General features: G+C 26.4%; 98 protein-coding genes, 1 riboswitch and 1 other annotated feature (1 of these 100 only partly in view). Of the genes, 86 read left to right on the top strand and 12 right to left on the bottom strand.

Going from position 1 to position 115,343, the window contains the following annotated elements:
- The 4 genes from AC07E4_RS11080 to AC07E4_RS11065 all read left to right on the top strand — a co-directional run.
- Positions 1-27, top strand: partial view of a ketoacyl-ACP synthase III gene (locus tag AC07E4_RS11080; RefSeq protein WP_040328681.1) — the 3' end only. Its footprint begins 978 nt before the window's first position; 27 of the gene's 1,005 nt are visible here — the last part of the coding sequence; its start codon lies beyond the left edge, outside the window; its stop codon occupies positions 25-27.
- 214 nt (positions 28-241) lie between these two features.
- Positions 242-1,774, top strand: a complete 1,533-nt coding sequence (locus tag AC07E4_RS11075; RefSeq protein WP_430829405.1) for a methyl-accepting chemotaxis protein — start codon at positions 242-244, stop codon at positions 1,772-1,774.
- A gap of 336 nt (positions 1,775-2,110) precedes the next feature.
- Positions 2,111-3,115, top strand: a complete 1,005-nt coding sequence (locus AC07E4_RS11070) for a ketoacyl-ACP synthase III (protein ID WP_478216410.1) — start codon at positions 2,111-2,113, stop codon at positions 3,113-3,115.
- A gap of 24 nt (positions 3,116-3,139) precedes the next feature.
- Positions 3,140-4,702, top strand: coding sequence for a methyl-accepting chemotaxis protein (locus AC07E4_RS11065; protein ID WP_478216409.1), 1,563 nt, complete (start codon positions 3,140-3,142; stop codon positions 4,700-4,702).
- Between the two features lie 164 nt (positions 4,703-4,866).
- On the opposite strand, the gene AC07E4_RS11060 is transcribed toward AC07E4_RS11065, so the two are convergent.
- Complete coding sequence (locus AC07E4_RS11060) at positions 4,867-6,417, bottom strand: nitrite/sulfite reductase (protein ID WP_478216412.1); 1,551 nt, start codon at positions 6,415-6,417, stop codon at positions 4,867-4,869.
- A gap of 95 nt (positions 6,418-6,512) precedes the next feature.
- Positions 6,513-7,721, bottom strand: coding sequence for a cation:proton antiporter domain-containing protein (locus AC07E4_RS11055; RefSeq protein ID WP_478216408.1), 1,209 nt, complete (start codon positions 7,719-7,721; stop codon positions 6,513-6,515).
- A gap of 31 nt (positions 7,722-7,752) precedes the next feature.
- A riboswitch (Fluoride riboswitch) is annotated at positions 7,753-7,816 on the bottom strand.
- 262 nt (positions 7,817-8,078) lie between these two features.
- Here AC07E4_RS11055 and AC07E4_RS11050 point away from each other — a divergent pair.
- From AC07E4_RS11050 to AC07E4_RS11040, 3 genes are all read left to right on the top strand, one after another.
- Positions 8,079-8,582: a TspO/MBR family protein gene (locus tag AC07E4_RS11050; RefSeq protein WP_430829385.1), complete on the top strand. Its 504-nt coding sequence runs from the start codon at positions 8,079-8,081 to the stop codon at positions 8,580-8,582.
- Between the two features lie 558 nt (positions 8,583-9,140).
- A complete protein-coding gene (locus AC07E4_RS11045; RefSeq protein WP_430829384.1) occupies positions 9,141-9,674 on the top strand; it encodes a GNAT family N-acetyltransferase in 534 nt (177 codons plus the stop codon).
- A 185-nt stretch (positions 9,675-9,859) separates the two neighbouring features.
- Positions 9,860-10,390: an NUDIX hydrolase gene (locus tag AC07E4_RS11040; RefSeq protein ID WP_478216407.1), complete on the top strand. Its 531-nt coding sequence runs from the start codon at positions 9,860-9,862 to the stop codon at positions 10,388-10,390.
- A gap of 181 nt (positions 10,391-10,571) precedes the next feature.
- Here AC07E4_RS11040 and AC07E4_RS11035 read toward each other — a convergent pair whose 3' ends face one another.
- Positions 10,572-11,240, bottom strand: coding sequence for a zinc dependent phospholipase C family protein (locus AC07E4_RS11035; protein WP_478216406.1), 669 nt, complete (start codon positions 11,238-11,240; stop codon positions 10,572-10,574).
- 255 nt (positions 11,241-11,495) lie between these two features.
- Here AC07E4_RS11035 and AC07E4_RS11030 point away from each other — a divergent pair, with 255 nt between their 5' ends.
- On the top strand, positions 11,496-11,927 hold the full coding sequence (locus AC07E4_RS11030) for a hypothetical protein (protein ID WP_478216405.1): 432 nt from the start codon (positions 11,496-11,498) through the stop codon (positions 11,925-11,927).
- A gap of 40 nt (positions 11,928-11,967) precedes the next feature.
- On the opposite strand, the gene uvsE is transcribed toward AC07E4_RS11030, so the two are convergent.
- Entirely contained in the window at positions 11,968-12,927 is a 960-nt protein-coding gene (gene uvsE / locus AC07E4_RS11025) for a UV DNA damage repair endonuclease UvsE (RefSeq protein ID WP_478216404.1), read from the bottom strand.
- 647 nt (positions 12,928-13,574) lie between these two features.
- On the opposite strand from uvsE, the gene AC07E4_RS11020 reads away from it, so the two are divergent.
- The 10 genes from AC07E4_RS11020 to AC07E4_RS10975 all read left to right on the top strand — a co-directional run bounded on the left by AC07E4_RS11020 (position 13,575) and on the right by AC07E4_RS10975 (position 26,929).
- Entirely contained in the window at positions 13,575-14,204 is a 630-nt protein-coding gene (locus AC07E4_RS11020; RefSeq protein ID WP_478216403.1) for a protein kinase, read from the top strand.
- A gap of 83 nt (positions 14,205-14,287) precedes the next feature.
- Positions 14,288-14,773 (top strand): hypothetical protein, encoded by a 486-nt coding sequence (locus AC07E4_RS11015; RefSeq protein ID WP_430829382.1) that lies wholly within the window; start codon positions 14,288-14,290, stop codon positions 14,771-14,773.
- Positions 14,774-14,933: 160 nt separating this feature from the next.
- The gene (locus AC07E4_RS11010) at positions 14,934-15,197 is read left to right on the top strand and encodes a metal-sensing transcriptional repressor (RefSeq protein ID WP_040328987.1); all 264 of its coding nucleotides are present in this window, start codon (positions 14,934-14,936) and stop codon (positions 15,195-15,197) included.
- 177 nt (positions 15,198-15,374) lie between these two features.
- Complete coding sequence (locus AC07E4_RS11005; protein ID WP_278245515.1) at positions 15,375-17,816, top strand: heavy metal translocating P-type ATPase; 2,442 nt, start codon at positions 15,375-15,377, stop codon at positions 17,814-17,816.
- Between the two features lie 763 nt (positions 17,817-18,579).
- Positions 18,580-18,795, top strand: coding sequence for a heavy-metal-associated domain-containing protein (locus AC07E4_RS11000; protein ID WP_040328707.1), 216 nt, complete (start codon positions 18,580-18,582; stop codon positions 18,793-18,795).
- Positions 18,796-18,989: 194 nt separating this feature from the next.
- Complete coding sequence (locus AC07E4_RS10995) at positions 18,990-19,136, top strand: hypothetical protein (protein WP_478216402.1); 147 nt, start codon at positions 18,990-18,992, stop codon at positions 19,134-19,136.
- Between the two features lie 265 nt (positions 19,137-19,401).
- Positions 19,402-20,085 carry a peptidylprolyl isomerase gene (locus AC07E4_RS10990; protein WP_040328710.1) on the top strand — a complete coding sequence of 228 codons (684 nt, stop codon included), beginning with the start codon at positions 19,402-19,404 and terminating at the stop codon, positions 20,083-20,085.
- A 376-nt stretch (positions 20,086-20,461) separates the two neighbouring features.
- Positions 20,462-21,637 carry a NupC/NupG family nucleoside CNT transporter gene (locus AC07E4_RS10985; RefSeq protein ID WP_040328711.1) on the top strand — a complete coding sequence of 392 codons (1,176 nt, stop codon included), beginning with the start codon at positions 20,462-20,464 and terminating at the stop codon, positions 21,635-21,637.
- Between the two features lie 969 nt (positions 21,638-22,606).
- Positions 22,607-23,794, top strand: coding sequence for an exonuclease SbcCD subunit D (locus tag AC07E4_RS10980; protein WP_341350022.1), 1,188 nt, complete (start codon positions 22,607-22,609; stop codon positions 23,792-23,794).
- A 6-nt stretch (positions 23,795-23,800) separates the two neighbouring features.
- A complete protein-coding gene (locus AC07E4_RS10975) occupies positions 23,801-26,929 on the top strand; it encodes an AAA family ATPase (RefSeq protein WP_478216401.1) in 3,129 nt (1,042 codons plus the stop codon).
- 46 nt (positions 26,930-26,975) lie between these two features.
- Here the strand turns inward: AC07E4_RS10975 and AC07E4_RS10970 are convergent, their stop codons facing one another.
- Entirely contained in the window at positions 26,976-27,446 is a 471-nt protein-coding gene (locus AC07E4_RS10970) for a VOC family protein (protein WP_430829378.1), read from the bottom strand.
- A gap of 291 nt (positions 27,447-27,737) precedes the next feature.
- Here AC07E4_RS10970 and AC07E4_RS10965 point away from each other — a divergent pair, with 291 nt between their 5' ends.
- From AC07E4_RS10965 to AC07E4_RS10890, 16 genes are all read left to right on the top strand, one after another.
- Positions 27,738-28,592 carry a DUF4438 domain-containing protein gene (locus AC07E4_RS10965; protein WP_478216400.1) on the top strand — a complete coding sequence of 285 codons (855 nt, stop codon included), beginning with the start codon at positions 27,738-27,740 and terminating at the stop codon, positions 28,590-28,592.
- Positions 28,593-28,694: 102 nt separating this feature from the next.
- Positions 28,695-29,453: an APH(3') family aminoglycoside O-phosphotransferase gene (locus AC07E4_RS10960; protein WP_478216399.1), complete on the top strand. Its 759-nt coding sequence runs from the start codon at positions 28,695-28,697 to the stop codon at positions 29,451-29,453.
- A gap of 123 nt (positions 29,454-29,576) precedes the next feature.
- A complete protein-coding gene (locus AC07E4_RS10955; RefSeq protein WP_430829375.1) occupies positions 29,577-29,789 on the top strand; it encodes a 4Fe-4S dicluster domain-containing protein in 213 nt (70 codons plus the stop codon).
- Positions 29,789-30,370, top strand: coding sequence for a 4Fe-4S binding protein (locus AC07E4_RS10950; RefSeq protein ID WP_040328719.1), 582 nt, complete (start codon positions 29,789-29,791; stop codon positions 30,368-30,370). The genes AC07E4_RS10955 and AC07E4_RS10950 overlap by 1 nt, the downstream gene beginning before the upstream one ends.
- A 231-nt stretch (positions 30,371-30,601) precedes the next feature.
- A complete protein-coding gene (locus AC07E4_RS10945; RefSeq protein ID WP_430829374.1) occupies positions 30,602-31,099 on the top strand; it encodes a YcxB family protein in 498 nt (165 codons plus the stop codon).
- A gap of 50 nt (positions 31,100-31,149) precedes the next feature.
- Complete coding sequence (locus tag AC07E4_RS10940) at positions 31,150-31,971, top strand: class I SAM-dependent methyltransferase (protein WP_430829373.1); 822 nt, start codon at positions 31,150-31,152, stop codon at positions 31,969-31,971.
- A gap of 48 nt (positions 31,972-32,019) precedes the next feature.
- Positions 32,020-32,871 carry a class I SAM-dependent methyltransferase gene (locus tag AC07E4_RS10935; RefSeq protein WP_478216398.1) on the top strand — a complete coding sequence of 284 codons (852 nt, stop codon included), beginning with the start codon at positions 32,020-32,022 and terminating at the stop codon, positions 32,869-32,871.
- Between the two features lie 62 nt (positions 32,872-32,933).
- On the top strand, positions 32,934-33,095 hold the full coding sequence (locus tag AC07E4_RS10930; protein ID WP_478216397.1) for a hypothetical protein: 162 nt from the start codon (positions 32,934-32,936) through the stop codon (positions 33,093-33,095).
- A 693-nt stretch (positions 33,096-33,788) separates the two neighbouring features.
- The gene (locus AC07E4_RS10925; RefSeq protein ID WP_478216396.1) at positions 33,789-34,700 is read left to right on the top strand and encodes a helix-turn-helix transcriptional regulator; all 912 of its coding nucleotides are present in this window, start codon (positions 33,789-33,791) and stop codon (positions 34,698-34,700) included.
- Between the two features lie 109 nt (positions 34,701-34,809).
- The gene (locus tag AC07E4_RS10920; RefSeq protein ID WP_478216395.1) at positions 34,810-35,208 is read left to right on the top strand and encodes an ATP-binding cassette domain-containing protein; all 399 of its coding nucleotides are present in this window, start codon (positions 34,810-34,812) and stop codon (positions 35,206-35,208) included.
- Positions 35,208-36,950, top strand: a complete 1,743-nt coding sequence (locus AC07E4_RS10915) for an ABC transporter ATP-binding protein (protein WP_040328729.1) — start codon at positions 35,208-35,210, stop codon at positions 36,948-36,950. The genes AC07E4_RS10920 and AC07E4_RS10915 overlap by 1 nt, the downstream gene beginning before the upstream one ends.
- A gap of 1 nt (position 36,951) precedes the next feature.
- Positions 36,952-38,670 (top strand): ABC transporter ATP-binding protein, encoded by a 1,719-nt coding sequence (locus AC07E4_RS10910; protein WP_478216394.1) that lies wholly within the window; start codon positions 36,952-36,954, stop codon positions 38,668-38,670.
- A 209-nt stretch (positions 38,671-38,879) separates the two neighbouring features.
- The gene (locus AC07E4_RS10905) at positions 38,880-39,254 is read left to right on the top strand and encodes a VOC family protein (RefSeq protein ID WP_478216393.1); all 375 of its coding nucleotides are present in this window, start codon (positions 38,880-38,882) and stop codon (positions 39,252-39,254) included.
- Between the two features lie 111 nt (positions 39,255-39,365).
- A complete protein-coding gene (locus tag AC07E4_RS10900) occupies positions 39,366-40,118 on the top strand; it encodes a class I SAM-dependent methyltransferase (RefSeq protein WP_478216392.1) in 753 nt (250 codons plus the stop codon).
- Positions 40,119-40,163: 45 nt separating this feature from the next.
- On the top strand, positions 40,164-40,607 hold the full coding sequence (locus AC07E4_RS10895) for a GNAT family N-acetyltransferase (protein ID WP_040328736.1): 444 nt from the start codon (positions 40,164-40,166) through the stop codon (positions 40,605-40,607).
- 49 nt (positions 40,608-40,656) lie between these two features.
- Positions 40,657-41,226: a GrpB family protein gene (locus AC07E4_RS10890; protein ID WP_478216391.1), complete on the top strand. Its 570-nt coding sequence runs from the start codon at positions 40,657-40,659 to the stop codon at positions 41,224-41,226.
- A 64-nt stretch (positions 41,227-41,290) separates the two neighbouring features.
- Here AC07E4_RS10890 and AC07E4_RS10885 read toward each other — a convergent pair whose 3' ends face one another.
- Positions 41,291-41,485 carry a DUF6199 family natural product biosynthesis protein gene (locus AC07E4_RS10885; protein ID WP_040328739.1) on the bottom strand — a complete coding sequence of 65 codons (195 nt, stop codon included), beginning with the start codon at positions 41,483-41,485 and terminating at the stop codon, positions 41,291-41,293.
- 191 nt (positions 41,486-41,676) lie between these two features.
- Between AC07E4_RS10885 and AC07E4_RS10880 the strand changes: the two genes are divergently transcribed.
- Entirely contained in the window at positions 41,677-42,069 is a 393-nt protein-coding gene (locus AC07E4_RS10880) for a cytidine deaminase family protein (RefSeq protein WP_430829349.1), read from the top strand.
- A gap of 75 nt (positions 42,070-42,144) precedes the next feature.
- Positions 42,145-42,609: a GNAT family N-acetyltransferase gene (locus AC07E4_RS10875; RefSeq protein WP_478216390.1), complete on the top strand. Its 465-nt coding sequence runs from the start codon at positions 42,145-42,147 to the stop codon at positions 42,607-42,609.
- 91 nt (positions 42,610-42,700) lie between these two features.
- Here the strand turns inward: AC07E4_RS10875 and bsh are convergent, their stop codons facing one another.
- Entirely contained in the window at positions 42,701-43,690 is a 990-nt protein-coding gene (gene bsh, locus AC07E4_RS10870) for a choloylglycine hydrolase (RefSeq protein ID WP_478216389.1), read from the bottom strand.
- 489 nt (positions 43,691-44,179) lie between these two features.
- On the opposite strand from bsh, the gene AC07E4_RS10865 reads away from it, so the two are divergent.
- From AC07E4_RS10865 to AC07E4_RS10690, 36 genes are all read left to right on the top strand, one after another.
- A complete protein-coding gene (locus AC07E4_RS10865; RefSeq protein WP_478216388.1) occupies positions 44,180-45,607 on the top strand; it encodes a diguanylate cyclase in 1,428 nt (475 codons plus the stop codon).
- Positions 45,608-45,795: 188 nt separating this feature from the next.
- Positions 45,796-46,506: an HAD family hydrolase gene (locus AC07E4_RS10860; protein ID WP_430829345.1), complete on the top strand. Its 711-nt coding sequence runs from the start codon at positions 45,796-45,798 to the stop codon at positions 46,504-46,506.
- A 312-nt stretch (positions 46,507-46,818) separates the two neighbouring features.
- On the top strand, positions 46,819-47,496 hold the full coding sequence (locus AC07E4_RS10855) for a Dph6-related ATP pyrophosphatase (RefSeq protein WP_478216387.1): 678 nt from the start codon (positions 46,819-46,821) through the stop codon (positions 47,494-47,496).
- A gap of 421 nt (positions 47,497-47,917) precedes the next feature.
- Entirely contained in the window at positions 47,918-49,279 is a 1,362-nt protein-coding gene (locus AC07E4_RS10850; protein WP_478216386.1) for a dynamin family protein, read from the top strand.
- Positions 49,280-49,281: 2 nt separating this feature from the next.
- A complete protein-coding gene (locus AC07E4_RS10845; protein ID WP_478216385.1) occupies positions 49,282-51,552 on the top strand; it encodes a dynamin family protein in 2,271 nt (756 codons plus the stop codon).
- A 22-nt stretch (positions 51,553-51,574) separates the two neighbouring features.
- On the top strand, positions 51,575-52,075 hold the full coding sequence (locus AC07E4_RS10840) for a hypothetical protein (RefSeq protein WP_478216384.1): 501 nt from the start codon (positions 51,575-51,577) through the stop codon (positions 52,073-52,075).
- Positions 52,076-52,097: 22 nt separating this feature from the next.
- Positions 52,098-55,364, top strand: coding sequence for an ATP-binding protein (locus AC07E4_RS10835; RefSeq protein ID WP_478216383.1), 3,267 nt, complete (start codon positions 52,098-52,100; stop codon positions 55,362-55,364).
- 2 nt (positions 55,365-55,366) lie between these two features.
- Positions 55,367-55,951 (top strand): HNH endonuclease, encoded by a 585-nt coding sequence (locus AC07E4_RS10830; protein WP_478216382.1) that lies wholly within the window; start codon positions 55,367-55,369, stop codon positions 55,949-55,951.
- Between the two features lie 17 nt (positions 55,952-55,968).
- Positions 55,969-56,430: a DUF6985 domain-containing protein gene (locus tag AC07E4_RS10825; RefSeq protein WP_478216381.1), complete on the top strand. Its 462-nt coding sequence runs from the start codon at positions 55,969-55,971 to the stop codon at positions 56,428-56,430.
- Between the two features lie 161 nt (positions 56,431-56,591).
- Positions 56,592-57,002: a peptide deformylase gene (locus AC07E4_RS10820; protein WP_478216380.1), complete on the top strand. Its 411-nt coding sequence runs from the start codon at positions 56,592-56,594 to the stop codon at positions 57,000-57,002.
- A 238-nt stretch (positions 57,003-57,240) separates the two neighbouring features.
- Positions 57,241-57,768 (top strand): putative immunity protein, encoded by a 528-nt coding sequence (locus AC07E4_RS10815; protein WP_478216379.1) that lies wholly within the window; start codon positions 57,241-57,243, stop codon positions 57,766-57,768.
- A 102-nt stretch (positions 57,769-57,870) separates the two neighbouring features.
- A complete protein-coding gene (locus tag AC07E4_RS10810; protein ID WP_478216378.1) occupies positions 57,871-58,296 on the top strand; it encodes an N-acetyltransferase in 426 nt (141 codons plus the stop codon).
- Positions 58,297-58,566: 270 nt separating this feature from the next.
- Entirely contained in the window at positions 58,567-59,448 is an 882-nt protein-coding gene (locus AC07E4_RS10805) for an aminoglycoside phosphotransferase family protein (RefSeq protein ID WP_040328751.1), read from the top strand.
- 171 nt (positions 59,449-59,619) lie between these two features.
- Positions 59,620-60,138 carry an N-acetyltransferase family protein gene (locus AC07E4_RS10800; RefSeq protein WP_478216377.1) on the top strand — a complete coding sequence of 173 codons (519 nt, stop codon included), beginning with the start codon at positions 59,620-59,622 and terminating at the stop codon, positions 60,136-60,138.
- 130 nt (positions 60,139-60,268) lie between these two features.
- On the top strand, positions 60,269-60,727 hold the full coding sequence (locus AC07E4_RS10795; RefSeq protein ID WP_040328753.1) for a glyoxalase/bleomycin resistance/dioxygenase family protein: 459 nt from the start codon (positions 60,269-60,271) through the stop codon (positions 60,725-60,727).
- A 110-nt stretch (positions 60,728-60,837) separates the two neighbouring features.
- On the top strand, positions 60,838-61,278 hold the full coding sequence (locus tag AC07E4_RS10790; protein WP_040328754.1) for a hypothetical protein: 441 nt from the start codon (positions 60,838-60,840) through the stop codon (positions 61,276-61,278).
- 211 nt (positions 61,279-61,489) lie between these two features.
- On the top strand, positions 61,490-62,347 hold the full coding sequence (locus AC07E4_RS10785) for an AraC family transcriptional regulator (protein ID WP_040328755.1): 858 nt from the start codon (positions 61,490-61,492) through the stop codon (positions 62,345-62,347).
- Between the two features lie 556 nt (positions 62,348-62,903).
- Positions 62,904-63,650: a thioesterase II family protein gene (locus AC07E4_RS10780; protein ID WP_040328757.1), complete on the top strand. Its 747-nt coding sequence runs from the start codon at positions 62,904-62,906 to the stop codon at positions 63,648-63,650.
- A complete protein-coding gene (locus tag AC07E4_RS10775; protein ID WP_051540335.1) occupies positions 63,647-64,309 on the top strand; it encodes a 4'-phosphopantetheinyl transferase family protein in 663 nt (220 codons plus the stop codon). Before AC07E4_RS10780 ends, AC07E4_RS10775 begins: the two co-directional genes overlap by 4 nt.
- 15 nt (positions 64,310-64,324) lie before the next feature.
- Entirely contained in the window at positions 64,325-65,899 is a 1,575-nt protein-coding gene (locus AC07E4_RS10770) for an AMP-binding protein (protein WP_478216376.1), read from the top strand.
- 44 nt (positions 65,900-65,943) lie between these two features.
- Positions 65,944-69,342: an amino acid adenylation domain-containing protein gene (locus AC07E4_RS10765; protein WP_478216375.1), complete on the top strand. Its 3,399-nt coding sequence runs from the start codon at positions 65,944-65,946 to the stop codon at positions 69,340-69,342.
- A 28-nt stretch (positions 69,343-69,370) separates the two neighbouring features.
- On the top strand, positions 69,371-74,911 hold the full coding sequence (locus tag AC07E4_RS10760) for an amino acid adenylation domain-containing protein (RefSeq protein WP_478216374.1): 5,541 nt from the start codon (positions 69,371-69,373) through the stop codon (positions 74,909-74,911).
- A gap of 60 nt (positions 74,912-74,971) precedes the next feature.
- Positions 74,972-76,057, top strand: coding sequence for an NAD-dependent epimerase/dehydratase family protein (locus AC07E4_RS10755; protein ID WP_478216373.1), 1,086 nt, complete (start codon positions 74,972-74,974; stop codon positions 76,055-76,057).
- Positions 76,038-76,799 carry an alpha/beta hydrolase gene (locus tag AC07E4_RS10750; protein ID WP_478216372.1) on the top strand — a complete coding sequence of 254 codons (762 nt, stop codon included), beginning with the start codon at positions 76,038-76,040 and terminating at the stop codon, positions 76,797-76,799. Before AC07E4_RS10755 ends, AC07E4_RS10750 begins: the two co-directional genes overlap by 20 nt.
- Before the next feature lie 25 nt (positions 76,800-76,824).
- The gene (locus tag AC07E4_RS10745; RefSeq protein WP_040328767.1) at positions 76,825-77,790 is read left to right on the top strand and encodes a helix-turn-helix domain-containing protein; all 966 of its coding nucleotides are present in this window, start codon (positions 76,825-76,827) and stop codon (positions 77,788-77,790) included.
- A 102-nt stretch (positions 77,791-77,892) separates the two neighbouring features.
- Complete coding sequence (locus tag AC07E4_RS10740; protein ID WP_040328768.1) at positions 77,893-78,501, top strand: MptD family putative ECF transporter S component; 609 nt, start codon at positions 77,893-77,895, stop codon at positions 78,499-78,501.
- A 4-nt stretch (positions 78,502-78,505) separates the two neighbouring features.
- Positions 78,506-79,207, top strand: a complete 702-nt coding sequence (locus AC07E4_RS10735) for an energy-coupling factor transporter transmembrane component T (RefSeq protein WP_478216371.1) — start codon at positions 78,506-78,508, stop codon at positions 79,205-79,207.
- Positions 79,208-79,215: 8 nt separating this feature from the next.
- Positions 79,216-80,685, top strand: coding sequence for an ABC transporter ATP-binding protein (locus tag AC07E4_RS10730; RefSeq protein ID WP_040328770.1), 1,470 nt, complete (start codon positions 79,216-79,218; stop codon positions 80,683-80,685).
- Between the two features lie 10 nt (positions 80,686-80,695).
- Positions 80,696-82,411, top strand: a complete 1,716-nt coding sequence (locus AC07E4_RS10725) for an ABC transporter ATP-binding protein (RefSeq protein ID WP_040328772.1) — start codon at positions 80,696-80,698, stop codon at positions 82,409-82,411.
- Positions 82,408-84,153 (top strand): ABC transporter ATP-binding protein, encoded by a 1,746-nt coding sequence (locus AC07E4_RS10720; protein WP_040328773.1) that lies wholly within the window; start codon positions 82,408-82,410, stop codon positions 84,151-84,153. Before AC07E4_RS10725 ends, AC07E4_RS10720 begins: the two co-directional genes overlap by 4 nt.
- A 326-nt stretch (positions 84,154-84,479) precedes the next feature.
- A complete protein-coding gene (locus tag AC07E4_RS10715) occupies positions 84,480-85,703 on the top strand; it encodes an MGDG synthase family glycosyltransferase (RefSeq protein WP_051540341.1) in 1,224 nt (407 codons plus the stop codon).
- On the top strand, positions 85,657-86,313 hold the full coding sequence (locus AC07E4_RS10710) for a polysaccharide deacetylase family protein (RefSeq protein ID WP_478216370.1): 657 nt from the start codon (positions 85,657-85,659) through the stop codon (positions 86,311-86,313). Before AC07E4_RS10715 ends, AC07E4_RS10710 begins: the two co-directional genes overlap by 47 nt.
- Entirely contained in the window at positions 86,306-87,376 is a 1,071-nt protein-coding gene (locus tag AC07E4_RS10705; protein WP_478216369.1) for a lysylphosphatidylglycerol synthase transmembrane domain-containing protein, read from the top strand. Before AC07E4_RS10710 ends, AC07E4_RS10705 begins: the two co-directional genes overlap by 8 nt.
- Positions 87,377-87,417: 41 nt before the next feature.
- Positions 87,418-88,116: a response regulator transcription factor gene (locus AC07E4_RS10700; protein WP_478216368.1), complete on the top strand. Its 699-nt coding sequence runs from the start codon at positions 87,418-87,420 to the stop codon at positions 88,114-88,116.
- Positions 88,106-89,710 carry a HAMP domain-containing sensor histidine kinase gene (locus tag AC07E4_RS10695; RefSeq protein ID WP_148361104.1) on the top strand — a complete coding sequence of 535 codons (1,605 nt, stop codon included), beginning with the start codon at positions 88,106-88,108 and terminating at the stop codon, positions 89,708-89,710. Before AC07E4_RS10700 ends, AC07E4_RS10695 begins: the two co-directional genes overlap by 11 nt.
- A 194-nt stretch (positions 89,711-89,904) precedes the next feature.
- The gene (locus tag AC07E4_RS10690; protein WP_040328781.1) at positions 89,905-90,468 is read left to right on the top strand and encodes a beta-class carbonic anhydrase; all 564 of its coding nucleotides are present in this window, start codon (positions 89,905-89,907) and stop codon (positions 90,466-90,468) included.
- 239 nt (positions 90,469-90,707) lie between these two features.
- On the opposite strand, the gene AC07E4_RS10685 is transcribed toward AC07E4_RS10690, so the two are convergent.
- Positions 90,708-91,712: a helix-turn-helix domain-containing protein gene (locus AC07E4_RS10685; protein WP_040328783.1), complete on the bottom strand. Its 1,005-nt coding sequence runs from the start codon at positions 91,710-91,712 to the stop codon at positions 90,708-90,710.
- Between the two features lie 405 nt (positions 91,713-92,117).
- Between AC07E4_RS10685 and AC07E4_RS10680 the strand changes: the two genes are divergently transcribed.
- The 5 genes from AC07E4_RS10680 to AC07E4_RS10660 are packed head-to-tail and all read left to right on the top strand — an operon-like array spanning position 92,118 to position 97,099.
- Positions 92,118-93,068, top strand: coding sequence for an iron-hydroxamate ABC transporter substrate-binding protein (locus AC07E4_RS10680; RefSeq protein WP_040328784.1), 951 nt, complete (start codon positions 92,118-92,120; stop codon positions 93,066-93,068).
- On the top strand, positions 93,055-94,047 hold the full coding sequence (locus AC07E4_RS10675; RefSeq protein WP_478216367.1) for a FecCD family ABC transporter permease: 993 nt from the start codon (positions 93,055-93,057) through the stop codon (positions 94,045-94,047). The genes AC07E4_RS10680 and AC07E4_RS10675 overlap by 14 nt, the downstream gene beginning before the upstream one ends.
- Positions 94,047-95,054 carry a FecCD family ABC transporter permease gene (locus AC07E4_RS10670; RefSeq protein ID WP_478216366.1) on the top strand — a complete coding sequence of 336 codons (1,008 nt, stop codon included), beginning with the start codon at positions 94,047-94,049 and terminating at the stop codon, positions 95,052-95,054. Before AC07E4_RS10675 ends, AC07E4_RS10670 begins: the two co-directional genes overlap by 1 nt.
- A 3-nt stretch (positions 95,055-95,057) precedes the next feature.
- Complete coding sequence (locus tag AC07E4_RS10665; RefSeq protein WP_040328787.1) at positions 95,058-95,852, top strand: ABC transporter ATP-binding protein; 795 nt, start codon at positions 95,058-95,060, stop codon at positions 95,850-95,852.
- Entirely contained in the window at positions 95,849-97,099 is a 1,251-nt protein-coding gene (locus AC07E4_RS10660; RefSeq protein ID WP_478216365.1) for an MFS transporter, read from the top strand. Before AC07E4_RS10665 ends, AC07E4_RS10660 begins: the two co-directional genes overlap by 4 nt.
- A 33-nt stretch (positions 97,100-97,132) precedes the next feature.
- Here the strand turns inward: AC07E4_RS10660 and AC07E4_RS10655 are convergent, their stop codons facing one another.
- From AC07E4_RS10655 to AC07E4_RS10640, 4 genes are all read right to left on the bottom strand, one after another.
- Positions 97,133-99,838, bottom strand: a complete 2,706-nt coding sequence (locus AC07E4_RS10655; RefSeq protein ID WP_478216364.1) for a cell wall-binding repeat-containing protein — start codon at positions 99,836-99,838, stop codon at positions 97,133-97,135.
- Between the two features lie 196 nt (positions 99,839-100,034).
- On the bottom strand, positions 100,035-100,676 hold the full coding sequence (locus tag AC07E4_RS10650; RefSeq protein WP_040328790.1) for a hypothetical protein: 642 nt from the start codon (positions 100,674-100,676) through the stop codon (positions 100,035-100,037).
- A gap of 306 nt (positions 100,677-100,982) precedes the next feature.
- Entirely contained in the window at positions 100,983-101,825 is an 843-nt protein-coding gene (locus AC07E4_RS10645; protein ID WP_430829323.1) for a DegV family protein, read from the bottom strand.
- A 546-nt stretch (positions 101,826-102,371) separates the two neighbouring features.
- Positions 102,372-103,583 carry a 6-phosphofructokinase gene (locus AC07E4_RS10640; protein WP_040328793.1) on the bottom strand — a complete coding sequence of 404 codons (1,212 nt, stop codon included), beginning with the start codon at positions 103,581-103,583 and terminating at the stop codon, positions 102,372-102,374.
- A 648-nt stretch (positions 103,584-104,231) separates the two neighbouring features.
- Here AC07E4_RS10640 and AC07E4_RS10635 point away from each other — a divergent pair.
- From AC07E4_RS10635 to AC07E4_RS10595, 9 genes are all read left to right on the top strand, one after another.
- Positions 104,232-105,224 carry a WG repeat-containing protein gene (locus tag AC07E4_RS10635; protein ID WP_478216363.1) on the top strand — a complete coding sequence of 331 codons (993 nt, stop codon included), beginning with the start codon at positions 104,232-104,234 and terminating at the stop codon, positions 105,222-105,224.
- 93 nt (positions 105,225-105,317) lie between these two features.
- A complete protein-coding gene (locus AC07E4_RS10630; RefSeq protein WP_040328798.1) occupies positions 105,318-106,253 on the top strand; it encodes a dipeptidase in 936 nt (311 codons plus the stop codon).
- Positions 106,254-106,579: 326 nt separating this feature from the next.
- Positions 106,580-108,826, top strand: coding sequence for a VIT and vWA domain-containing protein (locus AC07E4_RS10625; protein ID WP_478216362.1), 2,247 nt, complete (start codon positions 106,580-106,582; stop codon positions 108,824-108,826).
- Between the two features lie 133 nt (positions 108,827-108,959).
- Positions 108,960-109,203: a binding site (T-box leader), on the top strand.
- 96 nt (positions 109,204-109,299) lie between these two features.
- Positions 109,300-110,589 carry a dicarboxylate/amino acid:cation symporter gene (locus AC07E4_RS10620; RefSeq protein WP_478216361.1) on the top strand — a complete coding sequence of 430 codons (1,290 nt, stop codon included), beginning with the start codon at positions 109,300-109,302 and terminating at the stop codon, positions 110,587-110,589.
- 229 nt (positions 110,590-110,818) lie between these two features.
- Positions 110,819-111,382 (top strand): GNAT family N-acetyltransferase, encoded by a 564-nt coding sequence (locus AC07E4_RS10615; protein ID WP_040328804.1) that lies wholly within the window; start codon positions 110,819-110,821, stop codon positions 111,380-111,382.
- Between the two features lie 287 nt (positions 111,383-111,669).
- Positions 111,670-112,572 (top strand): helix-turn-helix transcriptional regulator, encoded by a 903-nt coding sequence (locus tag AC07E4_RS10610; protein WP_478216360.1) that lies wholly within the window; start codon positions 111,670-111,672, stop codon positions 112,570-112,572.
- Positions 112,573-112,673: 101 nt separating this feature from the next.
- Positions 112,674-112,907 carry a zinc ribbon domain-containing protein gene (locus AC07E4_RS10605; RefSeq protein ID WP_478216359.1) on the top strand — a complete coding sequence of 78 codons (234 nt, stop codon included), beginning with the start codon at positions 112,674-112,676 and terminating at the stop codon, positions 112,905-112,907.
- Between the two features lie 114 nt (positions 112,908-113,021).
- Complete coding sequence (locus AC07E4_RS10600) at positions 113,022-114,053, top strand: GIY-YIG nuclease family protein (protein ID WP_430829318.1); 1,032 nt, start codon at positions 113,022-113,024, stop codon at positions 114,051-114,053.
- An 11-nt stretch (positions 114,054-114,064) separates the two neighbouring features.
- Positions 114,065-114,946: an SPL family radical SAM protein gene (locus AC07E4_RS10595; RefSeq protein WP_478216358.1), complete on the top strand. Its 882-nt coding sequence runs from the start codon at positions 114,065-114,067 to the stop codon at positions 114,944-114,946.
- Positions 114,947-115,343 lie beyond the last annotated feature (397 nt).

Below are 115,343 nucleotides of genomic sequence, written 5' to 3'. Positions count from 1 at the left end.
ATAGCTTCACTAATATATAAATGGTGATATAAATTGAAATTATAAGTAAAATCTGAAATGTTTAAATTAATAATTGATATAGATATTATCTTAAGACTGAAATTCATTATAGGGTTTCAAACTCAAAATATAATTAAACTTATTCTAAATGATAATTAAAAGAAAATGTTATATAAAAGTTGACCTAATAATATTATTATTTGAAAATTCATATTGGAATTTTCATAGAGGGGGGAACGTGTTGAGTCAAGAAGGAAGTACTATTATTAAATATCAAAAAGAAACATTAGAATTTACTTTGAAAATGTATGGTGTAAGTGGATTATCTAGCCCTATTTTATTTACAGTTTTAAAATTTGCGGGGTTGTATCCAGAGGTGTCATGGATTAAACTAATTACTTTATTTTTAATAGCTATTATTGAAATTGTAGCATTTAATTTATTTTATAAGAAAACAATGGATAATAATGAATTAAATTTTAAGTGGTTTAGTTTTTTAAAATTAGAGATTTTAATTACATCATATATTAATTATATTCTTATATGTCTATTTATACCATCAAAGGAAATATGGATGTGTGTATTTGCATTTATGCTTATGTCAGCTATATTTTTAGATAATAAAATAAATGCATTATCAGTTGGAGTTGGGGTAATATGTCAAATTATTATATTTATAGTTAACCCAGCCACTATTCCAAATGAATTTGTTGTTAGGGAACTTATATTAAGAGGTGTTGCAATATATTTAGTTTATGCATCAATACTTACACTTACTATGTTTGCATCTAAAATACTTAGAGAAGTTGAAAATAATGAATTAAACTTAAAAAACAAAAATAATACTATTACAAATATGTTTGATAAAATCAAGGATTACTCAAAAACATTATCAAACTCTAGTGAAGTATTATTAAATATATCAGAAGAAGAAAGCAAACGTTTAGATAGTTTAGTTAAAACTACAGAAATAGTTTCGGAAAAAGCTAATTCTGTTTTATCAAATACAGAAGAGAATACAGAAATCTTAAAGAATTTTTTAGAGACTAATAAAGTAATATCAACAAAGACTATTGATGTAAAAAGTGATTCAGATGAAATTATAAAGTTATCAGAAAATAATGAAGCAACATTAAATGAGATAGTAGAGATTATAATGGATATTAAAAATAGTATTGATAGTACGTTTAATGCTACTAGGCTTTTAGACTCAAAATCAAAAGAAATTGATAATATTATTAATTTAATAGGTGAAATCTCAAATCAAACTAATTTGTTAGCATTAAATGCATCTATAGAGGCAGCAAGAGCAGGTGAACATGGTAAAGGATTTGCCATTGTTGCTGATGAAATAAGAAAATTAGCTGAAAATACAAATAGTTCATTAAAAGATATTTCAAATATAACTGATGAATTAAAAAATTTAATTGGAAATGTAGAAAATCTAATGGATAAAAATAGTGATAGAATAAATAATGGTGACACTATTATAAAAAATGCAGCAAATAATATAAAAACTATGTTAAAAGATTTAAATAATTCAGGTGAAAAAATTAATGATATAAACGGATTAGCGAAAAATATTTTATTAGAAACAGAAAATATTTTTAATTTTAATAATGATATATATGAAGATACTAAAGAGACAATGAAAAGTTTTGAAGAGGTAAATACTTCTTTAGAAGAAACTGCTGCTATGAGTGAAGAATTGTCAGCAAGTTCACAAGAACTTAGAACTATGGCAGCAGAAATGGAAAATCTTATGTTAAGTTAAAATAACTAGATATTTATAAGTAGACATTAAAATGTCTACTTATTTTTTTATGAAAAACTATAAGCTTTATAAAAAAATATACGATATATAATTATATTAAAAGAATTTTAAGAAATGTAATTGATTTCACTTAGTAATTGTTTTGTATAGTTAAAAATATGATATAAAATATATTAAAATGTAGAATGAATTTTCAAAAAAATGCAAATGCATACACGTATCGACACACATAGGAGTAATTTTAAATTTTGTCAGCTAATGAATTTATAATAGAAAATTTAAGTTTAAAATCCTATAGAATAATAATATTGTGTATTAACAATGAAGGAGGACAACATGTATAAAAATGTACACATTAAAGGAGTAGGGTCTTATCATCCTAAAAAGAAAGTTAAAAATGAGGAGTTATTGGAGCATTTTAAAAAGTTTAATTTAGAAGATCATGCTAAAGGTCTTATGAATAAATTAGGTAGAGATATAAGAACACATGCAAGTAGAGATGAATCTACAGTAACTATGTCAGTGGAGGCTTCAAAAAATGCATTACGAAATGCTGGGTTAAAAGCTGAGGACATAGATATGATTATATCTGTATCTGATGCTGCAGAATATTTATCGCCTTGTTGTGCAATTATGGTAAGAAATAAAATTGGTGCTAAAAATTCAACAGCAGTGTTTGATGTAAACTCTAATTGTACAGGAATGCTTACTGCAATAGATATTGCATGTAGATATTTAAAAACAGATTCAAAATATAAAAAAATATTAATAGCTGGAGGTTCATTCATTAATAGCTTAGCAAGAGAAGATGATATAGTAAGCTATGGTTGTTTTGGTGATGGAGGAGCAGCAATAATTCTTGAAGTTAGAGAAGAATCTGAAGAAAGAGGATTTTTAGGTTCAAGAATGTATACTGATGATGAATATTATTCAACAATAACATTTCCAGCTTGTGGAATGTCTAATTTAAATGACGAGGGAAGAACAAAAGAAGATAGACAATTACTTTGGAAGCCTTTTGATTTTAGCTTCTTATCTGAAAAATGGAGTGAGAATATAAAAGCAATTTTAGATGAACATGGATATAATGTAGGAGACGTAACACATTACTTTATGTCACAATTTTCTAAGGCTGACTTAGAGTTAACTTTTGAAAAACTTGAAGCAGATATGACAAAAACAACATTTGTAGGAGACAAGTATGGATATACTGGATGTACAAGTCCTATTATGTCATTAGATGATGCATTAAAAGTTAAGACTTTTGAAAGTGGAAATCTAGGTATATTTTGCTCTGTTGCAGCAGGATACACAATTGGTGTATTGCTTTATAAATGGTAAATTTTATTTAGGGAGTGATAGTATTTGGAATCAAGTAAAAATAGCTTAGTAGATAATACAAGTACAATAATAGATTATCAGAAAAATTCTTTAAAATATATTCTTATAATTTATTCAATAAGTGTATTAGTAGCATCAACAACATTTATTACATTAAAGATATTAAAAATGTACCCAGAAATAAAATGGAGTACATTAATTGGATTTCTTATTTTAACAGTTTTAGAAGTTGTTGTCTTTAGAGTAATTCACAATAAAGCAATTGTAGATGATAAGCTAAATATTGAAATATTGCCTAAATTAAAAATTATAATATTAGTTATATCTTATATAAATTATAATGCAATATGTTTTATTGTTCCATCAAAAGAAATTTGGGCATCTGTATTTTATTTTATTCTTATAGGTGCATTACTTTTAGATAATAAACTAAATATAGCTTCTATTATAATAAGTTTAATATCACAAGTTGCTATATTTATATTAAATCCATCAACATTACCTAGTAGCGAATTTATGATTAGGGAACTTATTTTAAGAGTGGTTGTAATAACATTAATTTCTACAGGAATACTGTTTCTTACAACTTTTGCATCTAATTTATTAAAAATTGTAGATGGAAGAGAAAAAGAGCTTTTAGAAAATAATAATAAAATTAATAATATGTTTAATCATATGAAAAATTATGCTGAAGTTTTATTGAACTCTAGTGAAACATTATTAAATGTGTCAGAAGAAGAAAATAAAAGATTAGATGATTTAGTAAATACAACAGAAGCAATATCAGAAAAATCTCAATTGACACTTGATAATTCATTGGAAAGTACAAAAATATTAGATGAGTTTTTAAATACAAATAAAATAGTTTCTGATAAAACTAAAGATATAGAAGATAAATCAAAAGAGATTATTAAACTGTCTAATACAAATGAAAAAAAATTAGGAGAAATAGTTACTATAATTTCAGGAATTAAAGAAAGCGTAGGAAGTACTTTTGAAGCTACTAAACTACTTGATGATAAATCAAAGGAAATTGACAGTATTATTGAACTTATTTCAAAAATTTCTAACCAAACAAATTTGCTTGCTCTAAATGCATCCATTGAAGCTGCTAGGGCTGGAGAATATGGAAAAGGATTTTCAGTTGTAGCTGATGAAATAAGAAAACTTGCAGAAAACACTAATGCTTCACTTCAAGATGTTAGCAATATAACAAATGAATTAAAAGGATTAGTTAATAATGTTGAAAGTCTTATGAATGAAAACACTGAAAGAATTGATACAGGAGATTTCATTATAAATGAGACAGTTAAAAATATAAAAGTTATGTTAAAAGATTTAAATATTTCAGATGAAAAAATTAAAGAGATTAGTGGATTAATTGATGAACTATTAAATGAAACTGAAAATGTAGTTAACTTTAATAATGATATATATATTTCTACAAAAGAAACTATGGACTCATTTAATATGGTAAATGAAGCAGTTACTCAAACAGCAGCTATGAGTCAAGAGTTATCAGCAAGTTCTGAGGAACTTAGAAGTATGTCATTAGAAATGAATGAACTTATTTCTAATGGAGATTAAATAAATCAAATGAGTTTTATATATAGGATATTTAGAAGTACCATTATTAACTGTAAATTTATAAAAAAGTATACTAGCAACAATATGCATGTGTGTAATGTTGCTAGTATTAAAAAGTCCAGTAAGTTTATTTACTGGACTTTTACATATATTTAAATTATTTTTTAAACTGCAAATTTAGTTACTATTTCTCGAAGTTCAGAATTGTTTTCTTTAACCCAAGTGCAGAAATCTTTATTGCTATCTTTAATTTTTAAAGCGATTTCATATAAAAATTCAGGAACTTTAGAGAATTCAATGTCTCCATAGCATTCACCTAAAGCAGCTTTTCCAACACCTACATTTCCACCAATATGAAGTTCAAAAACTCCTGTAGATTTGTCATTTACTCTTTTCATTTTTCCAGTTAAACCTATTTCACCAATTTGATGAACTCCACAAGAGTTTCCACATCCTGAAATATGAATTCTAGGAAGTATGTCTGAGTTGAAATTATGTTCTCTAAAGTAATCTACTATAGAATTAAGTTCTTTTTGGCTTTCAAGTAGTCCCATTTGACAAATAGGTACACCTATACAAGAAACACTTTGCTCTAAGGCTGTTTCTCCTCCTAATTTTGATGTGGCTTTAAGCATTGATTCAGCTTCTTTACCATTTAAATTTATAAAGTAAATGCCTTCTGTCATAGCAAGTCTTATAATTGGATTTTCAATTTTATCAAGTTCATCTAAAATGACTTTAAAATCTTTCATGCTAAGCTGACCACCAATTGGATGGAAGTAAACACTATAAAGACCAGATTGTTTTTGTTTAAATAGTCGCTTATCTTGAATGGTTGTTTCTAAACCTTCTTTAGTATAATTTATTAGTTCAGGATTTACATCTAAACCGCCTTTTTCTTTAGCTTGTTTTAAATATTTTTTATATTCATTTAAGAAACCTTCTTCACCTAATTTTTCAACCATATATCTTATACGAGCTTTACTTTTATTTTCATAGTTTCCTTCGTTTATAAAAAGATTGGTCATAGCTTCTATGTGGTATAATACATCCTTAGGTTCAACAAGTTCATCAAGTTCTAAACTTAATTTAGGATTTCTTCCAAGACCACCACCTAAAAACACTTTGAAATAATTTTTATTATCTTTTTTGCATGCTACAAAACCTAAATCATGAACAGTACAGTGACCTTCGTCTACATTATTATTAGAAAAAGCAACTTTTAGTTTTCTAGGTAATTTGTATGTATATATTTTTTTAAGAAAATGATTATTAGCAGCAATAGCATATGGTGTAACATCAAAAATTTCATTAGGATCTACACCAGATAGAGGAGACATGGCAACATTTCTTGGATAGTTTCCGCCAGCACCTCTAGTGTAAATATTATGTTTTAAACCTTCTTCCATGACTTCACAAATATCTTCTATAGAGAGTCCATGAAATTGAATAGCTTGACGAGTAGTTAAATGAATATGATCTAAATTATATTTTTTAGCCATATCATATATAATTTTTAGTTCTTCTTTAGACGTAATTCCTGAAGGAATTCTAAGTCTAATCATAAAAGACTGTCCATCTCTATGAGCATATGCTCCAAAGCCACCAGACACTCCTTTAAATTCCATTTTAGTAATTTCTTTATTCAAAAATTTTAATCCTGTTTCTTTAAAACCAGGAATTTCACTTAATAATATTTCTTTTAATTTATCCATTTCATCACCTTTTCCAAAATTAAACTTTAAGTTATTAAAATTCATTTTTATTTATAACCTTAGTATTAATTGTTGAAAGAATTATTATACTGTTATTAATCATTAATTTTATTTAAACATTTAGGTGCAAAGATTTTTATGCCTATAGCACCAATTGGAGCAGTTATTAAAACACTTAAAAGAGCAATAGCCTGCATAATTTCACCACCAGCTACGCCCATTTGAAGAGGAATACCAGCCTTAGCAGATTGAACTGTTGCCTTAGGAAGATAAGCTACAACACAAAATAATCTTTCCTTCATTGTAAGATTTGTATTTACTAGAGATAATAAAACACCTAAAGACCTAAATGAAAGAGAAATTGTTAAAATTATTACTCCAATTTTTAAATAACCTAAAGCTAAAGATGGATTTATTGCCATACCTACAAAAACAAAAAGATATAGCTTCCCTAGTTTCCAGAATTTATCCATTTTAGTTTTTATATATAGTGCACTATCTTCTGTTTGAGATCTTAAGAAAAATCCATATAACATTATTGTTAATAATGAATTAAATACTTCAATTTTGAATCTAGATTCTATAATTCTAAGAATAATACATATTGAAAATACAAATATAACTTTCAAGTATTTAGTTTTAAATTTAGATATAACAAAAGTTGAAAGTTTGCAAAGTATATATGAAATTATTATGCTTAAAATTATAGTTATTGGAATTGTAGATATACTTTTTATTAGTAAAAAATCTCCACCAGAACTTTTTTGCATATATAAAGATAAAAAAGTAGTAAAAAGTGTTATAGCAACAGTATCATCAGCAGAAGCTCCTACTAAAAGCATTTCTGGAATAGATTTATCTTCACCAAGCCTTTTATCAATTAAGTCAAGCATGGAAGGAATAAGCACAGCAGGACTTACAGCTGCAATTATAAAGCCTAAAATTGCTCCTTGAATAAAATCAAAACCTAAAAAAATTGTACTAAGATATGCAATTATAAAGCCTTCTATAGTTGCTGGTACTATACTTAATAAAATAGCAGGACGACCAATTTTGTGCATTTGATTTTTGCTAATTCCAAGACCAGCAATAAATAATACGGTTATAAGAGCAAAATCTTTTATGAAAGGAGCTACAGAAATAGTGATATTAGGAACTAATTTAAAACAATAAGGTCCTATAAGCATTCCTAGAAGCATCATTCCAATAAGAGAAGGCAATTTAATTAACTCTGCTAGCTTTCCACTAAAATTGGAGAGTAGGCATATTATGAGTAAACTAATAAGTAAAATAAAAAAAGTCATAAAAACCTCCTAAAATACATCAATATTAAATTTTTATGTAGGAGTCATCAGCCAAAGATTGGCATTTAAAGGCGAACCCCATCACCTATTGGAAATTTTTTTATAAATGAAATGTTTAAAAGATATGATTAAGTTAAATAAGATTATAATAACAAAATATATTTTACAATTTTTATTAATTGGAGTCAATAGATGAGAAAAGACTTGAAAATATAAACAATTCTATTTAAGTGGATATATTTATAGATATTTATATGTATTTTATAAAAATATTATCAAAGTATGAATAATTAGGATTTATATAAATATTAGTAGAATAGATAAATAAAAAATATTTGTTTTAGGTAGGTGAATTTTGTGAAGTCAATTTTAAAAGTTAAAGGGGAGAAAAACATATTTCTTCTTTTAATCAGTTTAATTTTTGTTTTAGGATTATCTATAATAATAAGCATTATAACAAGGTCAGCACCAAATATTTATTTAGGGCTTATGAGACCTAAATTTGCACCACCACCAATTGTTTTTGGAATAGTTTGGCCTATATTATATGTTTTAATGGCATTAGCTTTTTATAGAATACTTATGCTTGGAAGTTTAGGTGAAGATGTTACTTTTGAGGTAGTTATTTTTATAATACAATTTGCATTAAATTTATTATGGCCAATATTATTCTTTTATTTTAATTTTAGATTATTAGCACTTATAGATTTAGCATGTTTAATTATAGTATTAATAATTACAGTTATAAAGTTTTATAAAAAAGATAGAATAGCCGGTATATTATTAATTCCGTACTTAATTTGGTCTAGCTTTGCACTTATATTAAATTATGAAGTATATAGACTAAATAAAAATTTGTAGTGCAAGTTGAAAGATGAAATTATTCTTATTTCAATTGAGAACGAGCAATTAGAAGTGTTGTACAAAAATTAACAATTAACGATAAAACTGAAGTCTCAGTTTTTTAATCAAATTTTATAATATTTTTCAAAGTAAATAATTTAAATATTATATAAAAACTAGTTTTTATGTGTTTCTATTTTTAGATATTAGGAACAAAGAGAGTAATATTTACCATAACTTTTAACTTTTCACTCTTAGTTCTTAATTGGTTTAAGATACAAACATAGGAATAAAATATAATTTTAGTAATATCATTTGATAAAAAGATTACTTTGAGTTTGAACCCTATATGTAATAATCCAATTCATAAATAAGTTATAGTTGTTTGAATTGGATTTTTTTAATGTTTTTATACAAGTAAAACTCTGAATAATGAAGCTAGGGAATAGTGTGAAGATTTAATATATTTTACAAATTTATGGATAAAATTTAAATTAGATGATATAATTGTAAAAATATAATAAAAAGTAAAAATATAGAATAAAAATTCCAAGACTATTAAAGGGGAGTTTGAGAATGATGAATATTAATATTGAAACAGATAACTTAATTGTTAGACCTTTTTCATCAGTTGATGTAGAAGATGCGGCTTATTATAGTCAGCAACCAAAGGTGTCTTATTGGATGGCTGATATGGTTATGCATGATGAAAAAGAGGCACTTGATTGGATAGAATGGATAAATAAAAAATTTGATATTAGTGAACCATTTATAATGCTAGCAATTGAGCATAAGTGTGATCATAAATGTATTGGCTTTGTTGGTGTTCATGCACAAGCTATGGTAGATAATGAAGTTGAGATTTCATATGCTGTTTCAGATAACTATCAAGGCAAAGGATATGGTACTGAAGCTGCTAAAACATTAATTAAGTGGATTTTTAAAAATACTGAGTTAAAAGAATTAGTTGCTATTGTTAAGCCAGATAATATACCTTCTAATACTGTAATTAAAAAGCTTGGTTTTCAAGCGTTTGGTAATAAGGTGGCAAAATACTGCGGCGAAATGTGTAAATTTAATTATTACAAATTATATAAGAAGCTTTCATAATATGTTTATTAAACCACATAAATATTGAAATTTAAGATATGAATAATGTTCTTTTAAAATTGAAGAATACGGTAATTAAAAATTATGATATAATTTACTGACATTATATTGGAAATTAGCTATAAAACTAATTTATGATAAGTAGAAAAATTATAGGAAAATTAAAAATATAGGGGAGAAAAATTATGTTTAGCTTACAAATTTGTGATGATAAGAAAGTAATAGAATATAAGAAATCATTTAAGAGAATTGCAGTAAGAGGAGTTGTTATAAGGGGAGAAGAAATATTACTTGTCAAATCAAATAAAGGTGATTATAAGTTTCCTGGTGGAGGAATAAATAAGGGAGAAAGCCACAATGAAGCTTTAATGAGAGAAGTTGCTGAGGAAACAGGGTATAGTATAGAAAGTATTTTGGAATTAATAGGTAAGATAAAAGAAGTTTCTAAGGATAAATTTGAAAGTGAATGTAAATTTATAATGTATTCCTATTATTATAAATGTTCCGTTATGGATGAAGTTAAAGAACAAAAACTAGATGAGTATGAACAAGAACTAGGGTTTATGAGTGAATGGGTTAATATAAAAGAAGCCATAAAAAATAATGAAAATATACTAGCTAATGGTAATATAAATACTACAAGTTGGATAAGAAGAGAAACTTTAGCCTTAAATAATATTTATGAAATTATTAAAAAAGAAAAATGTAATAGTTAATTTAATGGATATAAAGTTTATAAGATTACGAATGAAGAAATGATTAGTTGCATCAATGGACAAATCTCTATTATATAAAATTTAATGAATAGAAAATTTTAAACATATGTTAAAAGACCACTTGGGTGTGGTCCTTTAATATTGTATTAGTAGAATTTATAATAATATTTAAGTGATAAAATTAATTTAGATTTAAATTCTTTAGTTTTTCTTTTAAAATTATTTCAATTGTATTTGTAGCATTTTCAATAAATTTATTCATTTCTTCTTCTGTTAGGTATTTAAAGTTTTCTTTAGTTAATGTGTTTTCACCTAAATAATATTCACATATGTTTTTAACACTTTTAGTAAAAGCTCCTTTAGGAAAGTAATCAAGATAGTCAGGAACTTCAGCTACATTTTTAAATACTTTAAAAAAGTAGCAATTGGGATTTTGGTCTAGATATAAAAAGTCTAATCCATACCAATCGTCTTTAATTACCCATATGAATTTTTTATCTTTATCTAAATTTTCTTTATAAAGAGGAGTTTTCTTTTTAGCTTCATATAATTTTTTCCACTCAATATCAGTTAATAGATGAGTATAATAACCTATTTTAAATGAAAATTCATTTTTATCAGTGATTGGATGAGCATTTTGTATATATTTATTAAAAAATCCTTCAGCATCTGAAATTTTATTTTTTTCCCAATGAGTTATCTCACGTGGTGGATAAAAACTACTATAATCTTCATTAGGAACACCAGAATCAGGTCCTATGTTTCCAATTAAAAATGAAGATACATCAAAATTGAATCCTTTATTTAATAAATTTTCAGCTACTCTTAAATGAGCAATCCATGTAGCCATAACTAATATAGCCCCCTTACATAATTTACTTGTTGTGTGAGTATTTAGATTATATCATAAATTAACAAATATATATATTATAGTATTTAAACTTGAATTAAACTTGTTAGTTTGATATAATATGATGCGATTTTTAAAATTTACTATGCAACATATTAGTTTTAATTTTAGACAAAGTTGTCAAAAATATATAGTGTTATGATTTAAAAATCAGATTGGAAAAGTATACAAATAAATTGAAAAGAAGGTAGTTAAATGAGCAAAAAATGTATCTTTAATGAAAATAAAATTTGTAATGATTGTAAAGAATGTGAGACTTGTGAATTAGATAAAAATAAAATTTGTGATAATTGTGGAAAATGTTTAGAACTTGAAGGTTATGATGTTAAAGCAATAAAAATAGACGAAGTTTTTGAAGAAAATAAAGATGTAGACATAGAAACTGAAAATAAAGAAACAGAAAAGGTAGACTTAGAAGATTTTAGTGATTTTGATTTAGAAGAAGAAAATGAAGATGATTCTAAGTTTGAATTAAATGAAGAAGAGAATGAAGAATATGTAGATATATTTGATTTAGAAGAAGGAGTAAGCTACATAGACGATATAGATGAATTAAAAGAACTTATGGAAGAAGGTAAAGAACTTGGCGATGAATTATTCCCAGGTCTTATAAAATATCATAAATAGAAATATAAAAAGCATTGAGGAAAATTTTCTTCAATGCTTTTTATATTAGAATAGTAGAGTTGTCTAACCAAGTCCATTCAGGTTTTAATCTTTTTATATTATTATGCAATTTAAATAGAGCTAAATCTTTATTTTTAGCTTCAATCATTACATCTAAGTTAGTATCTAAAGTCTTAAAAAGTTCTAAGAAATTTACAAATTCAATAGCATTTATATAATCAGCATGTTTCCTATCTAATTTATGAGCACGTGGTGTTGAATAATGAATTTTAGGTGGAAAATATTCGTTGTTCCATGTTGAAATAAAATCTTCTAGTATTTTTAAAAGTGATTCATTGTTATTATGGCATTTGTGATGATGTAAATCTAATACCATAGGTATGTTTAATTTTTTGCAAATGTTTAAAGTATTCATAGCTGAAAAGCTTTTATCATCATTTTCTAAAATTATTTTAGATGTAATTTCTTTAGGAAGTTTTTCGAAATTATCTATAAATCTTTTAGAGGCAAAATCTATTCCATCTTGTTTACCACCCACATGTAGCACCATTTTTCCATTATTATAATTAATGTCTTCAAAAAAATTAGAATGTACTACTAAATTTCTAGTAGTATTTTCTACGGTTTTAGAATTTACACTGTTAATTACATTGAATTGATCAGGGTGAGTGTCTACTCTTAAATTATTATCTTGTATAAATTCACCAATAGTTTTAAATGAGTCTTTAAAAATTTCTCTATAATTCCAATTTTCAACTTCAGGGTGAGTAGCTAAAGGAATTATAGCAGAAGATATTCTATAAAAATGAATTTGATTTTCTACATTATACTTTAAAATTTTATATAATCCATCTAGATTTGCTTTAGTTACTGAAATTAATTTATTTAATTTTTCATCATCAGTCTTTAGTTTATTATAGTAACTAAATGTTACAGTACTAGATGATTTAACATTTTTCAAATTTAAAGCAATTGCTACATAACCCAATCTAACAATCATAATATCTCCTTTTATATGAATAATAATTTAAATAATTTATATTTAAATTGAGAAATTTAATGCTAACTTTTCACTATTCACTCTTGCTTATTACTTGGTTCTAAATACAAATATAGCAATAAACTGTAATATCGTTAGTATCATTTGATAAAGCTATTATTTTGAATTTGAGCTTGTTTCCCACATAGGCCTACAAGTTCAAATTTTAAATAACACATTTATCAATTGAAAATTTTTTTCTTTCATCAAGAAACAGAAATTATTTAAATTAGTATTTCTTTAAAAATTGATTTAGAAAATCTTATTAATTTGTGTTTTATTTTCAAGACCTGAACCCAAGGACGGGTTCAGCTACTGCCTAGACAGGACGTCGATTCAGCCGTTTAGTCTTGGAAATAAAATGTCAAATTTATTAGAGTTTCTTTGAGATTTTTATGAATAACGTTTTAAATAATTACTGTTTCTTGGAATACTACTATTCTCATTTAATATTTAAATAATTTTATTTTTCAGCTTGAAACCCTATACATGTGTTTAAGGTTAAATTCCTAATTATAATTGTAGTATTTCAAATTTAAAGATTTTAATGCTACTTATTTTAACTTTTGCATAGAATAATATTAATAGCTATGTATAATGGAGGAACTATGACTAGAGGATTTAGTAATCCAATATATTTAAGTGAAAGAATAGAAAATATGATAAAAAAATCAGACTATTTAGGTAGAGGAAATAATGGAGTAGTCTATTTACTTCCTGATGGCAAAATAATAAAAATATTTAACAGTCCAAAAGTTTGCAAATCAGAGTATGAAACTTTAGTTAAATCAAGGAAAAGTGAATATTTTCCTAAAGCTTATGAACATGGTAGTTTCTATATAATTAGGGATTATGTAGGTGGTGTTAGGCTTGATAAGTACTTAAGAAGAAACCATATAAATAGAAAGTTAACAGAACATATTATATGTCTTTATAAAGACTTCAAAAAACTAGGATATAGAAAGCTGGATATTAGATGTAAGGATTTATATATACAAGAAGACTATTCAATAAAAGTAATAGATCCTAAAAATCAATATGATGAAAAGGTTAGTTATCCAAGACATCTAATGAGAGGCATGGAGAAACGAGGTAGATTAGAAGAATTCTTACATTTTTTAAAGGATGTAGATTATAAACTTTATGAAAGTTGGCATGAAAAAGTTTATATTTATATTGCAATGAAAAAGGAAGAGGATAGATTAAAGGAACTAAAAAAACAAAATGAACTAGTATAAATACTATGCCTTAGAGAAAAATAACTATAACTAAAAAAGTTATAGTTATTTTTTTGATTAAATTAACTTAGGAGGAAGAAAAAATGAAAAAAATTTTACTTATAATAGTAGCATCTATGATTGTACTTACAGGATGTGGATCTAATAATAATAAGAATATAAAAAGTGATGTAAACGAAAATATAGAGGAAAAAGTTAAAGATGAAATTGTAACTTATCCTAAAGATTTAAGTGAAGAATTAGGAGAAGGAACCATAATAGTTTCTTTACCTAACGAAAATTCAAAAGAAAATCTTATACCTATAATTCACCCAGAAGTAGGTGTTAAGATTATGCAATTAGATTTATCTACATCTAATTTTGACAATAAAAAAACAAGTTATATATTTATAGATAAAAATTTAGTGGCTAAGGGTAATTATGAAAATGATAAAGTTAGTTTAAATTTATCAGATGAAAATTTATATGAAGGTGAGCATGTGGTTGAGATAATACAATTTAAAGATAATGATTCTAGTAAAGAACCTATTACATATAAATCAGCAAAATATGAAGTGAAAATGAAATAGATTAATTGCTTGTGCATGATATTAAAATATTTTTAATTAATGCACAAGCTAGTTATAAAAAAATATAATTTACTATTGACTTGAGAAAGAATATCATTTACTATATTAATATACCCCCAGGGGGTGGGGGTAACAGAAGGGAGTGATTACTATTTCAAAGATGAATGAAGAAAAGAAAAATGCAATAAAATACTTAAAAATTGCTAGAGGTCAAATTGATGGAATAATAAAAATGATAGAGGATGAACGATATTGTATGGATATATCTAATCAAATAATTGCATCACAATCTATACTAAAAAAAGCAAATTCAGAAATTATAAAACAACATTTAAGTCATTGTGTTAAAAATTCCTGCTGTCATGATGATATAGATGAAAAACTAGAAGAAATTAATACGTTAATAGATAAATTAATGAAATAGTTTAATTATGTATCAGTAAAAAGTCTGAATTGATGATGAAACATGATTATAAGGCTTAATCTATAATTGAGTTCTAAAAATGGATAAGCAGTAGAATATAATTTTGAAATTATTAATTAATAAAAAATATATTTACAAATGATATCGAAATTTTGTACTAAAAAGGAGTTGAGAAAGTTGACAAAAAAGACAATTAAAATTGAAGGTATGACATGTGCAGCTTGTTCTAAGGCTGTAGAGAGAGTAACTAAAAAATTAGATGGTGTAAATGAGTCTAATGTAAACTTAGCTACTGAAAAGTTAAATATAGAGTTTGATGAAAATAAAATATCCTTAGAAGATATTATGTCTGTAATAGATAATGCAGGATATAAAGCAAAACTTGACAGCACAACTAAATCGCTTAAGATAGGTGGTATGACATGTGCATCATGTTCTAAAGCAGTAGAAAGAGTAGTGAAAAAGTTAGATGGAACTATAAGTGCTAATGTAAATTTAGCCACAGAAAAATTAACCGTTGAATTTGAAAAGGAAAAAACATCATTATCCGAAATAAAAAAAGCTATTGAAAAATCAGGTTATAAAGTTTTAAATAATAAAGAAGAAAACATAGATGAAGATAAAACAAGAAAAGAAAAGGAAAGAAAAGCTTTATTTAAAAGATTTATATATTCAGTAATATTTACGGTTCCATTACTTGTAATTTCAATGGGATCTATGATGGGATTAAAACTTCCAAATATAATTGATCCAATGAAAAACAGTTTTAATTTTGCACTTGTTCAATTTATTTTAACAACTATTGTTATAATAATAGGAAATAAGTTTTTTAAAGTAGGATTTAAGTCATTGTTTAAAGGTAGTCCTAATATGGATTCTTTGATATCAATAGGATCATTAGCATCTTACCTATATAGTGTTTATGCAATGGTAGAAATATATAATGGAAATAGCCATGCAGTACATGATAAATTATATTTTGAATCAGCAGCAACAATACTTACATTAATAACACTAGGAAAGTATTTAGAAACTAAAACTAAAGGAAAAACATCAGAGGCAATAAAAAAACTTATGGGACTTAGTCCTAAAACAGCTACTATTGAAAAAGATGGAAAAGAAATTTCAATATCTATTGATGATGTTGAAGTTGGAGATATTATTATTGTAAAGCCAGGAGAAAAACTTCCAGTAGATGGTGTAGTTATAAGCGGTATGACTTCAATAGATGAAAGTATGCTTACTGGTGAGAGCATTCCAGTTGAAAAAGTAGAAGGTAGTAAAGTTATCGGTGCTAGTATCAATAAAAATGGTCTTATAAAATATAAGGCTACTAAAGTTGGTAGTGATACTACACTTTCTCAAATTATTAAATTAGTTGAAGAGGCTCAAGGGTCTAAGGCACCTATAGCAAGGCTTGCGGATATTGTATCAGGTTATTTTGTGCCAATAGTAATAATACTTGCACTGGTATCTTCAATAGGATGGTACATTTATGAAAGAGATTTTATATTTTCTTTAACTATTTTTACATCTGTCCTTGTAATTGCTTGTCCTTGTGCATTAGGACTTGCTACACCAACAGCTATAATGGTTGGTACAGGTAAAGGTGCTGAGCTTGGAGTTTTATTTAAAAATGGTACAGCACTTGAAGAAACACATAAGATTCAAACTGTAGTTTTTGACAAAACAGGAACAATAACAGAAGGAAAGCCAAAGGTTACAGATATAATAAATTATGGTATAGAAGAAGATGAACTTTTAGCAATTGCAGCATCTAGCGAAAAGGGTTCAGAACATCCATTAGGAGAAGCAATAGTTTTAGAGGCTGAAAATAGAAAAGTTAAATTTAGAGAACTCGAAAGTTTTAAAGCTATATCTGGTAAAGGAATAACTTGTACTATTGAAAATAAAGAAATAATTTTAGGAAATGATAAGCTTATGAGCGCTTATAATATAGATATAGAAAAATCTAATGAAGCTTATAATAAACTTGCAAATGAAGGAAAAACTCCAATGTTTATAGCTGTAAATGGAGAACTAGGTGGTATGATAGCTGTTGCAGATACAGTAAAACCAAGTAGTAAGAAAGCTATAGAAAGATTACACTCAATGGGAATAAAAGTAGCTATGCTTACTGGAGATAATAAAGTTACAGCAAATGCTATAGCTAAAGAAGTTAATATAGATGTAGTTATTTCAGATGTGCTGCCAAATGAAAAATCTAATGTTATTGAAAGTTTCCAAAAAGAAAATAGAAAAGTTGCTATGGTTGGAGATGGAATAAACGATGCACCCGCATTAGCAAAAGCTGATATAGGAATTGCTATAGGTTCTGGTACAGATGTTGCAATAGAGTCAGCTGATGTTGTACTTATGAAAAGTGATTTAGAAGATGTGGCTATAGCAATTAAATTAAGTAAAAAGACAATTGCTAATATAAAAGAAAATTTATTTTGGGCATTTGGATACAATACATTAGGAATTCCAATAGCAATGGGTGTTTTACATATATTTGGAGGACCATTATTAAATCCTATGCTTGCAGCACTTGCAATGAGCTTTAGCTCTGTATCAGTACTTTTAAATGCTTTAAGACTTAAAGGATTTAAAGCATAATAAATTAATAAGATTTTTTAAATCAATTAATAAATGTGTTATTTAAACTTTGAACTTGGAAAACTATATAGGGTTCAAAGCTGAAAAATGAAATTATTCAAATAATAAATGAGAATAGTATTATTCCAAGAAACAGAAATTATTTAAAACGTTATTCATAAAAATCTCAAAGAAACTCTAATAAATTTGACATTTTATTTCCAAGACTAAACGGCTGAATCGACGTCCTGTCTAGGCAGTCGCTGAACCCGTCCTTGGGTTCAGGTCTTGAAAATAAAAAACAAATTAATAAGATTTTCTAAATCAATTTTTAAAGAAATACTAATTTAAATAATTCCTGTTTCTTGATAAAAGAAAAAAGTTTTTCAATTGATAAATGTGTTATTTAAACTTTGAGCTTGGAAAATTATAGATAAAAAAATTGTTTTTAAATTTTAGAGAGTAAGTAAAGATTAAAAATATGTAAATAGTTTATAAAAATTCTATTTTAAAATTGATTTCAGAAATTAAAGTATTATTGGATGAAGATATAGCTATAAAGTTTATATTAAAAACCTATATGAACAAATTATTAATAAACAAGTATGAAATATATTTTAGGATAAGTTGAAAATACTACTTAAAAATGTGGAATTTAATTTAACATAGTTTTCTAATCTATATTTATGATAAGGTTTAATATAAATTATAATATATACAAAAGTTAGTATATGTTAAAAGTTTATTTAAAAATATATGATGTATAATGAAAAGGAGATTTATTATGAAATTTAGTATTAAAGTTGATGGAATGAGCTGTATGCATTGTGTTAAGCATGTAGAAGAATGTTTAAGTGAACTTAATGGAGTAAATTCTGTAGAAGTGAGTCTTGAAAATAAGAATGCTATAGTAGATAGTTCTAGCGAATTAGATGAAAATACAGTTAAAACTGCTTTAGATGAATATGGTTACATTTTAGCTGGATTTGAAAAGATTTAATTTTACTTAGTTAATTATTTATTTAACAAAAAAACATAGTGTTTACCATAAATACTATGTTTTTTAATGAAATGAATAATATATTTTTATTAGACAATAATATAAATGTGTAAATTTTTATTTACAAAACTTCAAATCAAGAACAAACAGCAAGATAAATGCATATAAATTACTATAAAGATAAAATTAAGAAGGTGATTATTATTAATACTAATAATAAATATGAAGATACAAATGAAGTTCTAGAATATGATTATGACTACGAAACTTTTTTAAAAGAAGACGTAAAAGAATATCCAAAGTATGAGGAAATTTTAAAATGGGTTACAGAAAAAGTATAGTAGCAGAAAAGCCACATGTCTTTCTATAGATATGTGGCTTTTAAAATATGTTTTTTTATATAAATATCGTCACATATTTGTAATATATATATTATATTATAGAAAAAAGATTTAGATTAAATAATGCAAGGATAAGTTCTACTAAATATATTAAATTTACATAATTAACACATAATTTAGATAAGAGAATAGTATTCTTTAATAGAATTAAGAAATATGGTAAAATTTAATCATTATGCTTCAATATGAAAGGAGATTTTTATTTATGAAAAAATACATAGCACTAATACTGGTTTTTATATTAGGTTCTGTTATATTAGTGGGATGCAATGCAAAAGAAAACAAAGAGTCTGCTGATGAAAAGGCTGCAAAATCAGAATCAATAGCAGTTGTAGAAAGTGAAAAAGGAAAAGATGATAAAAATCCTGTAGCTACAATTGAAATGGAAAATGGAAAGTCTATAAAAGTAGAATTATATCCAGAAATGGCACCAAATACTGTAAGAAACTTTATAAGTCTTTCAAATTCAGGTTTCTATAATGGATTAACTTTTCATAGGGTAATAAAAGGATTTATGATTCAAGGTGGAGATCCAGAAGGAAATGGTCAAGGTGGTCCAGGATATAGCATAAAGGGTGAATTCCCAGAAAATGAATTTAATCAAAACACATTAATCCACGAAAGAGGAGTAATATCAATGGCAAGAACTCAAGAACCTGATTCTGCTGGTTCACAGTTCTTTATAGTTCATGAAGATTCAAACTACTTAGATGGTAAATATGCTGCTTTTGGAAAGGTTATAGAAGGTATGGAAGTTGTTGATGAAATAGCTAATTCAGAAACAAATTCACAAGATAAACCTGAAAAAGAAATAAAAATAAAGAAAATTTCTGTTGATACTTTTGGTGTAAAATATCAAGAACCAGAAAAAATTGAAAAACAAAGTTAAAATAAATTAAATATAAAAAACTCTATTGATAATAAGGTGAAATGAGATAATGATTAACTCATTAAGTGCCTAATGGTTTAAAGATTAAGAAATTTATAACCATATAATCAATAGGGTTTTTTTACGATTTTATAAATTTTATGAAAGATTAAATATGAATTTTTAGTATAAATATATTTGGATATGTAAAATATAAAATGAAAACTATTACATGGAAAATGAGACTATACAAGGGTTATACATAAGTTTCAATATTCATTATATACTAAATTTTAAAATGGTTTTAAATGATTTTAAAATAAGATTTTAAAAAAAATCATGTTAAAATAATTTAGTAAAATTTATCATAATAATTTAATAAGGAGGAATTTTTTAGATGAATATACTATTAGGAATTATTTGTATAATACTTTTAATAGGAATTGCAGTATTATTTTCTAATAATAAAAAAGCAATAAAATATAAAATAATTATACCAGGAATTTTAGTTCAATTAGCTTTAATAGTTTTTGTTTTAAAAGTACCAGTAGGTCAAAAAATATTATTAGCTATAGCTAATGGATTAAATAGTGTTATTAATACAGGGGTTGAAGGAATAAAATTTGTATTTGGTGATTTATCACTAGGCTTTGTTTTTGCAATTAATGTTTTGGGGTTAATTGTATTTACATCAGCACTTGTAGCATTACTATATTATTTAAGAATATTGCCTATAGTAGTTAATGTAATAGGAAAAATGGTTTCTAAAATTATGGGAACTACACTTGCAGAAAGTTTTAATGCTGTTGGAAACATATTTTTAGGTTCTACAGAAGCTCCAATACTTATAAAACCTTATTTAAAATCACTTACAAAATCAGAATTATTTGCTGTAATGTCAGCAGGATTTGGAAGTGCATCAGCAGCTATTTTAGGTGGATATAGTATGATGGGTATAGATTCAAGATACTTATTAATAGCCATATTTACTGTTCCATTTAGTTCACTTATGATTTCAAAAATACTATTTCCAGAAGATAGTGAAGGAGAATTTGAAGAAGTAAGAATAGAAAACAGTACAGCAAAAAATGTTTTTGATGCTATAGGGGAAGGAACAAGCCAAGGTTTAAATTTAGCTTTAAATGTTGGCGCAAGTTTAATTTCTTTTATAGGACTTATGGCTTTAGTAAATGTTATATTAGGTGTTTTTGGATTAAGTATAACTTCAATTTTAGGGTTTTTATTAAGACCATTAAGCCTTTTATTCCATATACCAGGATCAGAAGCAGCAACTTTTGCATCATTAATAGGAACTAAAATGTCTGTTAATGAATTTGTAGCATTTAGTGATATGGCAACTGTTATGAAGTCATTATCTCCAAGAACAATAGCTATATTATCAGTAGCACTTTGTAACTTTGCTAATTTATCTTCAATTGGAATACAAATTGGAGGATTCGCAATTTTAGCACCAGAAAGAAGAGAAGAAGTTACTAAAAACGGATTAAAAGCATTGTTAGCAGGAACATTATCAACATTAATAACTGCCGCAATAGTGGGAATGATAGTTTAACATACATATAAAAGTAAATTTACATAAAAAGCACAATGAATTTAAATTTCATTGTGTTTTTATTATATTCTAGGGTTTAAAGCTGAAAATGAAAGTTCAAAAGTTTGTAGTCCTAACTTTTGTAGGCGAGAATTCATTCTTGCAAAACGTCATTTTCAACCTTCAATTTTCAATTAATAAAGTAGGTGAGGTTTCAACCTTGCAAAGTGCTATTTTAATATATTAATTCTAAATTTATATTCATATCAAAGACCGCCGAGACTAAAGTCTCAGATACGAAGGAAATAAAAATTAAATTAAAAGTGCCAACCTTTGTAGGCGAGAATTCATTCTTGCTTAACGTCATTTTCAATCTTCAATTTTCAACTTTCAGTTAATAAAGTAGGTGAGATTTCAACCTTGCAAAACGTTATTTACATTACTTTAAAATTTGTAATCTGTTAGGGACTGACTTTACTTGTTTAGATAAGTATATTATTAAAAAGGGTAATAAATTATGAAAAGGTGATTGTTCTATGAGAGGTCCGTCCTTCTTGTTGATTAGTATATTTTAAAGATGAAACCAATAAAATTTAGCAAGGATACATTACCGCCAAGACTAAAGTCTCAGCCACGAAGGAAATAAAAATTAAAAGTCCCAACTTTTGTAAGCGAGAATTCATTCTTGTAAAACGTCATTTTCAATCTTCAATTTTCCACTTTGAATTAATAAAGTAGGCGAGGTTTCAACCTTGCAAAACGTTATTTTAATATATTAATTTATAAGTTTATATTGATATCAAGGACCGCTAAGGTTAAAACCTCAGCTACATAGGACACATGATTTAATTAAATACTATGCTTCATCATTTTCAATCTTCACTTTTCACTTTCCATTTAAATAAGATTAAGTTCTTAATTGGGTTTTAAAAACATGATATAATGAGGATAAAATGTGTAGATAACTAATTATGTAATTATATAAGAGAGGTGTTATTTTTGAAGTTTATTCATACAAGTGATTGGCATATAGGTAAAATTGTTAATGAGTATTATATGACAGAAGATCAAAAGTTTGTGTTAAATCAACTTTTTAATATTATAGAGGAAGAGAAGCCAGATGCACTGGTTATAGCTGGAGATTTATATGATAGGTCTGTAGCACCTGTAGAGGCTATTGAGCTTTTAAATGACACTATAAATAAAGTAATAGTAGATCTTAAAACTCCAATTATTGCTATAGCAGGAAACCACGATAGTGGAGAGAGATTAGAATTTGCAAGTAGTCTTTTAAAGGATAAAAGCTTTTATATAAGTGGTACATTAAATAAAAATATAGAAAAAATAACATTATGCGATGATTATGGAAATGTGAATTTTTATATGATTCCATATGCAGAACCAGCAATAGTTAGAGCATTATATGAAGATAAAGAAATAAGAGATTATGATGATGCAATGAGAGTTATATTGGAAAATATAAAAGAAAATATGAATAAAGATGAGAGAAATGTAATTGTTGCTCATGGATATGTTACATACGCAAAAGATGCTGAGGGTAAGGAGTTTAATTCTTTAGAGAGAAGTGATTCAGAAAGACCACTATCTATTGGAGGTTCAGAGTATATTAATTCTAGTTATTTTAATGATTTTAACTATACAGCACTGGGACACTTACATGGAAGGCAAAAAGTTGGTAATGAGAATATTAGATATGCAGGTTCACTTTATAAATATTCTTTTTCGGAGGTAAAACAAAAAAAAGGTGTAAATATTGTATCTTTAAATGAAAAAGGTGAGTGTACTGTAGAATTTAAAGAGTTTGAACTTAGAAGAGATTTCAGAATTATAAAGGGAGAACTTAATAATCTTTTAGACAAAGAAGTTTATTCAAAAGAAAATAGAGAAGATTACTTAAAGGTAATACTTACGGATGAAGGTGAAGTTCTGGAACCTATGAGAAAATTAAAAATGGTATATCCTAATGTTATGGAACTTACTTATGAAAATTCTTTAAAAGAAAGAAGTGAAGGAAAAGAAAAAAAATCTTTTAAAGAAAAAAGCAAGATAGATTTATTTAAAAGTTTCTATAAAGATGTAAAGGGAAAAGAATGTTCAGAAGAAGGAATTAAGCTTATGGAAACATTAATTGAAAATGTAGAAAGAAAAGAGGTGTAGTTTTTTATGAAACCAATTAAATTAGTTATGAAAGCTTTTGGTCCTTATAGTGAAAATGTAGAAATAGATTTTTCAAAACTAGACGATAAAAATATATTTTTAATAACAGGGCCTACTGGTGCAGGGAAAACTACTATTTTTGATGCTATAACATTTTCATTATATGGAGAAGCTAGTGGTAGTGATAGAGAAGGTTCTTCACTTAGAAGTGATTTTGCAATGCCAGAAGTTTTAACTGAAACAGAACTCTATTTTAAATTAAGAAATGAAGAATATTATATAAGAAGAGTGCCTCAGCAGCTTAAAAAGAAAAAAAGAGGCGAAGGGTACACAGAGCAAAAATCAGAAGCAGAATTACATCTTCCAAATGGTAAAATTCTTACAAAGGTTACTGAAGTTAATGCTGAAGTTGAAAATATATTAGGCATAAGCAAAGAACAATTTAAACAAATAGTTATGATTCCACAAGGTGAATTTAGAAAGCTATTAACTTCTGACAGTGTAGAGAGAGAAAAAATATTTAGAAAAATTTTTGGAACATATGCTTTTGAAAAAATACAAAAACAGATAACATTAGAAGAAAGTGCATTAAGAAATGATATAAGTAAAGTAGCTGAAAGAAGAGATACTAAGTTAAAAAGCATAAATTGTAAAGAGGTTAGCGAAGAGTTATATAATTTAATTTCATTAGATGAGATTAATTCAACTGAAGTTATAGAGCTTGGAGAAAATCTTTTAGAGAAAGATAAAGAATTAGAAAAAGATATAAGAACTAAGATAGTAAATATAAAATCTTTATTAGAAAAGAAAAATATAGAAATTACAAAAGCTAATGATATAAATAAAAAATTAGAAGAAAAAGTGTTATTAGAAAATAAAAAGAAACATTTAGAAGAGCAAAAAGAAGAATATAAGTTAAAAGAAAATAACTTAGAAAAAGCTAAAAAAGCAAAAGAAGTAGAAATCATAGAAAATCAATATACATCTATAATTAAAAAGATTAAATTAAGAGAAGAAGAATTAATTTTCGTAGAAAATCAATTAAAAAGTTGGAATGAGAAATATAATATTTCATTACTAAATTTTAATTCTGAAAAAAATAGAGAAGATGAGCGTAAAAAGTTAGAAATAACTTTAAATGACTTAGAGAAATTAAGATTTAAAGTAGATGTATATGAAAAAAGTAAAAATGAGATAAATATAAAAAGTAAATCATTAAAAGAGTTAAAAGATAGAAATGATTATTTAAAAGAACTAGTAAAAACAAATAAAGAAAAAATAAAAAAAATAGATGATTATTTAAATAATATAAGTGAAAAAGAAAAGCAAAAAATAGAAAAAGAAAATACTTTAAAAATAGAAAAAGAACAACGTGAAGTATTAGTTAATCTATTTAAAAAAATTGATTCAGTTCAAAATGACGAAAACACACATTTTGAGCTTAAAAGTCAATTTAATGTATTAGAAAAGGATTATAAAATTAGAAAGGCAGAAGTTGAACTTAAGGAAGATTTATTTAGAAAAAGTCAAGCAGGTATACTTGCTTTAAGTTTAAAAGAAAATATGCCTTGTCCAGTTTGTGGTTCTACTAGTCATCCCAATAAAGCAATATTAATTGAAGAAGCTATAACTGAAGATGTTATAAAGTTGGAAAAGGAAAATCTTAATTTATTAAAAGAAAAATATGATGTATGCCTAAATAAGCTTATAGCATTAAAAAGTAAAATAGATGAAGCTACTGAAAATGGAATAAAACCTGTAATAAAGGAAATTTTAAATTTAGAGTTTTCGAGTATTAAGGACGTTAAGGATAAAGTAGTTGAAGAAGGAAAAGTAAGAAAAACTAATATAGATGCTTTAGTAGAATTAATAAAAAAATTAGATAAGGAAATAGCTGAAAAAGAAAGTTTGATAAGTTTAAAAGATTCATTAGAAAAAGAAATACAAAAATCCGAAAATGATGTAGAAACTTTAGGTTTAAAAGTTTTAGATTTTGAAAAGTCTATAGAAGTTAATAAGGAAAAATTAAACTCAATAAAAGAAGATTTCAATGGAGAAATAAAAACTTTAAATGAATTAAACTTAGATATAAGTAATGTAACAAACAAAATTCAAGAAATTAAAGAAAGTTTTATTAAAGCGGAAAAAGATTTTAATTTATGTAATAATAAATGTTTAGAATTAAAAACATCTAAAAATGAAAAAGAAGAAAGTCTTATAAAAGATAAAACTGAAGGTGAAAATTTATTAAATGAGTTAAAAAATAAAATTAACTTATTAAAGTTTATTGATTTTGAGGATTATAAAAAATCAATTTTAAATGATAGTGATTTTAAATTTTTAGAAAATGAGATTAAAATATATTATCAAAATTTAAAAACTTGTGAAGAGTTTTATGAAAAAGCAGTTAATGAAACAAAAGGATTAGAAGTTATAGATTTAAGTAAACTAAATGAAGATTTATCTCATTTAAGAAATCAAGAAAAGAACTTAGAAGAAAATTATAACTCAGTATATTCTAGAATTGAAAACAACTCAGCATTATTAAAGGATGGAAAAGAATTAAGTGAAAAAATAAAATCAAAAGAAGAAAAATATAGGGTAGTTGGCGATTTAGCTAATATGATTAAAGGAAATAATAGAGAGAGAATAAGTTTTGAAAGATATGTGTTGGCTTCATATTTTGATGATATTATAGAGGCTTCTAATATTAGGCTTAAGAAAATGAGTAATGGAAGGTTTGAACTTTTAAGAAAGAAAGAAAAAGGAAAAGGTGCTGCCCAGCAAGGATTAGAATTAGAAGTGTTTGATAATTACACAGGTAAACCAAGACATGTTAAGACTCTATCCGGTGGAGAAAGTTTTAAAGCATCTCTTGCTATGGCACTTGGACTTGCTGATGTAGTTGAAGCTTATGCTGGTGGAATAGAACTTGATACAATGTTTGTAGATGAAGGATTTGGAACACTTGACCCAGAGTCTTTAGATAATGCTATTGAATGTTTAATAGGACTTAAAGAAGGTGGAAGACTTGTAGGAATAATATCACACGTTCCAGAACTTAAAGAAAGAATAGAAGCTAAGATAGAAGTTTACCCAACAAAAGAAGGAAGTAAATTAAGTGTAAAAATATAATAAAAAGTTATTAAAGGAAGGCAAAGAGTCTTCCTTTAACTTTTATCTAAAAATCTACAGCACATTGATTATTTATTCCAGGAATTTTATAATTACCAGTAATTTCAATAGTATTATTATCAGGATCTTCTAAAACAAAGAAATAGTATGGACTAGCTATATTTAAATACATAATTTCTGAAAGTTTACCTATATCCAATGCTTTTATCCGCTCATATTCTGCATTTAAATCTTCAATCCAAAAGTTTAAAACAAAATTATTTCCATAGTTTATTTTTCTATGCTTTAAGTAATTTATATATTCTTCATTAAAGTATTTGTCTAAATTTTTATTGCTATTTATAATTTCGTAATCATAGGAATTATTGTATAAAGCAATACAGTTTCCACTAAAATTAAATTGAGCCCACCTATTAAAATTTCTATGTGAAACTTTCATTTCCAATAATTGTTCATAAAAATTAATAGATTTTTCCATATCTTTAACAATTAAATAAGTAGAACCTAACTCTAACATGTTTGTTAACCTTCTTTCTAATCATATAACCTTACTTATGCAGTTACTTTATAAGTTTTCTTAATCTAAATTAGTGTAAATTTTTTCTAGCTAATGTATATGTAGTTTAACATAAATTAATAAATTTATTATGAAATATATGGGAATAAGTATGAACAATATATTAAAAACTTATGTAAAACTTTTAATATGGAGGAATTTATATATATTTAATAGAATAGTTTTGAAGTGTAATAAATTTAGTGTAAGTTAATGAAAAAAATTACATATACAAGTTAGGGGGAGATTATTATGCTTAGAACTAATAAAGATAAAGTTGTTATGCAAAGTGTACAAGGAAAAATTCATCATCCATCATTTCCAGCTTCACCATATAGGTTAAGTCATGAAGGGGAATCACTAGTTGTGCCTGCAACTGGTGGAATTTGTTATAATGTTAAGATAGGAGATTGTGCTTTTAAATTAGCAGGGGACCATATTGAACCAGGAGTTTCAATTAGAAATGAAAATGAAAGAGAAAATAGTGCATTAAATTCACTATCTTGCATTGGAAACAAAGCTAAAGTTGTATCTGGTGATGGAAAAGGCTCTGTAGGTTACGTTACAGGAAAACATGGAGGGGTTGAACATGTTTTAATTAATTTTAAAAAAGATGATTTAGAAAACTTAGCTATAGATGATAAAATATTAATTAAAGCATATGGACAAGGACTTAAACTTTTAGATTATGAAGATATTCATGTTATGAATATAGATCCAGAACTTCTAGAAAGACTTCCTATAATTGAAAAAGAAGGAAAACTTATAATTAAAGTTGCAGCTATAATTCCACCATATCTAATGGGGTCAGGTATAGGTGCTGGATCTGCTTATAAAGGTGACTATGATATTATGACAGCGGATATGGATGAAATAAAAAAACATGGTATAGATAAATTAAAGTTTGGAGATTTAGTGTTACTTGCAGATTGTGATAATACTTATGGAAGAGGCTACTTAACAGGAGCAGTTTCAGTAGGTGTTGTAATTCACAGTGATTGTATAAAAATGGGACATGGCCCTGGAGTAACAACTATACTAACAAGTAAAAAGCCCTTAATAAAAGGTATGATAAGTGAAGATAGTAATATAAAAGATTATATATAAAAAATAAAATTATTTGATCCTTAAGTGAAGTTAGTACTTAATATATAGATTTTTGAATATAAGATCAGATATCTATAAAAAATAAGGGGGAACTGTATATTTATGTGTTTTCCAAAGGAAGTAGAATTTTTTATAAAGGATATGAAATGTGTAAAAGATAATGAAGGAAAATCTAAAGCTGATATTTATAAGTTTGTTGATGGGGAAAAAATCTATTATCTAAAAGTAGAAAAAAGAAATGATGAGAGCATTCGTGAACATGAAATGTATCATTGGTTAAAAGAAAAAGTTCCAGTTCCAAAAGTCATTTGCGAATGTTTTGAAGATGGTATGGATTATATTTTACTTGAAAAAGCAGATGGAATTATGTTAGAGAGTGAATGTTATGTTAAAAATCCTGAACAATTAGTACGACTTGCAGCAGAAGGATTAAACATATTATGGAAAATACCAATTTCAAAATGCCCTTTTAATGCATCAATTGAAAGTAAGCTAAAGAAGGTAAAAGAAAATATTGATAATGGAATGAAAATTTGTGTTGATAAAAATATATATACAGATGGATTTAATAATGAAAAAGATGTTTATGAGTATTTAGTTTCAAATATGCCAAAAGAAGACAAAGTTTTAGTTCATGGTGATTATTGTTTTAATAATTATTTTGCTCAAAATAATAAAATTTCAGGATTTATAGATATGGGAAGAGGTGGCATAGGAGATAGATATCAAGACATTGCATTATGTGTTCGTGAGCTTATGAATTATGAAAAATGTTATACTGAATTATTATTTCATTACTTAAACATTAAACCGGATTATGAAAAAATACTTTATTATATTCTCTTGGATGAATTATTTTAATATCTTATATTAATTTAAACTGTAATAGAATCACAAACTTTTGTGACTTTGTTACAGTTTATTTTTTATGTTTATTTTAAAATATAAAATATGAAAAATGTATGTATTACTAGGAGGAATATAATGAATAAAAAAATAGTTAAAAGAAAAGCTTACGTTGATACTAAATATTGTGTTGCATGTGGTGTGTGTGCAAGAACTTGTCCATTTGGCGCCATTTCTATATATAAGGGAATTTATGCAGAAGTTGATTTTGATAAATGTGTTGGATGTTCAAAATGTGCAAAACAATGTCCTGCATCAGTTATTGAAATAAAGCAAGAGGAGGGGCAATAATGGGTAAAGTAAAAAAGAAAAAGAATTGGTATGAATATCTTTGGATAGCAACTATCTTATATTTGACATTAGGACTATTTAATATATTATTTGCTTGGTTAGGATTGTTATGCTTCTTTATACCATTAATTATGAGTTTTACTAAAAAGGATAAAGCTTATTGTAATAAATATTGTGGTAGGGGACAGTTATTAGAATTGGTTGGAACTAAGTTTTCAAGAAATAAACCTATGCCAAAATTTTTAAAAACAAAATGGTTTAGGTATGGATTTTTAATATTCTTTTTAACTATGTTTGTAAATATGTTATATGTTACCTATTTAGTTTTTAATGAAACTACTGGATTAAAGGAAGTTATTACTCTTATGTGGACATTTAAAGTACCTTGGAGGTTTAATGAGTTAACTAATGTAACTCCTTGGATAGCACAATTTGCATTTGGATTTTATAGTATGATGCTTACATCAACAATACTTGGATTTATTACAATGGCATTATATAAACCAAGATCATGGTGTGTATATTGTCCCATGGGAACAATGACTCAAGGAGTTTGTATTATAAAAGATAAAATTAAATAGATTAGTAAAAAAATAGTCTTAAAATGTGATAATGCATTTAAGACTATTTTTGTGTATATAAAACTTGATATTTCTAATTTTAATAAAATAAGTGTAGTTTTTAAGATATTAAAATAAATTGAAAATCATTAATAAATTTTAATATATTTCCTTATATATAACAAATTTACATAATATGTTATAATAAAAATGCTAAATAAGTGGGGATTTTAGAAATGAGAGGAGATTTATATGTTTGAAACAAAGGGTACAATTAATGAAGAAAATATAAAAATATTCAAAAAATATTTAATGACACCTTTGCAAAAAAATGTGTTTATAATACTAATTAGCATATGTACATTAATAGGATTAATTAATATTTCTTTAGGTGATAAATATGTTGTAGCTATTGCTTTTATTGGAGCTATTATTTTGGTTACAGAATATCTTTTAATTATTAATAAATACGGCAAAGTGTTTATGGATAGAGTGGAAGAAACTGCGGGGAAAAGGGAAATAACTTATGAAATATCCTTTGATGAATTAACTGCAACAATTAATAATGCAAATACAGGTGGAAAAGTTGTTATGAAATATGATTCATTTGTACGATTTATAGAAATTCCTGAGGCTTATCTTATTATTACAAAAACAAATCAAATCTTTATTATAGATAAAAAATATTTAAATGATAGAGAAGGTGAGTTTGATTTATTTATTAGAGAAAAGTGTAAAAATTTAAAATAGAATTCAAATAAGGTTCAACTTGAAAGGATATAAAAAAGGGGGGAAACAATATGTCTAGAGCAAATGATAGTAATATAGTTAAGGTTCAATATAATTCAGATAAGAATTTAAATGCTAGACAAGCATTTCACAATGAATGTAGTATAAATAAATATGGATGGACAAATTGGATATTTGATCAATATAACTTTAAACCTAATAGTAAAGTTATTGAATTTGGTTGTGGAAATGGAAGTATATGGGTTGGAAATAAAAATAGAATACCAAAAGATATTAATGTAATTTTAACAGATTTTTCAGAGGGTATGTTAAATTCAGCAAAGAACAAACTTTCAGATGTTAAAGAGATAGTTAATTATTCTGTTATGGATATACAAAATATAGAGTGTGAGGATAATTATTTTGACGTAGTTATTGCCAATCACATGCTTTATCATGTACCAAATAGAGAACTTGCTATAAGTGAAATTGCTCGCGTACTAAAATCTGATGGAACTTTTTATGCAACTACTAATGGTGCAAATAATATGAAGGGTCTTAAAGATTTAGTAACCAAGTTTGATTCACAATCTAATTATAAAATGTTTTCTATTACAAAAGAATTTGGACTAGAAAATGGAGAAGAACAATTAAAAAAGCATTTTAACTCTATTGAAAAAGTAATATATGAAGATTCTCTTCACATAACAAATCCAAAACCATTAGTAGATTATATATTATCTTTAGAAGGACATACAAATATAAATACTATAATGACAGAGAAAAAAGTAACAGATTTTTATAGATATTTGGAAGATATAATTTCAAAAGATGGAAGTATTGATATACCTAAAAGTAGTGGTATGTTTATAGCTAAAAATCCTAAAAAATAAAATTTAATTTTTGAAAGTTTTATTCTCAATTTTAAGGAGGAAAATTAAATGGAGAATATTCAAGATTTACTTATGTGTCCTGTATGTAAAGAAGAATTAATGAAAAATTTGGAATGTTCAAAATGTAAAAGTAAATTTTCTTATGAACATGGTGTATTTAATATTGTATCTCCTAGTTTATCAGATAATCAAGAAATACTATGGAATATAACAGAAGATATGCTTGAAAAAGATATTGAAGATATAAGAAAAAAAGATGATTCTGCAATTAAAGACTATAATGCACATAAAAATAAAGAAACAATTGAGGCACAAAAAATTCACGGAGAATGTATGAATAGTTTAATAGAAGAGTTTTCAGGAACTGTTTGTGACCTTTCAACTGGAATGGGATCTATGCTTCAAAGATTACTTAATTCAAAAAATAAAAACTTCTCTATTGTTTGTACTGACATAGATAAATATGTATTAATGAAGACTAGAAAATTAAAACAAACAGATGACAAAAGAGTCTTTTATGTAGCAACTGATGGTAGGTATATGTCAATAAAGGATGAGAGCTTTGATTATATCACTTCTTTAGCTGCACTTGGAAATATTCCAGAAAGCAATAAAGTTATAAGAGAATTATATAGAATTTTAAAGCCAAATGGCAAAATTGTAATTCAAAGTAGTTATATTGAAAAAGGAAGTAAAAGCTTTGAACTTGCTAAAAGTAAAAATATTGAACGTGGTTTAGTAGAAGAATATTTAATTAATGATTTAAAAAATGCAGGTTTTAAAAATATTATATCAAAAGTTGTATCAAAGGCTATATGGGCAGAAAATCCATACGATTTAATTCCAGTAGCAGGTGATACACAATTTTACTCTATAATTGAAGCTCAACGTACAAAATAATTAAATCATTGAATTAACTAAACTTGAAATGATAAATATAATTAAAATGGTGATGTGCTAATATGGCAATACATTTCATATTTGAAGTGTTTACAATAATTTGTTATATCTCTAGAATGATAATAAGGAAACCAAGTGAATATCCAGATACTACAGTTGGGTATAGAGGTAAAAAAGCTAGAGAAAGCAAAGAACTGTGGCATTTTTCAAACAAACTTGCATAAAAAGTTATAAGGTACATTTCAATTGTACTATTTATATTTAATATAGGGGCATATCTAATAACAAATTTAGAAAATGGTACTATTATAATTTTGATAAATATATGGAGTATAATAGGTTCTATTTGTTATATAGAAATTTAAAATAAGCAGATTCAAAATAGAATATATATATAAGTAAACAAGAAGGAGTATTTAATAATGTTACTCCTTCTTGTTTTATGCTAAAAAATATTGGAATGAATACTATATAAATCATGAAAAATATATAATTCTTAAATTTAGTCAAATGTTAACTTATTTCTTTAATTCTTCTAAATTCAATTACAATATTAATTAATATTGATAATCAATATCGTAAATAGTAGAATTAGGTTAGTGTTAACTAATAAGAAAGTAAAGAAAGGCTGTGCAGACAACGAGAAAAACGGATAAATTAACTTTAAATAACCTAAGAAGTTATAATTAGTATTGTTATTGATGTTAAAAGATCATATGTGTTTATCAGTAGCTATTATTAAAATGGTTAAGATAGTGAAAATAACTATATGGTATAAACAAATCTTTGTCCTTGCTTTTATAAGTTTTTAGCATAATGGACAAAGTTTTTTTCATAGCATTAATAGGTATTTATTATTTAAAAGAAAGGAGAGAATTGATGTAGTTAGTTTTAAATACATCAATGTAAGGATAAGTATGAATAATAATGAATTTTTAAAAGTTTGCAAGAGAAATGAAGGCGAAAAATATAGTTCAAGAAAGTATGAGATTTTTAAAGGTATAAAAGTATTTTATAATGACATTCATACGGATAAAATTATACATAATTTTCATTGTGAATCCAATTCTAAGAGTTACGAGATTAACCATTGTAGAGAAGGAAAGTTTGAATGTGTTTTAAAGGATGGAACTATAACATATATGAATGCTGGAGATTTTTCAATTAATCCATTAGAAAATTGTCCTTCTCAATCTAACTTTCCAATAAGACATTATCATGGAGTTACAGTTTATATAACTCCATCAGAACTTGGTGAGGAAGCAGAGTGTTTGCAAAAGGTCTTTAATATAAACTACAATAACATTTTAAATAAATTATGTGAGGGTGATAGACTTTTTATAAAAAGAGCAACGCCTAAAATACAACATATTTTCTGTGAAATATATAATGTTGAAGAAAATATTGTTATACCTTATTTGAAAGTTAAAATACAAGAACTGTTCTTGTATTTAAGTACAATTGATCCTAAAAATGAAGTGATAGATAGAGAATATTTTACAAAATCTAATGTTAATATAGTGAAAAAGTTACATTCATTTATTATTGAAAATTCAGAAAAACATTATACATATGAGGAATTATCTTTCATGTTTTCTATAAATCAAACTACAATGAAAAGATGTTATAAGTCTACTTATGGAGAAACAATTTATACTACATTTATGAAAACTAGATTGGATAAATCATCAAAATTGTTAAAAACTTCATCATTTACGATTACTGAAATAGCACTGCTTGTTGGGTATTCAAGTAATTCAAAATATTCTACAGCTTTTAAAAAAATGTATAATATTACACCAATGGAATATAGAAAAGTTCATGCCTGATTTGGTAATAATGGTCATATTGGGAAAGATAAAAAAGTTAGAGCATGCTAACATATTCTTGTAGAGCATATTAACTTAACAGATCGCAATATTAAATCAGGGGGAAAAAATGAAAAATAAAAAATTAACCGTAAGTAATGTAAATACAGAGAATTTATTAAGAAAATATAAGCTTCCTAATATGAAAAATCGTCATTCTTTAACATTATCAGGTGGACAAAAGCAAAGACTTACTATAGCTGCAGCAGAGGTTTTAAATAAGGAAGCATTTATATTTGATCAGCCTACTAGTGGCTTAGATGCTGACAGTATGCATTTGGTATCAGATAGACTTAAGGAACTTCAAAAGAGTGGGAAAATTGTTATTGTAATTACACATGATTATGAATTTTTGATGGAAACATGCACAGAAACTTTAATGATAGATAAGAATAAAATAACTACCTTTGATACAAAAATTGATACAAAGTCTATACTTCAAGTGTTGAAGAATGAAGGTGAAGCATAATGAATAGAAAAAATAGTTTATTGAAGTATGCAGAAGGTTACAAGTGGCTTACAATTGTTTCATGTGTGTTATCAGGTATAAGTTCTGCTTTATCAATTGTTCCATTTGTATGTATTTACAATATCATAAAATATTTCATATTGAATAATCAATCAGATCAAATTATTAGATATGGAAAAATAGCTGTATTAACATCCATAATAAGTGTTACATTGTATTTTATTGCATTGTCATTAGGTCACATTGCTGCATTTAGAGTAGCAAAAAATTTAAAAATGAAAGCTTGCAATCATATTATTGATATGCCACTTGGTTATTTTGAAATGAAATCAACAGGGGAGTTGAGAAAGACAATTGATGAAAACACTATGTTAACAGAGGATTTCTTGGCACATAAATTGCCTGATTTTGCAGCAACTTTAATTATGCCCATAGTCATTGTTATTAGTTTTTTCTTTTATGATTGGAGGATGGGCATAGTTTGTTTCATTCCATTACTTATTGCTTTCTTTTGCATTCATAAAATGATGGGTGGAGAAAATAAGTTTACAATGGGAAAAATAATGACCATTCAGGAGCAAATGAATAAAGAAGCTGTTGAGTATGTTAGAGGAATTCCAATTATAAAAGTTTTTCAGCAGACTGTATTTAGCTTTAAAAAGTTTCATGATACAATCCTAAACTATAGAGATTTAGTAGCAGAGTATGCAAAAAATTGTAGATTACCTAAAACGGTTTTCATAATTGCTTTAAATAGTTTCTTTATTTTTTTAATTGTTATTGGTATTATAGTGTTTAATTTTTCTTCAGATAAAGTAGGAGTATTTTTAAACTTGATATTTTTCATATTAATTGCACCATTGATATCCACAACAATGATGAGATTAATGATGACTGGAGAGAATCTTATACAAGCTAAAGAAGCTTTGATAAGAATAGAATCTATTATTTATAATAACACAAAGAATAAGGTTGAAGGAGTAAGTTTTCCAGAGAAACATGATATTAAGTTTAAAAATGTGAGCTTTTCTTACCCAGGCCATGAAAGAAAAGTACTATACAATATAGACTTGAAGATTAAAGAAAAATCAAAAGTTGCATTTGTAGGGTTGTCTGGTTCGGGTAAAAGTACCATTATTTCATTAATAGGAAAATTTTTCGAGGTAAAAGATGGAGAAATAACTATAGGTGATATAGATATTAAAAATATAAGAAATGAAGAGTTAATGAAAAATGTATCTTTTGTTTTTCAAGATAGTAAGTTATTTGAAATGAGCATATTAGACAATATACGTATAGGAAAAAAGGATGCATCAGAAATGGAAGTAAAAAAAGCACTTAAAATTGCTCAGTGTGAAAGTATTATAGAGAAATTGCCATTTGGTATTAAAAGTGTTTATGGAACTAAAGGAGTATATTTATCAGGAGGAGAAAGGCAGAGAATTGCTTTAGCAAGAGCGTTTATTAAAGACTCTCCTATAATTATATTTGATGAAGCAACATCAGCAACAGATGCAGAAAATGAATATTATATTACGAAAGCCATTGAAGATATTTCAAAAAATAAAACTGTTATTTTAGTTGCGCACAGATTATCTACAATACAAGATGTAGATGAAATTATTGTTATGGATAAAGGAAAAATTGTTGAAAAGGGAAATCATAATACTCTAATAAAAGATGGAAATCAGTATGCAAAAATGTGGAATCAATATGTAGGTTCAACAGATTGGAGGTTATAGTATGTTCAACAAATTAAAAAACGGATATTATTTATCTAATAATGAAGCAAAATTAATAAAAGAAGGAGTCTTATTTAATGCACTTTCTAACATTGCTAAAATGATTCCTGTTGGTATATGTACCTATTTACTATTTAATATGTCGGCAATAATTTCAAATAAAAATACAAGTTATATACCAATTCAAAAATATATAGTATTTTCAATAATTGCTATACTTATAATGTTTATACTTTCATATATAGAATACACAAAAACTTATATTGATATTTATAGAGAAAGTGCAAATAGAAGAATAGATATTGCAGAATTTTTGAGAAAACTCCCATTATCATTCTTTGCTAAAAGAGATATAGCAGATATAACTACTGCTATTATGACAGATACTTCAGGAATTGAACATGCTTTAGCTCATGTTATACCTCAAGCCTATGGTACTATAATATCAACAATTGTTGTATGTATTGCACTAGCTATATTTAATGTCAAACTAGCACTAGCATTATTTTGGGTTATTCCTATTGCATTTTTAGTGGTACTTTTATCAAGAAAAATACAAAATGGACTTGGAAATCAGTTTAAAAAGGATAAGCTAGATTGTTCTAATGAAATTCAAGCCACATTGGAAATGATTAAAGAAATCAAGTCATTTTCCTTGGAGGATGAATATAAAGAAAATTTGAAGAATCAACTTAACAATTTTGAAAACAGCCAAAAAAAGAGTGAGTTATTTTCAGCTACGATTTTAGGCTCAGCACAAATGATACTAAAATTAGGTATAGCAACAGTTATAATAATAGGAAGTGATTTATTATTAAAAGGTGAAGTGAATTTATATACTTATATTATATTTTTATTTTCAGCTGGCTTAGTATATGATCCTATATATGGTTTAATGAATTCATTAACTGAAGTTTTTTCTACAGATATCTTAACAAAGAGGATAAACGATATAAAAAGTGAAAAAATATTTGATGGAGTAACAAAGTTTAATAATAGTAAATTTGATATTACTTTTGATAAGGTTTCCTTTGGATATAGTGATTCTAAGGTTATTGATAATGTTAGTTTTACGGCTAAAGAAGGTGAAAAGACTGCATTAGTAGGACCATCAGGCTCAGGAAAATCAACCTTACTAAAATTATCAGCTAGATTTTATGATGTATCAAGTGGAAACATATATTTAGGTAATCAGAAAATAGCAGATATGGATGCAGAAGTTTTACTTAAATATTATTCGGTAGTTTTTCAAGATGTATTACTTTTTGATAATACTATAATGGAAAATATAAGACTTGGAAATAAGAATTCCACAGATAAAGAAGTAATTGATGCTGCAAAACTTGCTAATTGCCATGATTTTATTATGGAATTACCTAATGGTTATGATACTTATATTGGTGAAAACGGAAAACTTTTATCTGGAGGAGAGAAACAAAGAATTTCTATAGCTAGAGCAATTATTAAAGATGCACCTATTGTGCTACTTGATGAAGTTACATCAGCATTAGATATTGAGAATGAAAATCTAGTTCAAGAAGCACTGAGTTATGTAACAAAAAACAAAACAGTTTTAGTTATTGCACATAAACTTGATACAATCAAACATTGTGACAAGATTGTTGTTTTACAAGATGGAAAGCTTGTAGATGAAGGTACTCATAGCCAATTGATGAGTAAAGATGGGTCATATAAGAAATTAGAAAACATGAAGATATAAATTATTATTCATTTGATAGAATAGAGAAAAATATAATATTAAAAATGAATGATAAAAAGCCTTTGAAAAGTATTTATTTTTAGAGGCTTTTTTGCATATTAAATAATAAAAGCAAGGAAGAAAAGTTTTTATATAGAAATATATAAGTAGTAATAATTAGTTTATATAATTGTTTAAAAAAGTAAAAAATAAGGCAAAGGAGGTACATTATGAAAAGATCAATGATGCAAGTTTATGTAAAAGGTAGTGGAGAGGCTGTGAAACTGTATTTAAAAGCTTTTAATGCTACTTTAGGATTTAATGTAAAAAACTCTGATGATACGTTTTACCATTCAGAACTTGATATTTGTGGACATACCTTAGCCGTAGATGAGGCAAATGATGATAATGACAAAATTATTATAGGTAACACAATGCATCTCTGGTTACATTATGACCAAGAAAATAAGAATATGGTCAAACAGGCTTATGAGGTGCTTAAAGAGGAGAGTAAAATCCTATTTCCATTAGGGCCTTGTGAGTTTAGTCCATTGTGTACAGATTTTATTGACAAGTTTGGAGTTAGATGGTGTCTTTTTGTCTAGTAATTAGAAATTTAACTAATCTATAAGTATTTAATATAATATTTTCTGAAATTTTAAAATATTATATATATAGTGCGAGCTTTATTTGATATATAATTAAGGGGGGAGATTATGGATTTTAGAAAGGTTTTTGACAGTATTCCAAAAGAATTTGATAAATGGAGAACACGTTATTGTAGGGAACTTTTTAACGATCTTATAGAATATTCAAGGTTAGAATCTGATAAAACAGTTCTTGAAATTGGTCCTGGAACAGGTCAAGCTACTGAACCAATACTTAAAACAGGTTGTTCATATTTGGCAATTGAACTTGGTGAAAACCTTGCAATGTATACAAAAACTAAATTTAGTTCATATGATAATTTTCAAATTGTAAATGGTGATTTTGAAACATATAATTTTGAAAATGAGCAATTCGATTTAGTTTATTCAGCTGCTACAATTCAGTGGATACCAGAAGAAATTGGTTTTAATAAAGTTTATAATATATTAAAAAGCAATGGAACATTTGCAATGATGTTAACTAAAACAGATGAAAAAAGTGGCAATGAACTTTTATATTCAAAGATACAAGAAGTATATGACAAATATTTTCATCCAGAAACAGAATATACATGTAAGTTAAATTATAATAACATTAAAAATTATGGATTTAGTGATATTAAGTGTAACAAATATTATAAGGTAAGAGAGCTTAATGCTGATGAGTATGTTTCATGGATAAGTACACATGCTTCTCATATAACTTTGAGGGAGCCATATAAATCAAAATTTTATTCAGGCATTAAGGATGCTATTATAAGTTTTGGAAATAATATAAAGCTTTATGACACAATAATTTTATATTTGGCAAGAAAATCATAAAAAAATAAATCAAATTTAATATTAATTATTGGAGGAAAACACAACATGTCTGTAAAAATTTTTAGATGTGGGATTAATGAAATAGAATATATTAAAGATGCAATTGTTAATGTTAAAGCTGAAGAAGATATATGTTGTTTTAATGAGGAGGCTATAAAAGAGTTCTTAAAAAATGAAGATAATTGGTTTTATGTTGCAATTATAGATGAAAAGGTAAGTTCCTATGCCATTGCTTATGTTCAACGACGGATCGATACTATGAAAAATATGATTTGTCTATATGAAATAGGTACATTAAATTGCTTTAGAAGAATGGGAATTGCAAAAAGAATAATAGAGAAAATTATTGAAGATGGAAAGTTGAATGAATCAATGAAAATTTGGATTCCAACAAACATAAGTAATAAAGCGGCTTGTGCATTGTATAGAAGTATTGGTGCAAAAGAGCCAAAAGTGAAAGATGAAATAATTTATAATTATAGATATTAAGTGCTTATAACATAAAAGTAAAAAAATTTATATTTGAAAGGTGATTAGAATGAAGAAAACACTTGACGGAATGACATTGGAGGAACTTTGGGAGTTGTTTCCCATTAAGCTTACAGAGCATAATGATGAATGGCAAGATTGGTATAAAGAAGAAGAAAAGAGATTAAGAACAGTTCTTCCTATGAATTTAATAGCACGTATAAGTCATATTGGAAGTACATCAATTAAAACTATTTGGGCGAAACCAACTGTTGATATTATGGTAGAATTAAAGTCTAAATGTAACATTAAGGAGATAAAAAGTATCATAATTAGAAATGGGTATACATGCATGTCAGAGAGTGATGATAGAATATCTTTTAATAGAGGGTATACTATTGATGGTTTTGCAGATAGAGTATTTCATTTGCATTTGAGATGTGTTGGTGATAATGATGAACTTTATTTTAGAGATTACCTTATGAATAATATTGATGTTGCAAAAGAGTATGAAAAATTAAAATTAGAATTGTGGAAGAAATATGAACATAATCGTGATGCTTATACAGATAGTAAAACGGATTTTATAAAGAAGCATACAGAAAAGGCAAAGGTATTATATAAAGATAGATATATTTAAATTACAAGATATAACAAAAGTCCAGTAAGACATTCTTTACTGGGCTTTTATCTTTAAATTTGTATTACCTTTGTAAAGTTACAAAAATGCCAGCTACAATTAATATACAGCCAGCAATTCGTATAAGTGTTATATAGAATTTGCTTGGTTCAGCTTTAGTTTTTGTTTTCCATGAATCTGAAATTTTCCACATAATTTTAGGGTTTAATAACATTATTATACCAATAACAATAAAAAATATACCAAGTATTAATTCCATTTAATAACCTCCTTTCTCATATTATTATAATAACATGCTACAGAAATTTTATGCTAAAAATTCAATTATATTACAAGTAAAATATTAAAAATAAAAAGTATTTACAACTAATAATTACAATATATGGTATTATAAGTATATGAAATTAATACTGAGCGCTGTAACAAATTAGAGATTAAGGAGAATGTAATATGGAACAAATATGGGAAAAACTTTATAAAGAGGCTGTGAATGCACTAAATCCTCATGAAGTATCAAAAACTATGTGGGTTGGTAGTGTGGCCTCAGCGATTTTAACTAAAAAAGGAAATATTTATGTAGGTATTTGCATTGATACAAATGGTTCATTAGGAATGTGTGCGGAGAGAAATGCATTATCAACAATGTTAACTAATGGAGAAAATGAGGTAGATAAGATTGTTTCTGTATATAAGGATGGAAAGGTGATACCTTCTTGTGGTGCATGTAGAGAATTTATGATGCATCTTGGAAATAACTCAGATAATATTGAAATGCTACTTGATAAGGAAGGAAAAATAATAAAGTTAATTGATTTGTTGCCAGAATACCCAAAATATAAATAAATTTAGTCATCCTTACCTATAATAAATTTTAGATTTTCATTTAATATAAAATAGCAATTAGAATAGGGGAATATCATGATATATATTATTAAAGATAGAGATAAAAAAGAAAAAATAGCAAGAGATATATTATATAATTTGCCTGAATGGTTTGGATTACCAGAAAGCACTGAAGAATATATTTATTGTAGTAAAGATATGAACTTTTGGGCAGATATTGAAGATGATAAGGTGAGGGGATTTATTGTACTAAAAGAGACAAGTCCTTATACTGTTGAACTTTACGTTTTAGGAGTATTGAAAGAGTTTCATAGAAATAAAATTGGTGTGAAGTTATTTGATGCTTGTTATAATTATGCTAAAGAGCAAGGATATTTATATATGCAAGTTAAAACAGTAAAAGAGGGGTGCTATGAAGAATATGATAGAACAATAGCATTTTATAAAAAACTTGGATTTAAGGAATTTGAATGTTTTCCTTCACTTTGGGATGAATGGAACCCTTGTCAAATCTATGTTATGACATTAAGTAATCTATAGTCTAATTTGTAGTAAGATAAAATTAACTTTTACTAGGACAAGTATATTTAATAATATATACCTGCCCTATTTAAGTTATGATGATTATGTATTAATTTTGATAGTTGATATCTTGTGATGTTAAATATTCAAATATCTTAATTTCTTCTGCGTTTAAATTTTCTTTATTAATATCAATAGCATTTATTCTATTATTATCATATGTTTTGTAGTAATAAACTCCATTATTTTGATTCATACAAGAAGAGTATGTAGTTAGGTCTTCTAAACCATCCTCTGTAATTACACCACCTTTTACCATTTTTACATAATCTAGCATGTGAAAAAATTGAGTAATAGCCAATATATCATTATCAATAGACGGCATTTTAGATCTAATATAAGCAATTCTTACAAATCTTGAAACAGAAGCAAAATCTCCAGGCATTCCTAAAGTACCAGCTCCTATGCCTAAAGCTTTTAATTCTTGGTTACTCCAAGTAGTTTCTTTTGGATAATCAGGAGTTAAATATAAATACTCGTTTAAATTTGTTAAGTGCCAATCAAATGTAGGATTATTAGTCATAACTCCAACAGTATTATCATGAATTGAAAAGCTATTTTTAGTTTTTTCAACCACTATAGATTTACCGTTTTTATCAACAATCATCCAATGAAGTGTTGGTACTGGTGTTTTTTCATTTATTGGTCTATTTACTAATTCTAAATTTTTAATTGTAACTTTAACTTCATCTACAGTCTCATGATTTGACAACACCCATTGCACAAAGTCATAGGGTGCAATATTAACTTTATCAACTACAGGATCTTTTTCAAAATAAGCATAACCTGCAAAATTTAATCCTGCACAAGCTAAACCGTGTTCATTCATTCCATCAGCTATTACGGGATGATTATCAATAATAGTACCCATTCCAATAATTGCATGATTATTAGTCATTACATTGCCTGTAATTGTATCTTTGAATTTATAATTTCTTGGAATAATCATAGCTGATTGATTAAAATTATAAGCTAAATCCATATTCCGTCCAAAAAAATATTTGTTTTCATTAGATTTTATACTTAAAGCTGTACACATATTTCCACCTCATATTATTATAATTACTAATATACTTATTTTTAATGTTTGAAAATTCTAAGATATTTATACTGATATATTAAATTAATTTATTTAAGTTAACATGAAACTGTTAAATATAAAATAATATTAAAAGTGTTGTTGATAAATCTTAATATTGTTGTTATAGAACGAATACTCAATTTATGTTATGATTTTAAAATAAAACATAATTTTTGCAAATTCTAATTTAAAATAATATAAGAACAGTACATTGACAAAGAATTATATAGATAATAAAATACTTTATGAAATAAATTTCATCATAAGAATTTAATAAAATTAAAATTATAATAGGTTCTAATAATATGTAAAAAACAATTTATGAGCAAGCAAATATGGTTTTTAATCTGAAGATTTTAAAAGAGTAACTTATAAGAAGTAGGTGATAATATAACTAGTATATACTTAATAACTTTTTTAGCTATTTATTTATTTAATAGGGCCTTAATGGACTATAGTTACAGTATATTAAATTTGAAAAGTAAAAAAGTATCTGAAATTTTAATTATAACTATATCAATTATCTCTATGATAATGATAGTTCATAAAGTATATACACCAATTGTATATTTAACTTTATTTATTGAATATATGATTATTTACAAAGTAAATTTTAGAAATAAATTAGGTGAGATATATAGCATTATTATTACCAATATTTTTATGTTGATTTTTATTAGAGATATATGTGTTGGTATATTTAGCTTATTATTAGAAAAAAGTATGAGTGATGTTATTATGTCTTATAATACATATGTGCTATCATTTGGTGTATCAAGATTTATAGGATTAATTTTAATATTAAATTTTAACAAATTTGTGAGTTTAGAAATTGTTAAAAAATTATTAGTTAATAGAAATATTCTATTAATGAGCACTTTTACAATAATTAGCTTAATTATTTTATTATTAAATTCTAACCATACATATTTTTATTCAAGTGATGCTATTTCAACTACAAAGATTATGTTAATAGATAGATTTTGTATTGCCTTCTGCTTTTATTTCTCAGTTAATGAAAAGATAAGAGCAATAAAATGGTTTGAAGAAGAATTAGATACTTATAAAAAATTAAATTTTTTTAATGAATTAGTTGATAAATCAAAAGATGTTATGTTTTTTAAGGATTCTAATTTTATATACACATACTTAAATAATGCAGGTGAGAATTTTTTAAATAGGGATAAAGACAAAATTATTGGGAAAACAGATTTAGATTTACTGAATGAAAATTTTTTAGATGAGAAATTATACTATGAGTGGAAATTGGGAGATAAAATTGCTTTAGAACAAGGATATTATGATAGAATTGAAACTAAGGGAAATCGAATTTTTAGAGTTTCTAAAGAAAAAATTGATGGAGGAATATTAGGTATAGCTAGGGATATTACGGATGAGATGAAAGCTATAGAAAAGTCTGAACTAGATGAATTAACAAAAATATTTAATAGACGAAGATTTAAAATTGAAATAAATAAAATTTATTTAAACAAAAATAATAATACATATCTTATATTAATAGATTTAGATGATTTAAGAAATTTAAATAATAACTATGGTCATAATAAAGGCGATGAATATTTATCTATTATAGGAGAAATCCTTAAGGAAGAAAATAGATGTATGTTTTTCAGAATAGGTGGAGATGAGTTTGCTGGTTTGATAGATATTAGTAAGACTTCACCAGAAATAGTATTGAAAAGTATATTTGAAAAAATTAACTCTATAGATATTAATCCTAAGATTAGTATAAGTGTTGGTTGTAAAAGATTTTTCTTAGATAAGACATACATTGAAAATTATGATGAAGTAGATAATTTGTTATATGAAGCAAAGGAAAAGGGGAAAAATAAATTTATTATTGAATATGATTAGAAGTAGATAGTTGTGAATTATATATATTTGCAATTATCTATTTTTATTATATACAAAATTTTATTTTTCTAAGTATAAAACTTACAGTGTAATTAAGAAATTCTTTCTATTATATTTACTATTTATGACATATGGTATAATAAACTAAATGAATATAGGGTATAAATGTGTGATTTATGGAGGGGATTATGGTGAAAGCAAAAGCTATTGTTTTTGATTTATTTGATACCTTACTTAAGGATATTAAATTTGATTTTGATTCAGGGTTATGTTATTTACATGAAAATATTTTAACAAAAGATACTGATAAAGTTGAGTTTCTACACTATGCATCTACATATTGGAAAGAACTTTATGATAAAAGAAGTGAAGACAATTCAGAATTAGCATTTGAAGATGAACTTTTAGATTTTAAAAATAAGTATGGTTTTAAAGTAGATTATTCATTAGAAGAAATTGTATTAAATTGTGCACTTAAAATGAATATTGCTGAGCTATATGAAGATACTATTTTAGTTTTGGAACAGCTTAAGCTTTTAGAAATTCCAGTTTACTTATTAAGTAATTCCATATTTAAAAAGAATATAATGAGAAAAATTATTAATCAATACGATTTAGAAAAGTATTTTGTTAATGTATATTTTAGTGCAGATTATAATATAAGAAAGCCACATAAAGACTTGTTTAAAATTGTATTTGATGATATTAAAGAGAAAAATAAAAGCATAGAAACGAATGATGTTTATTTCATTGGAGATAACTTTCAGGCTGATATTCTTGGTGCTAAGAATTTTGGATTCACTCCAGTTTTCATAAATCGAAAAAAGAATACAAATATTAACAATGATGAGTTCATTGAGATTAAATCATTAAATGAATTATTAGAAATAATTAAGTAGGTTTAATTTAAAAGTAAAATACTATGATATTTATTAAAATTTATATACTGAATAATATAAAGAACTAAGTCAAATATGATGAAGTTCTTTTTACTTTTATTATACAAAATGTATTTTTAAAGTTATTTTTATCTTGTATAATTACATAAGAACTTATGAAATTGAAAAGTAAGGTAAATGTTTGATAAAAAGTAGAATTAATATATAATCTAGGGAAAAGATAGATATTAAGGTTATTGATATAGATGATTAATAGTAGAAATAATTAAAAGATATACTTGGAAATTTATTTAATTAGGAGTAGTGATAGTAATGAAAAATTGGATTGATGGTGCAGAAAATAAAAAATTCATAGCTTCATATAGTGGAGGAAAAGATAGCACATTAGCGTTATATAAAGCTATGAAAAAGGGAGAAGCTTTAGGGATTATTGTAATGATGGAGGAAGATGGGGAAAAATCTAGAGCGCATAGTTTATTTTTAGATATATTAAAAGCTCAAGGAGAAGCAATAGGACTACCTGTTTTTTCAGGTAATGCAAATTGGGAAAATTATGAGAAAGTATTTGTAGAAATATTAAAAGAAGTAAAAAAACTAGGTGCAGAAGTTCTTGTAACTGGTGATATTGATGTTCCAGAAAAGGACTGTTGGCATGAAAGGATTGTACATAATGTAGGACTTGAACTTGGTATTCCTCTTTGGAAAATGAATCATAGAGAAGTAGTTGAGGAATTTATTTCTTTAGGGTTTATAACTAAAATTATAACAATAGATACAAAACAAGGAATGAAGAAAGAAGACCTTGGGAGAATACTAACTTTTGATTACATGAAAGAACTAGAAAACCGTGGAATTGATCCATGTGGTGAAGCTGGAGAATTCCATACTGTAGTTATAGATGGCCCAATTTTTAAAAAGCAGATAAAAGTTAAAGAAAAAGAAATTATAGAAGATGGAAAGTATATGTATCTAACATTAGATCTAGAATAGAGAAAGGAGCATTAACTTACTTAATTAAAGTGGTTAATGTTTTTTTGTTAAGTTGATATATTAAAGAGAAGATAATTAAAAAAAATAAATTTTTATAGTATAATTATAATTGCAAAATATTAAAATAAATAATTAAGTCCAAATATCAATTGGATGAAAAAATAATGCTAGACATATTTTTGAAATTAATAAATATTTTAGAAAACTTAAATGAAATTAAAGAATTGGGGAAATTGAAATGGTCCTTGAAGAGGGTATATGTTAAAAATAGAAATAATATGTATAATAAAAATATAAAATTTTCTATTTGGACATTAAATGTCCAAATGATTTATTATAATAGTGAATATAGAAGAAATACTATTATAAAAAAATAATAATAGTTAAATAGTTACAATGAAATTAGAAATGGAGAAGTAAAATGAAAAGAGATATATTTTTTTATACATCATTAGATTTAAAAAATCATCCTATGAAATATACAAAAATTAATTATAGAGAAGATTATATAAATGCATTAGGATATTTTATTAATAAATATTCAAAAACTGAAGTCAATACTGAAACTGTATTAAAGCAATTTAGTAAACACTTTTTAAACAATGATAAAAGTTATGATAATAATATTAATGATAAAGAATGGAGAAGGAAAGTAAAAAGCACCTGTAATTTTAGGATTAAAAAATTTAAAATTTTTACTTATAGATTTGTGTTTATATGTGATTGTCTGTTTATTAATGCTTTTAATAATCCACAATTAGGAAGAAAAATTATAGATGAATTTAAAACTTTATTTAGTTCTAGGTATCATTTAGCATTAGAAGAATTATATGAAGTATTATACAATGATAAGTTAAGTAAGAGAGAATTTAAACTAGCAGAAAAGCAAATTGAAATTTGGAAAAGAAATAAAAACTTTATTAATAAACCTGTCAACAATATCTTAATAACAGCAACAATGAGTGCAGGTAAATCCACTTTAGTAAATACTATTATTGGTAAAAATTTAGCTCAAACAAGAAATGAAGCATGTACTGATACCGCAAGTTTATTTTTCAATAAATTATTTGAAGATGAATTAATAACAAAGAAAAGTTCAAATGGTGAAATAGTATATGATAACAACATAATAAATATTAAATCACAAAGGGAGCATTCTAATATATGTACATATATGAATTTAACTAATAGATGTGAAAATAGAATTTGTTTAATTGATACTCCAGGGGTTAACTCATCATTAAATAAAGATCACGCAGATGTAACCATAAATGCACTTAACAATATGAATTATAATAAAGTAGTTTATGTTATTAATGCTAATAATATAGGTACAGAAGATGATATGAAGCATTTAAAAAATATATGTGAAATAATTAAAGATAAAAAAATAATATTTGTATTAAATAAACTAGATACTTTTAGATTAAAAGATGATTCTATTGAAGAAAGCATAGAAGAATTAAGAAAAGACCTTAAAAATATTGGATTTAAATATATAACAATATGTCCAACTTCAGCATATGCAGCAGGATTATTTAAAAAATTATTAAATAATGAGAAATTAAATGATGATGAAGAACTAGATTGTAGTATGTTACTTAGAAAATTTAGTAAATCAGAATATGATTTATCAAAATTTTATGATAAAAAGTGTGATTGTAATATGATAAAAAATGAATTTATATCATTTGAACAATATGATTCAAATAAGATTTTAGATTGTTTATATAAAACAGGAATTATAAATTTAGAACAATTAATTACAAAAGGAGAAGACTAATTATGAGAGAAATTTTTATTAAGCACAATCCGTATAAGGTAGAAACGGAGATCACAATTGATGGACAAGCAGTAGCAAGTAATAGCGAATTAAATTTTGAGGATAAAAGATTTCAAGAATGGGTTGAGGAACTACCTAATTTACTAGTTGAAGAATGTAACACAAAAGATTTTGATATAACATTCCATGGAACATTACTTGATTATGAAGATTTAAATTTAAGCATTGAAGAAGCAAGGAAAAGTGGAATAAACATTGAATGTAATTATATTAGAGCTAAAGAAGTAAGTGATAAAGAAGCACTTATAACTGAGATTTTTGAAGAAATTCAAGATGGACCTTTTGAAGAATTAAAGCAAAAGGATGTAATAAAGGCATTTGAACTTGCAACTAAGAGTGAATTTGAAGTTAATGTTGTTGCAACTATGAGTGCAGGAAAATCAACATTAATTAATGCATTGTTATCTAAAAAAATAATGCCATCTAAAAATGAGTCTTGTACAGCTACTATATCAAGAATAAAAGATACAGATGATGAAAATTTTATAGCAAGAGTTTATGATAAAAATTTAAGTTTAATAGAAGTTCAACCAGAGCTATCTTATGAAATAATGCAAAAGTTAAATTCTGATGAAAGTGTTTCAGTTATTGATATTGAGGGAGATATTCCTTTTGTATCATCAGATGATATGTCATTAGTTCTTGTTGATACTCCAGGTCCAAATAATTCAAGAGATGAAAACCATAAAGCCACTACATATCGTATGCTTTCAGAATCATCAAAAACATTAGTATTATATGTTCTTAATGCAACACAATTGGCAGTTGATGATGACAATAGTTTATTAAATAATGTAGCTGAAAGTATGAAAATAGGAGGAAAGCAATCAAAGGATAGATTTATATTTGTTGTAAATAAAATTGATACTTTTAGAAAAGGTGAAGATAGCGTAGAAGAATCTATAGAAAAGGTTAAGAAATATTTAGAAGATAAAGGCATAAGAAACCCTAATATATTTCCAGCAGCAGCACTTCCAGCATTGGATATAAGACACTATTTAAAATATGGTGACAAAACAGATGAAGATTTAGAGTATGAAATAAATTTTGAAATGAGAAAATTAATAAGGAATGAAGAAAAACATTTAGAAAAGTATGCGCCACTTACTCCTAGTATAAAAGGTAAAATTTCAAATGAATTAGCAATGACTATAGATGAAGGAAATAAGTATGACGAGGCATTAATACATACAGGAATAAGGTCTATTGAAGAATATATAAATATGTATGTTGAAAAATATGCAAAAACTGCAAAGATAAAGAATATTGTAGATACTTTTGATAAGAAGCTTCAAACAGCAGAATCTTTTGAGAAATCTAAGCAAGAGATTGCAGCTAATGAAGATAAACATAAAGAAATATTACAACAAATAAATAGTATTAAAGAGAAGATAAATAGTGGTGAAGAGGGTAAAAAATTTAGAGATAAAATAGATAAGATTAATTTTGATAAAGAAATAACTTCTTTAGCTAGAGAAATAACAAAAGAAGCTCAAAATAGAATTACTAATATACAAGAAAAAGCTGATGAAAAAATAACTAAGTTACATGCAGAAGATAGATTAAAAGAATATTCAACATTCTGTAGAAATTTACAAGCTGAAATCAAAGTTAAACTTCAAGATATAATAACCAATGATGTTCAAATGAATGTTAAGGCTTTAATGGATGAATATTCCAAAAGGATATCATCGTTAACTTCAGAATTGAATTTAAGTGATATAAAAATAGATGCATTTGCATTGGTTCAGGGAGATATATCTACACTTGAAAAAGATAAAGAGCTTATAAATAATTTAACATCAACAGAAAGGGTTAAAGTTGGAGAGGAATGGGTTGAAAATACTGATAAAAAATGGTATAAACCTTGGACTTGGCTTCAAGATTCTGGGCATTATAGAGATGTTTTTGAAAATGTAGAGTATGTAGATGGATCAAAACTATGTAATCAATTCTTTGCACCTATTCAAGCAAGTTTAATTGACAACAACAAAAGTGCAATAGAATATGCTAAAAAACAAAGTAGAGAAGTTAAAAAATATTTTATAAAACAATTTGATGAAATAGATAAAATTTTAAAAGATAAATTAAATGAACTTGAAAAATATGCTACTGATAGAAAATCAATTGAAGAAGCACTTAAGGAAAGTAAAGATAAATTATCTTGGCTTGAAAATATTCAAAATAAAGTAAAAGAAATTTTAGAAGTATAAGTGAAATTTAGGAGGAAAAGAAATGACACAAACAAAAGAATTTATAGAAGCAGTTAAAAATGAGAATTTAAACTTAGTTAGAGTTATGATTAAGGATAGTTTAGTAATGGATCCAACATTTAAAGAATTTAATGAACGTATTTCATATGCAAAAAATAGTATAAGTGATTTATTTGAAGAACATGATAATGAAGTTTTACAAACAGAAAAATCAGAGTGGACTAAGAATTATATGAATACACAACTTAATAATTTAATGTACAATTTTTCAAAAGAACGTATAGAACATTTAAAAAAAGTATGTCAATTTGTTTATGCAGATAGAGTAAATAATAAGGCTCAAAATACCTCAGGACAAGAAAATATAAAAGTAATAGGTACTAAATCAATATCAACATCTGTTGTTATTGGTGGAGTTGGCCTAGCTATAGCTGGTATTGCTTTAGAAAAAGTAGTATTAGTTGCAGGAGGAGCAGCTCTTGCAGTTGCAGGAGGCGTAATGCTTATTAACAATAATAAATAACATAAGATAAGAGGTGAAAATTTTGAATGAAATTATGAAAAAAAATTATGAAAGTAGTAATATTACTCCACAATATAATAGTTTGCAAGAAAAATTCAATTTAGCCTTTAATGTAGTAGATGATGTAGTTTTAAAAAACTACATCACTAAATTAAGGGAGATGGATGTAATACCTTTAAATAATGAGATACTTAAAAATAACATATCACAAAATGTAAGATTGTTTAAAATTAATGAAATGGTATATCAACAAGATGAGTATTCTACATATAAATTTGCTAGTGTATTTAACGCAGTAGCTACTACACAAAGTGCGTTATTTATAATAATTGATAGTGATGGAGAAAAAACGGACTTTTATATGGGAATTAGGTCTACTAATTCAGAAAATAGTACTAAAACATGCTATGATACTTTACAGAATTCTATAAAAGGTCAGTTTCCTGGTATAAAGACAACAAATCTATTAGATGATGAGATGAAAAGTTTATTAAAAAAAATACAAGGAAATAGTATATCAGCTGTATCTGGTGTTGCTAATAGTAAAGAAAAAGAAAAAAATGAAAATAAGTTTTTTATACAAGGACTAGAAAAACTTGCTTTAGCAATGCAAGGAGAAAAATATACAGGAGTAATTATTGCAAATACAACAACTCAAGAACAGCTACTCGATATTAGAAAAGGATATGAAAATATTTATACAACTATATCACCTTTTGCTAATATGCAAGTTAGTTATGGTTCAAATAATTCTAGCAATATTTCTAATGCATATACAGAAAGTACTTCAGTAGGAGAAAATCACAGTAATAATATGTCAAAAACTTCGTCTACTGGAACTAGTACTAGCAAGTCAAAAAGTTTTTCAGAATCTAAAGAAACAGCAGGAAGTGTAGCTGGAAAAACATTAGGAACATCATTGGCAGTTGCGGGTGCGGTTCTTGGATCTGTAATTCCAGGAGCAGGAACTATAGTTGGGGGAGCAATTGGAGGAGTAATTGGAGGTGTAGTTAGTAGTGTAGTCACTAGTGCTACTCATAGAAGCGTAACAGATTCTGATTCTTATACAACATCTAAAACAAAAAATTATTCTGAAACTACTGGAGAAACATTTGGAACAAATAAATCTACAAGCACAGGAAATACTGAAACTAAAGGCATTACAACAGGATCAAATGAAAATCTTCAATTGACTATTCAAAATAAATCTATAATAAATTGTTTAGAAAGAATAGATAATCAATTAGATAGATTAAATGAATTTGAAAGCTTAGGAATGTGGGAATGTGCAGCATACTTTTTATCTGAAAATTCTCATGCTTCAGAAATTGCAGCATCTACTTATAAAGCACTTATGAGAGGTGAAAATTCAGGAATAGAAGTTTCGGCAATAAATTCATGGAATAAAACGTACAAAGAAAAAACTAGATTGTTAAAAGATTATATAACTAATTTTATACATCCTATGTTTAAGTATAATAACGGAAGTATACAAATTCCTGTAAATCCAACAGCTCTTGTTAGTGGAAATGAACTTGCAATTCATATGGGATTACCTAGAAAATCAGTATGTGGTTTTCCAGTTATTGAACATGCTGATTTTGGAAAAGAGATTGTAAGATATAATGAAAAATCTAATAATTGTATAAATTTAGGGAACGTATTTAATATGGGGGCTGAATGTAGCAATAGAGTTTTATTAGATGTAAAAAGCCTGTCAATGCATACTTTTATAAGTGGTTCAACAGGCTCTGGAAAATCAAATACTGTATATGAAATATTAGATCAACTTGATGTTTTAGGAATTAATTATTTGATTATTGAACCAACTAAAGGTGAATACAAAAATGTATTTGGAAGAAGAAAAGGCGCTAAGGTGTTAGGTACTAATCCTAAATTAACTCAGTTACTTAGAATAAATCCATTTAAATTCCCAGAAGGAATACATGTTTTGGAGCATATAGACAGATTAATAGAGATATTTAATGTATGTTGGCCAATGTATGCAGCTATGCCGGCAATATTAAAAGAAGCTGTAATAAAAGCTTATGAGGTAAGTGGATGGGATTTAGTAGAATCTAAGAATATGTATTCAGATAATTTATTTCCTACATTTCAAGATTTGTTAGTTGAGCTTGAAAATGTAATTGAAAACTCTGCTTATTCACAAGAATTAAAGAGTAATTATATTGGTTCACTAGTTACAAGAGTAAAATCATTAACTAATGGATTAAATGGGAAAATATTTTCTCCTAATGAAGTTGGGGATAAGGAATTGTTTGATAATAATGTTATTGTTGATTTAAGTAGAATAGGATCACTTGAAACAAAATCTCTTATTATGGGAATACTTGTAATGAGACTTAATGAACATAGAATGTGTTGTGCAGAAGGTATGAATGTACCATTAAAACATGTAACTGTACTTGAGGAGGCACATAATATTCTTAAAAAATCATCTGGTGAACAAAATCCTGAAAGTCCTAGTTTGACTGGAAAATCTGTTGAGATGATATCAAATGCTATAGCTGAAATGAGAACTTATGGAGAAGGCTTTATAATAGCAGATCAATCACCTAATGCAGTAGATGTATCAGCTATTAGAAACACTAATACTAAAATAATAATGAGACTTCCAGATGAGACTGATAGAAGATTAGCAGGAAAATCAGCAGGATTAAAAGACGAGCAATTAGATGAAATTGCAAAATTACCTAAAGGTGTTGCTGTAGTATATCAAAATGATTGGGTAGAGCCAGTTTTATGTAAAGTTAGTAAGTTTGATGGAAAAGAAAAAGAATATGTTTATTCAGGTGATGTAGAAGAATCAAAAAAAATGGATAAAGAATATACTTCTTTAATATTAAAACTTTTATTAAAAAATAGAGTAAATGAAAAAATAGAAATAGATATAGATTCTTTGGAATTTTTACTTAATGGAGTATCAATAACAACAAAAAACAAAATAGCTATAAATAAACTTATAAATGAGTATAAGGAATATGGTTATTTAAAAGTATGGGATAATAGTAATTTTGAGGTTTTAGCAGAAATTGTATCGGAAATAATTAATGGAAAATCTCTAATTAAGAATATTGCTTATAGATCTAAAAATTATGGAGAACTAAACAGTAAAATTAACAAGGTTTTGGATGAGGTCTCAGTTGAACTTAATGATGAAATGAAATTAACAGTTACTCAATGTCTATTAAAGAATATTTCTAGAGATAGTGAAGAAAATTTAGAAATTTATACAGGATGGGTTAATGATTTAAGAGGGGGTTTCTAAATATGATGAATGCGTTGATTAAGCTAGTTGAAATTCCTATAAAAGAAAGTGGTTTATATGAATTATCTAAAAATATGAACTATAAAATAACAGATATAGAGGAATTAGATAAACCTATAGCTAAAGAAATACAAACAAACAGTTTTCTTCCTAAAGAAAGGGATTCAGAGGGCAATAAAAATGGCACCTGGAGTGATGAAAGAGGAAATTCAGAGTGGTATCCAGAATCTGATAAAGTTCCAGGTAAAGCTAATGAAGAAGGGAAGCCTTGGGGAGAAATACTTGATAAATATGATATTGATAAAATTATATTTAAGGATGGCGAACCAGATTTTTCACCTATATCAAGAGCAACTGTAGAAATAGAAGATTTTACTACTGATAGACAGAAAAACTTTATGCAAGCAGATGAGGCAGAAGCTAAAAAAAGAGGTTGTACACCTGGAGAAGTAAAACAGTGGCGTAAAGAAAATGGATATACATGGCATGAGAGAAAAGACTGTACAACTATGGATAAAGTACCATCAGAGGTTCATAATAATATACCTCATGCAGGTGGTATTTCTGAAAAGAAAAAAGAATTATAGAAAGTTGAGGTTGTTTTATGATAGAGATAGTTCATGATAAAGTTTTTGGAGAAATGACATATGAGTACGGATGGAGAAAAAAACAAATCATAAATATTTTAGGTCAAAAAATAGAAGTTGAAATTATAGCAAATGCATATAGTGGAGATAGTATTATAGAAACTCAAAGAAATTCATATAGATGGTTTTTAGATAATATAAAGCATTTAGATGAAAGTACATTGAATGCAGTGATTGAATATGTTAAAAAAAATTCATCATATATATCAGAAAAAATCTCTAATAGTAAAGATTTATTACCTATTACTATAGAAAATATTGATAAGTTTTTAAAACCAACATCAATACTTTTTGATAGGGATACTAATTCAACAATAGGAATTTTATGTGATTGTAAATGGGAAATAGAAGATGGATTTGCTATTAAGATTGAAAATGAAAAAATTACAAAAATAGGAACTCAAGATATAGTTTTATAGAAGTTATATTTTGAGTTGTAAAAAGTAACATATGATGAAGTTTATTTGAGATAAATTAAACATAAGCCAATGATATTAAAACTGTCATTGGCTTATGTTATAATAAGTTTAAAATTAAGAGAGTAGTAATTAATGAGAAATTTAAGAAGGATGGATTATTTATGATAAAGACAGTTGTGAGAGATGTATTATTTTTAGGACAAAAGTCAGAGGATGCAGTGAAGAATGATGCAAATGTGATTGATGATTTAATAGATACTTTAAGAGCAAATTTAGAGTATTGTGTTGGTATGGCTGCAAATATGATTGGAGTGAAGAAACGTATATTGGTATTTGTTATGGGAAATGTTATTGTACCAATGGTGAACCCTGTTATATTGAGGAAGGATAAAATGTATGAGACAGAGGAAAGCTGCTTGTCTTTAGTTGGAGTTAGAAAAGCAAAAAGATATGAATTAATAGAAGTAGAATATCTAGATAGAAATTTTAAAAAGCAAAAACAAGTATTTACTGGATTTACTGCACAAATTATTCAACATGAAATGGATCACTTTGAAGGAGTAATAATTTAGATTATAAAGTTATTTGTTATTAATTGATAATATTAGTTAAAAAAAAGTTTTTATGTACGTCTATTTTTAGATATTAGGAAAAAAGTGAGTAATAACTACCTTAACTTTTCACGCTTACTTCTTACTTGGTTCCAATATAAAAATAGAAATAGCATGTAATTTTAGTAGTATCATTTGATAAAGAGATTACTTTGAATTTGAGATTGGAACCCTATATGTTCAGTGAAAGGAATTTATTATGGCAAAATTAAGAAAGATGCTTGGAAAAGCAGATTCAACATATATTGTTTCTCTTATGAGGTTAATAGAAACACAAAGTAAAGATACTATTGTAAAGTGGTGTAATGAATATGCAAGAGAGCATATTTTACCTATTTATGAAAAAGATTATCCAGAAGATTTTCGTTTAAAAAATGCATTAGATGCATGTAAGGAATGTTTAGATGGAAATATAAAATTAGTACAAGCAAAGAAAATTATTAAGGAAGCTCAAATAGCAGCAAGGGAAGTAGAAGGAAATCCAGCTGCACAAGCTGCAGCTAGAGCAATTGGTGCAACAACTATAACAATTAATAATATAACTAGTTGTTTAGGACTTGCGTTTTATGGGGCAGCAGCAATAGCATATTCATCTCTTGGAGTTAATGAAAAGCCAGAAGTTTATGATGAAATTGCAGCAATAGAGTGTAGGAAGATGAAAGAAGCATTATGCAAAATTGCTATAAAAGACGAGCCGAATCCAGCAAAAATAAATTGGAATTGCTAAATATAAAATGATATGTATCAATAAGCATATTATAAAAGGAGGGAATTTTATGAGTCTCTATAAGTCCTAGTGTAAATATTTTAGGAAAGTGGAGAGAATAAAATGATAACAAAATTTAAAATAGAACAATTAGATGAATTAATGAAAATTTGGCTTGAAACTAATATAGATGCTCATAGTTTTATACCAAAAGAATATTGGATTGATAAAGTTCCATTGGTTAAAAAGTTACTGCCTAGTTCTGATATTTATGTTTTTAAGGAATGTAATACTATAAAAGGATTTATAGGTGTTATTGAAAATGGATATATTGCAGGTATTTTTATAAAGAAAGAATATCAAAGAGAAGGAATAGGTAATAAATTAATAGACTACATCAAATCTAAATATGAAAATATTACATTGGATGTTTATAATAAAAATGAAAAAGCATTAAATTTTTATTATAAAAACAATTTCAAAGTATTAGATAGTAAATTTGATGAAGAAACAAAAGAGCTTGAGTACACTTTGTTTTATAAAAAATAGTTAAAACTATAATTAAATGTTAAATTAGTAGAGATACCGTAATATTCAGAAATGAATTTACGGTATTTTATATTATGTTTTTATCATTAGATATATCTTTAAATAATGTTCTTTAAAATTTTAATAATTGTGTATAGGAACTTAATGAAATAATATAGTAAATATGATAAAATTTTACTAAAAGTTAAGAAGAAATTATAATTAATCTAGTTTAATGTATAGTTAAAGGATTACACAACTTTTGAGGATTTTAGAGGGAGATGAGCAGGCATGTTTATATATGATTTTAAAACAAAGGTACAAATTTTAGAAGGATGGTCAGATGATAAAAAATATTGTGTTACAACAGAGAATGATAAAAAATATTTGTTACGTATTTCAAAAATAGAACAAAAGGAACGTAAAAGTGTTGAATTTGAATTTATGAAGTGTGTGGAAGCTCTTGGTGTGCCTATGTGTAATCCAATTACGTTTGGTACTTGTGACGAAGGCGTATACTGCTTACAAAGTTGGATTGAAGGAAAGAATTTTGAAGAAGTTATTATCATGTTAACTGATAAAGATCAATATGACTATGGAGTTCAGGCTGGTCAAATACTAAAGAAAATCCATACTATTAAAATTCCTGATACACATGAAAAATGGGAGATACAATTTAATCGTAAAATTGAGCGGAAAATTCAAATGTATAAAGAGTGTCCGATAAAATATGAAAATGGACAATTTTTTATTGACTATATAAATAAAAATCGCTATTTGTTAAATAGTCGTCCACAATGTTATCAGCATGGTGATTACCATGTTGGAAATATGATGATTGATAATTATGGAAATTTGCAAATCATTGATTTTGATAGAGCTGATTTTGGTGATCCATGGCAGGAGTTTGATCGAATTGTTTGGAGTGCACAAAAATCACCACTTTTCGCTTCAGGTATGGTAAATGGCTATTTTGATGAAAATGTACCAATGGATTTCTGGAAGTTGCTTGCATTATATATTTCAAACAATACTATATCATCTATATCTTGGGCAATGCAATTTGGAAAAAATGAAATTAATAATATGATAAATCAAGCAAAAGAAGTTCTTCAGTGGTATGATAATATGCAAAATCCTGTTCCGACTTGGTATAAAGGCTGTATTTTATAAGTATAAAATTAAATTTATCTTTTAGGTAATTTGCAAGTTTCAATTGAAAAATAAAATAATATTAAATTACTACAATAGGCAAGATATTAGGCTTTATTTAAAAAAATTTCAAGTCTTAAAAAAGTTAAAATTAGAAGTATAGATAAAAGTAATAAATACTTAATTTAAGAGGTGATAGAAATAGAAATTCGTATTGCAACATATGAAGACTGTGCACAGTTAGCCATATTAAAAAGAAATGTATGGGAAACTACTTATAGAGGAATTTATCCAAATGAAAAAATAGATAAATATGATATTGAGTTAAATGAAAATAAATTTAAGAATATAATAAAAAAACAATCACAGAGATTATTCATTGTTTTAAATAATTCAAGAATTATTGGATATGTTAGTTGTGGTAGAATTATGAGATCTTTTGATAAATACACTCATGATATAGGGTTACTATATTTATTAAAAGAGTATCAAGGTAAGGGAATAGGTTCACAAATATTTAAATTTGCTAAAAATGAATTAAAAAATCAAGGAATAACAGAGTTTATTGTTTCATGTAATAAACATAATTTTTCAGCCCAACAGTTTTATAAAAAAATGGGAGGAAAGATAATTAAAATTGATGAAGATAATGAAGACAAATCAATACCTCAAGTAAAGTTTTTATTTGTTGAAGAATTAGAAAATAGTTAGTTACAAAATATATTATAATTTATTGGTGATATTAAAATAGTCTTAAGTAAAAATATGTTTATTAGAAATACAAATAAATAGGAGTTATAAATGAGTTTTTATATAATAATAAATTAATGGAGGTATTTATATGGAATTCAAATTAGCATTATTGGCAGTAAAAGATGTTAATATTTCTAAAAAGTTCTATAAAGAACTTTTTAATCAAAACGTTATTCTTGATTTAGGTCGTAATGTAACATTTAGTGGTGGATTTGCAATACAAGAGGATTTTGCATGGCTAACAGATTTACCTGGTAATTCTGTTATAGAGAAATCTAATAATATGGAATTATATTTTGAAGTAGATGATTTTGATGAATTTATACAAAGGATTCATAATTATGAAAAAATAGAATATGTACATCAACCAAAGAAACATGAATGGCAACAAAGAGTTGTTCGTATTTATGATCCAGATTATCACATTATTGAAATAGGAGAGTCTATGACAGTGATAGCAAGACGGTATCTTAGTGAAGGTTATTCTATAGAAGAAACTTCAAAAATTATTCAACATCCAATTGAATTTGTAGAAAAGTGCAAGTAAGCAATATTACATTAGATTCACTAAACTATAGTAGGTTTTTAAATATTTAGATAATAAAATATAATGTAATGAAGCTTGGATATTTTTTATATTACAATGGAGGTATAAATATGGCACAATTTATTAAGGAAAATATAAATTTACCAGTTAGTTTACACGACTCAGTAATTACTTCAATGCAACAAAATTCATCTGCATCATATAAAATGGATGGTGATATCATTTTAAAATTTACTGATGGTTTTTACATAGTAAATAAAAAAGAACTTGAGAAGACAGGTGAAGCATATATTTTATTATCAGGTGTTGATTTTGATTTTTCTCATATTTATTATTGCAAAGAAAATAAGAGAGAAAAAATTACATTTAATCAATTAGAAGAAGATATTGAGAACTATACCATTTGTGTAATTAATGAAATGTATGGTTATAATCAAACAAAATTTAGTTGTAGTATGAATAAGAAAAATGAACTTTATGAAGTGGAGATTGGAATATATCATTTTAATGAAACAAGATATGAATGGGCATGTAAACCTATATATATCTAAGAATTATATTCGGTATAATATACAACAAATTAGCTATATGTTTAATTATTGTTATTGATTCTACATGAATCAATATAATAAGGTATAAAAATGCAAATAAATTTTATATGCAGTTAATGACAATTATGGGACAAAAGAAAACTTAAAAAGTCGGGCTGTGAATCTTTCATGATGATAAGATTAGATTAACGAATTGTGAGGGGGAAAAGTTATGGAATGGATTGAAAGTATTAGAGAAGCTATTTCTTATATTGAAGAGAATATAACTGAGGACTTATCTATAAAAGATATTGCTAATAGGGTAAATATTTCACCTTTGTATTTTCAAAAAGGGTTTGCAATGTTATGTGGTTATTCTTTAAGTGAGTACATTAAGAGAAGAAGACTTGCACTTGCCGGCAGTGAGGTTTTGTCTACTAATGAAAAAATAATAGATATTGCAATAAAGTATGGATATGATTCTCCAGATAGCTTCACTAAAGCTTTTACAAGATTTCATGGAGTTACACCATCAGCAGTTCGTAAAGAGGGTGCAATGATAAAATCATTTGTTGCCCTTAAAATCAAATTTTCGTTGGAAGGTGGATATATAATGGATTACAAAATAGTTGAAAAAGATGAATTTAAGGTTATAGGAGCATATAAAAAATTTAAATATGAGTCAGCATTTATGGAGGTACCTTCATTTTGGAATGATCATATTTCACAAGGAAAGTTGAAAGAAATATGCGGAATGTATGGTATTAACATTGATGAAGAAATGGGCGGTAATGAATTTGAGTACCTCATTGCAGAGGATTATTCAAAAGAAAAGGAATATATGGAAGAGTATGTAGTTAAAACAATTCCTAAGTTTACTTGGGCTATCTTTCCTTGTTACGGACCAAGTCCCTCATCACTTCAAGAAACTAATAAGAAAATATTTTCAGAGTGGCTACCAAATTGTAGAGAATATGAAATTGCTGCAGGTTACAATATAGAAATGTATAATGATCCAAGTGACTATAAAAAGGGAATTTTAGATGAAAACTATTATAGCGAAATTTGGATTCCAGTAAAGAAAAAATAGTATTTAATATATAACAGGATAGGCTTAAAACCTACCCTGTTTTTTTATGCCTAGCATTTTATTGAGGTTAGATAAGAAATAGAACACCAGAATTAAATACAACAATAGATTGCTTGAAAAAATTATAGATAGAAACAATCTAAATCAAGTATTTAAAAGGGTTAAAACTAATAAATGAAGTTATGGAATTGATGGTATGGAAGTAAATATAGGTTGAGGTAAACTATTACCAATAATAAAGTTAGTTTTAAATATTGAATTAAAATCTTAAACATATTAGGAAGTGTAGATATATGATAGTTTAAAATTTTATTAATAGAAATTATAGAATAAATATTCGTTTATTGTAAAAAAACATGATGATTAGGGATATTTTAAAGAAAAATAGAAGGAAAAGGGAGGAAATGGAGGGGAATTGATAATGAAAATCATTTACAATTATAGAAGAGTTTTAAAGAATTATTAATATTAGACACTAAAAGATAATCAGTAATTTTTGAAGAACATCAAAATTTGATAATTGTAAGCTTATTTATGACAAGAGGAGGTTGAGTTTATGAATTTAGAAAAGCTTATAAAAGGCTTGGAAGAGGTAAGAGAAAATGATGTGGTTTTATATTGTTTTCCATATGCGGGTGGAGGAGCAAGTGTATTTAGAAATTGGAAATATAAGTTAGGCGACAGTGTAAAGGTGTGCCCGATACAACTACCTGGTAGAGAAGAAAGAATATCAGAAAATCCATATGTTAATATGGATGTTTTAGCAGAAGATTTAGCAGATATTATTGCATCTAGAAATAATGAATTTATTATTTTTGGACATAGTATGGGAACAAAAATAGCATATGAAGTTGAAAAACGATTAGAAATCATGGGAAGAATTGCAAAATTGCTTATTGTATCTGGAGGAAGAGCACCTCATATACCAGAGCCTAGTCCAATATATAATTTATCCGATGATGAGTTTAAGCAAGGTATAATTAGGTTTAATGGAATGCCTAAGGAAATTATACAAAATAAAGAATTATTTGAGTTTTTTCTTCCAGTTATGAGAGCAGATTTCACATTAGATGAAAGTTATAAATTAGAGGATGCTAAAATACTAAAAAGTCCTATTATGGCATTATGGGGAAAAGAAGATAAAGAAGGAAATTTTGAAGAAATAATAAAATGGAAAGAGTATACTGAGAGTCATTTTAAAGAATGTTCTTTTCAAGGAGAACACTTTTTTATTAAAGTAGATGAAAAATCTGTTTTACAGGAAATAAAAAAACAAATATCTATATGTAATAGAAATTTATGATAAAAATATTTAACTTCTCAGATATATACAATAAAAATAATATAACTTTAATTGACAATGAAATACATGTTTGGATTATAAAAATAAATGAATCAAAAAATTGGTCATTAGAACAAAAAAAATATCTAACTAAACAGGAGCATAGAGATATAGACAAATATAAATTTGAAGAAGATAGAAATAGGACACTAGTGAGTAAAACTGTGCTTATGGAATTATTATCACATTATACAAATACAAAGTATATGGATTTAGATATACAGAGAAATATATATGGAAAACCATATGTAAAATCAAGTGATATTAGATACAATATTTCACATTCAGGACAAGTTGTTATGATTGGCTTTGGGCACTGTACAGAAATTGGTGTTGATATTGAAATAATAAGGAATATTGATGGGTATAAAAAACTAGCTCAAAATTTATACTCTGAAGAAGAATGCATAGCTATACAAAGTTTAGAAGAGTTTTTCAGATACTGGACTAAAAAGGAAGCTTATTTAAAAGCTTTAGGTACAGGGTTAAATAAAAATTTAAATTCATTTACTATAATTGATAATGAAATTATAGATGGTAGAAAGTGTCTAAAAAATTGGTGTGTGGAAGAAGTGAAAATCAGTAAGGATTATATTGCACATATAGCAATAAACTTTTAGGAAGGAAGTAATTAAATGGATAGAAATGAAGCGTACCATGGAGTAATTTCTATAAAAAAAGCCAAAACAGTAACATCGTGGATCGATGAAATTATAGTAAAAAGAAGTTGTAACATAGCAATTGTTGATGAAAATAGCAAAATTACTTATTCACAACTAGGAAGAAAAATTGAAGATTATAAGAAAATATTCATTCATAATAAAATAAGTGAAGGTCAGAATGTGGTAATACAGATGCCTAATGTTAAAGAGTATATATATGCTTTTTTAGCACTTATAAAATTAGGAGCAGTACCTGTTATAGCAAATTCTTTACTAGGTATACATGAAATTGCAGGTATTATAGAAGAAACTAAATCAGTTGCATATTTATATTATGAAGAAAATGCAACTGTAGTAAAAAGAATAAGAGATAAGTACAAACATATTAAAATTTTATCAGCAAAAGATATGAATAAAGGCATGAATATAAATGAAAATTTTAAATTAAACCATAAATCTAATGTTGAAGATGTTGCATTTTTAATGATGTCTGGAGGAACAACGGGGAAACCTAAAATAGTTCCTATAACTCATAGTATGTTTTCTTGGCATATATATTGTTATTGCAAAAGATTTAATATTACCTCAGATGACTCATATTTACTGGTATCACCTTTAACACATAAAATGGGATTATATTCTCCAGGAATTTTTAATTTTTTATGCATGGGAGGAAAAATCATATTATGTAAGTATGGAAGTTGTGATGAATGGTTTTCCTTAATAGAAAGTGAAAAAGTTACTTGTACAGCATTAGTTCCGACTTTAGCAAAAGTTTGGATGGAATTTTTAAAGTATGATAAATCCTATGACATTTCTAGTATAAGGTCAGTAACTATTGGAGGAGCAATGCTAAAAAGTGAGCTTATATCAGAACTTATTAATACATTAGGTTGTGAGATTCAAATTCAATATGGAGCAACTGAAGGGGTGTCTATATATAGTGTATATACTAGGGAAAGTAAAAAGTTTTTAAATACATATAAACATCCTATATCAGGAAAAGAAGAAATTAAAATAATAAAGGAAAATGGAAAAGATGCAAAAGAATATGAGTGTGGAGAATTAATTGTAAAAGGTCCATATACAATTAAAAATTACTATAATAAAGAAATCAGTAATTCAAATAAATTCACTGAAGATGGCTACTATAGAACTGGGGATATGGCATTATGGAACAAAAAATATGGATATGAAATAGTTGGAAGAGTAGTAGATCAAATTAATCGTGCCGGGGAAAAGATTAATCCAAGTGAAATTGAGAATATTATAGGTGGTCATCCAGAGATAAGTGAAGTAGTTTCAATAGGAGTGCAGGATGAATTGTTAGGTGAAAGGCACTATATATTTATAAAAACTAAAAATAAAAAGTTAGAAATAAGAGAAATAAGAAATTTTCTAAAGTCAAAAGGTTTAGCTAAATACAAGTTACCAGATCAGCTTGTTATATTGGAGCAATGGCCGCTAACAATGGTAAATAAGATTGATAAAAAGAAGTTAAAAGAAATAGCAATAAATAAAAATCAAAGGAGTTTATTGTGTTTATAACCTATAGAATTTTAGACTTAAATTTAAAATAGGAGGGGTGGTATATGGAATTTTCTTATGAAAAATTGTTGCTTATAACAATGGAAGTTTTAGAATACAATAATGAACACGTAGTTAAAAAGGATAATTTAATAGAATTAGGACTTACCTCATTAGGAACTATGAAGATAATAAATAGATTTAGAGAACATGGAATAAAAATTTCCTTTTCTGAATTAATGAAAGAGCCTTACTTAGAAACTTGGTGGAAGATAATAAAATCAAAATTAAAAGTTGCTGTAATTGAAAAAAGTTCTAGATATGAAAGCTGTGAAGATTCATTATTTCCATTAACAGATGTGCAACAAGCTTATTGGATTGGAAGAGATGAAAATCAAATTTTAGGTGGTGTATCTTGTCATATATATTTTGAGTTCAAGTGTATTAATATAAATGAAGAACAGTTAAAACTAGCGTGGAATAAAGTTCAAAAAAAGCATCCTATGTTAAGGGTGAAAATTTTAGAAAATGGTATGCAAATTATTAATGATAACTCATATAGAAATAACATAATAATTCATGATTTAAGGGGATTTGATAAAGAAAATAGAAATGAAAAGTTGGAAAAGATTAGATATGAAAATTCTCATAGAGTGTTAGATATAAAAAATGGACAAGTTGCTGAATTGGAGTTATCTATGATAGATGAAAGAAATAGTATTATTCATTTTGATATAGATGTAATAGTAGCAGATTTGAAGAGTTTTAGAATAATATTTTCCGATTTGTGCAAATATTATAAAAAAGCTGATATAGAAGAAATAGATTATAAAAAAGATTTCTCACATTATATATTTGATAAAAATTATATTAGTTGTGATGAAAAATCAAGAGAGTTTTGGAATGAAAAGATAAAAAGTGTAACTAATGGACCTCAATTACCATATTGTACTTTGTTAAGCTCAATTTCTAATCAAAGGTTTAAAAGAAGAAATTACATTTTAGATAAAGAAAAGTGGGATATATTATGTAATAGTTCAAAAAAGATAAAAGTAACACCTGCTATGGTATTTCTAACTTTATTATCAAAAGTGTTAGATAGATATAGCGAATCAGAAGAGTTTTTTATAAATATTCCTATATTTAATAGACCTATAGAATACAAAGACATTGTTGGAGATTTTACTAATATAGTATTATTACCATTAAATAATACTTATAACAAAGGATTTTTAGAAGATATTAAAATAGTAAAAGATAATTTTTTAGAGATAATGAGCTTCTCAAATTACTCAGGTATTAATGTTATAAGAGATATAAAGAAAAATAATAAAGGAAATGGAGTTATAGCACCTGTTGTTTTTTCCTGTGATTATGAAGATTCCATTATAGATTATGATTTTCAACAAACATTTGGGGATATAGATTATATTAGTTCACAAACACCACAGGTTACAATAGATTTTCAAATTATGAAAGTTCCAAAGGGAATAATGCTTTCATGGGACGCTATTGATGAAGCTTTTAATGTGGATGTTATCGAGAATATGTTTGAGGATTACATAAATACTTTAGAATGGCTTTTGAAAAATCCTAGTAGATGGAATGAAAAATTACCTGATATAAATAAAGAAAAATTACAATACAGATATAAGAATATTATTAATGAAAATACTACAGATATGAATTTTCTTCATAAGAAAGTTTTTGAGAATGGAAAGATAAATCCCAGCAAAATTGCTGTAATTGAGGCAGAAACAAATACTGAAATATCATATGAAAAACTTACAAGTCTATCGAAAAGAATGGCTACATGGTTAAAAAGTAAAGATATTGGTAGAAATGATAAAGTAGCTATAAGATTGCCAAGAGGAGCTAATCAAATAGTAGCTATATTAGCAGTTCTAAGTATAGGAGCTTGTTATGTACCAATTAATATCAACCAACCTAAAAATAGGACAGAAAAAATTATATCAAAATCAGGAGCCAAGATATTAATAACAAATGAGGTAAAAGATATTAGTGAGGAAGATATTCCGTTAATTATTCTGAATTCTCAAATATTACAATATGAAGAGTTAGACTGTATTGAAGAGTATGATAGTGAAGATTCTGCATATATAATTTTCACTTCTGGGACAACAGGAGAACCAAAAGGAGTGGAAATTTCTCATAAGAGTGCATGGAATACTATTGAGGATGTCAATATGAAGTGTGCTGTAAATGAAAACGATAAACTATTATCTGTATCATCATTGGAGTTCGATTTATCTGTATATGATATATTTGGGGTATTGTCTCAATGTGGAACAGTAGTATTAATTAACGAAGGGGATGAAAGGCGTTCCGATAATTGGGTAAAATATATGAAAAAATATGATATTACCCTTTGGAATTCAGTACCTTTTCTTTTAGAGATGTTAATATCTAATGCAAAAGAACAAGATGTTTGTATGAATACTTTAAGAAAGGTTTTATTATCAGGAGATTGGATAGGAATAGATTTACCAGCAAGGCTAAAGCTATTTGCTCCCAATGCAAGTATTTTGGCAATGGGAGGAGCAACAGAAGCCTCTATTTGGTCAAATTATTTTGAAATAGAAAAGCCATTACCTAAAAATTGGATATCAATACCTTATGGACAGCCTTTGAAAAATCAAGCTTATAGAGTAGTAGATAGCAAAGGGAGAGATTGTCCCAATTGGGTTTCCGGAGAGTTGTGGATTGGTGGACAAGGTGTTGCCAAAGGATATGTAGGAGATAATAATTTAACAGAGTCTAAATTTAAATATTTTAGAGAAAGAAAGTGGTATAAAACTGGGGATATGGGTAGATTTTGGAGTGATGGCACTCTTGAATTCTTAGGAAGGAAAGATACTCAAGTTAAAATAAAAGGGCATAGGATAGAGCTAAGTGAAATTGAAAATGTTTTAGAAAAAATGTCTGGTATAACTAAGTGTATAGTTTGCACTGTGGGTGGTGAAAGTAACAAAAAACTTGCAACATATATTGCATATGAAAATAATCAAATAATAAAAGAGAATGATGTAAAAGAATTTTTAAATTTATATTTGCCTGAGTATATGATTCCTAAAGCATATTATTTTTCAAATGATATACCTACATCAAAAAATGGGAAAATAAACAGAAAGAAAGTATATGAGGTTTTATCACAGAAAGCATTAGAATCAAATGAATATGTAGCACCAAAGGGAGAGCTAGAAGAAAAAATTACCGACATATGGAAGAAAATATTATCTGTTGATAAAGTATCAAGATTTGATAATTTTTTTGAAATAGGAGGAGATAGTTTAAAAGCTATAAATCTGATATCTCAACTAAAAAATATTTCCATTGACCCATTAAGTTTATCTATACAGTTGTTGTTTCAATCGCCAACTATAGAATCTTTAACTAAAGAAATTGAAAAAATTAACAGAGAAATTGAAGTTAATGTAATATAAAAAAACATTATAAATTAGGAGGGGTATTTTGAATATTAAAGAATTTATTGAAGAATTAGAAGGCAAGGATATAGTTATTTGGAAAGAAGGAGAAGCACTAAAATACAGAGCACCTAAAGGTGTTATGGATATGTCCACTTTAAATAAGATTAAGGAAAATAAACAGTTATTATTAGAATATCTACAAGGAAAAGATGAATTTTGTAAAAATTCAAAATCAAGACATGAGAAATTTCCTTTAACAGATATACAAAATTCTTATTTAATGGGAAGAAATAAAATGTATGAATTAGGTGGCGTAGCTTGTCATGGATATATTGAAATAGAGTTTGATGAGATTTTAGACAAAGATAGAATAGAATATGCATGGAATAAAGTTATCCAGAAGCATGATATGTTGAGAGCAATAATATCTGAATCAGGGTATCAAATTATACAAGAAGCAGTTTCATATATAAATATTCAATATATTGATTTAAGAAATGAATTTGAAACAAGAGATAATGAAAGAAAAATTTTAAGGGAAGAATTATCAAATAAGCAATATAAACTAGGTCAGTGGCCAATGTGCGATTTAGCAGTTAGTATTGAAAATGACAAGAGTATTATACATTTTTCTATGGATATGCTAGTATCAGATTTTATAAGCATGAATATTATTCTAAATGATTTGAAAGAGTTTTATGACAACCCTGAAATGATAATAATACCAACAACACAGTACAGAGATATAGTACTTCATAGAGAGAAAATGAAAAAAGTTGAATCTAAGGATAGAAAAGAAGCAGAGATATATTGGAATAATAAACTATCTGAAATGGGAGAAGCTCCTGAACTTCCAATAATGAACACTATAAATTTAGAGGAAAGTGGGTTTTCACAGAAAAAAACATTTTTGAATAGTGATCTTTGGAACAAGTTTAAAGGGTGTTGTATGGAAAATAATATTACACCATCAGTTCTTATTATGGCTGCATTAGCAGAAGTTGTTTCAGTATGGTCATCCAATGATAAATTTTGTATAAATACAACTCTTTTGAATAGACCTAATATTGTAAGTGATATAAATAAAATTGTAGGAGACTTTACAGAAGTAAATGTTTCATCTATAAACTTAGATTTTAGTAAAAAATTTATTGAAAGAATAAAAGAAATGCAGAGAAATTTGTGGTTAGATTTAGAGCATAATGCGGTATCAGGAGTAGAAGTACTTCGAAAACTAGGCAAACATAGACAAAAAAATATAATTATACCAATTGTATTTACAAGTACATTAGGTGTAACCGATAAAGATACTGTTACATCAAGAAAAAGAATTGTTAATAAGTTGAGTCAAACACCACAAGTTTATATTGATTGCCAAGCAGCAGAAGAAAATGGGGGATTAACTATAAACTGGGACATAAGAGATGGTGTATTTAATGAATTTATTATAGATGAAATGTTTCAAAGTTTTGAAGGATTAATTAAGAATATACCTTTAAATTCACAAACTGTATTTGAAGAAACATACCCTATAAAACTATCAAATAAAACTATTAAAGTTAGAGATGAAATTAATAATACTAGCAAAGAATTTAAAGGTAAAATGATGGAGGAAGGATTTTTAAGTTCTCTTAAAAAATACCCTAATAAAACAGCACTTATTACTAAAAATGGAGAATACACATACAGTAATTTATCTAAGTATGTAAAAAGTGTAATGAATGAATTAAAAAGAGAAAATCTTAAACCAGGTGATAAAGTAGGAATAGATATAGAGAAAAATGTTTGGCAAGTTGCATCAATTATAGCTATTTTACTTATGAAAGGAACTTACATACCTATAGATGTAAATCAACCAATAGTGAGAAAGAAAAAAATAGTTAATAAGGCAGAAATAAATTTGATTATATCCGATAATGATAATTTAAAGGAATACTGCCAAGTTATAAATATAAATTCGGTTAAATTAAGTAATGATAAATTAGAAGATTATGAAGTAGAAGAAGATTATAGTCGACCAGCATATGTTATCTTTACATCAGGAACAACTGGTGAACCAAAGGGTGTAATAATTACACATGAAGCAGCTATGAATACAATTTGTGATGTAAATGAAAGATACAACTTAACAGAAAATGATGTTTTATTAGGATTATCAAATATTTCTTTTGATTTATCTGTTTATGACATATTTGGAGCATTTGAATTAGGTGCTACATTAGTACTTCCAGATTCAGATAAAATAAAAGATCCCAAATATTTATATGAACTAATCTTAGTTCATAAAATAAGTATTTGGAATTCAGTACCCGCTCAGATGCAGATGTTAGTAAATTATTTAGAATCAGTAACAATAGATACAAATATTAGTTCATTAAAAAGAGTACTATTGTCAGGAGATTGGATACCAGTTAATTTACCAAAAAGAATTTTGAATATATTTCCTAAGAGTAAAGTTGTAAGTATGGGAGGAGCTACAGAAGCATCTATATGGTCAATACTATATGATATTTCTAAGGATGAAGTATTTAATAAAAGTGTTCCATATGGAAAACCTATGGTAAATCAAAAGTTTTATATTTTAAATAAACATATGGAATGTTGTCCTAACTATGTGGATGGAAGTTTATATATAGCTGGAAGGGGTTTATCATTAGGATACTTAAATGATGATGAAGAGAATAATAACAAATATAGTATTTTCGAAAAAACAGGAGAAAGAATTTATAAAACAGGAGATAGAGGTTGTTATAGAGAAGATGGAATAATAATTTTTAAAGGAAGAGATATTGGAGACGAACAGGTAAAACTTCATGGTCATAGAGTAGAATTATCAGAAATAAGATCGGTTTTAGAAGAACATCCAGATATTGACTCAGCTGCTACGGTGGCTATGGGAGAATCGCCAGAAGACTTGCATATTAATGCGGTTGTTTCACCAGTTAGAAAGAATATGAAAAAAGAAGTAAAAGAATATACTGAAGAAAGAAATATGTTAAATATACTAGAACAACAGTATGAAGATAGTGTAGATAGCAATTTGCTTGAAGAATGGATAAAAAAATCTGATGAAGTAGTTGTTGGTGATATATATAATGTGTTTAGTAAATATGGATTTTTTACAGATGAAGATACCAGTTGTACACTTAATGAGATTACAAGTAAAATGAATATTCCTGAAAAACTTCACAAATTAACTAAAAGGTGGATTAATGTACTTGAAAAAGAAGGAATTATACAACTAAAAGACAATCAATATTATTTAGCGAAAGATGTAAAGAAGAGATTAGATTGTAAGATTTTATGGGAAGAATTTTATGATATTGAGTCTAAATTTAATTATAGTAAAGCTTTTGTAGATTATTTAAAGAAATCCAGTGATTTACTACCAGAATTGATCCAAGGAAAAGAGAATCCATTAGATATTTTATTCCCAAAAGGAGAAGTTCAACCAGCTATGGCAGCATATCACGATAACAAAATAAATAAGATATTAAATGATATAGCTGTAAAAGAAACTGAATATTTGTGTAAAAAACAAAATAAAGTAGACAAATCAAAAACATTTAGAATACTTGAGGTTGGAGCTGGCGTTGGTGGTACATCTATAGATGTTATACCTAAATTAGTAGGATATAATGTAGAATATTATTTTTCAGATTTATCAAATTTCTTCTTGAATAAAGCTCAGGAAAATTTCAAAGAATACAACTGGGTTAAATATGGAATTTTTGATATAAATGAAGATTTTGAACTTCAAGGTCATGAAGCATTTTCTTTTGATTTAATTTTATGTGGAAATGTTTTGCATAATTCAAAAGACATCCATCTAGTTATGGAAAATTTAAAGGGATTGTTAAAAGAGCAAGGTTCAATAATAGTATTAGAGGAAACAAGGACAAGCTATATGTTATTAACTTCTATGGAATTTAAAGATGGATTAACTGGATTTATGGATGAACGTAGAGAAGAAGAACAAACTTTCTTTACAAGAGGACAGTGGGAAAATATATTTGAAAAACATAATGGAGAAATAGTTTATGAATTCCCTAATAAGGAAAGTAAATTAGATTTAGTTGGACAAACTATTTATATAACAAGATTCTCATCTGAATATGAAAATATAAGTAAGGATGATATAAGAAGTTACTTAGAGCATACAATCTCATCGTATATGATTCCAAGCAACATTGTTGTGTTGCCATCTATACCATTGACAAATAATAGAAAAGTAGATATAAAAAAAGTAAATTTAATATTTGATAAAATAGGTCAAAGCAAAAACAATGCTAAAAAATATAGTGAGTTACCAAAGAGTGATTTAGAAAAAAGAATAGAAAATATTTGGTGTAAAGAATTAAATACAAAAAATATAGGTAGAAATGATAACTTCTACAAAGTTGGAGGAGACTCATTATTAATTGCACAGGTTATTGGACAAATGTTGGACCAAATACCAGAAACAGATGGTTGGGAATGGAGTACTCTATTAACAGAGATGATGCAAACACCGACAATTAGAGAGATTTCAGAAAAAATTTATAAATTTCAAAATAATAAGGAGGATTGGGTTGATCCTTCCCTTATAAAAATAAAAAATAGTAAGTTAAGTAATGATAAATCAGTAGCTAAAGTATTGTTTCATGCAGGAACAGGAACATTGACTCCATATGATAAATTACTTTCTTATATGGAAGAGGATAGTAAAGATGATGAGAGTATTATTGGATTCACCTTTGGAAATGATGCAGAGTATATATCTATAGAAACAGGAAAAACATTTAATGTATTGGGAGAAAAGTATGGAAAAATACTAAAGAATTTAGGGTATTCAAAATATATTTTAATTGGTCATTGTGTGGGTGGATTAATTGCTTTAGAAACAGCTCAATATCTAACAGACAATTCTATGAATGTAGTAGATGTTACTTTAATAAGCACAGGAATTCCAAGAAGAAAAGATAAAACAATTTTAAGAGGTATGACAGATGAAATTTATAAAAAAACATTAAAGTCTAGCTTAGATAATGAACTATTATTGGAGAGAATATTTGCTAAAATGATTAATGCAGATGAATATAAGGCAGGATATGTAACTAGTGATGAAAGGTTACAAAAATATATTGAGTATATGTCTAAAAAAGGCGTTGGAGATATAACTGTAGAAGCGTTATGTAAATCAGAAGGAGAATTTGATGATGTGGTACAAGAATTCCGTAGACAATCAAGTAAGCCTATATCTCAAAGATTAAATGATCTTTATAACACAATAGAAAAAACAGATGGAGAAATAATGGAACAGCAACTAAAAATGCTTAATGTATTATTTAGAATTTTTTCTCAAAACTTCAGATGTGTGGCAAGTTATGAACCTAAGCCTTATTTCGGAAATATAAGAGTATTTTGTTGTTCTATAAAAGGTGGTCATTTTTATCCAGGATTTTTTGAAGAAGACTATGAAACATGGAAGCCATATATAAAAGGACAAATGAAATATGACATAATAAAAGGACAACATTTTGATTGTATAACTGAGCCAAATTTAGGTGAGAACATTAAGAAAATTTTAAAATTTAATTATTAATAAATTATCTAATACGCTATATGAATTTACTTATATAGCGTATTAGAAAGGGGGATGAAAATGAAGTGTGTTGGCATTTTAGGTGGAACAGGAGAGATAGGAAAGAGAGTTTTAAACATATTAAATACAGAATATCCTATAATAGCTTCATATCATAGTAGACAGCAAAAATCTAAAGAAAATTGCAAGTATGTAAAACTAGATGTATCTGACAGGGTGGCAGTGAAAGAATTTTGTAGACAATGTGATATTATTGTAAATTGTGCAGGGGCTTCATATATTAATGGAGAATTTGTAGCTAGAATTGCTACAGAGCTTAATATACCATATATAGATCCATCTGGAGAAACATTTTTAGAGGAAAGAATTTCAGATATAGAAGGGAATAATATATTTGTATTATCAAGTGGATATTTTCCAGGAATGACAGGTATATTAATTAGTTATCTTTGTGAATCGTTTGATTCAATACAAGAGATTTCAGGGGTAAGTGTTAGTGAAGAAATTCCTAGTAAATCTGCCATTGAAGACTTTATATTAACTAATTTATCAGGTTTTGGAGTTTCATTAAGTTATTATGATGATGGAAATATAAAAAGAGATGAAAGGGAAATATTTGAAATCATAAAAAGCAAAGAATATAGATTTGAAAATTATTTAACTATTGAAGTAGAAAAGCTAGCTAAGAAATTTGGAGTAAAAAAGGCCAATTGGTACAATTGTACTTTTGGAAAAGAAATTACTGAAAAAATGCAAGAAGCAGTTATAGGTATTAAGATAAGTAAGGAGAAAAATCATTGTGAAGATATAATAAATGAGATAAGAGAAATATTTAAAAAGAATTTTGATATGAATAGGGCATTTACCTATATCAGAATAGGGGGAAAAGGAATTTTAGATGGAAAAGAAACATATAGAAATGCTGAAATATCAAGTAAATGCAGTAGTGAAATAAGTGCAATAGTAGCAGCATATACAGTGAAATCTGTATTACAATCAAATTTAGATAAGGGTATATATTATGCAATGGATATTATAAACAATGAAGAGATATTAAAAGACTTACAAAAGTTTAATGTTGATTTTAGTATTTCAGAAGTAAATGAACAAATAGGAGATGATGAATATGAAGAGGGGATATTGTAATATTCATATTATTGGAAATCCTAAAGGAAAAAAGATTTTATTAATTCATGGTATGGGATTTTATTGGTATAAATGCTTTTCTAGTATTATAAATGAACTAAAGGAGAAATACTGTTTACTAATACCAGAATTAAAAGGACATGCTCCAAATTGTAAAGAACATATAAATTCAGTATATGAAAGTGCTATTGAGATAGAAAGAGAGTTAAAGTATGAAGATATAGAAGAAATAGATTTAGTGTATGGAATATCATTAGGAGCGGCAATAGCATTAGAAATTGCTATAAGAAATAATATAACTTTAAATAAGTTAATACTTGATGGTGGACAATATAAATCTATTGGTGATAAAAAATTTGAATATGCAGAGATTATAAGCAAAGAATTTGAAAAGATTACAAAAGGGAATCACATGAATTCGATTGTTCAACAACAGATGGGATATTTAAAAAATAATGATATTGAGGTGTTAAAGCCTTTAATGTATTTAGATATAAGTGTTACATCTCTATATAAAGCTGCATTATCAGCATATAGTTATGATATAAAGCATGTAAATAAAAAGCTAAATATAGATATAGTTGTTATATTCGGTGGAAACGAAATTTATGCAAAAGAATCTGTTAACTATATTAAAGATATATGTTCAAAACCATTAATAATATATCAATATGATAATATGGGACATTCTGAAGTGTTAAGTAAATATCCTTATGAAATATGCAAGTTAATAGATATTTAATTTATAATTGTTTGAAAGGAGAAAAATGTGTACAAATCAATGGTTTGAAGAAAACTTTAAATTAATAGAACAAGAAAAAGATTATTCTGTATATGAATATTTATCAGAAGGAGAAGGTGGATTTATTTCATATAGCATATTTGATGGCATTGAAATTGTATTTATGGATTTCAATACGAAGAATATTTTTATGCCAATTGCACCACATGAAGATATTATTGAAATTTCATGGTGCAAAAAAGGAAGGGTTGAATGTGAATTTCAAAATAGAACTATTGCTTATTTACAGGAAGGTGATTTTGGCATAAATGGAAGTGGTTATATACCATTATCTTATCAATTCCCATTAAAAATTTATGAAGCAGTATCTTTAGTTATAAATCAGAAGAAATGTTCTGATGAATTAAAAAAGTTTATGAAAACATTTTCTATTGATATGGAGATGATATGCTACAATTTAGGGTTAGAAAAAACTTGGTATATAAGCAGAGATGATAAAAAATTAAAGCATTTATTTGAAGAGATATACGAAGCTAAGAGAAATGAAAATAAAGAGTATTTTAAAATTAAAGGTATAGAATTATTGTATCATATTCATTTTTTATCCCAGTCTACAGGAAGAAAGAAAACTTATTATAAGAAAGATCAAATAAATAAAGTAAAAAAAATAAGAGATTATTTAATAGATTCTTTAGATAAAAAAATAAGTATTGAACAGTGTGCGCTTGATAGAGGAATAGGATTAACAACATTTAGGAGCATTTTTTCACAAATTTATGGAGATACACCAACAGTTTATTTTACAAAGTATAAGATGGCAGTAGCAACAAAACTTTTAAGTGATAAATCATTATCTATTATGAATATTGCACTTCAGCTAGGATATTCTAATCCAAGCAAGTTTTCAGCAGCTTTTAAAAAACAGTATGGAATGCTTCCTAAAGATTACAGGAAAAAAAATAATGAAATGGGCTATTTTTCAAAGGAATAGAATGCTTTGGAGGAGAATTGATAATGAGTATCATTTACAATATATATTAGTTAATTAGTTATAACTAAAACTCAAAAATTTAGATTTATTAGGGGGATAAAAATGAAGAATAATACAACAAATTTTGGGATTAAGGATGTTGTAACAGTAGCAGTAATGATGGTTTTATTTTTTATTGTTGCAACAATAGTAGGCATGGCGACTGTAACATCACCAATTTTATACTTATATGGAACAGCAGGAATTGAGATGTTTATTGGAGCTATATTTTACTTAGTATGTGCAAACAGAATTAACAAACATGGATTAATTTTTATATGGTCAGTGGTATATGGATTGATTAATGCTGCAATGGGATATACATTTATGCTTCCTTATTTTATAGTAGTTGGACTTATAGCAGAATTATCAATGGTAGGTAAAGATACTTATAGGAATCCAAATAGAAATATGATAGGTTGGTCAATTTATGGAATAGGAATGGTTGTAGGTATAGCACTACCTATATATGTATCATGGGAAAATTATAAAAAAATGGCTTTAGAAGGTGGATTTGCAGAGGCTACTTTAACAATGCAATATGAGATGGTAACAAATCCAGCATTAATGGGAATTGCAATTATAATAACAATAGTTCTTTCGGTTTTAGGTGTTTTATTTGCACAAAAATTATTGAAAAAGCACTTTAAGAAAGCCGGGATTGTAGGTTAATAAGATGTATGAGAAAAAGAGTAATATAAACAGAATTAATGGAGCCACAGGATTAATATTGACAGTTCTTTCATGTGTAGTAACCATGCTTTCTGTAAATATTTATACTCATGCCTTATTTGTTTTGTGGTTATTTGTTTTATTTATTTATTTCGGATTTAAAAAGCAAGGAATAATATATTTCTCCATATATGGACTAACCTTATTTTGGTTAATAAGGTTAGTACCATTAGGAGTAGGATTTCCTTCTCCAATGTTATTAGGAATGATATATACCTTTATTGTTCCAATTATGTCAGCATATATTACATCAAAAATACCATCAGGTAAAGTAATAGCCGTTTTTCAAAAATTGCCTATACCGAAAAATATTATACTTATCTTAATTGTTATGATAAGGTTTACACCAACGGTTGCAGGAGAGTTTAGCTCAATTAGGGAAGCTATGAAAGTAAGAGGATTTATTGGGGATTTTAGAAAAGTAATACTTCATCCTTTAAAAACATTTGAATATGGAGTTGTACCAATTATATTTAGATCGATTAAAGTAGGTGATGAGCTTGCGGCAGCATCTATTGTAAAGGGAGTAGACAATCCTTGTAAGAAGGAAAGTTATTATTCTAGTAAGTTAACTTATATTGATCATATTATTCTTATAATAAGTTTTGTTATTGGGATTATAGGGATTTTTTTAGTGGAGGCATAGGAAGATAGATGGAAAAGAAGATAAGTATTAAAAATTTAACCTTTTCTTATGATAAGAATACTGAGCAATTAAAGGGAATAGATTTTGATGTGAAAAAAGGTGAATGTGTCGTTTTGATGGGAAAATCAGGTTGTGGAAAGAGTTCATTAACAAGAGTAGTTAATGGGTTAATACCTAATTTTTACACAGGCCACCTGAATGGGAACATTTTTATTGATGACATAAAGCTGGATGAGTTAAAGTCTTGGGAAATAGGAAGGATGACAGGAAATGTATTTCAAGATCCAAGAAGCCAGTTTTTTGCAAATGAGGTTGGTGGAGAAGTTGCTTTTGGATGTGAAAATTTGGGGTTAACACATAAGGAAATTGTTGAGAGAGTAGATAAATCATCAGAGGATATGGGTATAAAAGATATTTTAGATAAAAGTATGTATACAATTTCATACGGTATGAGGCAAAAAGTTGCAATTGCATCAGCTAAAGCAATTGATCCGGACATTTATATATTAGATGAACCATCTGCAAATTTAGATATTGAATCCACAAAACTTCTTAAAGATATGATTGGATACCTAAAAGATTTAGGAAAAACTATTATAGTTGCAGAACATAGATTGTATTATCTAAAAGGAATAGCTGATACTTATGTTTTTATGAATGAAGGACAGATTATAAAGAAGTTATCTCAGGATGAAGTTAATAAAGAGCACTCAAAAGAACTTATGAATATGGGGTTAAGAGCTATAGATTTGAAATCAATAGAGTTACCACAGAAAAAGATTAGTAATATTAAAAAGTTTAATTTAGAAGTATGTAATATATCAAAAGTTTTAGATAAAAAATATATACTTAAAGATATAAATTTAAATTTTCATTCAAATGAAATAATTGGACTAGTAGGTAAAAATGGAACGGGAAAAAGTACTTTAGGAAAAATTATAGCAGGAGTTATGAAAGAATCATGTGGAAATATACTTTTAGATAGAGAAAAATTAAAACCTAAAAAAAGATTTGAAAGTATATGGTATATACCACAGGATTTAGATACTCAGCTATTTGGAGAAGATTTAATAGATGAATTAACTACAGGACTTAAGGTTGATGAAGAGTTAAAATATAAAGCAGAAAAAATTCTTAAGAAATTAGATCTTTATGATTATAAAGATAGGCATCCATCCACGTTGTCAGGAGGTCAGAAGCAAAGACTTGTTCTTGGAGTGGCAATTATTCATGGAGCAAAAGTTATAGTTTTAGATGAACCGACTTCAGGACTTGATGGAATTAATATGAGAAGAGTAAGTGAAGTTATAAGAGAAATGAACAAAAATGGCAGGAAATTTATAGTAATATCACATGATATAGAATTTATAATTAATGCGTGTGATAGGTTAATTAAACTAGATGATGGAAAAATTGTAGAAGACTACTATTTAAATTCATCATCTACACTGGAAGTACTTAAATCAATGGGTTATTGAGGTGAAAAATTTGAATTGTTTAAAAGGTAATATAGGAAAATGTATATTCTCTGTAATAATGGCAATTTTAGGAGTGGCATGTAGTACAATACCTTATTTTATTGTAGCTAAAATAGTGACACTATTAATTAATGGAACAAAGGATATAAATGTTTTTATACCATTATTTTTTGTGATTTTAGGTGGTTTTGTTGGTGGAGTAATATTCCATGAAATATCTACACTAACGTCACATAACTTAGCATTTACAATCATTGAGAATACAAGAAAAGAGCTAGTGAGTAAATTAAGTAGAGTATCTATGGGGACTATAGAGGAAAAAAGTAGTGGAAAATGGACTCAATTTATGGTTGAAACATTGGATAAAATGGAAAAGCCCATTGCCCATGTTATACCAGAGGTTATAGCTAATCTAATTATTCCAGTTGTACTGGTAGTGTGTATATTTATTATGAACTGGAAAATTGGACTTGCAAACTTAGCAACAGTACCTTTAGGAATATTATTTTCAATGCTAACTATGAGTGGATATGAAGAAAAATCAAAAAAATATAATGATGCATCAAAAAGGATGAACTCCACAGTAGTTGAATATATTAAAGGAATTAAAGTTATTAAAGCATTCAATCAGTCAGCATCTTCATATGGTAAATTTAAAGAATCAGTTTCAGAAAATAGAGATTCAATGTTTAATTGGTATTTAAGTGTGTGTTTCTATATGGTAGCAGCTATGGAGGTTTTACCATCTACATTATTAGTGGTACTACCTGTATCTTTATTGTTATTTATGAATGGAGCTGTAGAAGTTGGAACTGTAGTAATGTGTGTATTATTAGCGTATGCATCATACAAACCGTTAATTAAGGCAATGACTTATATGGATACTATGGCAAATATAAGAGTAGTATTTGCTGAAATTAAAAATATCATGGAACTTGAAGAATTAGATAGGCCTAATAAAAAAAGAGCTGTAAATGGTTCAACTGTTGAGTTTAAAAATGTAGGTTTCAAATATGATAAAAAATCAGTTTTTGATAGTTTAAGTTTTAAAGCTAAAGAAGGTGAATTGACAGCAATTGTAGGACCATCAGGAAGCGGAAAATCTACAATTGCAAAATTATTAGCTGGTTTTTGGAACACACAAGATGGACACATAAAAATAGGAGGTGTTGCAGTTAATGAAATGTCACTTCAACAAAATATGGAATTAGTAACTTATGTATCTCAGGAGAATTTTTTATTTAATAAAAGTATTGTTGAAAATATGAGGATAGCTAAACCTGATGCAACGTTGGAAGAAATTAGAGCGGCTTGTAGAAAAGCAAGCTGTGATGAGTTTATTATGAGTCTTCCAAATGGATATGATACTAATGCTGGAGATGCAGGAAATGGATTTTCAGGAGGACAGAGGCAGAGAATTACAATTGCAAGAGCACTTCTTAAAGATAGTCCTATAGTTGTATTAGATGAAGCAACTGCATATTCAGACCCTGAAAATGAAGCATTAATTCAAAAGTCAATTAATGCACTTGTAAAGAATAAGACAGTGATTATGATTGCGCATAGACTTTCAACTATTATAGGTGCTAATAAAATTATCGTATTAAATAGAGGAAAGATAGAGGATTATGGAAAACACTCAGAATTAATTGAAAAATGTCCTTTATATAAGTCCATGTGGGATTCGCATATTAATGCCAAAGATGGAATGGAGGTATATAGATGATTGATTTAATTAAAAAATTATATGCCGTATCTGGAAAAGAATCTAAACGGATTACAAATATGTTAGTTGCAGAGGTTATAAAAGGAATTTTTGAAGGGGTTGCATTAGGGGCAGTTATGTTACTTCTTTTAAAGATGTGCATGAAAGTATTTGATGGAAAAGATGTCACTAAAAAAGATGTTATTGTAGTATTTCTAGTTATACTAACAAGTGTTTTAGGTAAGATTATAGCAGGATATATAGCAGATAAAAATAAAAATATTGCATCTTATAATATGGGAGCAGAAAATAGATTATTTATAGGAGATAGATTGAAAAATGTTCATATGGGGTATTTTAACAATAATAAGCTAGGTAATATTTCTAGTGGATTAACTACTGTTATTAGTGAACTTGAAACTGTAGGTGTATATATTATTGAAATGTTATTGGTAGGTTTAATACAAACTGGGATTATGGCTATATTTATGATACCATTCGATTGGATTACTGGAGCAATAATACTTGCAACACTAGTTTTAAGCATTTTAATAAATAATTTATTTCAGAAAAAGGCAGATAGCTTAACAAAAAAATTATTGGATCTAAAAATAAATCTAAATGCAGCTACTCTAGAATATGTTCAAGGAATTGGTGTTATCAAAGCGTTTTTACAGGGAGATAAATCTATTAAAAGTTTAAATAAGATAATTAGTGAAAATAGAAAAGGATTTCTAGATGTGGAAAAAGCTATAGCACCTGCGCAAGTTTTATATATGATTATTTTTAAACTTGGAACTTGTGCAATAATACTAACTTCACTAATGAGATATGAATCAGGGCAAATAGAAATAGAAAAAACTATTATGCTTATAGTAGCAAGTTTCATTGTGTTTGGTGGTTTTGAACTAGCAGGAAGTATGCAAGGAGTTAGAGGAATTGCTATAAAAAATTTAGAAACAATTACTGAATTAAGAAATATACCAGTAATAGGAGAAGGACAAGGTGAAAAATTCAATAATGTAAATGTTGAAGCAAAGGATGTTGTATTTTCATATGACAACAAAGAAAAAATTATCAATAATTTAACTTCATTCTTTGAAGAAAATAAAACCACTGCTATCGTTGGTCCATCTGGATCTGGAAAAACTACTTTATGTAATCTAATTGCAAGATTTTGGGATGTTAATAGTGGAAGAATTTCTATTGGAGATTTAAATGTAAAAGACTATAAATATGATAATTTATTATCTCATATAACAATGGTATTTCAAGATGTATATTTATTTGAAGATACAGTTAAAAATAATATTAAATTTGGAAAACCTGATGCAACAGATGAAGAAATAATAGAAATTGCTAAAAAAGCATGTTGCCATGAATTTATTATGGAATTAGAAAATGGATACGACACAGTATTGCATGAGGGTGGAATTAGTCTTTCAGGTGGGGAAAGGCAAAGAATTTCTATTGCAAGAGCAATGCTTAAAGATAGTAATTTAATTATTTTAGACGAAGCAACATCTAGTATTGATCCAGAAAATGAAGAAAAGCTTATGACAGCATTTAAAGAGTTATTAAAGAATAAAACAGCTATCATTATTGCACAAAGAATTAGTACAATTAGAGAAGCTGATCAGATTATTGTTATTGATAATGGAGAGATTGTCCAAAAAGGTGTACATGATGAATTAAAGAATACACCGGGCATTTATAGAAACTTTATTAAAGAGAAAGAAGAAGCGCTTTCTTGGAATATATAGACTTAATGATATATATAGTTGAGTTTAATATAAACAAAAATTTAATAGTATGATTTAAGTTGGACTATATCAGAATAAACTTTTATAACTTTATTCTGATATAGTCTTTCTATTTATAAGTATCAGTATAATTTAATATTCATTTTTAATTTCAATTAAATAGAAAATAATACATATATATCAATACTTAAGAAATCTTAAGATTATATAAAGTTAAAATTAATAATGGAAGAGTATTATTAAGATAAATTTATGTTAATAAAATATTTGAAGTTTTATTGTCATTATTATAGATTTATCAAAGAAAAGGGAAAGGAGATAATTATTTGAAAATATTAATTTTAACTAGTCGTTTTGGAATGGGGCATTATTGTGCAGCAGAGGCAATAAAAGAAGAATTAAAGGTATCAGATTCCGATGATATCATTGAAATTCAGGATATTGTTAAGGTTTTATTCCCTAGTATTTATAAACTGGTTTATGCTTTTTTTAATCTTTTTATTTGTAGATTTTCAGGTATATATAATTTTATAAATAGTTTTGCTACAAAGCATGAAAAAACTTGCTTAAATAGACGTATTTTAAATAAAATAAATTGGTTAATTAAAAAATATGATCCAGATTTAATAATATCTACATGGTCAGCAGCGTCTAGATATGTTTCAATTTACAAGAAAAAATATGAAAAGAACATTTTATTATATACATATATTACTGATATTACAGCTCATGATGGATGGATTACTGATGCTAGTGATATGTATTTTGTAGCTACAAAAAGTACAAAAGAAAGCCTTATAGCTAGAGGGATTGATGATGATAAAATTATTATAAATGGTATACCTGTAAGGCAGTCATTTAAACAAGATTTACAATTTAAAGATTTTCACCGTGAAAATGTATTATCATTTCAATCTATGGATAACAATCATGAGTTTTTAGGTGAATTCAATAAGGATAAAAAAGAAATACTTATAATGGGTGGAGGATTAGGTCTAATACCAAACATTGACAATATATTAAAATCATTATATGAAGTAAACAATATTCATATTACAATTATAACTGGCAAAAATAAAAAAATATTAAAAAATATTAAAAGAAATTACCCTAAAATAAATGCAATTGGTTATACAAATAAAGTAGATATTTATATGAAAAGAGCAGATTTAATAATTACTAAGCCAGGAGGAATTTCAATTTTTGAAGCTATTTATACTACAACACCGTTATATGTTATGAAACCGTGTTTATCTCAAGAAATTGGAAATGCTGAATTTATTGAAAAAATGTTTATAGGAAAAATTGTATGGGAAAATAACTTTTATATAGCAGAGGATATAATATCATTAATAAATAATGAAAAGCTTATGGAAAAGATGAAATATAATATGAAATCTTTACAAAATGAGATTTTACAACTAAATTTAAAGAAGATTTATGAAAGGAATATACAAAAATATGTGGATTTCAATACTGCTGACAACTATTATATTGGTCTTAGTGATATATGGAGGTATTCCCACATTACTTTACAGAAGGTGGAATAGAAGCCTTAAAAAGCAAAGAAAAAGAAAAGGGGTAGAAAATATATATTTAACATTTGATGATGGGGTTGACAGCAAATATACTATAGAAGTGCTTAGAGTTTTAAAAAAATATAAAATCCCAGCAACATTTTTTGTTGTAGCAGAATTTGCTAGAGATAATAAAGAAATTATTGATGAAATTAAAAAAGATGGACATGTTATAGGACTACATTCACTACAGCATAAAAACGAAATTTTTCAAACACCAAGGAACACAAAAAAAGATTTTTTCGAAAGTATAAACATATTGAATGAACTGGGTATTAAGCCGAAATTTTTTAGACCACCATGGGGGCATTTTAGTTTAGCAGCTATAAATGAAATAAATAATGCAAATTTAAAGATTATTCTTTGGAATGTAATTGTTGGAGATTGGAAGGCAAATATGGATTCAAGAACTATAGCAGATAGGTTGATTAGTGAAACGGAGAAGGGTGACATTATATGTCTTCATGATGGAAGAGGTAAAAATGATGCGCCAAGAAGAACTGTTGAAGCATTGGAAATAGTTCTTCCGATTTGGAAATCTCAGGGATTTACTTTTGGAACAGTGGAGGAACTTTATGAGTAAGAGTACAAGACTATGGAATTTAATGAAAAATGGTGGATTATTTATAATTTTTGTAGCTGTAACATTCAAGATGATTTTCTTAAATTCGGACTTTAAGCAGATTATAAAAACAGTATCACAAGTAAATATAGTGTATATTGTTATAGGGATAGTGGCTATGTTTATTATGGTTTTTTGTGAGGCTATAAATATTAAACGTAGTTTAGAGAAGTTTAAGGAAAAGGCAACGTTATTTCAATGCATACAGTATTCTTTTGTAGGAATTTTTTTTAGTTCTGTAACGCCAGGTGCAAGTGGTGGACAACCAATGCAGCTTTATTTTATGCATAAGAAAAAAATAAATATTTCAAATGCTATGCTAGCTTTGTTAATATGTCTTGCAACATACCAATTTGTTACTGTATCAATGGCAATTGTTAGTTTAATAGTGCAATTTAACTTCTTCAAAGGAGCCATTGGGAAATTTGGTGTTTTGCTACTTTTAGGTATTGGTATAAATATAACTTTATTGCTATTAATATTGGTAGTCATTTTTTCAAAACAAATTATTTTTAAAGTTGTAAACTTAATTTGTAAAGTTTTAGAACGATTTAATGCTCAAAAATCTATAAAATTTAGGGAAAAAGCTCTAATAGAGATAGAAAAGTATAAAAAAGGGGCAGATTATATTAAGAATGATAAAATATTTATAATTAAAACTATCCTTATTACTACAATACAAATTTTGGCATTACATAGTATTCCATTTTGGGTTTATAAAGCTTTTGGAATGTCTTCAGTTTCTTTTATTCAATTAATATGTGTTCAATCTGCATTATACATTACAGGTGCAGCATTACCATTCCCAGGTGCAGTAGGAATAGGAGAAGGAGGATTCTTAGTATTTTTTAAAACACTATTTCCAGCTCAGATATTGAGTTCAGCTATGTTACTTAGTAGAGGAATTAGTTTTTATCTAATGGTATTGATTAGTGGTATAGGGATTATGTTTTTGCAACTAAATTCAAATAAAGATTCAAAAGGTGTTGTGAAAAATATGAGTATGAAAAATGATACACTATAAATTATAATATAAATTAATTGAATGAAGGGAGGTACAAATACATGAATTATACCATATTAATTGCGGAAGATGATAATGATATAGTAAAATTGCTAAAATTGTATTTAGAAAGTAGTGGATACAGAGTATTGACAGTGAATAATGGATTATCTGCATTTGAGCTTATAAAAAATGAGCAAATTGATTTGGCTGTAGTTGACATAATGATGCCCAAAATGGATGGATACGAACTTATAAAGAAAACTAGGGAAGTGAAGAATATTCCTATTTTGATTTTGTCTGCTAAAAATCAAGATACAGATAAAATATTAGGTCTTAATTTAGGTGCAGATGATTATATGACGAAGCCTTTTAGTCCTTTAGAAATAATAGCAAGAGTAAAGGCAAATTTGAGACGTTTTTATAATCTTAATAATGGGGATTCCATAGTTCATAAAAATGCAGAAATTGTAATTGGAGAGTTGATTTTGAATACTGAAAAGTTGACTCTTACAAAAAATGGCGCTGAGATTATTATTACTCCTAATGAATACAAAATTCTTGCATTGTTAATGAAATCTCCAGGAAGGGTATACACCAAGTCTCAAATTTGTGAAGCTATGAACGGAGAGCTTTATGATAATTATGAAAATGTAATTACTGTACATATATCACACTTGAGGGAAAAAATTGAGAGCGACTCAAGGAATCCAAGATATATTAAGAATATAAGGGGGCTTGGATATAAAATTGAAGAGTAAGAAGAGAAAAAGAGGTAACTTTTTCACGCTACTTATCTGCAATTACATTGTATTTACTTTACTTTTGGTTATTGTATTAAGTGCATTTTTTGTAATAGGTATGTTTGTGGCTGGGAGAAACGCAATGCAAGCTAATCCAGATCGTTTTTTGCCATATAAAGATATTATATCAGAGGGAAGATATGAAGATATGCCCTTAAATAAGATGTTTGGAAAAGATGTATCCATTGTTGTTTTAAACGAAAAACTTCAATGTGTATATAAAAGTAACTCTGAAGTTGAAGTGCCTAATTTTAGTGAAGATGAAATTGAATATATTCCTTTATATACAGTGGGAGCTTATGTGTATAAAGAAGAATTTGTAAATGAAAAAAATGAAAAGTGTACTTCTATATCTGTATATTGTTTAGAAAATGATGAAGAAGTTAATCATAAGTTGTATGTTGTGGATGAAAAACTAAATATACTTTATCAATCAAAGAATACTGGAAAAACTTCATTAACTGAAAGGGAATATAAATTGATTACTAATACCTTTTATGAAAATCACAGACTTACCAAGTATAAATTTAAAAATAGTTATGGAAACGCATATACAATGCTCATATACCAACCTTTAGAAAATGGAGATTTTCTATTTTCACAAGTAAGTTTAATGACTAAGAGTGTATTTTCAAGTTTTTTTATATTCTATTGTATCTTAATTGTAATATTTATTATTTGGTTAAACCACAAAGTAAAGAAACCACTGAAACTTTTGCATAATGCAATGGTGAAATTTTCTGAAGGACAACGACAAGTTTATTTAAATTACAAAGGGCCACGCGAGTTTGAAGAAATTTGCGAAAGCTTTAACCATATGTCCATGCAACTTTATGAAAGTGAGGAAAATCGTAAGAAACTTGAAAAAGATAAGCAAAAAATGATTGCAGATATTTCTCATGATCTAAAAACTCCTATTACTGTAATTCAAGGATATGCAAAAGGAATTTATGATGGAATGGTTAGTTTGGAAGAACAGCAACAGTATCTTGAAACTATCTATAAGAAATCAGAGGGACTTACAGAACTTATCAATACTTTCTATGAATATAGTAAAATGGAGCATCCAGATTATAGTTTGAATTTAGAGAAGTGTGATATATGCATTTTTTTAAGAGATTATATGGCTGATAAATATAATGAATTTAATCTTGGAGGATTTGAACTGGAAATTGACATTCCAGAGGAACGTATTCTCTCTAAGATTGATAAGGTACAGCTAAAACGTGCCTTTGAAAATATTATTAATAATGCTATAAAACATAATGGAAGTGGCACAATATTTACGTGTATTCTATATCCAATGGAAGAGTATGTAAAAATAATTGTGGCAGATAATGGATGTGGTATTCAAGAAGAAATAAGTTATGATATCTTTGAGCCGTTTGTTGTGGGAGAAAAATCTCGTAGTAAGCAGGGTTCTGGTCTTGGACTTGCAGTAAGTAAAAAAATTATTGAAGGTCATGGTGGTAGTATTTCATTGGTAATGCCACCTAATTATAAGTATAAAACGGAATTTGAAATACTGTTGCCAATTGTGAAGAGTAGTTAATATAAGATAAGTTTAGATAAACAATCACTATTCACTTTCAATCTTACTTTTTAATTGGTTTCCAACATGATAATAGAATAAACTATAATCTTAATAGTATCATTTGATAAATATATTATTTAAACTTTGAACTTGGAGCCCTATATAGTGAAACAAGGTGAATAATTTATATTTAATAGGAATGGAGCGTTTTTATGAGTAAATTAGATGAAATATTAGAGTTCAATAGGAATTTTGTAGATAAGAAGGAATATAAACAATATGTAACATCAAAGAATCCAAAGAAAAAAATAGTTATTTTATCTTGTATGGATACAAGACTTACAGATCTTTTACCCAAAGCGTTAAATATTAAAAATGGAGATGCTAAGATAGTGAAGAATGCAGGGGCTACAGTTATGCATCCTTTCGGAAGTATAATTAGAAGTATTATAGTTGCAATTTATGAGTTTGAGACAGATGAGGTTCTAGTTATTGGACATCCAGGTTGTGGTATGTGTAATTTAGATACAGATAGTTTATTAGAAAAGGCAATTAACAGAGGAATATCCAAAGATTCTATAGACACACTTTTTAACAGTGGAATTGACGTTAAAAAATGGCTTCATGGATTTGACTCTGTAGAAGAATCTATAATAGATAGTGTAAATCTAATAAAAAATCATCCACTAATGCCAAAAGGTATAGCAATTCATGGATTAACAATACATCCTGAAACAGGAAAACTTGATGTAATTATTAATGGATATAATACATAAGTAAGATTCTATTGGTAAATTGCTTTCAAATTTATTAATAGATATACTATAGTTACTTATATAAAATTGCACTGTGAAAAAATTTAGAATCATTAAGAACTAAATAGAATTTCGTTAGGGAAAATTTTATATGGAAAATAAATACTGATGAAATGGTAATATAGATAGATAAAAAAATACATAATTAGGTAAATAATATATTGCAAAAATAGCTAGTAAAATTATAGAATTTTTACTAGCTATTTTTTTGCTTTTCTAAAAGCAAGTGGAGTTTTTCCATGAGTTTTTTTGAACATTTTTATGAAGTTACCACTGTGGTTATAACCAATCATGTTAGATATTTCATCTACACTTAATTCTGTTGTGGTTAGTAAGTTTTCAGCCATTGCCATTCTTATAGAATTTGTATATTTAGCTATTGACATATGATATTTTGCTGAAAAACCAGCTTTTAGTTTTTGCTCATTTAGAAATACCATTTTACTTAAGTTATTGATAGTAGGAGGATTACAAGCTTCTTTTGTTAATATATCATGGGCTTTTTGTATTGAGTTAATATCAGAAGCAGTTAAAGTAATAAATCTATTTTTTCCTATTTTAATATCTCCATAATCTAATTGATTAGTAAAGGCATTTTCAGGTGATGAAGAAATTTCATTGTTTATTAAAGCAATACATTCTAAAATTTTACTTTCTAGATACAATGGAGTTAGTTTTTTTGCTTCACCTAAGTTTCTTAAATTTTGAATTATAGAAGATATTTCTAAAGGTAAATAATTATAAGTATAGTTGCTAATAAAATTATTAAAATCTATAGTTTTTGGAAATGCTGGTTTTATTATCTCATCAAAATATTTTTTGTATATTGTTATTTCTGCTCCATGAAAATGCTGACCTTTTTTCCAAGATTGTTTTCCTTTTATTTCATTTTCAATTACAAAAAAGGATGAAGGAGTAAAAGATGAAATAGGGTTATTTTCAATTTTAAATTCTGTTTCACCAGTATATACTGTACCAAATCGCATTAGTTCTTCATTGTGATGAAATGAAATAGAAAAATTTGATGGTATAGTATAATCTCCAATGATAAAGTCATAGTATCCTTCTCTAGAATATTTAATAAAATATCCAAGTTTAGGTCTTTTTTCATTTTTATAAATAGTTAAGCTTTCCATAGGAAATGCATTAAAGGTCATGTTGTTTAAAAATTTATTTTGAAACTCTTTTGTAGTTTTTGAAATCATATTTTAAACCCCTTCTTTTTATGTTGAATTTATTATAAGTAAGTGTATAAATCTATATTGGAAAATGGAAACATATATAGGAAAACAAGCTTGAATTCAAAACTATTTTTTTAGCTGTAAATATATTACTAAAAAATAAATGTTCATTTTAAAGCGATTCCTAGCTAGTCTCACTCTTAAGGGTATCCAAGTTTTAGAATTAATAATTATGAAGATGAACTTGGAACCCTATATAAATATAGAGTAGACACTATCATTTTATGTTATTATACCAAAAATTATTTGTTTAGATGATAAAATTATTAAATTAGATGCAAGACTTGAAATGATAATCATTCTCATATACAATTTAAACAAGTTAAACGAAAGATAAAATTAAAGAAGTGTATATGGAGGTTTTTACATATGAAAAAGAAGTTATTAAAAACATTATTGGTGGCATGTGTTGCAAGTGTTATGCTTGTAGGATGTGGAGTGTCAAAGGATAAAAATAGTAATAATACATCTGAAAGTACTGTAACAGTCACAGATGTAAGGGGCGAAGTTAAAATACCAGAATCACCAAAAAGAATAGTAGATTTAAGTGGTAATAGTGATATTTTATCAATTTTAGGATATAAAGTTGTAGGAACAGCAAATAGTGATGCATATGACTATACTAAGTTTCCATCATATTTAGAAGATACATTAAAAGGAGCAGAAATTTTAGGATATAGCATGCAAGACACTATAGATGTAGAAGCAGTTATGAATTTAAAACCAGACTTAATAGTTATATCAACAGTTCAAGAAAAAATGTATGATAGCTTAAGTGAGATTGCACCAACAGTTATGGTTCAATTAGAAGCATTAAATTGGAAAGATGATGTTAAAACTTTTGCAGAAGTATTTAATAAGGAAGAAGAAGCAAATACATGGCTTAAGAAATATGAAGAAAAATCAAAAGAAGCTGGAGAGAAGATTAAAGCTGAATATGGAGAAGATACAACATATCTATCATTCTTAGCAAGTGGTGGACAGTTCTTTGTATTTGATGGTGCGGGATTTGGTAGTGTGCTTTATGAAGATATGAAATTAAGCAAACCAAGTGGAATGCCAGAACAAAGTGATATAAGTCTTCCAGTTGTAACTTATGAGGGCTTAGCATCAATAAACACTGAATATATATTCTTAATAGCAACAGAAGAAGATTTAAAAGAACTTGAAAATAATGCTATTTGGAAAAGCTTGCCTGCAGTTAAAGAAGGTAAAGTTGTAGTGTTAGATTCATCACCATACTTTAATCAAGGATACAGTTCAATTGGAAGAGAAATACTAGTAGATGAAATAGGTGAAATGTTAAATGAAACAAAATAAGAAACATATGATAGTATTTATCATTTGTAGCTTGTTACTTTTAGTAGTAGGACTGATTTTAGCTGTAAGGCTAGGATCTGTCCATATTACTTTTAATGATATTTGGAATAGTATTTTTAATTATAGTGAAGCTTTAGAACTTATGTTAGTTAGAGATGTTCGTATTCCAAGAGCACTTTCTGTACTTATGACAGGAGGTATATTAGGAGTGACAGGTGCAATGATTCAAGGAGTTACAAGAAATCCAATAGCGGAACCATCTATATTAGGTGTAAGTCAAGGAGCAACTTTAGTAATTGCTATATTTTATGCACTAGGTATTGGAGTAACAACTAAAAATGTAATGATAGCTTCTTTAATAGGAGCATTTTTAACAGGAGTCATAGTTTTAGGATTTATATCAAAAAAAGCAAATAATAATTCTATTGCAAAGATACTTTTAGCAGGAACAGCTATGAGTACATTTTTTATTTCTTTAACAACAGTAATAGGTCTTTTATCAAATCAATCTCAAATGATAGGATTTTGGGTATCAGGAGGATTCAGAAATGTAGGGTGGGCAGATTTTAAACTTGTATTTATAGTAGGAATTATAGGTCTTATCATAGCAATTTTTTTATCACCAAAGATAAACATATTAAACCTTGGTGATGATGTTGCTATAGGTCTTGGAGAAAATCCACAAAAAATAAGATTTATTACACTTATGGTTATGATACCAATGTGTGCAGCTGCTGTTGCTGTTGGCAAAAATATAGCATTTGTTGGACTTATAGTACCTCAAATAGTTAGAAAAATACTAGGAGAAGATTATAAAATAAATATTCCAAGTTCTTTTTTACTTGGAGCTGTACTTTTAACTTATGCAGATATTGCAGCAAGGATGATATTTAATCCATATGAAACACCAATTGGAGTATTTACAGCACTTATAGGAATACCATTTTTTATTTCAGTAGCTAGAAAGGAGAGGGGATAATGAATAAAAATAAATTTAAATCAGTTTTAATAATTTTAACTATTTTATTAATTATCTCCTTTGGAGTTACGCTATGCTGGGGAACATATAAGATTGCTCCATTAGAAGTTATAAATACACTACTTGGAAATGGAAATAAATTTCAAAATACAACTATATTAACTATTAGGCTTCCAAGACTTTTAGTTGGAACCTTTGTAGCAATTGCATTATCAACAGCAGGAGCAATTCTTCAAACTATAACTAAAAATGATCTTGCAGATACTGGAATAATAGGAATTAATGCTGGAGCAGCAGTGGCAGCAGTATTATTTATTACATACTCTAAGGGAACATATTATAGTGAATTAGGACAATTTTCTATATTTGTATTACCTTTTATGGCTATATTAGGAGCAGGTATCACTTCATTTTTAATATATATTATGTCTAGTAGAGGTGGAATAAAACCTAAAAGGCTTTTATTAATTGGAATTGGATTAAATGCAGGACTTAATGCATTTATAACATTTTTTACTTTTAGAGGTGGTGTTGGAGATTACAACAGAGTATTAGTGTGGACATCAGGAAGCCTTTGGGGAGCAGGATGGAACTATGCAAAAGTGATTATTCCAATAGTACTATTAATGTTTTTGATAGTTTTATTAAATCATAAAAAACTAGATGTTTTAAATCTTTCAGATGAACTTTCTATATCATTAGGATTAAATATAGAAAAGGAACGAAAAAAGTTTTTAAGCTTTGCAGTTATATTAGCAGGAACAGCAACAGCTTTTGCAGGTAATATAGGATTTTTAGGGCTTATAGCTCCTCATATTGCAAAAAAGTTAGTACCATCATATCATAAAAAATTTATAGTAGTATCAGGTATGATAAGTGTCATAATAGTACTTCTTGCAGATGCAGTTTCAAGAAATTTATTTTCTCCAATTGAGATTCCAGTAGGAATAACAGTATCCATATTTGGAGTACCATATTTTATTTATTTAATGATGAAGGAGAAGTAACCAATGGAAGCTATTAGTGTAAAAAATTTATCAGTTGCATATGAAAGTAACATTATAATTGAAGATATGAATTTATCTTTGCCAAAAGGAAAGATAAGTATAATAATTGGAGCAAATGGATGTGGCAAGTCTACACTTTTAAAAACTATATCACGAATTAATAAAGCTAAAAGTGGAGAAATTTTTATAAATAAAAAGAATATAAAAAGTATAAAAGAAAAGAATATAGCAAAAGAAGTTGCATTTCTTCCACAAGGTCCAGTTTGTCCAAATGGCCTTACTGTAAGAGAACTTGTAGCTTTTGGAAGATTTCCACATCAAAAAATAATTGGTGGACTTACAAGCCATGATAAAGATATTATAAATTGGGCAATAGAAGAAACTGGCCTTAGTGAATTTGCTGATAGAGAAGTTGAAAACTTATCAGGAGGGCAAAGACAAAGGGCATGGATTGCTATGACTTTAGCCCAAGAAACAGAAATTATAATGCTTGATGAGCCAACAACTTATTTAGATATGTCTTATCAACTAGAAGTTCTTGAGGTACTTAAAAAACTTAATAAAGAAAAGAATATTACAGTAGTTATAGTACTACATGAACTTAACAATGCTTGTAGATTTGCAGATAATATTATTGGGCTTAAAAAAGGAAAAGTTGTTTGTGAAGGAAAACCAATGGATGTAATTAATAAAGAAACATTAAAAGAAATATATGGAATAGATGCAAATCTTAGAGAAAGTGAAAATGGAGAGTACCCAATATGTACAGAATATGAGCTTCTAAAGGAGATTAAATGAAAAATAAAAACTTTATAATCATAGTTATAGGGCAGATTATTTCACTTTTTGGAAATGCAATTCAAAGATTTAGTATGTCTTTATATTTACTTGAATTTACAGGAAGTACAGCTGCCTTTGCTAACATATTAGCTATATCAACTATACCATATATTTTATTTGCACCTATTGCAGGAAAATTTTCAGATAGTTTAAATAGAAAAAAGATAATGGTATATTTAGATTTATTTTGTGCATTTTTAATTGGAGGATATGCATTTATACTATTTAAAGGTAATGACCATGAATTGATAGTGGCATTAGTTATGTTTATATTATCCATATGCTATACATTATATGGCCCAGCAGTAGTATCTTCTATTCCTCAAATAGTGGAAAATGATAAACTTATTTCAGCAAATGGAATAATAAATCAAGTTGGATCAATTGTAAACTTTGTAGGACCTATACTTGCAGGACTGCTTTATGGAATATTGGGTATAAAGGTTATAGTAATAATAAATGCTGTTAGCTTTTTGTTGTCTGCAATAATGGAATTGTTTTTAGATATTCCTGATGCATTTAAAATAGACGCTGAAAAGAAAGAAAAACTTTTATCTATAGATTTTATAAAAAAATCTTTTAGCGATATGAAGGAAAGTTTTATTTATTTAAAGAGAGAAAAAAAGATAGTATTAGGGATTATAGCTTCATATGCTTTTTGCAATATTTTCTTAGTACCAATATTGTCTATAGTTGCACCATATTTTATAAATATTTTACTTGGACTACCTTCTGAGGTTTATGGAATAGTTGAAGGTATCTGTGTTTTAGGAATGATATTAGGTGGATTTTTGATAAGTATCAAACCTAATTTATTTTCAATGAAAAAACTTCATTATACATATTATCCTATGATTATAGGTGTTACAGTAATGTCTATCTTAGGATTTATAAAAGTAAATAATTATGTTATGGCAGGATTTTTCGCCATTTGTGGTATGGCAATTATGTTATCTTTATCATTATCTAATATACTTACACTAACATTTATACAAAAGGAAGTACCAGCTAATATGCTTGGTCGTGTATCAGCTTTTTCAACAGCAGTAGCAACAATAAGTGTTGCGCCAGGACAATTATTGTTTGGACAAGTTATAGATATGGGTATACCGTTAGGTATAATTCTTTTAGTAACAGCTATATTTAATATTGGACTTTTATTATTTATTAAGTGGAACATTAAAGGAATAAAATTTAATAACTAAAGGGAGCTACGTTTTTGTAGCTCCCTTCAAAATTTAATTAAGACATTTCTTTAGTGATTCAACAGCTTTTTCTGATATACCACCACCAGCTTTAATTATAGTATTACTTTGTTTTTTATCTAATACATTTTTTTGTGCATCAGATAAGTCATCATTAACAAGTACTACTGGAGCATTGCTTAAAGCTGCTACAGGACCAGATGCCAATGCATCAATTAACTCTATTCCTTTTGATACATAAACAGTATCTAATTTATCATTAAAGAATTTATTTATTACCATAGCATTAGTTTCATATCTAGTTAAACCACCTAATCTATTAGCACTAATATCATCGCTAGTAATTGAATTTATAGTATTAAGAATAGTACTACTTACTACACCTTCACCACCAATAATGTAAGCATTTTTCAACTCTTTAGATGAAAGCCATGAATATACATCCTTATGAATAGTGTTTGTTTCTACCAAAATTATAGGCATATTATCTCTACCAGCTACAGAAGAAATTGATAATGCATCTGCTGCACCATGGCCATTACTAACAACAATATTTTTTACTGGATAACAATAGGTATCTATGTACTCAGCAATTTGTAAAGAAGTATCATATCTGCTTAATCCACCAAGCCTCTCAATAGTTTCTATACCTAAAGCTTTAAGTTCACTTTCAACATTTAAGTCTACTACTCCAGTTCCACCAGCAATTATTATATTTTTTGCACCTAATCTTTTTATCTCATCTTTAGTTTCTTCTGGAAGACTACTCGTTGTAGATAATAAAATGGGTGCATTTTTATAAGCTGCAAGAGGGGTTGCTGCAAGTCCATCAGCCAATGCATTACCATTTACTAATACAATTGTATTAGCTTCGTTAAATTTCAATTTACTTAGTTTAACGGCAGTATCATATCTAGTAACACCTATAGCTGATTTTATTTCAATTTCTACTGCTACAACAGTTATTATTATATTTTCAGTTGTAATGTTACCATTATTATCTTCTACACTGTAAGTTAAATTATATTTTCCAGGCTTTGATGTATCTACATTTCCAGAAACAGTTATTTTAGAAGTTAAATTGCCATCTTCTTTATCTAGTGCAGTTACTCCATCCATTGGATCAAATTTATCTCCAGCATTAATTGTTTTATCTTTAGCACCACTTATTATTGGTTTTTCATTAGTAATATGTTTTACTTCTTGATAAACTGTGCCAGAAAAATTACCAATACTATCATTACTTAAGGCAAAATTAAAAGATAAGGAGGTATCACTTTGAATATTGTCCCATTTAATTGTATTAGATGATTCATTATATGTACCATTATGGCTTATAGACTTAGGTTTTATTGGATCACCCCATAAGTCTTTTAATGGATTATCTATTTCTATAGTAGTTTCAAGTGTTTCTATCATGTCACTATATATATTTTGATAATTTAATCTAATGTCACCTCTGATGTTTAATAGGGGACTAATGTCATTTATTTCATTATTATTTAAATATAAAGTTTTAAGATTAGTTAAATTTTTTAATGGTGTAGTATCTTTTATTTTATTTCCAGATAACCATAATGTTTGTAAGTTAATAGAACTTTCTAATGATGTTAAGTTACTTGTATTACAATTATCTAAATATAATATCTTTAAATTTTTAAGAGTTTTCAAACTATCTATACTTTCAAGTGGATTATCTGATAATCCTAAAGTTTTTAGATTAGATAGATTTTCTATACCATTTAAAGCATTTATATTGTTATATTTTAAATCTAAACTAGTTAGTTCACTTAAATTAGATAAAGGAGTTAAGTTTCTTATATCATTCCTAAAAGCATTTAGAACTTCTAATTTTATTAGATTTGATAATGGTTTTATGTCATTTATTTTATTACCACTTATATCTAAATAGGATAGACTTGTTAAGTTTGATAGTGAGCTAATATCACTTATTAGATCTACACCATATAAACTTAAAGATTGCAACTTAGTTAAATTAGATAATGAACTAATATTACTAAAATTATTATCAGCTAAATTTAAGTATATTAAATTACTTAAAAGTTCAAGTGAACTAACATCTGTTATAGAGTTTCCACCTAAGGATAGTCTTTCTAAGTTAGTTAAGTTATAAAGAGAAGTTATATCATTTATTTTATTTTGATCTGCAAATAATTCTTGTAGATTTGTTAAATTTTTAAGAGCATTAATACTTGTTATTTCATTATAATTTATAGATAGTGTTTTTAATGTATTTAAACTATTTAATGCACTTATATCTATTATTTTATTATATGTTAAAATTAAGTTTTCTAAATTAGTTAATGTACTTAATGAACTAATGTCTCTTATTTCATTATCATATAGGTTTAAATCTTTTAATTTAGTTAAATTACTTAAAGGTGTTATATCCCTAATGCTACATCCATGTAATCTTAACGAAACTAAATTTTTACAATATTGAAGTCCTTCTAAATTATAAAGGGCTCTATTGTTAACATCTAAACTAGTTATACTCTCCAATTGATCTTTTGTAATATCTGAAGAGGAAGGTTGTCCTAAAGAATTGTTTAAGATTTCCTTAAGGGTACTATCAGGAATGTTTATAATTTCATTGTTTTGGATTTTGATACTTGGAGTGTTATCAATTTCTGTTGCAAAAATATAAGTAGGTATAGTTTGTAAAGTTAGTGCAAGTATTAATGCTGTAGCTAAATGCTTTTCTGATTTTTTATTCATAGTATTCTCCCTTAGAATATTTTTGTTTTTAGTATTTATTAATAAAATTTTAGTTATAGCTTTTATATTTTAACTTACACAATAGTACTATTCAATGGTAAATGTTACATCACAAAAATCAGTAATTTATTATAGTGTTAGCACTTTGTAAACATAATAAAGAAAAGCTTAATGTTAAACACTAAGCTTTTTTCTATTAAATTTCTTCAATTACTTTAATTTCTAAATTACTACGTCTACAATCTAGAGGATTTAAATTTATGTGATGTATAGTTTCACATTCATTAGGTTTCATTATAAGTGCATCTAAATGAATTCTACCTTTTGGAGTATTTGCAATAACCATAATAACTCCATTTTTCTTATATTCAACCCAACTAAACTCTTCAGTTATAACATAGTTTAAATCTTCAGGAGAGATTAATGCTTTAGCATGTGGTTTGCCATATTTATCAGTTAAGATAATAGCAATAGTGTTCTCATCAACTTTCTCATATTGATTTTTTTGATTTCTTTCTACTATTTCTAAGTTGGATTTTCTATTATCTAACATATTTCCGTTAATATGTTTAACAGGAGTTTTTGGGTGAGTATTTAAAATAACAGTTTGAAGACTTTGTTTTAAAGGTTTAGATCCATTTAATGTGCTTATGTTTTGAATTGTATATGCATTGAAATCTTTATGCCATTCAGCAAACCAAGATCCCATGGATTGTATTCTTGTAACATCATCAGTATCTATTTGGAAAACTAATTCACTTCCATCTTTTTTTAAAGCAGTAACAGAAGCAATGTTTCCTTCAACATCGAATTTATTTTTGAAATTTTTATAATTCATTAAATATGTACCTTCTTTCATAAATATACATGAAAAGTATAACATAGTAATATAAAAAATGATACAAAAGGAAAATTTTCATTATTAATAAATTTATAAGTAAAATTATTAATAATGAAAATTAACAATTACAATTAACAAGGAAGGAGAAATTTTAAGTCTCAGTTTTTAAAAAATCATTTTTATAAAATCTCCAAAGTAATTGTTAATTGGTTTTCAATATAAATATAGTAATAAACCATAATATGGCTAATAGCATTTGATAAAAAGGTTAATTTAAGTTTGAGCTTGCAATCCTATATTATTTTATTGAATCCATGATAATCCAAAACTTCTTACCCCTGTATGAACACTTATAACAGGTGATAGCTCTTCTATTAAAATTGTATTTTCAGGATATATTTCTAGTAATTTTTCTTTTAGTTTTAATGCAAAATCATAACCATTTGCATGAGCAATAATAATTTTTGAATTTGCAGTTAAATGGTCATTATTTATTAGTTCAATTAGATTAGTATAAACTTTATTCATAGTTCTTACTTTACTTTTTAATAATATTTCACCTTCTTCAAAGCATAAAATCGGCTTTATATTTAGTAGTTTTCCAAAGGATGAAGAAGATAAAGATATTCTTCCAGTTCTGTGTAAATGAGATAAATCATCTACTACTAAATATATCTTTGAAGTGGATCTTATATTTTCAAGTTCTTTCAAAATATCTTCAATAGAATTTCCACTTTTTATTAAATCTAAAGATTTTAGTACCATTTGTTTTTGGATAGTTGATGTAAAAAGAGAATCAAAAACAAATATTTTATCATTTGAAATTTGATTTTTAACTATCATACCAGTTTGAAATGTACCACTTAGTTTAGAACTAATTGTAATATATATAATATAATCATAATTATCTATTATCTCTTCAAAAAGATTAACAACATCTCCAATAGATGGTTGTGAAGTAGTTGGAAGATTTGTACAGTCATTTAATTTAGAACAAAATTCGCTTGGTGTTATATCTATTCCATCTTTAAAAGATTTATCATCAATTGTTAGTTGTAGTGGTAGTAAATACAAATTGTCGTTACTTTCAAATAACTCTTTATCAATTACGGCAGTACTATCTACAACAACAGCTATTTTATGCATAAAGGTTACCTCCCCAAAATATTATTCATATTACAAAATGTATAATTATAATATGTATATAGTTATCATATAATATTGTAAAGTATGAAGTCAATAAGAGGAAATAGTGTTAAAAACAAGATAAAAGATACAAATGATTAATTTTAAAGATATAGAGAACCAAGTTCATCTTTAAAAATAGTACTTTCAAAATTTGTAGTTTAGCAATTGATAGTTATGGTTAAATGGAATTAATTTTAAAATATTTACTATTAAACAAGAGAAAGTATATTAATTACATTTATTATATGAGTATATTAGGTGTAATTAATTTTAGATATTTTTATTATTAATAAGATTAATTTAATGAAGGAGTTTAGAAAAATAATGAATGAAAATAATTATTAATAAAATAGATAATTTAAGCAAAAACCAAAGTTGTTTGATATAAATTGTAGATAATAAAGAATGAATTATAGTTATTGCTAGAAAAGGGCATGCTTTACTTAATACAAAATAGAAAAGACTATGAGAAATTTAAAAATAAAATTCTTCATAGTCTTTTAATTACCTTATAGAAACATATGATGGTAACCCATTTTCATATTGTATTTTAGGTTGGCCTAGTATAAGTGGAAGAACGTAGTTGTAAGCATCTTCAGTTACATTATTACCTTCTTCATTAATCCATTCTTTAGGGAAATATTTAACTTTATTAGCAACAAGTTCAGTATGAAGTGTAAAAATTTCTGATTTATATGGAGTAGTACTAGTTCTCTTTACAGCTACCATATGTCCACTTTCTATAGATTTAGAGTTTTCAAGAGCATATGCACCTAAATTATATGCTTCATCAATATCAGTTTGAGATGCATAGTGCATTGAACATCTTTGAAGAGTAGATAATTCTACAGCTCTTACCTTTTTTACTCCGCTATGCTTAAGTAAATTCTTAAGATAAGATGCAACTCCACCTAATTGAGCATGTCCAAATTTATCAGATCCAAAAGAATTCATTTCAGATACAAAGTTACCATCTTTATCTCTTAAACCTTCAGAAACAACTATTACAACTGTATTTTTTTGTTCTAACTTATTTTTTACATTTTCTAAAAATCTAACTTTATCAAAAGGTACTTCTGGAAGATAGATAAGGTCTACTACAGGTTTATTATCTATTCTAGCTACAACAGCACTAGCAGCAAGCCAACCAGTATCTCTTCCCATACTTTCTATTATAAATACATTTTTTGTATCATATACATTTGCATCTAAGCTATTCTCAAGAGCCGTAGTTGCAATGAATTTAGCAGCACTACCATAACCAGGAGTGTGATCCATTATAGCTAAGTCATTATCTATAGTTTTAGGTATTCCTATGAATTTTATAGGCGAGTTTAATTCCACACCAACTTTACTTAATTTTTTTACAGTGTCCATAGAATCATTTCCACCAATATAAAAGAATGTATCTATATGGTACTTTTTAAAAACTTCAAATAGTTTTAAATATTCATCTCTACAAATATCTATATCTTTTAATTTATATCTACAAGAGCCTAAGCCAGAAGCTGGTGTATATTTTAGTTTACTTACTATTTTAGGGTCCATTTTAGATAAGTTTGATAAATTTTCATTTAATATACCTTCTATACCATTAAGACCAGCATAAACATTATCAAAAATATTAAGTTCCAAATTTTTTTCGAAAACACCAATACAACTTGAGTTAATAACAGATGTTGGACCTCCAGATTGAGCAATTAGACAGTTTTTCATGTGCTTCCCCCCATATACTTTCACTAAAATTTTATTAAATAAAAACATTATATATATAAATAAGTAATATATTTTACTACATAATTGTTAATTAGGTTAATTAAATTAAAATATCCAAGAAAAAGTATATCATATAAAAATATATAATGCTACAAAAATATAATGTCAAAAACAAAAATATAGCATATATAAAAAATGGAAGATAAATTTTAGAAAGATAGAAAATAAACTACTAAAAGATATGATTATTCTACAAAGTTAAACAAATTATTATTATTATTAATGCTTTAAAATAGAAATTTTACTATAGAAATATAAATAATTTAATTCTATTTAATGCATAAAGTTTTTAAAATTATAATAAAGTATAAGTGAGAAAAGTTTTCATATTAAGCTATTGAAAATATATTAAATTATAATTAAAATTAAATAAAGATATATAATTATAGAAAGATTTGTATTTTAAAATTTAATTTTCTAATTTTAGAATTTAACTGATTATTAATTAGAAAATAGGATATATTAAAAAAAATGTAATTATTTAAGTTTCAAATGAGAGTGATGTTATTCTAAAAAAATAAAAAACTTTTAATTGAGAGTGTATATTAAATTAATTATAAGTGTAACTAAAGTAAAAGGAGATAGAATATGGATTGTAAATTATACCCTAAAGAAAATAATGGATTATATGGATTTGTAGATGAAGATGGAAATAAGATAATTGATTTTAATTTTGATTTTTGTGATGAATTTGAAGATAATATGGCACTAGTTGAACAAGATGGACTTTGTGGATTTATAAATAGAGAAGGGCAGTTTATTTTAGAGCCTAAATATGATGATATAAATTATTTTAATGAAGGTCTAGCAGTGGTAGAAGTTCATCATAAGTTTGGATACATAAATGAAGAGTGCAAGGAGATTATAAAAGTAAAATATGAAGAAGCAAAAGGGTTTACAGAGGGAAGGGCATCAGTAAAACTTTTAGGTAAATATGGATATATAGATAATACTGGAAAAGTTGCAATACCATTTAAGTTTGATGATGGAAGCCAATTTGAAGAGGGGTTAGCATTAGTAAGACTTAAAGATAAATTTGGGTATATAGATAAAGATGGAAATATAGTTATAGAATTTAAGTATGATTATGCTACTAGTTTCAGTGAAGGTTTAGCAGCAGTTGCTATAGGTGATAGATTCTTTTTTATAGATAAAAATGGAGATGTTGATTTTGAAAAGTATTTAGAGTTTGCAAATGAATTTAATGAAGGCTTAGCAGCTGTAAGCTATAATGATAAATATGGATTTATAAATAAAAAAGGTGAATTTATTATAGAATCTAAATATGATTGGTGTGATAATTTTAGTGGTGAATATGCACCAATATGTATTGATGATAAGTATGGATTTATAAATAAAGAAGGAAAAGAAGTAATTCCATGTATTTATGAAAATGTATTTGATTATAATGAAGAGTTATTTTCAGTACAAAAGGGAGAGTTATGGGGTTATGTCGATGAAGATAATAATACTGTAATACCTTTTAAATATGATGAAGTAGAAAATTTTTATGAAGGTGTAGCAAAAGTTATAATAGATGAACATGAATTTTATATAAAGAAAAATGGAGAAGCTATATAATAATTTTAAACTAAAAATTATTATTAAAATAATAAAATGTATTTTAAAAAGTTTTGATTACATAGTTTTATTGAGAATTATAGGGGTGATAACGTGATTTTTGATTTGCATTGTGACACTATAGATAGACTTATTAATAGTAAAGATAGACTAAAAAAGAACAACTTTAGTGTTGATGTAGAAAAACTTAAGAAAAGTAATGCAAATGCTCAAATATTTGCATTGTATGTATCACTTCAATTAGAAGAAGATCCACTAAAAAAATGTTTAAAGATGATAGATAGATTTTATAGTGAAATTGAACTTAATAAAGAAGATATAAAATTAGCTACAAATTATGATGAATTTATTAAAAATAAAAATGAAAATAAAATATCTGCATTTTTGTCTGTAGAAGAAGGTGGAACATTACAAGGAAACTTATATAATCTTAGAATATTAAATAAATTAGGGGTTAGAGTAATGACTTTAACTTGGAATATTGAGAATGAAATAGGTTATCCTAATATTAACCATGATTATATAGAAAAAGGTTTAAAAAAATTTGGATTTGAAGTTGTTAGTGAAATGAATAGACTAGGAATGATTATAGATATTTCTCATTTATCAGATAAAGGTGTTAAAGATGTATTAAATTATAGTAAAGCACCAGTGCTAGCTTCACATTCTAATGCTAGAGCTATTTGTAATCATAAGAGAAACTTAACTGATGAGATGATAAAAGGCATTGCTAAAAATGGTGGAGTTATAGGAATTAACTTTGAAAAAACTTTTTTGAGTGATAAGGATGTAGGAGCTGTTGAATATATAGTAAATCATATAAAGCATATTATAAATGTTGGTGGAGAAAACTGTGTTGGAATAGGTTCAGACTTTGATGGTATAAGTACTAAAAATTTAGAAATGCAAAATGTTGGAGAAATTTATAAATTGATAGATGGATTAAAAAAAGCTAATTTTACGGAAGATGTAATAGAAAAGATTATGTATAAAAATGCATTAAGATTAGTAAAAGATGTAATGATATAACTAAATTTAATGGCCAAATTAAAGTAAAGTAGTTTTGCTTTAATTTGGTTTTTTATTATATATAGTCAAAAATTTAACAAATATATAATACTTGAATGTAGTGAAATATTAGATATATATCAAAATGTATACAATTTATAGATAATTTTTTAAAAAAATAAAAATTTTTTAAAAATTATATTAACTTATCAGTAATTATTTGATAAAATTTATAATAAGTATAGTTTTATGATTAATGTAAATTTCTAATTGAAAATTAAAGGTTATAAGCAAGTGTTTTCTTAAATAGAATTTTATGAAAAGGCATTTCAAAGGAGAGATAATTTATGAAAAGTCCCAATTTAATATATGACAAAGAAAATAATATACTATTAAAAAAGACGGATGTAACAGGGTATGTGTGTGGAGAGTTTGTAGAGTTCTCTATTAATTATGTTTATGAAAACAAAGGTTCAAATGATGTTGAAGCAGTATTTACTTTCCCAATACCAGAAACAGCAGTATTATCTGGATTTGAAGCTAATATAGGTGGTAGAATTATAAAAACATCTATAGAGAGTAGAGATGAAGCTAATAATATTTGTGAAAAATTAAAAGAAGAAGGCACTAATTTATTACTTGAAGAAATTAATACAAATGATTTTAAAATATGCATAGGAAAAATTATTTCAGGTGAGAGCATAAATTTAAAAATATCTTACATTGAAGAGCTAGAATATGATGATGAAAGTTTAAAGCTTACTATACCACAAATTATAGAACCAATGAGCGTTAATAATAGTAAGAATTTAATAAATGAAAATGATTATAAATGTTATTTAAATTTATTAGTAGAACCATTTAATGAAGTAGAATTTGATAGTCCAACTCATAATATAGCTATAGAAAAAGGCGATGGATATATATATAAAGTATATTTTGATAAAGAAGAGTATTTAGACAGGGATTTGGTTATTTATATAACAGAAAAAGAACTTGAAGAAACTACAGGTATGATATATGAAAATGAAAAAGATGATAGCAATATACTGTATTTAAGATTTATACCTGACATAGAAGAAGAAGAGGAAGAATTATCACACAAGTATGAATTTTTAGTAGATATATCTGATTCTATGGAAGGAGATAAACTGTTACAAGCTAAGAATGCACTTCAAATTTGTCTTAGAAACCTTGAAAAAGGTGATAGTTTTAACATAATAGCTATGGGTGATAACCTTCATTGCTTTAATGACAGTGGCAAAGTTCCATATAATGAAGAAAATTTAATTAAGGCATCTAAATTTATAGATGAACTTGAATGTGAAGATGATGCTGTAATTTTTGAAGGATTAAAGTATGCATTTAGGAATGAAGAAAGTGGAAAAGAAAATACTATATTCTTATTTACTGATGATATAGTTGATGATGAAAAAGAAATATTAGATTATGTAGAAGCGGTTTGTGAAAATAGTAGAATATTCCCATTTGGAATTGATGCTTCTGTAAATACTTATTTTATAAATAAATTAGCTCAAGTAACTTATGGAAAAGCAGAATATATAAATGATAAAAATAAAATTGAAGATACAATATTAAGACAGTTTAACAAAATAAGGGGTCTTCAAATAACTGATATAAAATTAGATTTTGGAGATATGAATGTAGAAAAAACTTATCCAAGAACTATAGAGTATATGTATGATGGAGAGCCATTTTCAATATTTGCGAAAGTAAAAGGTAGTGCTGAAGGTGTTGTAACACTTACAGGTATGGTTGGAGATAGAAGAGTTCAAAGAAGAATTAATTTAAACAATCTAGAACTTGAAGAAAATGCAAATCTTATAGAAAAAGTTTGGTATAAAAAGAGATGTAAATCCATTGAAAATAGAATTAGATTTGAAAGAGGAGAAATTTATAACTCCATGAAGAATAAACTTATAGAATTATCTAAGGAAGTTGTAGTTTTAACATCTGAAACATCTTTTATTCTTATAGAAGAGGTTTATGATCCAGTTCTAAATATAGCATTTAAAAAATTCCTACCAGCAAATATAAAATATGAAGAAAGTGAATATAGTGATGATGTTTGTGGATTTTATTATAGGAACTTCTTAAATAAGGATTTTACTGGTGCAACAACAAAGGAAATGCTTAGGATACTAGCATCTCACCAATATGCTAGCGGAGCATTTTCAAATTCAATGGTAGATAGTGAAGATGAAAAACTATTATGCACAACTAAATCATTTTTAGCATTTACTATGATTAAAGAAGATATAAATATTTATAAAAAATTATTAAATAAATCATTAAGCTATATAAAAGATGCTATAGGTGATGACTTTGAAAGTTATGATGATGAAATTTTATCTTTATCATATTTAGCATTAGAGCAAGGAATCAGAAAAAACATTATAAAAAATGATAAAAAAGATTTAATAAAAAAATATAAAGAGGATATTGAAGAAGTATTAAGAAATAGAAATGTATCCATAGAATCAATAAAAGAAAATCTTAAAAAGGAAGCTATGGAAAACTCTGAAGATAGCAATACATTAGAAAGTCTTGTTAATAAATTAATAAGTCAATAATTTTTGAGTTTAAGAGGGGAGTATGTTTAATTTAAATGTGCTCCTTTTATTTTCATAAAATTACCAAGAGAAAAATTATTGACAGATAAAAATTATCAAAGTATAATAAGTTTTAATTTCAGATACTATTAATATAAACATGTTGAATAGGAAAAGTAAATTAATGTATTCATTACAGAGAAAAGTTTTTAAGCTGAGAGAACTTATGAAGAAATTAATTGAAGTGCCCCTAGGAGTGGAAAGACCGAATATTTAGTAGGTTTTTACGTGTTCTCACGTTATAGAGATAAGGTATTATAATGTACCTGATTAAAGATGAGTATAAAATTTATACTTAATTAGAGTGGAACCGCGGAAGTATACCTTCTGCCTCTGAATTTTCAGAGGCAGAAGGTTTTTTTATTTTTAATCTTTTAACTTGGCCAAGGGAAAAAGAAAAAGTATTTCAGTAATTAATTTTAAGGAGGAGAAAAATGAGTTTATTTATAGCAATGATTGTTTCAATAATAGTTTTGAGTATTTTATATGTTTTAAAAAAGAAAAGAGTTAATTTCCCTTTAAGAGTTTTAATAGCATTAATATTAGGATTATTTACAGGGATGGTATTTAAAGAAAGTGTACAACCTATAGGTTATATAGGTGTAATATATACATCGCTTATCAAGATGATAGTAATTCCACTTGTTATGGTGTCATTAATTAAAAGTATAGGAAGTTTAGATGATACGGACAAATTGAAAAGTATAGGGATAAAAACAATAGGGTTGTTACTATTTACTACAGCAATAGCAACTTTAGTAGGAATTTTAGTAGGAAATATATTTAATGTAGGAACTGGAATAAGTTTTAATATTCAAGAAGGATTTCAAGCAAGAAGCATACCTGATTTTAGTAAAGTACTTAATGATATGATGCCAGTAAACCCAGTAGGTGCAATGGCAGATGGAAAGATAATACCTGTTATTATATTTTCAATGTTTATATCAATAGCAATGATTATAGAAAAGAAAAAGAACTATGACAAAATTAAGATATTTATAAAGTTTATAGATTCATTAAATGTAATCTTAATAAGAATAACTAAGATTGTATTGAAGTTTACACCTTATGGAGTATTTGCATTAATGACAACAGTTGGAGCAGAAAATGGGATTGCAACATTATTACCATTAATATCTATGATTTTAGCAGTATATGTTGCATGCTTAATACAAATTCTTATAGTATATAGTGTTTTAATAATAGTTATAACTAAAAAAAATCCATTTAAATTTTTCAAAGATATATATCCAGCACAAGTGGTTGCATTTACTACTCAAAGTAGTTATGGAACATTACCAGTTACAATTGATAGTTTAGTAAAAAGAGCAAATGTATCAGAGGAAATAGCAAGTTTTGTAGCACCAATTGGATCAACTATAGGAATGAATGGTTGTGGAGGTATATATCCAGCTATTGTTGCAATATTTGTAGCTAATGTATTTAATATAGATCTTACGATGATGCATTATATATTATTAATATTAACTACAGTTATAGGTTCTATAGGAATTGCAGGAGTTCCTGGTGCTGCAACTATATCAGCTACTTTAGTATTATCGAGTTTAGGACTTCCATTAGAAGGATTAGCTATGGTACTAGGAATAGATGCAATAATTGACATGATAAGAACTATGACAAATGTAACAGGGTCCTCAGTTGTAGCATTATTAGTTGATAAAATTACAATTCAAAGAAAAAATTATTCAAAAGATTTATTGTAAGTGGTTTAATTTAAATATCAAATAAGAATAATGTTGTTCAAAGAAACAGCAAAGATAAAAATAGTATAAAGAATAAAAAACTATTGTCACAATTTTATACATATCATATTGATATAAAATTAAATGTGGGGAAGTAATTTATGTATGACTATTCTAAATATTTGAAAATAAATGACAATATACTATATAATTATATAAAAGTTATATACAAAGATGGGGGTATACAATAATGAGTAATATTAATCCATTTGATAAGTGTCCAGTTTATGAAACTAATAACTTAATATTCAGAAAAGTTGAAGAGAAAGATGCAATAGACTTATTTCAGTGCTATTCAGATCCAATTACTAAAAAACGTATGAACAATGATAATTGTGGTGGTGTGTGGGATACACACAATATTGACGCTGTAATAAATGGTATTAAAGGATGGAAGCGAGAATTTAACGATAGATTTTATATAAGGTGGAGTATTAATCATAAGCAGACCAATAAGATAGTAGGGACTATCGAAATAGCACCTGTTCCTAATACAACAAGATTTTTAGATGGTACTTGTCAGACTGGTATATTAAGAATAGATATTATTTCATCCCTTGAAAATAAAATAGTTTTATCTGAAATTTTAACAATGGTTTCTGATAAATTTTATTCAGACTTTGATATTAAAAATATCATCATTAAAGCAACTAAAGACGATAAAGAAAGAGTTTCAGCCTTGGAAAACAATGGTTTTGATAAATTAAAAGACAGTACTTTTCCTTATAGAGATTATTATGTAAAAAGAAAATAATACAGTATGAGTTATATATACTTTATCTAATGACACATAATTTTTAATATACAAATTTAGGGAACTCATTTCAGAGTTCCCTAAAATATGGTTCAATATTAATACTTTTCTTAAACACAGCCTAAAAATTAAACTTGAAACCTTATATATCATAAATTTTAAATGGTAAGTGAGTTTTATTTTAAAAATTTTAGGTTTAACTCTAGTGAGATTTAATATATTAAACAATGATTAAAAACTATAGTGAAGTTTAAAATAGATGTGGTAACATTAATATAGGTGATGTTATGAAAATAAATAGATTAATAGAAATTATTATAATCCTTTTAAATAAGGATGTTGTTACAGCTAAGGAGCTGTCTTATAAATTCAATGTATCTATAAGAACTATATATAGAGATATAGAAGAGTTATCTTTATCGGGGGTCCCTATATTTACGAATAAAGGTAATGGTGGGGGGATTTCATTATTAGAAGATTATACTTTTAACAAGGCAATAATATCGGAGAAAGATAAAGAAGGTTTAGTATTAGCACTTAAAACACTACAAGCTACAAAATATCCTGAAATAGATAATACATTAAATAAGTTAGGGTCAACTTTTAAAAAGTTTAATATGGAAGATTGGATTGAAGTAGATTTTTCATATTGGGGTGATTTGAAGCTAGATAATAGATTTGATGATATAAAGATAGCTATATTAGAAAGAAAATTGATTAGTTTTAGATACGTAAATTCAAATGGTATTAGTATAAATAGAACAGTTGAGCCACATAAACTTATATTTAAAAGTAAGGAATGGTATTTATGGGGATTTTGTAAAGTACGAAATGACTTTAGAATATTTAAGATTAATAGAATTAAAAACTTAGAATTAAGTAATAAATCATTTGTAAGAAGAAATAATTCATTAAAAATTGATGATAGAAAAAATGTAAAATTAGATGTAGTAAATTTAAAATTGAGGTTTAATGCAGATGTATTATATAAGATTTATGATTTTTACGAAGAAGAAAATATTAAAAAAAATGATGATGGAACATATGATGTAAGTGTAAGTTATCCTAAGGGACAGTGGGTTTATGATCATATATTGTCTTATGGTTCAAGTGTAAAAGTATTAGAACCTAATTATATTAAAGAAGAAATAGTTAATATTTTGAATAAAACATTGGAACTTTATAAATAAAAATTTTTAATATGACATACATATGTCAAGTATGCTTTGATAAGATAATCATGAAATAAAAAAATATTAGGATATGAACCTAATTTTAAGGAGTGTATAATATGGAATTTTGTCAAAGTTGTGGTATGCCATTAGTTAATGAAAGTGAAATTAGTGATAATAAGGAATACTGTATTTATTGTTATGAAAATGGACAGTTTAAAGCAGATATAACAGTAGAACAAATGATAGAAGCATGTGTTTCACATTTAATGAATGCACACAAGGAGTTAAGTGAAGAAGAAGCTAGAGAAAATTTGAAAAAGTTTTTGCCAACATTAAAAAGATGGAATTAGGCTACAATTAAAACATATAATTTGGTAATAAAATTATATTTACAATGCTAGTTAAATCAATTAAAGTATAGTTGATTTAACTAGTATAAAATTAATTTTATTAAGGGTGATTGTATGCTTAAAGATAAAGCTAAAAATTTAAAAGAAATACCAGGAATTTATTTAATGAAAGATAGCTCAGATCTTGTTATTTATGTAGGAAAATCTAAAAATTTAAAAAGTAGGGTTTCAAGCTATTTTGGAAATAGAAATAATAGAAGTAGTAAAGTAGAAAAACTTATTAAGAATATAAAAGATTTTGAATATATATATACAGATACTGAACTTGAGGCATTACTTTTAGAAAAGGACATGATTGATAGATATAAACCTACTTATAATAGGTTATTAAAAAATGTTGAAAGATATCCTTATGTATGTGTTACTTTAAATGAGGATTATCCTAAAGTTATAACTACATATGAAAAAAGTGAAGATAAAAATATATACTTTGGACCATTTACAAATCATAATTTAACTGTAGATGCAGTAAATAGTATAAATTACATTTTAAAATTAAGGACGTGTAATATAATACCTAAATCAAGTTGTTTACATTACAATTTAAAGAATTGTTTGGGAATATGTATAAGAGAAGATTTAAAAACAATTTATAATGAAAAAATACGTATTTTAATAAATTATTTATCTTTAAAAGATGAGAAGTTGTTAAAGATAATTGAGGATGAAATGAATGAATCAGCTCTAAACTTAGATTTTGAAAAAGCTATAATGTGTAGAGAAAATATAAAAAGTATAAGATATTTAAAAAGAGAAATTGAAAATTTAAATAGATATAAAAATGTAAAATTATTAGTTGTGGAACCTTTAAAAAATGAGAACATTAAATTATTTTGTATATATAATTCAATTTTATATAGTGAAGTTTTAAATTTAAATGATATAAATATAGATTTTTTAAGTAAAGTTATAATGTCAGTATTTAATAAAGAAAATGATTTTCAATATGAAATAGATAAGATAGAAATTGATAATGTACTTATAATTAATAATTATTTAAAAAGTAATAAAGTTAAAATTTTAAAAATAGAAAATAAAAGTGAAAATGAAATAAATAAATTTTTAAGAAATATAAAAAGTGAATAGGTGAGAAAGCTATGAGAAGTATACCCACTAAGACCATGATTATAAAAAATAGTAATCCTAGGTCATGGTTTGGAACTGATTATACAATGAATATTTATAAAGGTTGCTGTCATGGGTGTATTTATTGTGATTCTAGAAGTAACTGCTATGGTATAGAGAATTTTGATGAAGTTAGAATAAAGGAAAATTCATTAGATATTATAGAAAGAGAATTATTAAGAAAAAGAAATAAAGGGGTTATAGGAACAGGTTCAATGAGTGATCCATATAATCTTTTTGAAAAAAAACTCAACTTAACTAGAGAAGCATTAAAAATTTTAGATAAAAATGAATTTGGAGTTTCTATAGCAACTAAGAGTAATTTAATCTTGAGAGATATTGATATATTAAAAAAAATAAATTCTCATTCAGAAGTTTGTACTAAAATTACAATAACTACATTCGATGATGAATTAGGAAAAATAATAGAACCACATGTGCCTAAAACATCAGAAAGATTTAAAGTAATAGAGGAATTATCTAAGAATGGTATATATACTGGTATACTTTTAATGCCAATATTACCTTTTATAAATGATAGTGAAGAAAATATTATAAATATAATTGAAAGGGCAAAGGACTGTGGTGTAAAGTTTATATATCCTAATTTTGGAGTAACTTTAAGACAGAATCAAAGAGAATATTTTTATAATAGATTAGATGAAAACTTTAAAGGATTAAGGAAAAAGTATATAGAAAGATTTGGAGAGAGATATTACTATCCATCTCCTAATATAAAAAATATACAAAGAATTTTTAAAAATTATTGTGAAAAATATAATATAAAATACAATATGGAAGATATAATAAATGACTATAAACATTCTAAGATAGAACAATTAAAATTATTTTAAATCATTTATTAAAGAATATAAAACTTAAATTTAAATGACATAATAAAAAAATATAGGTATAATAAAATATAGTAACTAAAATTATTTTAAGATATATCAAAATGGTATATCTTTTTTGTAATGCTAATGGGTGTTTATTTATAGGAATATAAGTTGAAAAATGAAATTATTTGTAGAACAACTTGATTAAACATTATATAAAAACATAGTTTTTATGTATTTCCATTTTAAATATTAGGAATGAAATAAGTAATATTAACCATAACTATTCACTTTTCACTCTTAGTGCTTAATTGGTTTCAATCATGATATCAGAATAAACTGTAAGATTAGTAGTGTCATTTGATAAAGCTATTATTTTGAATTTAAGCTTGAAACCCTATAATATAAGTATATG

Source organism: Clostridium amazonense, from assembly GCF_056431285.1.
This window is presented reverse-complemented; position numbering and strand designations above follow the sequence as displayed.

Bases quoted from the DNA above. Each gene is read 5' to 3' on its own strand.
- AC07E4_RS11070 (WP_478216410.1), top strand. From the start codon at position 2,111: ATGTATAAAAATGTACACATTAAAGGAGTAGGGTCTTATCATCCTAAA.
- AC07E4_RS11060 (WP_478216412.1), bottom strand. From the start codon at position 6,417: ATGGATAAATTAAAAGAAATATTATTAAGTGAAATTCCTGGTTTTAAA.
- AC07E4_RS11055 (WP_478216408.1), bottom strand. From the start codon at position 7,721: ATGACTTTTTTTATTTTACTTATTAGTTTACTCATAATATGCCTACTC.
- AC07E4_RS11045 (WP_430829384.1), top strand. From the start codon at position 9,141: ATGATGAATATTAATATTGAAACAGATAACTTAATTGTTAGACCTTTT.
- AC07E4_RS11040 (WP_478216407.1), top strand. From the start codon at position 9,860: ATGTTTAGCTTACAAATTTGTGATGATAAGAAAGTAATAGAATATAAG.
- AC07E4_RS11035 (WP_478216406.1), bottom strand. From the start codon at position 11,240: ATGGCTACATGGATTGCTCATTTAAGAGTAGCTGAAAATTTATTAAAT.
- AC07E4_RS11030 (WP_478216405.1), top strand. From the start codon at position 11,496: ATGAGCAAAAAATGTATCTTTAATGAAAATAAAATTTGTAATGATTGT.
- uvsE (WP_478216404.1), bottom strand. From the start codon at position 12,927: ATGATTGTTAGATTGGGTTATGTAGCAATTGCTTTAAATTTGAAAAAT.
- AC07E4_RS11020 (WP_478216403.1), top strand. From the start codon at position 13,575: ATGACTAGAGGATTTAGTAATCCAATATATTTAAGTGAAAGAATAGAA.
- AC07E4_RS11015 (WP_430829382.1), top strand. From the start codon at position 14,288: ATGAAAAAAATTTTACTTATAATAGTAGCATCTATGATTGTACTTACA.
- AC07E4_RS11010 (WP_040328987.1), top strand. From the start codon at position 14,934: ATGAATGAAGAAAAGAAAAATGCAATAAAATACTTAAAAATTGCTAGA.
- AC07E4_RS11000 (WP_040328707.1), top strand. From the start codon at position 18,580: ATGAAATTTAGTATTAAAGTTGATGGAATGAGCTGTATGCATTGTGTT.
- AC07E4_RS10990 (WP_040328710.1), top strand. From the start codon at position 19,402: ATGAAAAAATACATAGCACTAATACTGGTTTTTATATTAGGTTCTGTT.
- AC07E4_RS10985 (WP_040328711.1), top strand. From the start codon at position 20,462: ATGAATATACTATTAGGAATTATTTGTATAATACTTTTAATAGGAATT.
- AC07E4_RS10975 (WP_478216401.1), top strand. From the start codon at position 23,801: ATGAAACCAATTAAATTAGTTATGAAAGCTTTTGGTCCTTATAGTGAA.
- AC07E4_RS10970 (WP_430829378.1), bottom strand. From the start codon at position 27,446: ATGTTAGAGTTAGGTTCTACTTATTTAATTGTTAAAGATATGGAAAAA.
- AC07E4_RS10965 (WP_478216400.1), top strand. From the start codon at position 27,738: ATGCTTAGAACTAATAAAGATAAAGTTGTTATGCAAAGTGTACAAGGA.
- AC07E4_RS10960 (WP_478216399.1), top strand. From the start codon at position 28,695: ATGTGTTTTCCAAAGGAAGTAGAATTTTTTATAAAGGATATGAAATGT.
- AC07E4_RS10955 (WP_430829375.1), top strand. From the start codon at position 29,577: ATGAATAAAAAAATAGTTAAAAGAAAAGCTTACGTTGATACTAAATAT.
- AC07E4_RS10950 (WP_040328719.1), top strand. From the start codon at position 29,789: ATGGGTAAAGTAAAAAAGAAAAAGAATTGGTATGAATATCTTTGGATA.
- AC07E4_RS10945 (WP_430829374.1), top strand. From the start codon at position 30,602: ATGTTTGAAACAAAGGGTACAATTAATGAAGAAAATATAAAAATATTC.
- AC07E4_RS10940 (WP_430829373.1), top strand. From the start codon at position 31,150: ATGTCTAGAGCAAATGATAGTAATATAGTTAAGGTTCAATATAATTCA.
- AC07E4_RS10935 (WP_478216398.1), top strand. From the start codon at position 32,020: ATGGAGAATATTCAAGATTTACTTATGTGTCCTGTATGTAAAGAAGAA.
- AC07E4_RS10930 (WP_478216397.1), top strand. From the start codon at position 32,934: ATGGCAATACATTTCATATTTGAAGTGTTTACAATAATTTGTTATATC.
- AC07E4_RS10925 (WP_478216396.1), top strand. From the start codon at position 33,789: ATGAATAATAATGAATTTTTAAAAGTTTGCAAGAGAAATGAAGGCGAA.
- AC07E4_RS10920 (WP_478216395.1), top strand. From the start codon at position 34,810: ATGAAAAATAAAAAATTAACCGTAAGTAATGTAAATACAGAGAATTTA.
- AC07E4_RS10915 (WP_040328729.1), top strand. From the start codon at position 35,208: ATGAATAGAAAAAATAGTTTATTGAAGTATGCAGAAGGTTACAAGTGG.
- AC07E4_RS10910 (WP_478216394.1), top strand. From the start codon at position 36,952: ATGTTCAACAAATTAAAAAACGGATATTATTTATCTAATAATGAAGCA.
- AC07E4_RS10905 (WP_478216393.1), top strand. From the start codon at position 38,880: ATGAAAAGATCAATGATGCAAGTTTATGTAAAAGGTAGTGGAGAGGCT.
- AC07E4_RS10900 (WP_478216392.1), top strand. From the start codon at position 39,366: ATGGATTTTAGAAAGGTTTTTGACAGTATTCCAAAAGAATTTGATAAA.
- AC07E4_RS10895 (WP_040328736.1), top strand. From the start codon at position 40,164: ATGTCTGTAAAAATTTTTAGATGTGGGATTAATGAAATAGAATATATT.
- AC07E4_RS10890 (WP_478216391.1), top strand. From the start codon at position 40,657: ATGAAGAAAACACTTGACGGAATGACATTGGAGGAACTTTGGGAGTTG.
- AC07E4_RS10885 (WP_040328739.1), bottom strand. From the start codon at position 41,485: ATGGAATTAATACTTGGTATATTTTTTATTGTTATTGGTATAATAATG.
- AC07E4_RS10880 (WP_430829349.1), top strand. From the start codon at position 41,677: ATGGAACAAATATGGGAAAAACTTTATAAAGAGGCTGTGAATGCACTA.
- AC07E4_RS10875 (WP_478216390.1), top strand. From the start codon at position 42,145: ATGATATATATTATTAAAGATAGAGATAAAAAAGAAAAAATAGCAAGA.
- bsh (WP_478216389.1), bottom strand. From the start codon at position 43,690: ATGTGTACAGCTTTAAGTATAAAATCTAATGAAAACAAATATTTTTTT.
- AC07E4_RS10865 (WP_478216388.1), top strand. From the start codon at position 44,180: ATGGACTATAGTTACAGTATATTAAATTTGAAAAGTAAAAAAGTATCT.
- AC07E4_RS10860 (WP_430829345.1), top strand. From the start codon at position 45,796: ATGGTGAAAGCAAAAGCTATTGTTTTTGATTTATTTGATACCTTACTT.
- AC07E4_RS10855 (WP_478216387.1), top strand. From the start codon at position 46,819: ATGAAAAATTGGATTGATGGTGCAGAAAATAAAAAATTCATAGCTTCA.
- AC07E4_RS10850 (WP_478216386.1), top strand. From the start codon at position 47,918: ATGAAAAGAGATATATTTTTTTATACATCATTAGATTTAAAAAATCAT.
- AC07E4_RS10845 (WP_478216385.1), top strand. From the start codon at position 49,282: ATGAGAGAAATTTTTATTAAGCACAATCCGTATAAGGTAGAAACGGAG.
- AC07E4_RS10840 (WP_478216384.1), top strand. From the start codon at position 51,575: ATGACACAAACAAAAGAATTTATAGAAGCAGTTAAAAATGAGAATTTA.
- AC07E4_RS10830 (WP_478216382.1), top strand. From the start codon at position 55,367: ATGATGAATGCGTTGATTAAGCTAGTTGAAATTCCTATAAAAGAAAGT.
- AC07E4_RS10825 (WP_478216381.1), top strand. From the start codon at position 55,969: ATGATAGAGATAGTTCATGATAAAGTTTTTGGAGAAATGACATATGAG.
- AC07E4_RS10820 (WP_478216380.1), top strand. From the start codon at position 56,592: ATGATAAAGACAGTTGTGAGAGATGTATTATTTTTAGGACAAAAGTCA.
- AC07E4_RS10815 (WP_478216379.1), top strand. From the start codon at position 57,241: ATGGCAAAATTAAGAAAGATGCTTGGAAAAGCAGATTCAACATATATT.
- AC07E4_RS10810 (WP_478216378.1), top strand. From the start codon at position 57,871: ATGATAACAAAATTTAAAATAGAACAATTAGATGAATTAATGAAAATT.
- AC07E4_RS10805 (WP_040328751.1), top strand. From the start codon at position 58,567: ATGTTTATATATGATTTTAAAACAAAGGTACAAATTTTAGAAGGATGG.
- AC07E4_RS10795 (WP_040328753.1), top strand. From the start codon at position 60,269: ATGGAATTCAAATTAGCATTATTGGCAGTAAAAGATGTTAATATTTCT.
- AC07E4_RS10790 (WP_040328754.1), top strand. From the start codon at position 60,838: ATGGCACAATTTATTAAGGAAAATATAAATTTACCAGTTAGTTTACAC.
- AC07E4_RS10785 (WP_040328755.1), top strand. From the start codon at position 61,490: ATGGAATGGATTGAAAGTATTAGAGAAGCTATTTCTTATATTGAAGAG.
- AC07E4_RS10780 (WP_040328757.1), top strand. From the start codon at position 62,904: ATGAATTTAGAAAAGCTTATAAAAGGCTTGGAAGAGGTAAGAGAAAAT.
- AC07E4_RS10775 (WP_051540335.1), top strand. From the start codon at position 63,647: ATGATAAAAATATTTAACTTCTCAGATATATACAATAAAAATAATATA.
- AC07E4_RS10770 (WP_478216376.1), top strand. From the start codon at position 64,325: ATGGATAGAAATGAAGCGTACCATGGAGTAATTTCTATAAAAAAAGCC.
- AC07E4_RS10765 (WP_478216375.1), top strand. From the start codon at position 65,944: ATGGAATTTTCTTATGAAAAATTGTTGCTTATAACAATGGAAGTTTTA.
- AC07E4_RS10755 (WP_478216373.1), top strand. From the start codon at position 74,972: ATGAAGTGTGTTGGCATTTTAGGTGGAACAGGAGAGATAGGAAAGAGA.
- AC07E4_RS10750 (WP_478216372.1), top strand. From the start codon at position 76,038: ATGAAGAGGGGATATTGTAATATTCATATTATTGGAAATCCTAAAGGA.
- AC07E4_RS10745 (WP_040328767.1), top strand. From the start codon at position 76,825: ATGTGTACAAATCAATGGTTTGAAGAAAACTTTAAATTAATAGAACAA.
- AC07E4_RS10740 (WP_040328768.1), top strand. From the start codon at position 77,893: ATGAAGAATAATACAACAAATTTTGGGATTAAGGATGTTGTAACAGTA.
- AC07E4_RS10735 (WP_478216371.1), top strand. From the start codon at position 78,506: ATGTATGAGAAAAAGAGTAATATAAACAGAATTAATGGAGCCACAGGA.
- AC07E4_RS10730 (WP_040328770.1), top strand. From the start codon at position 79,216: ATGGAAAAGAAGATAAGTATTAAAAATTTAACCTTTTCTTATGATAAG.
- AC07E4_RS10720 (WP_040328773.1), top strand. From the start codon at position 82,408: ATGATTGATTTAATTAAAAAATTATATGCCGTATCTGGAAAAGAATCT.
- AC07E4_RS10705 (WP_478216369.1), top strand. From the start codon at position 86,306: ATGAGTAAGAGTACAAGACTATGGAATTTAATGAAAAATGGTGGATTA.
- AC07E4_RS10700 (WP_478216368.1), top strand. From the start codon at position 87,418: ATGAATTATACCATATTAATTGCGGAAGATGATAATGATATAGTAAAA.
- AC07E4_RS10690 (WP_040328781.1), top strand. From the start codon at position 89,905: ATGAGTAAATTAGATGAAATATTAGAGTTCAATAGGAATTTTGTAGAT.
- AC07E4_RS10685 (WP_040328783.1), bottom strand. From the start codon at position 91,712: ATGATTTCAAAAACTACAAAAGAGTTTCAAAATAAATTTTTAAACAAC.
- AC07E4_RS10680 (WP_040328784.1), top strand. From the start codon at position 92,118: ATGAAAAAGAAGTTATTAAAAACATTATTGGTGGCATGTGTTGCAAGT.
- AC07E4_RS10675 (WP_478216367.1), top strand. From the start codon at position 93,055: ATGAAACAAAATAAGAAACATATGATAGTATTTATCATTTGTAGCTTG.
- AC07E4_RS10670 (WP_478216366.1), top strand. From the start codon at position 94,047: ATGAATAAAAATAAATTTAAATCAGTTTTAATAATTTTAACTATTTTA.
- AC07E4_RS10665 (WP_040328787.1), top strand. From the start codon at position 95,058: ATGGAAGCTATTAGTGTAAAAAATTTATCAGTTGCATATGAAAGTAAC.
- AC07E4_RS10660 (WP_478216365.1), top strand. From the start codon at position 95,849: ATGAAAAATAAAAACTTTATAATCATAGTTATAGGGCAGATTATTTCA.
- AC07E4_RS10655 (WP_478216364.1), bottom strand. From the start codon at position 99,838: ATGAATAAAAAATCAGAAAAGCATTTAGCTACAGCATTAATACTTGCA.
- AC07E4_RS10650 (WP_040328790.1), bottom strand. From the start codon at position 100,676: ATGAATTATAAAAATTTCAAAAATAAATTCGATGTTGAAGGAAACATT.
- AC07E4_RS10645 (WP_430829323.1), bottom strand. From the start codon at position 101,825: ATGCATAAAATAGCTGTTGTTGTAGATAGTACTGCCGTAATTGATAAA.
- AC07E4_RS10640 (WP_040328793.1), bottom strand. From the start codon at position 103,583: ATGAAAAACTGTCTAATTGCTCAATCTGGAGGTCCAACATCTGTTATT.
- AC07E4_RS10635 (WP_478216363.1), top strand. From the start codon at position 104,232: ATGGATTGTAAATTATACCCTAAAGAAAATAATGGATTATATGGATTT.
- AC07E4_RS10625 (WP_478216362.1), top strand. From the start codon at position 106,580: ATGAAAAGTCCCAATTTAATATATGACAAAGAAAATAATATACTATTA.
- AC07E4_RS10620 (WP_478216361.1), top strand. From the start codon at position 109,300: ATGAGTTTATTTATAGCAATGATTGTTTCAATAATAGTTTTGAGTATT.
- AC07E4_RS10615 (WP_040328804.1), top strand. From the start codon at position 110,819: ATGAGTAATATTAATCCATTTGATAAGTGTCCAGTTTATGAAACTAAT.
- AC07E4_RS10610 (WP_478216360.1), top strand. From the start codon at position 111,670: ATGAAAATAAATAGATTAATAGAAATTATTATAATCCTTTTAAATAAG.
- AC07E4_RS10605 (WP_478216359.1), top strand. From the start codon at position 112,674: ATGGAATTTTGTCAAAGTTGTGGTATGCCATTAGTTAATGAAAGTGAA.
- AC07E4_RS10600 (WP_430829318.1), top strand. From the start codon at position 113,022: ATGCTTAAAGATAAAGCTAAAAATTTAAAAGAAATACCAGGAATTTAT.
- AC07E4_RS10595 (WP_478216358.1), top strand. From the start codon at position 114,065: ATGAGAAGTATACCCACTAAGACCATGATTATAAAAAATAGTAATCCT.